The 115,343-nt window shown below is 31.1% G+C and carries 134 protein-coding genes, 2 tRNA genes, 1 pseudogene and 1 other annotated feature (1 of these 138 running past the window's edge); of the genes and pseudogenes, 129 read left to right on the top strand and 8 right to left on the bottom strand.

Features of this window, described 5'->3' with window-relative positions:
• The 68 genes from TICRE_RS09820 to TICRE_RS09485 form a co-directional block, all read left to right on the top strand.
• A protein-coding gene (locus tag TICRE_RS09820; RefSeq protein ID WP_075727592.1) for a proline--tRNA ligase crosses the window boundary here: on the top strand, positions 1-602 show its end. 1,129 nt of this gene lie to the left of the window's left edge; the window shows 602 of its 1,731 coding nt (coding positions 1,130-1,731); the start codon falls outside the window, past its left edge; the stop codon is at positions 600-602.
• Between the two features lie 108 nt (positions 603-710).
• Positions 711-2,192 carry a glutamate--tRNA ligase gene (gene gltX / locus TICRE_RS09815; RefSeq protein ID WP_075727590.1) on the top strand — a complete coding sequence of 494 codons (1,482 nt, stop codon included), beginning with the start codon at positions 711-713 and terminating at the stop codon, positions 2,190-2,192.
• Positions 2,193-2,457: 265 nt separating this feature from the next.
• Positions 2,458-3,852 carry a cysteine--tRNA ligase gene (gene cysS, locus TICRE_RS09810; RefSeq protein WP_075727588.1) on the top strand — a complete coding sequence of 465 codons (1,395 nt, stop codon included), beginning with the start codon at positions 2,458-2,460 and terminating at the stop codon, positions 3,850-3,852.
• 2 nt (positions 3,853-3,854) lie between these two features.
• Positions 3,855-4,274, top strand: a complete 420-nt coding sequence (locus TICRE_RS09805) for a Mini-ribonuclease 3 (RefSeq protein WP_075727586.1) — start codon at positions 3,855-3,857, stop codon at positions 4,272-4,274.
• Between the two features lie 27 nt (positions 4,275-4,301).
• A complete protein-coding gene (gene thyX / locus TICRE_RS09800) occupies positions 4,302-5,069 on the top strand; it encodes an FAD-dependent thymidylate synthase (protein WP_075727584.1) in 768 nt (255 codons plus the stop codon).
• Positions 5,070-5,819, top strand: coding sequence for a 23S rRNA (guanosine(2251)-2'-O)-methyltransferase RlmB (gene rlmB, locus TICRE_RS09795; RefSeq protein ID WP_075727582.1), 750 nt, complete (start codon positions 5,070-5,072; stop codon positions 5,817-5,819).
• The gene (locus TICRE_RS09790; RefSeq protein ID WP_075727580.1) at positions 5,800-6,327 is read left to right on the top strand and encodes an NYN domain-containing protein; all 528 of its coding nucleotides are present in this window, start codon (positions 5,800-5,802) and stop codon (positions 6,325-6,327) included. The genes rlmB and TICRE_RS09790 overlap by 20 nt, the downstream gene beginning before the upstream one ends.
• Before the next feature lie 69 nt (positions 6,328-6,396).
• The gene (gene sigH / locus TICRE_RS09785; protein WP_233120185.1) at positions 6,397-7,032 is read left to right on the top strand and encodes an RNA polymerase sporulation sigma factor SigH; all 636 of its coding nucleotides are present in this window, start codon (positions 6,397-6,399) and stop codon (positions 7,030-7,032) included.
• A gap of 55 nt (positions 7,033-7,087) precedes the next feature.
• Positions 7,088-7,163, top strand: a tRNA-Thr gene (locus tag TICRE_RS09780).
• An 83-nt stretch (positions 7,164-7,246) separates the two neighbouring features.
• The gene (gene tuf, locus TICRE_RS09775) at positions 7,247-8,440 is read left to right on the top strand and encodes an elongation factor Tu (RefSeq protein WP_075727551.1); all 1,194 of its coding nucleotides are present in this window, start codon (positions 7,247-7,249) and stop codon (positions 8,438-8,440) included.
• Between the two features lie 202 nt (positions 8,441-8,642).
• Positions 8,643-8,792, top strand: coding sequence for a 50S ribosomal protein L33 (rpmG, locus tag TICRE_RS09770; protein ID WP_075727577.1), 150 nt, complete (start codon positions 8,643-8,645; stop codon positions 8,790-8,792).
• Positions 8,793-8,815: 23 nt separating this feature from the next.
• Entirely contained in the window at positions 8,816-9,022 is a 207-nt protein-coding gene (gene secE / locus TICRE_RS09765) for a preprotein translocase subunit SecE (protein ID WP_075727575.1), read from the top strand.
• Between the two features lie 34 nt (positions 9,023-9,056).
• A complete protein-coding gene (gene nusG / locus TICRE_RS09760; protein ID WP_075727573.1) occupies positions 9,057-9,605 on the top strand; it encodes a transcription termination/antitermination protein NusG in 549 nt (182 codons plus the stop codon).
• Positions 9,606-9,696: 91 nt separating this feature from the next.
• A complete protein-coding gene (rplK, locus tag TICRE_RS09755) occupies positions 9,697-10,122 on the top strand; it encodes a 50S ribosomal protein L11 (protein WP_075727571.1) in 426 nt (141 codons plus the stop codon).
• 57 nt (positions 10,123-10,179) lie between these two features.
• Entirely contained in the window at positions 10,180-10,878 is a 699-nt protein-coding gene (rplA, locus tag TICRE_RS09750) for a 50S ribosomal protein L1 (protein WP_075727569.1), read from the top strand.
• A 40-nt stretch (positions 10,879-10,918) separates the two neighbouring features.
• Positions 10,919-11,050 (top strand) — a sequence feature (ribosomal protein L10 leader region).
• Between the two features lie 20 nt (positions 11,051-11,070).
• Positions 11,071-11,598 (top strand): 50S ribosomal protein L10, encoded by a 528-nt coding sequence (rplJ, locus tag TICRE_RS09745; protein WP_075727567.1) that lies wholly within the window; start codon positions 11,071-11,073, stop codon positions 11,596-11,598.
• Between the two features lie 35 nt (positions 11,599-11,633).
• Positions 11,634-12,017: a 50S ribosomal protein L7/L12 gene (rplL, locus tag TICRE_RS09740; protein ID WP_075727565.1), complete on the top strand. Its 384-nt coding sequence runs from the start codon at positions 11,634-11,636 to the stop codon at positions 12,015-12,017.
• 236 nt (positions 12,018-12,253) lie between these two features.
• A complete protein-coding gene (gene rpoB / locus TICRE_RS09735) occupies positions 12,254-15,997 on the top strand; it encodes a DNA-directed RNA polymerase subunit beta (protein ID WP_075727563.1) in 3,744 nt (1,247 codons plus the stop codon).
• A gap of 38 nt (positions 15,998-16,035) precedes the next feature.
• Positions 16,036-19,566 (top strand): DNA-directed RNA polymerase subunit beta', encoded by a 3,531-nt coding sequence (gene rpoC / locus TICRE_RS09730; protein WP_075727561.1) that lies wholly within the window; start codon positions 16,036-16,038, stop codon positions 19,564-19,566.
• Between the two features lie 106 nt (positions 19,567-19,672).
• A complete protein-coding gene (locus tag TICRE_RS09725; RefSeq protein WP_075727559.1) occupies positions 19,673-19,915 on the top strand; it encodes a ribosomal L7Ae/L30e/S12e/Gadd45 family protein in 243 nt (80 codons plus the stop codon).
• 19 nt (positions 19,916-19,934) lie between these two features.
• Positions 19,935-20,354 carry a 30S ribosomal protein S12 gene (gene rpsL, locus TICRE_RS09720; RefSeq protein WP_075727557.1) on the top strand — a complete coding sequence of 140 codons (420 nt, stop codon included), beginning with the start codon at positions 19,935-19,937 and terminating at the stop codon, positions 20,352-20,354.
• A gap of 118 nt (positions 20,355-20,472) precedes the next feature.
• Complete coding sequence (gene rpsG / locus TICRE_RS09715; RefSeq protein ID WP_075727555.1) at positions 20,473-20,943, top strand: 30S ribosomal protein S7; 471 nt, start codon at positions 20,473-20,475, stop codon at positions 20,941-20,943.
• Positions 20,944-20,997: 54 nt separating this feature from the next.
• Entirely contained in the window at positions 20,998-23,067 is a 2,070-nt protein-coding gene (gene fusA / locus TICRE_RS09710) for an elongation factor G (RefSeq protein ID WP_075727553.1), read from the top strand.
• Positions 23,068-23,095: 28 nt separating this feature from the next.
• Positions 23,096-24,289 carry an elongation factor Tu gene (tuf, locus tag TICRE_RS09705; RefSeq protein WP_075727551.1) on the top strand — a complete coding sequence of 398 codons (1,194 nt, stop codon included), beginning with the start codon at positions 23,096-23,098 and terminating at the stop codon, positions 24,287-24,289.
• A 305-nt stretch (positions 24,290-24,594) separates the two neighbouring features.
• Positions 24,595-24,912, top strand: a complete 318-nt coding sequence (rpsJ, locus tag TICRE_RS09700) for a 30S ribosomal protein S10 (RefSeq protein ID WP_075727549.1) — start codon at positions 24,595-24,597, stop codon at positions 24,910-24,912.
• A 58-nt stretch (positions 24,913-24,970) separates the two neighbouring features.
• Complete coding sequence (rplC, locus tag TICRE_RS09695; protein ID WP_075727547.1) at positions 24,971-25,600, top strand: 50S ribosomal protein L3; 630 nt, start codon at positions 24,971-24,973, stop codon at positions 25,598-25,600.
• A gap of 24 nt (positions 25,601-25,624) precedes the next feature.
• A complete protein-coding gene (gene rplD / locus TICRE_RS09690; protein WP_075727545.1) occupies positions 25,625-26,248 on the top strand; it encodes a 50S ribosomal protein L4 in 624 nt (207 codons plus the stop codon).
• The gene (rplW, locus tag TICRE_RS09685) at positions 26,248-26,541 is read left to right on the top strand and encodes a 50S ribosomal protein L23 (protein ID WP_075727543.1); all 294 of its coding nucleotides are present in this window, start codon (positions 26,248-26,250) and stop codon (positions 26,539-26,541) included. Before rplD ends, rplW begins: the two co-directional genes overlap by 1 nt.
• A gap of 26 nt (positions 26,542-26,567) precedes the next feature.
• Positions 26,568-27,401, top strand: a complete 834-nt coding sequence (rplB, locus tag TICRE_RS09680; RefSeq protein WP_075727541.1) for a 50S ribosomal protein L2 — start codon at positions 26,568-26,570, stop codon at positions 27,399-27,401.
• Between the two features lie 31 nt (positions 27,402-27,432).
• On the top strand, positions 27,433-27,717 hold the full coding sequence (gene rpsS, locus TICRE_RS09675; RefSeq protein WP_075727539.1) for a 30S ribosomal protein S19: 285 nt from the start codon (positions 27,433-27,435) through the stop codon (positions 27,715-27,717).
• A gap of 22 nt (positions 27,718-27,739) precedes the next feature.
• Complete coding sequence (rplV, locus tag TICRE_RS09670; RefSeq protein WP_075727537.1) at positions 27,740-28,075, top strand: 50S ribosomal protein L22; 336 nt, start codon at positions 27,740-27,742, stop codon at positions 28,073-28,075.
• Between the two features lie 16 nt (positions 28,076-28,091).
• Positions 28,092-28,754, top strand: a complete 663-nt coding sequence (rpsC, locus tag TICRE_RS09665) for a 30S ribosomal protein S3 (protein WP_075727535.1) — start codon at positions 28,092-28,094, stop codon at positions 28,752-28,754.
• Positions 28,755-28,778: 24 nt separating this feature from the next.
• Positions 28,779-29,222, top strand: coding sequence for a 50S ribosomal protein L16 (rplP, locus tag TICRE_RS09660; protein ID WP_075727533.1), 444 nt, complete (start codon positions 28,779-28,781; stop codon positions 29,220-29,222).
• Entirely contained in the window at positions 29,212-29,418 is a 207-nt protein-coding gene (rpmC, locus tag TICRE_RS09655; RefSeq protein WP_075727531.1) for a 50S ribosomal protein L29, read from the top strand. Before rplP ends, rpmC begins: the two co-directional genes overlap by 11 nt.
• Positions 29,419-29,424: 6 nt before the next feature.
• Entirely contained in the window at positions 29,425-29,679 is a 255-nt protein-coding gene (rpsQ, locus tag TICRE_RS09650; RefSeq protein WP_075727529.1) for a 30S ribosomal protein S17, read from the top strand.
• 28 nt (positions 29,680-29,707) lie between these two features.
• Positions 29,708-30,076: a 50S ribosomal protein L14 gene (gene rplN, locus TICRE_RS09645; protein ID WP_075727527.1), complete on the top strand. Its 369-nt coding sequence runs from the start codon at positions 29,708-29,710 to the stop codon at positions 30,074-30,076.
• Positions 30,077-30,091: 15 nt separating this feature from the next.
• Positions 30,092-30,406, top strand: coding sequence for a 50S ribosomal protein L24 (rplX, locus tag TICRE_RS09640; RefSeq protein WP_075727525.1), 315 nt, complete (start codon positions 30,092-30,094; stop codon positions 30,404-30,406).
• A gap of 30 nt (positions 30,407-30,436) precedes the next feature.
• Positions 30,437-30,979: a 50S ribosomal protein L5 gene (rplE, locus tag TICRE_RS09635; RefSeq protein ID WP_075727523.1), complete on the top strand. Its 543-nt coding sequence runs from the start codon at positions 30,437-30,439 to the stop codon at positions 30,977-30,979.
• Between the two features lie 18 nt (positions 30,980-30,997).
• Positions 30,998-31,183, top strand: coding sequence for a type Z 30S ribosomal protein S14 (locus tag TICRE_RS09630; protein WP_075727521.1), 186 nt, complete (start codon positions 30,998-31,000; stop codon positions 31,181-31,183).
• Between the two features lie 29 nt (positions 31,184-31,212).
• Positions 31,213-31,608, top strand: coding sequence for a 30S ribosomal protein S8 (rpsH, locus tag TICRE_RS09625; protein ID WP_075727519.1), 396 nt, complete (start codon positions 31,213-31,215; stop codon positions 31,606-31,608).
• A 33-nt stretch (positions 31,609-31,641) separates the two neighbouring features.
• Positions 31,642-32,181, top strand: a complete 540-nt coding sequence (rplF, locus tag TICRE_RS09620; protein WP_075727517.1) for a 50S ribosomal protein L6 — start codon at positions 31,642-31,644, stop codon at positions 32,179-32,181.
• A 16-nt stretch (positions 32,182-32,197) separates the two neighbouring features.
• On the top strand, positions 32,198-32,560 hold the full coding sequence (rplR, locus tag TICRE_RS09615) for a 50S ribosomal protein L18 (RefSeq protein ID WP_075727515.1): 363 nt from the start codon (positions 32,198-32,200) through the stop codon (positions 32,558-32,560).
• A 15-nt stretch (positions 32,561-32,575) separates the two neighbouring features.
• A complete protein-coding gene (rpsE, locus tag TICRE_RS09610; protein WP_075727513.1) occupies positions 32,576-33,082 on the top strand; it encodes a 30S ribosomal protein S5 in 507 nt (168 codons plus the stop codon).
• 13 nt (positions 33,083-33,095) lie between these two features.
• Positions 33,096-33,272 carry a 50S ribosomal protein L30 gene (rpmD, locus tag TICRE_RS09605; RefSeq protein ID WP_075727511.1) on the top strand — a complete coding sequence of 59 codons (177 nt, stop codon included), beginning with the start codon at positions 33,096-33,098 and terminating at the stop codon, positions 33,270-33,272.
• Between the two features lie 20 nt (positions 33,273-33,292).
• Positions 33,293-33,742 (top strand): 50S ribosomal protein L15, encoded by a 450-nt coding sequence (rplO, locus tag TICRE_RS09600; RefSeq protein WP_075727509.1) that lies wholly within the window; start codon positions 33,293-33,295, stop codon positions 33,740-33,742.
• Positions 33,743-35,020, top strand: a complete 1,278-nt coding sequence (secY, locus tag TICRE_RS09595; RefSeq protein ID WP_075727507.1) for a preprotein translocase subunit SecY — start codon at positions 33,743-33,745, stop codon at positions 35,018-35,020. It begins immediately after the preceding gene.
• Positions 35,021-35,041: 21 nt separating this feature from the next.
• Positions 35,042-35,689, top strand: a complete 648-nt coding sequence (locus TICRE_RS09590; protein ID WP_075727505.1) for an adenylate kinase — start codon at positions 35,042-35,044, stop codon at positions 35,687-35,689.
• A gap of 18 nt (positions 35,690-35,707) precedes the next feature.
• Positions 35,708-35,980, top strand: a complete 273-nt coding sequence (locus TICRE_RS09585) for a KOW domain-containing RNA-binding protein (RefSeq protein ID WP_075727503.1) — start codon at positions 35,708-35,710, stop codon at positions 35,978-35,980.
• 38 nt (positions 35,981-36,018) lie between these two features.
• Positions 36,019-36,237: a translation initiation factor IF-1 gene (gene infA / locus TICRE_RS09580; RefSeq protein ID WP_075727501.1), complete on the top strand. Its 219-nt coding sequence runs from the start codon at positions 36,019-36,021 to the stop codon at positions 36,235-36,237.
• A gap of 16 nt (positions 36,238-36,253) precedes the next feature.
• Entirely contained in the window at positions 36,254-36,367 is a 114-nt protein-coding gene (rpmJ, locus tag TICRE_RS09575) for a 50S ribosomal protein L36 (protein ID WP_075727499.1), read from the top strand.
• Between the two features lie 38 nt (positions 36,368-36,405).
• Entirely contained in the window at positions 36,406-36,768 is a 363-nt protein-coding gene (gene rpsM / locus TICRE_RS09570) for a 30S ribosomal protein S13 (RefSeq protein WP_075727497.1), read from the top strand.
• A 17-nt stretch (positions 36,769-36,785) separates the two neighbouring features.
• Entirely contained in the window at positions 36,786-37,184 is a 399-nt protein-coding gene (rpsK, locus tag TICRE_RS09565; RefSeq protein WP_075727495.1) for a 30S ribosomal protein S11, read from the top strand.
• A 16-nt stretch (positions 37,185-37,200) separates the two neighbouring features.
• Positions 37,201-37,824, top strand: coding sequence for a 30S ribosomal protein S4 (gene rpsD / locus TICRE_RS09560; protein ID WP_075727493.1), 624 nt, complete (start codon positions 37,201-37,203; stop codon positions 37,822-37,824).
• Positions 37,825-37,887: 63 nt separating this feature from the next.
• A complete protein-coding gene (locus TICRE_RS09555) occupies positions 37,888-38,835 on the top strand; it encodes a DNA-directed RNA polymerase subunit alpha (RefSeq protein WP_075727491.1) in 948 nt (315 codons plus the stop codon).
• Positions 38,836-38,857: 22 nt separating this feature from the next.
• On the top strand, positions 38,858-39,199 hold the full coding sequence (gene rplQ / locus TICRE_RS09550) for a 50S ribosomal protein L17 (RefSeq protein WP_075727489.1): 342 nt from the start codon (positions 38,858-38,860) through the stop codon (positions 39,197-39,199).
• A 162-nt stretch (positions 39,200-39,361) separates the two neighbouring features.
• Positions 39,362-40,183: an energy-coupling factor transporter ATPase gene (locus TICRE_RS09545; protein WP_198927543.1), complete on the top strand. Its 822-nt coding sequence runs from the start codon at positions 39,362-39,364 to the stop codon at positions 40,181-40,183.
• The gene (locus tag TICRE_RS09540) at positions 40,180-41,043 is read left to right on the top strand and encodes an energy-coupling factor transporter ATPase (RefSeq protein ID WP_075727485.1); all 864 of its coding nucleotides are present in this window, start codon (positions 40,180-40,182) and stop codon (positions 41,041-41,043) included. Before TICRE_RS09545 ends, TICRE_RS09540 begins: the two co-directional genes overlap by 4 nt.
• Positions 41,036-41,833, top strand: a complete 798-nt coding sequence (locus tag TICRE_RS09535) for an energy-coupling factor transporter transmembrane component T family protein (protein ID WP_075727483.1) — start codon at positions 41,036-41,038, stop codon at positions 41,831-41,833. The genes TICRE_RS09540 and TICRE_RS09535 overlap by 8 nt, the downstream gene beginning before the upstream one ends.
• Before the next feature lie 9 nt (positions 41,834-41,842).
• Positions 41,843-42,580 (top strand): tRNA pseudouridine(38-40) synthase TruA, encoded by a 738-nt coding sequence (truA, locus tag TICRE_RS09530; RefSeq protein WP_075727481.1) that lies wholly within the window; start codon positions 41,843-41,845, stop codon positions 42,578-42,580.
• A 116-nt stretch (positions 42,581-42,696) separates the two neighbouring features.
• The gene (gene rplM / locus TICRE_RS09525; protein WP_075727479.1) at positions 42,697-43,125 is read left to right on the top strand and encodes a 50S ribosomal protein L13; all 429 of its coding nucleotides are present in this window, start codon (positions 42,697-42,699) and stop codon (positions 43,123-43,125) included.
• Between the two features lie 25 nt (positions 43,126-43,150).
• Positions 43,151-43,543 carry a 30S ribosomal protein S9 gene (gene rpsI / locus TICRE_RS09520; RefSeq protein ID WP_075727477.1) on the top strand — a complete coding sequence of 131 codons (393 nt, stop codon included), beginning with the start codon at positions 43,151-43,153 and terminating at the stop codon, positions 43,541-43,543.
• An 82-nt stretch (positions 43,544-43,625) separates the two neighbouring features.
• Positions 43,626-44,345, top strand: coding sequence for an N-acetylmuramoyl-L-alanine amidase CwlD (gene cwlD, locus TICRE_RS09515; RefSeq protein WP_075727475.1), 720 nt, complete (start codon positions 43,626-43,628; stop codon positions 44,343-44,345).
• Between the two features lie 551 nt (positions 44,346-44,896).
• The gene (gcvT, locus tag TICRE_RS09510) at positions 44,897-45,997 is read left to right on the top strand and encodes a glycine cleavage system aminomethyltransferase GcvT (protein ID WP_075727473.1); all 1,101 of its coding nucleotides are present in this window, start codon (positions 44,897-44,899) and stop codon (positions 45,995-45,997) included.
• Positions 45,998-46,020: 23 nt separating this feature from the next.
• A complete protein-coding gene (gene gcvH / locus TICRE_RS09505; protein ID WP_075727471.1) occupies positions 46,021-46,404 on the top strand; it encodes a glycine cleavage system protein GcvH in 384 nt (127 codons plus the stop codon).
• 1 nt (position 46,405) lies between these two features.
• Positions 46,406-47,749: an aminomethyl-transferring glycine dehydrogenase subunit GcvPA gene (gene gcvPA / locus TICRE_RS09500; RefSeq protein ID WP_075727469.1), complete on the top strand. Its 1,344-nt coding sequence runs from the start codon at positions 46,406-46,408 to the stop codon at positions 47,747-47,749.
• A complete protein-coding gene (gene gcvPB / locus TICRE_RS09495) occupies positions 47,750-49,204 on the top strand; it encodes an aminomethyl-transferring glycine dehydrogenase subunit GcvPB (protein ID WP_075727467.1) in 1,455 nt (484 codons plus the stop codon).
• A 131-nt stretch (positions 49,205-49,335) separates the two neighbouring features.
• Complete coding sequence (locus TICRE_RS09490) at positions 49,336-49,944, top strand: phosphatase PAP2 family protein (RefSeq protein ID WP_075727465.1); 609 nt, start codon at positions 49,336-49,338, stop codon at positions 49,942-49,944.
• 66 nt (positions 49,945-50,010) lie between these two features.
• Positions 50,011-51,408, top strand: a complete 1,398-nt coding sequence (locus TICRE_RS09485) for a hypothetical protein (RefSeq protein ID WP_075727463.1) — start codon at positions 50,011-50,013, stop codon at positions 51,406-51,408.
• 88 nt (positions 51,409-51,496) lie between these two features.
• On the opposite strand, the gene TICRE_RS09480 is transcribed toward TICRE_RS09485, so the two are convergent.
• Complete coding sequence (locus tag TICRE_RS09480) at positions 51,497-51,937, bottom strand: LysR family transcriptional regulator (RefSeq protein ID WP_269843991.1); 441 nt, start codon at positions 51,935-51,937, stop codon at positions 51,497-51,499.
• A 115-nt stretch (positions 51,938-52,052) separates the two neighbouring features.
• Here TICRE_RS09480 and TICRE_RS09475 point away from each other — a divergent pair, with 115 nt between their 5' ends.
• Positions 52,053-53,078 carry a YeiH family protein gene (locus TICRE_RS09475; protein WP_075727459.1) on the top strand — a complete coding sequence of 342 codons (1,026 nt, stop codon included), beginning with the start codon at positions 52,053-52,055 and terminating at the stop codon, positions 53,076-53,078.
• 76 nt (positions 53,079-53,154) lie between these two features.
• Here the strand turns inward: TICRE_RS09475 and TICRE_RS09470 are convergent, their stop codons facing one another.
• Positions 53,155-53,832 (bottom strand): Crp/Fnr family transcriptional regulator, encoded by a 678-nt coding sequence (locus tag TICRE_RS09470; RefSeq protein ID WP_075727457.1) that lies wholly within the window; start codon positions 53,830-53,832, stop codon positions 53,155-53,157.
• 214 nt (positions 53,833-54,046) lie between these two features.
• Between TICRE_RS09470 and TICRE_RS09465 the strand changes: the two are divergent.
• From TICRE_RS09465 to TICRE_RS09440, 5 genes and pseudogenes are all read left to right on the top strand, one after another.
• Positions 54,047-54,386: pseudogene (locus TICRE_RS09465) on the top strand (IS607 family transposase).
• Complete coding sequence (locus TICRE_RS09455) at positions 54,383-55,549, top strand: RNA-guided endonuclease InsQ/TnpB family protein (RefSeq protein ID WP_075727453.1); 1,167 nt, start codon at positions 54,383-54,385, stop codon at positions 55,547-55,549. The pseudogene TICRE_RS09465 and the gene TICRE_RS09455 overlap by 4 nt, the downstream one beginning before the upstream one ends.
• A gap of 160 nt (positions 55,550-55,709) precedes the next feature.
• Positions 55,710-55,991: a hypothetical protein gene (locus TICRE_RS09450; protein WP_075727628.1), complete on the top strand. Its 282-nt coding sequence runs from the start codon at positions 55,710-55,712 to the stop codon at positions 55,989-55,991.
• Positions 55,992-56,061: 70 nt separating this feature from the next.
• Complete coding sequence (locus tag TICRE_RS09445) at positions 56,062-56,778, top strand: L,D-transpeptidase family protein (RefSeq protein WP_075727451.1); 717 nt, start codon at positions 56,062-56,064, stop codon at positions 56,776-56,778.
• Positions 56,779-56,844: 66 nt separating this feature from the next.
• The gene (locus TICRE_RS09440) at positions 56,845-57,330 is read left to right on the top strand and encodes a ferritin (RefSeq protein ID WP_075727449.1); all 486 of its coding nucleotides are present in this window, start codon (positions 56,845-56,847) and stop codon (positions 57,328-57,330) included.
• A 51-nt stretch (positions 57,331-57,381) separates the two neighbouring features.
• Here the strand turns inward: TICRE_RS09440 and TICRE_RS09435 are convergent, their stop codons facing one another.
• Entirely contained in the window at positions 57,382-57,603 is a 222-nt protein-coding gene (locus TICRE_RS09435; RefSeq protein ID WP_075727447.1) for an alpha/beta-type small acid-soluble spore protein, read from the bottom strand.
• 210 nt (positions 57,604-57,813) lie between these two features.
• Between TICRE_RS09435 and TICRE_RS09430 the strand changes: the two genes are divergently transcribed.
• The 17 genes from TICRE_RS09430 to TICRE_RS09350 all read left to right on the top strand — a co-directional run bounded on the left by TICRE_RS09430 (position 57,814) and on the right by TICRE_RS09350 (position 71,691).
• Complete coding sequence (locus tag TICRE_RS09430) at positions 57,814-57,996, top strand: spore coat associated protein CotJA (RefSeq protein ID WP_075727445.1); 183 nt, start codon at positions 57,814-57,816, stop codon at positions 57,994-57,996.
• Positions 57,989-58,258: a spore coat protein CotJB gene (locus TICRE_RS09425; protein ID WP_075727443.1), complete on the top strand. Its 270-nt coding sequence runs from the start codon at positions 57,989-57,991 to the stop codon at positions 58,256-58,258. Before TICRE_RS09430 ends, TICRE_RS09425 begins: the two co-directional genes overlap by 8 nt.
• Positions 58,259-58,260: 2 nt before the next feature.
• Entirely contained in the window at positions 58,261-58,833 is a 573-nt protein-coding gene (locus TICRE_RS09420) for a manganese catalase family protein (RefSeq protein ID WP_075727441.1), read from the top strand.
• A gap of 159 nt (positions 58,834-58,992) precedes the next feature.
• Entirely contained in the window at positions 58,993-59,541 is a 549-nt protein-coding gene (locus tag TICRE_RS09415) for a chromate transporter (RefSeq protein ID WP_075727439.1), read from the top strand.
• Entirely contained in the window at positions 59,542-60,105 is a 564-nt protein-coding gene (locus TICRE_RS09410) for a chromate transporter (RefSeq protein WP_075727437.1), read from the top strand.
• Positions 60,106-60,173: 68 nt separating this feature from the next.
• A complete protein-coding gene (locus TICRE_RS09405) occupies positions 60,174-60,719 on the top strand; it encodes a rubrerythrin family protein (protein WP_075727435.1) in 546 nt (181 codons plus the stop codon).
• Positions 60,720-60,895: 176 nt separating this feature from the next.
• The gene (locus TICRE_RS09400; RefSeq protein WP_075727433.1) at positions 60,896-61,156 is read left to right on the top strand and encodes an HPr family phosphocarrier protein; all 261 of its coding nucleotides are present in this window, start codon (positions 60,896-60,898) and stop codon (positions 61,154-61,156) included.
• Positions 61,157-61,166: 10 nt separating this feature from the next.
• Positions 61,167-62,873, top strand: a complete 1,707-nt coding sequence (ptsP, locus tag TICRE_RS09395; protein ID WP_075727431.1) for a phosphoenolpyruvate--protein phosphotransferase — start codon at positions 61,167-61,169, stop codon at positions 62,871-62,873.
• Positions 62,874-62,976: 103 nt separating this feature from the next.
• The gene (locus TICRE_RS09390; protein WP_233120184.1) at positions 62,977-63,684 is read left to right on the top strand and encodes a PrsW family intramembrane metalloprotease; all 708 of its coding nucleotides are present in this window, start codon (positions 62,977-62,979) and stop codon (positions 63,682-63,684) included.
• Between the two features lie 84 nt (positions 63,685-63,768).
• Entirely contained in the window at positions 63,769-64,887 is a 1,119-nt protein-coding gene (locus TICRE_RS09385; protein ID WP_075727429.1) for a CapA family protein, read from the top strand.
• Positions 64,888-65,144: 257 nt separating this feature from the next.
• On the top strand, positions 65,145-65,978 hold the full coding sequence (cdaA, locus tag TICRE_RS09380) for a diadenylate cyclase CdaA (RefSeq protein ID WP_408645652.1): 834 nt from the start codon (positions 65,145-65,147) through the stop codon (positions 65,976-65,978).
• Positions 65,959-67,224 (top strand): CdaR family protein, encoded by a 1,266-nt coding sequence (locus tag TICRE_RS09375; protein ID WP_075727425.1) that lies wholly within the window; start codon positions 65,959-65,961, stop codon positions 67,222-67,224. The genes cdaA and TICRE_RS09375 overlap by 20 nt, the downstream gene beginning before the upstream one ends.
• 132 nt (positions 67,225-67,356) lie before the next feature.
• The gene (locus TICRE_RS09370; protein WP_075727423.1) at positions 67,357-68,256 is read left to right on the top strand and encodes a phosphate butyryltransferase; all 900 of its coding nucleotides are present in this window, start codon (positions 67,357-67,359) and stop codon (positions 68,254-68,256) included.
• A gap of 26 nt (positions 68,257-68,282) precedes the next feature.
• Complete coding sequence (buk, locus tag TICRE_RS09365; protein WP_075727421.1) at positions 68,283-69,359, top strand: butyrate kinase; 1,077 nt, start codon at positions 68,283-68,285, stop codon at positions 69,357-69,359.
• A gap of 161 nt (positions 69,360-69,520) precedes the next feature.
• A complete protein-coding gene (locus tag TICRE_RS09360) occupies positions 69,521-70,813 on the top strand; it encodes a sensor histidine kinase (RefSeq protein ID WP_075727419.1) in 1,293 nt (430 codons plus the stop codon).
• Between the two features lie 141 nt (positions 70,814-70,954).
• On the top strand, positions 70,955-71,098 hold the full coding sequence (locus tag TICRE_RS09355; RefSeq protein ID WP_075727417.1) for a cyclic lactone autoinducer peptide: 144 nt from the start codon (positions 70,955-70,957) through the stop codon (positions 71,096-71,098).
• 11 nt (positions 71,099-71,109) lie between these two features.
• Entirely contained in the window at positions 71,110-71,691 is a 582-nt protein-coding gene (locus TICRE_RS09350; RefSeq protein ID WP_075727415.1) for an accessory gene regulator ArgB-like protein, read from the top strand.
• 53 nt (positions 71,692-71,744) lie between these two features.
• Here the strand turns inward: TICRE_RS09350 and TICRE_RS09345 are convergent, their stop codons facing one another.
• Entirely contained in the window at positions 71,745-72,815 is a 1,071-nt protein-coding gene (locus tag TICRE_RS09345) for an NAD(P)H-dependent flavin oxidoreductase (RefSeq protein ID WP_075727413.1), read from the bottom strand.
• 41 nt (positions 72,816-72,856) lie between these two features.
• Entirely contained in the window at positions 72,857-73,297 is a 441-nt protein-coding gene (fabZ, locus tag TICRE_RS09340; RefSeq protein ID WP_075727411.1) for a 3-hydroxyacyl-ACP dehydratase FabZ, read from the bottom strand.
• A gap of 230 nt (positions 73,298-73,527) precedes the next feature.
• On the opposite strand from fabZ, the gene TICRE_RS09335 reads away from it, so the two are divergent.
• The 17 genes from TICRE_RS09335 (at position 73,528) to yihA (ending at position 89,891) form a co-directional block, all read left to right on the top strand.
• On the top strand, positions 73,528-74,526 hold the full coding sequence (locus tag TICRE_RS09335; RefSeq protein WP_075727409.1) for a beta-ketoacyl-ACP synthase III: 999 nt from the start codon (positions 73,528-73,530) through the stop codon (positions 74,524-74,526).
• A gap of 1 nt (position 74,527) precedes the next feature.
• Positions 74,528-75,487, top strand: coding sequence for an enoyl-[acyl-carrier-protein] reductase FabK (gene fabK, locus TICRE_RS09330; protein WP_075727407.1), 960 nt, complete (start codon positions 74,528-74,530; stop codon positions 75,485-75,487).
• A complete protein-coding gene (fabD, locus tag TICRE_RS09325; RefSeq protein WP_075727405.1) occupies positions 75,480-76,433 on the top strand; it encodes an ACP S-malonyltransferase in 954 nt (317 codons plus the stop codon). Before fabK ends, fabD begins: the two co-directional genes overlap by 8 nt.
• Positions 76,434-77,177, top strand: coding sequence for a 3-oxoacyl-[acyl-carrier-protein] reductase (gene fabG / locus TICRE_RS09320; protein WP_075727403.1), 744 nt, complete (start codon positions 76,434-76,436; stop codon positions 77,175-77,177).
• A gap of 46 nt (positions 77,178-77,223) precedes the next feature.
• Positions 77,224-77,454 (top strand): acyl carrier protein, encoded by a 231-nt coding sequence (gene acpP / locus TICRE_RS09315; protein WP_075727401.1) that lies wholly within the window; start codon positions 77,224-77,226, stop codon positions 77,452-77,454.
• Positions 77,455-77,471: 17 nt separating this feature from the next.
• Entirely contained in the window at positions 77,472-78,707 is a 1,236-nt protein-coding gene (fabF, locus tag TICRE_RS09310) for a beta-ketoacyl-ACP synthase II (protein WP_075727399.1), read from the top strand.
• Between the two features lie 233 nt (positions 78,708-78,940).
• Complete coding sequence (locus TICRE_RS13295) at positions 78,941-79,081, top strand: hypothetical protein (protein ID WP_158016517.1); 141 nt, start codon at positions 78,941-78,943, stop codon at positions 79,079-79,081.
• Between the two features lie 95 nt (positions 79,082-79,176).
• Complete coding sequence (locus TICRE_RS09305) at positions 79,177-79,416, top strand: hypothetical protein (protein WP_075727397.1); 240 nt, start codon at positions 79,177-79,179, stop codon at positions 79,414-79,416.
• Positions 79,417-79,872: 456 nt separating this feature from the next.
• Positions 79,873-81,210: a CCA tRNA nucleotidyltransferase gene (locus tag TICRE_RS09295; protein WP_075727393.1), complete on the top strand. Its 1,338-nt coding sequence runs from the start codon at positions 79,873-79,875 to the stop codon at positions 81,208-81,210.
• Positions 81,211-81,236: 26 nt separating this feature from the next.
• The gene (gene glmM, locus TICRE_RS09290) at positions 81,237-82,583 is read left to right on the top strand and encodes a phosphoglucosamine mutase (RefSeq protein ID WP_075727391.1); all 1,347 of its coding nucleotides are present in this window, start codon (positions 81,237-81,239) and stop codon (positions 82,581-82,583) included.
• 18 nt (positions 82,584-82,601) lie between these two features.
• Positions 82,602-83,438 (top strand): DegV family protein, encoded by an 837-nt coding sequence (locus TICRE_RS09285; protein WP_075727389.1) that lies wholly within the window; start codon positions 82,602-82,604, stop codon positions 83,436-83,438.
• A gap of 72 nt (positions 83,439-83,510) precedes the next feature.
• Positions 83,511-83,594 (top strand) — tRNA-Leu (locus tag TICRE_RS09280).
• Positions 83,595-83,718: 124 nt separating this feature from the next.
• A complete protein-coding gene (gene tig / locus TICRE_RS09275; RefSeq protein WP_075727387.1) occupies positions 83,719-85,008 on the top strand; it encodes a trigger factor in 1,290 nt (429 codons plus the stop codon).
• An 18-nt stretch (positions 85,009-85,026) separates the two neighbouring features.
• A complete protein-coding gene (gene clpP / locus TICRE_RS09270; protein ID WP_075727385.1) occupies positions 85,027-85,611 on the top strand; it encodes an ATP-dependent Clp endopeptidase proteolytic subunit ClpP in 585 nt (194 codons plus the stop codon).
• Positions 85,612-85,629: 18 nt separating this feature from the next.
• Complete coding sequence (gene clpX, locus TICRE_RS09265; protein WP_075727383.1) at positions 85,630-86,910, top strand: ATP-dependent Clp protease ATP-binding subunit ClpX; 1,281 nt, start codon at positions 85,630-85,632, stop codon at positions 86,908-86,910.
• 52 nt (positions 86,911-86,962) lie between these two features.
• Positions 86,963-89,323 carry an endopeptidase La gene (gene lon / locus TICRE_RS09260; RefSeq protein ID WP_075727381.1) on the top strand — a complete coding sequence of 787 codons (2,361 nt, stop codon included), beginning with the start codon at positions 86,963-86,965 and terminating at the stop codon, positions 89,321-89,323.
• Positions 89,310-89,891: a ribosome biogenesis GTP-binding protein YihA/YsxC gene (yihA, locus tag TICRE_RS09255; RefSeq protein WP_075727379.1), complete on the top strand. Its 582-nt coding sequence runs from the start codon at positions 89,310-89,312 to the stop codon at positions 89,889-89,891. Before lon ends, yihA begins: the two co-directional genes overlap by 14 nt.
• Before the next feature lie 41 nt (positions 89,892-89,932).
• Here yihA and rd read toward each other — a convergent pair whose 3' ends face one another.
• A complete protein-coding gene (gene rd / locus TICRE_RS09250) occupies positions 89,933-90,091 on the bottom strand; it encodes a rubredoxin (RefSeq protein WP_075727377.1) in 159 nt (52 codons plus the stop codon).
• A 147-nt stretch (positions 90,092-90,238) separates the two neighbouring features.
• Here rd and TICRE_RS09245 point away from each other — a divergent pair, with 147 nt between their 5' ends.
• From TICRE_RS09245 to TICRE_RS09215, 7 genes are all read left to right on the top strand, one after another.
• The gene (locus tag TICRE_RS09245; protein ID WP_075727375.1) at positions 90,239-90,628 is read left to right on the top strand and encodes an ATP-binding protein; all 390 of its coding nucleotides are present in this window, start codon (positions 90,239-90,241) and stop codon (positions 90,626-90,628) included.
• Between the two features lie 153 nt (positions 90,629-90,781).
• A complete protein-coding gene (typA, locus tag TICRE_RS09240; protein ID WP_075727373.1) occupies positions 90,782-92,602 on the top strand; it encodes a translational GTPase TypA in 1,821 nt (606 codons plus the stop codon).
• A gap of 20 nt (positions 92,603-92,622) precedes the next feature.
• A complete protein-coding gene (cls, locus tag TICRE_RS09235) occupies positions 92,623-94,080 on the top strand; it encodes a cardiolipin synthase (RefSeq protein WP_075727371.1) in 1,458 nt (485 codons plus the stop codon).
• Between the two features lie 52 nt (positions 94,081-94,132).
• On the top strand, positions 94,133-95,053 hold the full coding sequence (locus TICRE_RS09230) for a hypothetical protein (RefSeq protein ID WP_075727369.1): 921 nt from the start codon (positions 94,133-94,135) through the stop codon (positions 95,051-95,053).
• A 301-nt stretch (positions 95,054-95,354) separates the two neighbouring features.
• A complete protein-coding gene (locus tag TICRE_RS09225; RefSeq protein ID WP_075727367.1) occupies positions 95,355-96,218 on the top strand; it encodes a DegV family protein in 864 nt (287 codons plus the stop codon).
• An 80-nt stretch (positions 96,219-96,298) separates the two neighbouring features.
• A complete protein-coding gene (locus TICRE_RS09220) occupies positions 96,299-98,206 on the top strand; it encodes an ABC transporter substrate-binding protein (RefSeq protein ID WP_075727365.1) in 1,908 nt (635 codons plus the stop codon).
• Positions 98,207-98,339: 133 nt separating this feature from the next.
• The gene (locus TICRE_RS09215) at positions 98,340-99,065 is read left to right on the top strand and encodes an HAD family hydrolase (protein ID WP_075727363.1); all 726 of its coding nucleotides are present in this window, start codon (positions 98,340-98,342) and stop codon (positions 99,063-99,065) included.
• Between the two features lie 26 nt (positions 99,066-99,091).
• Here TICRE_RS09215 and TICRE_RS13775 read toward each other — a convergent pair whose 3' ends face one another.
• Both TICRE_RS13775 and TICRE_RS09210 read right to left on the bottom strand, forming a co-directional pair.
• Entirely contained in the window at positions 99,092-99,217 is a 126-nt protein-coding gene (locus tag TICRE_RS13775; protein WP_269843989.1) for a hypothetical protein, read from the bottom strand.
• 174 nt (positions 99,218-99,391) lie between these two features.
• Positions 99,392-101,248: an ATP-dependent helicase gene (locus TICRE_RS09210; RefSeq protein ID WP_075727361.1), complete on the bottom strand. Its 1,857-nt coding sequence runs from the start codon at positions 101,246-101,248 to the stop codon at positions 99,392-99,394.
• Between the two features lie 142 nt (positions 101,249-101,390).
• Between TICRE_RS09210 and TICRE_RS09205 the strand changes: the two genes are divergently transcribed.
• From TICRE_RS09205 to TICRE_RS09140, 14 genes are all read left to right on the top strand, one after another.
• The gene (locus TICRE_RS09205) at positions 101,391-101,948 is read left to right on the top strand and encodes a phosphatase PAP2 family protein (RefSeq protein ID WP_075727359.1); all 558 of its coding nucleotides are present in this window, start codon (positions 101,391-101,393) and stop codon (positions 101,946-101,948) included.
• Positions 101,949-101,994: 46 nt separating this feature from the next.
• A complete protein-coding gene (locus TICRE_RS09200; RefSeq protein WP_075727357.1) occupies positions 101,995-102,810 on the top strand; it encodes a nitroreductase family protein in 816 nt (271 codons plus the stop codon).
• A gap of 122 nt (positions 102,811-102,932) precedes the next feature.
• Positions 102,933-105,053, top strand: coding sequence for a heavy metal translocating P-type ATPase (locus TICRE_RS09195; RefSeq protein ID WP_075727355.1), 2,121 nt, complete (start codon positions 102,933-102,935; stop codon positions 105,051-105,053).
• Between the two features lie 53 nt (positions 105,054-105,106).
• Entirely contained in the window at positions 105,107-106,063 is a 957-nt protein-coding gene (locus TICRE_RS09190; protein ID WP_233120183.1) for a tetratricopeptide repeat protein, read from the top strand.
• 12 nt (positions 106,064-106,075) lie between these two features.
• The gene (gene map / locus TICRE_RS09185) at positions 106,076-106,852 is read left to right on the top strand and encodes a type I methionyl aminopeptidase (protein ID WP_075727353.1); all 777 of its coding nucleotides are present in this window, start codon (positions 106,076-106,078) and stop codon (positions 106,850-106,852) included.
• A gap of 2 nt (positions 106,853-106,854) precedes the next feature.
• A complete protein-coding gene (gene trhA, locus TICRE_RS09180; RefSeq protein ID WP_075727351.1) occupies positions 106,855-107,496 on the top strand; it encodes a PAQR family membrane homeostasis protein TrhA in 642 nt (213 codons plus the stop codon).
• A gap of 114 nt (positions 107,497-107,610) precedes the next feature.
• Positions 107,611-108,984, top strand: a complete 1,374-nt coding sequence (locus TICRE_RS09175; protein WP_075727349.1) for an MATE family efflux transporter — start codon at positions 107,611-107,613, stop codon at positions 108,982-108,984.
• 47 nt (positions 108,985-109,031) lie between these two features.
• A complete protein-coding gene (locus TICRE_RS09170; protein WP_084191912.1) occupies positions 109,032-109,703 on the top strand; it encodes an MgtC/SapB family protein in 672 nt (223 codons plus the stop codon).
• Positions 109,704-109,777: 74 nt separating this feature from the next.
• Positions 109,778-110,383, top strand: a complete 606-nt coding sequence (locus tag TICRE_RS09165) for a peptidylprolyl isomerase (protein ID WP_075727345.1) — start codon at positions 109,778-109,780, stop codon at positions 110,381-110,383.
• Positions 110,384-110,604: 221 nt separating this feature from the next.
• Positions 110,605-111,324 (top strand): LytR/AlgR family response regulator transcription factor, encoded by a 720-nt coding sequence (locus TICRE_RS09160; protein WP_075727343.1) that lies wholly within the window; start codon positions 110,605-110,607, stop codon positions 111,322-111,324.
• Complete coding sequence (locus TICRE_RS09155) at positions 111,324-112,613, top strand: sensor histidine kinase (protein WP_075727341.1); 1,290 nt, start codon at positions 111,324-111,326, stop codon at positions 112,611-112,613. Before TICRE_RS09160 ends, TICRE_RS09155 begins: the two co-directional genes overlap by 1 nt.
• A gap of 339 nt (positions 112,614-112,952) precedes the next feature.
• Positions 112,953-113,249 (top strand): transposase, encoded by a 297-nt coding sequence (locus TICRE_RS09150; RefSeq protein WP_075727339.1) that lies wholly within the window; start codon positions 112,953-112,955, stop codon positions 113,247-113,249.
• A gap of 8 nt (positions 113,250-113,257) precedes the next feature.
• Entirely contained in the window at positions 113,258-114,121 is an 864-nt protein-coding gene (locus tag TICRE_RS09145; protein WP_075727337.1) for an IS3 family transposase, read from the top strand.
• Between the two features lie 331 nt (positions 114,122-114,452).
• A complete protein-coding gene (locus TICRE_RS09140; RefSeq protein WP_075727335.1) occupies positions 114,453-115,247 on the top strand; it encodes a 4Fe-4S cluster-binding domain-containing protein in 795 nt (264 codons plus the stop codon).
• The last annotated feature ends 96 nt before the right edge of the window (positions 115,248-115,343 follow it).

Raw genomic sequence — 115,343 nt, 5'->3', positions numbered from 1 at the left:
ACTTTCAAGGTGAGGTAGTAGAAGATCTTCTAATGATAAGAGATGGAGATATATGTCCTAAATGTGATGAAAAGCTTAAGATGGCAAGAGGAATTGAAGTTGGGAATATATTCCAGTTAGGAACAAAATATTCTGAGGGAATAGGTGCAAAATATTTAGATGAAAATGGAAAAGAAAAATATTTTGTAATGGGCTCATATGGTATAGGTATAACTAGAACAGTAGCTGCCATAATAGAACAATCTCATGATGAAAATGGTATAATTTGGCCTTTAAATGTAGCTCCTTATGAAGTTATAATAACTGTTATAAATACTAAAGATGAAGAGCAAATGAATCTCTCACAAAATATATATGATGAATTGGCTAAAAAAGGAGTAGAAGTACTTTTAGATGATAGAAAAGAAAGAGCAGGAGTTAAGTTTAACGACAGAGACCTAATAGGGATACCTATTAGAATTGTAGTGGGTAAAGGTGCAGCAGATGGAATGGTAGAATATTCACTTAGAAAGACTGGAGAAAAAGAAGATATAAATGTAAATGATTTAATTAAAATTATAGAAGAAGAATTTAAAAACAACGGTATGGCTTTTAAGAGTTAAACCATCGGTTGAAATATAAGAAAATTTCATATATAATACTAGTAATATAAAAAGTTTAATATAAATAATGAAACTTTAAAGATAAGGAAAATTTATGGAGGTGTAATTTTGGGAGAATTTAGACTTAGATTTGCCCCAAGTCCCACGGGTTATTTGCATATTGGAGGGCTTAGAACAGCGCTTTATAATCATCTTTTTACTAAGCACAACAATGGCAAATTTATCTTGAGAATAGAAGATACAGATCAAACTAGATTTGTAGAAGGTGCAGTTGAAAACCTTATAGATTCACTTAATTGGTCAGGAATCGAACATGATGAAGGTGTATTTATAGAGGATGGTAAAATAGTAGAAAAGGGAGAATATGGTCCTTATATACAGTCTAAAAGATTGGATATATATAAAAAATATGTTGATGAACTGGTAGAAAAAGGTCATGCATATTATTGTTTTTGTTCTAAAGAAAGACTAGATAGCGTAAGAGAAGAACAAAAGATAAAAGGACTTGTTCCGAAATATGACGGGTTTTGTAGAAATGTGTCTTTAGAAGAAGCTAAAGAAAGAATACAAAATGGTGAAAAATATGTCGTAAGATTAAAACTTCCAAGAAGTCAGGATATAAAGTTCCATGATCTTGTAAGGGGAGATATTACTATAAATACAGATGATATTGATGATCAGGTTTTACTAAAATCAGATGGTTATCCAACATATCATATGGCAGTTGTAGTAGATGATCATCTTATGAAGATAACCCATATTGTAAGGGGTGAAGAATGGCTTCCATCTACCCCAAAACATATTTATCTATATGAAGTATTTGGTTGGGAAAAGCCAACATACGTTCATCTCCCAACTGTTTTAAACAAGGAAAGAAAAAAACTTAGTAAAAGACACGGTGATGTATCAGTTGAAGATTTTAGAACTAAAGGTTATTTACCAGAAGGATTAGTAAACTACTTAGCACTAGTTGGATGGACTCCTGAGGATAATCAGGAAATTCTTTCTATGGATGAGATGATAGAAAAATTTAGCTTTGAAAGAGTGGCTAAAACTGGTGGTATATTTGATAAAGATAAACTAGATTGGGTAAATGGTCACTATATAAGAGAAGAGAGTATAGAGCGAATCACAGACATTGCTATCCCTTACTTAAAAGAAGCTGGGCTTATAGATGATAGATTTATAGAAGAAAATAGAAAATGGCTTGAAATATTAGTAGATATAGTAAGAGAAGGAATGCATCATATGGATGAAATAGTTGATAGAGTAGAGTTTATGTTCACCAATGAAGTTGAAGTAGAAAACGATGCTATTGAAACTTTAAAAGGTGAAGGAACTCTTACTATATTAAAAGCGTTAAGAGAAGAACTAGAAGAAGTAGAGAAAATAGACGAAGAGTACGCAGACTCTTTTATGAAAAAGATTCAAAAGAGAACTGGTATAAAAGGTAAAAACTTATTTATGCCAACAAGGGTAGCACTAGCTGGAAGTCTTCATGGACCTGAATTTGCTAAAATAATTTATCTTCTAGGTAAACAAAATATATTAGATAGAATAGATTATATAGAAAAGACATATTTTAAATAAATAAAAATTATGATGAGGAAAGTAATTTTATTAAAACTTTTAGAGAGAAGCTCTCATAGGCTGAAAGGAGTTTTAAGATTTTAATAAAAAGAAATGCACCTTTGAATTTCTCTTTTGATATTTAGAAAGAGACGATGAGCCACACGTTATAGGCGTATTTAGATAGACTTAAAAAGTCTATTAGAGTGGATAAACGAAAACCTTTCGTCTCTATATAATAGAGGCGAAAGGTTTTTTAATAATAAAAATATTGGAGGTATATATTATGAAACTTTACAATACTTTAACAAGGAAAAAAGAAGAATTTACACCATTAAAAGAGAAAGAAGTAAAGATGTATAACTGTGGTCCTACAGTTTATAACTATATCCATGTAGGAAATGCTAGGCCTTTAGTTATATTTGACACTCTTCGTAGATTTTTCATATATAAAGGTTATGATGTTAAGTTTGTAGTAAACTTTACAGATATAGATGACAAAATGATAGTAAAAGCAAATAATGAAGGAACTACGGTAGAAAAGATTGCAGATAGATATATAGAAGCCTTTATGGAAGATGCCAATGGATTAAATTTATATGAATATGAAACGATAAATCCTAGAGCTACTGATTATATCTATGAAATGATGAATTTTATAGAAGAATTAATAAAGATAGATGCAGCTTATAATATAGATGGGAATGTTTATTTTAATATAGAAAAGGCTAAAGACTACGGAAAACTTTCTAAAAAACATTTAGATGAACTTATAAGTGGAGCAAGAATTGAAATAAATAAAGAGAAAAAGAATCCTATGGATTTTGCACTTTGGAAAAAGGCGAAAGCAGGAGAACCATACTGGGAGAGTCCTTGGGGAAAAGGTAGACCAGGATGGCATATAGAATGCTCTGTAATGGCAAAATCTATTCTTGGAGAGACTATAGATATTCATTCTGGGGGAGAAGATTTACAGTTTCCTCATCATGAAAATGAAATAGCTCAATCAGAAACTCTATCTAAAAAACCATTTGCAAATTATTGGCTACATAATGGAATGATAACTGTAGACAATAAAAAAATGTCGAAATCTGAAGGTAACTTTTTTACTATAAAAGATGTAAGAGAAGAATATGATTTAGAAGTTTTAAGATTCTTCTTACTATCATCACAATATAGATCTCCTATAAATTTCAGCCGTGAAGTTATGGATCATATGAAAAATGGGCTTGAGAGAATTTACAATGGTAAAAGCAACTTAGAGTATCTTTTAAAATCAAAAGAAGATGGTTCTTCCAAAGATGATGAAAAGATGCTCTTAGAAGTAGAACGCTTTAAAGAAGAATTTGTAAAAGCAATGGAAGACGATTTAAATACTGCTGATGCAATAGCTGCTATATTTGAATTAGTAAAATATACAAATACTAAATTTGATAAAATGACCAATAAAGTAATTTTAAAAAAATCTTTAGATATTTTAACTGAACTTACTAAAGTTCTTGGTGTATTAAATAGGAAAGATGAGATACTTGAAGATGAAATCATAGCTTTAATAGAAAAAAGAAACAAAGCACGTGAAGAAAAAGATTATAAACTATCAGATGAAATTAGAGATAGTCTAAAAGAAAAGGGTATCATACTAGAAGATTCAAAAGATGGAGTAAAGTGGAAGAGAGTGTAGAGATGATAGAAAAAAATATATTTAGAAAAACAAATACTTCTCTTACAAGGGAAGATATAAAGATGATGAGCCCCCTACAACTTGCATACGTAGGAGATGCGTGTTATGAATTGATGGTAAGGACATTTCTCTTAGATAAAAACCTTTCGGTAAATATCCTTCATAAAAAAACTACTGGATATGTAAAGGCTAAGAGTCAGTCGTTGATTGTTCATAAATTAGAAGAAATATTAAATGAACAAGAAAAAGATATAGTTAGAAAGGGACGAAATACAAAGTCAAACTCTAATCCTAAAAATGCAAATCTTATAGAATATAAATACGCCACAGGTTTTGAAGCTTTATTTGGATACCTTTATTTGACAAATCAAGATGAAAGACTTGCAGAGATTTTTAACTTTATTATACAAAATGAAGACTAAAGAAAATTAAAAAAAGGGGGAAAGTAAATGTTAAAAGTAAAACTATTAAGATATACTCCCGAAGGAGAAAAACTTGTAGCATCGGCTGCTAAGCTTTGTTATTCATCCACAGGTATAGAAGAAATAGAAGAAGGTTTAAATGAAGAAAACGTAGAATCATTTTTAAATATGCTAGTAGATTTAGGGCATGAAAGTCCTATTGAGCATATAAGTTTTACATTTGGAGTAGAAGGAGTATCTAGAACACTTACTCATCAACTCGTAAGACATAGAATAGCAAGCTATTCTCAACAATCACAAAGGTATGTAAAACTTTCAAATTTCGAGTATATAATTCCTCCTTCAATTGAACAAGATAAAGAAGCTAAAAAAATATTTATAGAAGCTATGGAAAAAGATACTCAGTACTATAATGATTTAGTGGATATACTATATGAAAAACATTTTAAAAAATATATAGAAGATGGATTATCTCCAAAAAAAGCAAAAAACAAAGCGGAAAAAGAAGCAATAGAAGATGCAAGATATATATTTCCTAATGCGTGTGAAACAAAGATTATATTTACTATGAATGCAAGGACTCTTTTAAACTTCTTTAAACTTAGAACTTGTAACAGAGCTCAGTGGGAGATAAGAAACCTCTCTATAGAAATGCTTAAATGCGTAAAAGAAGTATATCCTAATTTATTTAAAAATTCAGGGCCAGGATGCGTAAGAGGAACATGTCCAGAAGGAACTATGACATGTGGAGACATTGTTAATGTAAGAAAAAGGTTTAAGGGAGGGTTAAAGTAGATGGAAGAACTATATGTTGTGGGAAGAAACCCTGTGTTAGAATTACTTAAGACAGAAAAACAAATAGATAAGATATATATTTTAAAAGGAGATTTAAAAGGGTCTATCAAAAAGATAATTGGAGTTGCAAAAGATAAAGGTATCATAATTCAAGAAGTAGACAAAAGAAAGCTTGATGAGATTAGTGAAGGTGAAGTGCATCAAGGAGTAGCTGCTTTTGTTACTGGATTTGAATATTCTACTCTAGAGGATATATTAAAGAAAGCTGAAAGCTTAAATGAAGCTCCATTTGTAGTTATATTAGATGAAATAGAAGATCCTCATAATCTAGGGGCTATTATTAGAACCTGTGAATGTGCTGGAGTTCACGGGGTTATAATTCCTAAAAGAAGATCAGCCAGAGTAAATCAAACTGTATATAAAGCATCAGCTGGAGCAGTAAATCATGTCCTGGTAAGTAATGTTACAAATATATCAAACACTATTGAAACTTTAAAGGAAAAAGGACTTTGGATATATGGCGCAGATTTAAAAGGAGAAAACTATTATTATAATGAATCTTTAAAAGGAGCGATTGGATTAGTTATAGGAAATGAAGGAAAAGGTATATCAAGACTTGTAAGTGAAAAGTGTGATGTACTTATAAAAATACCTATGTTTGGAAATGTATCTTCTCTTAATGCCTCTACTTCTGCTGCCATATTAATATACGAAGTAGTAAGGCAAAAAGATGAAAAAAAGAAATCGTAAACCTAAAGAATACCTATTTGTAGATGGTTATAATATAATTAACTCTTGGGAAAAACTAAAGATAAAAAAAGATATAAACTTAGAAGAAGCAAGAGATGAGCTTATTGAACTTTTAGCCGAATATCACCATTATTCCGGTATAAAAATAGTAGTAGTATTTGATGCTCAGTTTGTAAAAAATAATTTAGGTAATGAGGTAGACTACAAAGGTATAAAAGTTATTTTCACAAAAGAAAGAGAGACAGCAGATCACTACATCGAAAAAGTATTAGATAAGGTAGGAAGAATCAAAAGAGTAAGGGTTGCAACATCTGATTGGCTAGAACAACAAATTATATTATCCCGTGGAGGAACTCGTATATCTGCGAGAGAATTAGAAGTAGAAATAGAAAATAAAATGAAAATAATAAATAAGAATATAAAATATACAAATAAAATAAACGATTCATCCTTAGAAAGATTAGATGAGGAATTGTTAAACAAATTAGAGAATTGGAAAAAAATATAAATTAAGCTTGACCTTTGTGAAAAAAGTATTTATAATGAAGTTAATTATTCATACATGGGAGAGATGACTTTGATACCTATACTATATGATGACAACAGGGTAGAATATAAATACATGAAGGATGAAGATATAGTTGAACTCGTAAGAGATGGTAATTCATCAGCCCTAGACTATTTACTAGGTAAATATAAAAACTTTGTTAAAGCCAAATCAGCACCTTATTTTTTAGTTGGTGGAGATAGAGACGATATTATTCAAGAAGGAATGATAGGGCTTTTTAAGGCTATTAGAGATTATGATAAAGATAGACTAATTTCTTTCATTTCTTTTGTAGAGATATGTATAAAAAGGCAAATAATAACAGCTATTAAGGCTGCTACTAGAAAAAAGCATATTCCTTTAAACTCTTATATTTCTTTAAATAAGCCTATATATGAAGAAGAATCAGATAGAACATTAATGGATATGATAGAAGGTACAAAAGTTTTAGATCCAATGGAGGTTTTTATAATTGGAGAAGAAATTGAAAAAATGGAATCTAGGATGAACAATATGCTAAGTGATTTAGAATTTGAAGTCATTCAACACTATCTACAGGGAAAGAGCTATGAAGAGATTTCTTTAGAAATAAATAGAGATTCAAAATGTATTGATAATGCACTTCAAAGAATAAAAAAAAAGCTTGGTCGATATATTATAAATTAATTTTATAAAATCTATTGACAAAGACATGTTTTGATAGTAAAATACTTAGCATCTGGCCCACGTAGCTCAGTAGGTAGAGCACTTGCATGGTAAGCAAGAGGTCACCGGTTCAAATCCGGTCGTGGGCTCCATCATAACAATAGTGACAACAAAAGAAACACACGGATGAGTTTACTTAAAATAATTTAAATTATCTAGGAGGAAGAAAAAAGAAATGGGAAAAGCAAAATTTGAAAGAACAAAACCACATGTAAATATTGGAACAATAGGTCACGTAGACCATGGTAAAACAACTTTAACAGCAGCAATAACAATGGTACTACACAATAGATTTGGATCAGGTGAATCAATAGACTATGCAAATATAGACAAAGCACCAGAAGAGAGAGAAAGAGGAATAACAATTTCAACTTCTCACGTAGAATACGAAACTGAAAACCGTCACTACGCACACGTAGACTGTCCAGGTCACGCGGACTACGTAAAGAACATGATAACAGGAGCAGCACAAATGGATGGAGCAATCCTAGTAGTTTCCGCTGCAGATGGACCAATGCCACAAACTAGAGAACACATCTTATTATCAAGAAACGTAGGAGTACCTAAAATGGTAGTATTCCTAAACAAAGAAGACCAAGTAGATGACGAAGAGCTAATCGAACTAGTAGAGATGGAAGTAAGAGAACTACTATCTGACTATGACTTTGATGGAGACAACACACCAATAACAGTAGGATCTGCTCTAAAAGCAATAGAAGACCCAGCAGGACCATGGGGAGATAAAGTTCTAGCACTAATGGAAACAGTAGATGAATGGATTCCAGCACCAATAAGAGATACAGATAAGCCGTTCCTAATGCCAGTAGAGGATGTATTCTCAATTACAGGAAGAGGAACAGTAGCAACAGGAAGAGTAGAAAGAGGAATAGTAAAAACAGGCGAAAGCGTAGAAATCGTAGGCTTAGCAGATGAAGCAAGAACAGTAGTAGTAACAGGAGTAGAGATGTTTAGAAAACTACTAGATGAAGCACAAGCAGGAGACAATATAGGAGCACTTCTAAGAGGAGTACAAAGAGAAGAAATTCAAAGAGGCCAAGTATTAGCAAAACCAAAATCAATAAAGCCTTTTACGAAATTCGAATCAGAAGTTTACGTTCTATCAAAAGAAGAAGGTGGAAGACATACTCCATTCTTTAACGGATATAGACCACAATTTTACTTTAGAACAACAGATGTAACGGGAGATATACAACTTGAAGAAGGTATAGAGATGGTAATGCCAGGAGATAACGCAAAGTTTATAATAGAACTTATAACTCCAATAGCAATAGAAGAAGGACTAAGATTCTCAATCCGTGAAGGTGGAAGAACAGTAGGTTCAGGAGTAGTAACTAAAGTTTTAGGTTAATATAAATAAAAAGGAGGATTATCCTCCTTTTTTATTTATAGATAAATTACTATCTTAAATTCATTTAAATTAAGATCATTTAAATAAAAAATATTGACATAAAATTTGTTTTGTGATAGTTTATATAAGTACTATTATTATATATATGCGGATAGATAGAATTTAATATAGATTTGATACAAAATGGTAGGAGGTGTATTAGATGAGAGATAGAATTATACTAGCTTGTACTGATTGTAAACAAAGAAATTATGTTTCTAAAAAAAATAAAAAAAATACAACAGAAAGAGTTGAGCTGAAAAAATACTGTAAATTTTGCAATGCGCATACAGTTCATAGAGAAACAAAATAACTAAAGGTTAGGATGTGAAAAATATGGCGGCTCAAACTGAAGCTAAAAAAGGAAAAATGTCAACTTACTTTAAAGGTATAAAAGCTGAAATGAAAAAGGTAATTTGGCCAAATAAAAAAGAATTGTTAAACTATACAGGGGTAGTCATATTAATAAGTGGAATCGTCTCTTTGATTGTTTACCTACTAGACATTGGTATACATAGAGTATTGGCACTATTTATTAAGTAACTAAGGAGGTAAAGACCTTTAGGTCTTATATTATATGACTGATAACAATGAAAATGGAAAAGAATTAAAAGATGCTAAATGGTATGTTGTGCATACTTATTCGGGGTATGAAAACAAGGTAAGCGCTAATTTAGAAAAAATGGTAGAAAATAGAGGTATGAGTGAAGAAATACTTGAAATAGCTGTGCCTACTGAAGAATATACCGATACAAAAAATGGAAAGCAAACAGTTAAAGAAAGAAAGTTATTTCCAGGATATGTATTAGTAAAGATGCATATAACGGATGAATCTTGGTATTTGATTAGAAATACAAGAGGTGTTACAGGCTTTGTAGGACCTGGATCAAAACCAGTTCCATTATCGGAAAGTGAAGTAAAGGCACTAGGGGTTCAAGAAAAAACCTTACCTCAAATTGACTTTAAAGTAGGAGATGTAATCAAAGTTACATCTGGTCCTTTTGAAAGTTTTATGGGTACTGTTGATAATATTAATTTTGAAAAGGCAAAAGTTAAAGTTTTTGTTTCAATGTTTGGTAGAGAAACACTAGTTGAACTAGAGTTTAACCAAATAGAAAGAATGTAGTTTTTAAAAGTTTACTTTTAAAATAGATGAGTATAAGAAGTGGGAGGGATAATCCCGCTAAACCACAAAGATATGAGGAGGTAGAAGACTTATGGCAAAAAAAGTCGTAGGTATGGTGAAATTACAAATTCCTGCTGGAAAGGCAACTCCTGCACCACCTGTTGGTACTGCATTAGGGCCTCACGGAATAAATATCATGCAATTTACAAAAGAATTCAACGCAAAAACTGCTGAACAAGCAGGTCTTATTATACCAGTAGTAATTACAATCTATGCAGATAGATCGTTTACTTTTATTACTAAGACACCACCAGCTGCAGTTTTAATTAAAAAAGCTACAAATATTGAATCTGGATCAGCTGAACCTAATAAAGTTAAAGTTGCTACAATATCTAATGAAAAAATTAGAGAGATAGCTGAACTTAAAATGCAAGACTTAAATGCTTCAGATGTTGAATCAGCTATGAAAATGGTTGCTGGTACTGCAAGAAGCATGGGAGTAAAAGTAGGAGAATAATTAATAGATAAATAAAAGTGGGAGGAATATCCGTTAAGACCACAAGGAGGAATAAACATGGCAAAAAAAGGTAAGAGATATGAAGAAGTTTTAGGTCTTGTAGATAGACACAATCTTTATAGTGTTGATGAAGCTATGGAGATAGTTTTACAAACAGCTAAAGCAAAATTTGATGAAACTATTGATTTATCTGTAAGACTTGGAGTAGATCCAAGACATGCTGATCAGCAAGTAAGAGGCGCTGTTGTTTTACCACATGGTACAGGTAGAACTAGAAGAGTTTTAGTTATAGCAAAAGGTGAAAAGATAACAGAAGCTGAAAATGCTGGTGCTGATTTTGTAGGTGGAGATGAATTAGTAGCAAAGATTCAAACTGAAGGTTGGTTAGAGTTTGATGTTGTAGTTGCAACGCCTGATATGATGGGAGTTGTAGGTAGAATAGGTAGAGTATTAGGACCTAAAGGCTTAATGCCAAATCCAAAATCTGGAACAGTAACTTTTGATGTAGCAAAAGCTGTTGATGAAATCAAAGCAGGTAAAGTTGAGTATAGAGTAGATAAAGCGAGTATTGTTCATGCTCCTATTGGAAAAGCTTCTTTTGGAGAAGAAAAACTTAAAGATAACTTTTTAGCTATGATGGATGCTTTAATAAAAGCAAAACCGGTAGCTGCTAAAGGAAGATATTTAAAATCAGTTACTGTTGCTAGCACAATGGGACCTGGTGTTAAGATAAATGCTCAAAAATTAATGGACTAATTTTTATTGACAATGAAATAAACCTTTGATATAATTCAAAGGTAAAATAAATAATAAACTGTAGACAGTAGGGACCTAAGGTTTAAATTTCCTACCGAGGTAAGAGCGAAATAATTTGTATTCAAATTAATGGTCTCTACGTGTCTACGTAGAGACCATTATTATTTTGTAAACTTCTAGGAGGTGAAGTAAATGAAAGAACAAACCCTTAGAGCAAAATCAGAAAACATTGAAGAAATTAAAGAAAAAATCCAAAAAGCTCAATCAGTAGTATTAGTTGATTATAGAGGACTAAATGTTGAACAGCTTACAGAACTTAGAAGTAAGTACAGAGAAGCTGGAGTTGATTACAAGGTATATAAAAATACCATGATGAGATTTGCATTTAAAGATTCAGGTTTAGAGGAGTTTAACCAATACTTAAAAGGACCATCAGCCATAGCTTTTGGATATGATGATCCAGTAAATGCGGCTAAAATCACTTCTGAGTTTGTAAAGGACAATGAAAAACTAGAAATAAAAGCTGGGATTGTAGATGGAAAAGTTATTGATATCGAAGGAGTTAATAATTTAGCTAAATTACCATCAAAAGAAGTTCTTATCGCTCAAGTACTTGGTGGTTTCAATTCACCGATACAAGGTTTTGCAAATGTATTACAAGGTACAATAAGATCATTAGCTACAGTATTAAACGCTATAGCAGAAGAGAAAACTGCATAAATTAAATTAAAAAACTATTGGAGGTATTATAAAAAATGGCAAATGAAAAAGTAACAAACTTAATGGAAGAAGTAAAAAATTTAACAGTATTAGAGTTATCAGAACTAGTAAAAGCTTTAGAAGAAGAATTTGGTGTTAGTGCATCAGCTCCTATGGCAGCAGCAGCTCCAGCAGCAGCAGGAGAAGCAGCTCCAGCAGCAGCAGAGAAAAGCGAGTTTGATGTTATGTTAGCATCAGCAGGAGATCAAAAAATCAAAGTTATAAAAGTTGTTAGAGAAATAACTGGATTAGGCTTAAAAGATGCTAAAGAATTAGTAGATAACGCTCCAAAAGCAGTTAAAGAAGGAGTTTCAAAAGAAGAAGCAGAGGAAATGAAAACTAAATTAGAAGAAGTTGGAGCAAGTATAGAATTAAAATAAGCAAAAAATATAAAAAGGCTTTCAGAAAGAGAGCCTTTTTTATTTTAACATTTATTAATAAAGTATTTGACTTAAAGTTTCAAATATGATATCATAATTTATTGCATAATGAGGAATAATATGACCTTTTGTATAAAATATATTCGAAAGGTCAATATTATTAAATAGTTTAGATGTATTACCAAAAGTGTTTAATGCTTTTGGATATTTTAGTTTAATGAGGGGTGAATTTTTTTATGGTACATCCTGTAACACTTGGGAAACGCATCAGGATGAGTTACTCGCGTATTCATGAAGTTTTAGATCTACCTGATCTAATCGAAGTACAAAACTCTTCCTACGAATGGTTTATAAAAGAAGGTCTAGAGGAAGTTTTTGATGATATTTCACCAATTCAAGACTATACAGGTAATCTCATTTTAGAATTTGTCAATTATCATATTGAAGATTCTTTAAAATATGATGAGGATGAAGCAAGAGAAAGAGATGCAAATTATTCTGCACCATTAAAAGTCAAGGTAAGACTTATAAATAAAGAAACAGGTGAAGTAAAAGAACAAGAAGTATTTATGGGTGACTTACCTTTAATGACCGAGAAAGGTACATTTATTATTAATGGAGCTGAAAGGGTTGTAGTAAGTCAATTAGTACGTTCTCCTGGATCTTATTATACGGAGAGCATAGATAAAACTGGTAAAAGGCTATATGCTGCAACTATTATTCCTAATAGAGGAGCATGGCTTGAATATGAAACTGATTCCAATGATATAGTCTATGTTAGAATTGACAGAACTAGAAAGATTCCTATCACTATATTACTAAGAGCCTTAAACATTGTTAGTAATAATCAAATCATAGAGGTATTAGGAGAAACGGAACAAGTATTAAAGACTTTAGATAAAGACAATACTACTACAGAAGAAGAAGCATTGCTTGAGATATATAAAAAACTAAGACCGGGTGAGCCGCCTACAGTTGACAGTGCAAAATCCCTTATCACAAACATGTTCTTTGATCCTAGAAGATATGACTTAGCAAAAGTAGGTAGATATAAATTCAATAAAAAGCTAGCATTATTTAATAGAATCTATGATAGAACAGCTGCCGATGACATAGTAAACTCTGAAACAGGAGAAATAATCATAGCAAAAGGTGAAAAAATTACTAGAAATCAGGCAATAGAAATAGAAAATGCTGGCATCAATGTAGTAGATATATTGATTGAAAATAAGAGGATTAGAGTAGTTGGAAACAACTTTGTAAGTGTAAAAGCATTTGACTTACCATTTTCCTTAGAAGAATTAGGTTTAAAGGAAAAAGTTCATTATCCACTTATGAAAGAACTTATAGAAACTATTGAAGATGAAGAAGAATTAAAGACTGCAATAATAGATAGAATAAAGGAATTATCACCAAAACATATTATAATTGACGATATAGTTGCTAGCGTAAACTATGAGTTTGGATTATTTAGTGGTGTGGGACATACAGATGATATAGATCATTTAGGAAATAGAAGGCTTAGATCAGTAGGAGAATTACTACAAAATCAATTTAGAATTGGATTATCTAGAATGGAGAGGGTAGTTAGAGAAAGAATGACTATTCAAGATGTCGATGTAGCCACTCCTCAAGCACTTATAAACATTCGTCCAGTAGTTGCATCTATTAAAGAGTTCTTTGGAAGCTCTCAACTTTCACAGTTTATGGATCAGACAAATCCTTTAGCAGAACTTACTCATAAAAGAAGAATGTCAGCACTAGGACCAGGTGGACTTAGTCGTGATAGAGCAGGATTTGAAGTAAGAGATGTGCATCATTCCCACTATGGAAGAATGTGCCCTATAGAAACACCTGAAGGACCAAATATAGGACTTATAACATCGCTTACAACTTATGCCACTATAAATGAATATGGATTTTTAGAGGCACCTTATAGAAAAGTTGAAAAAGGTGAAGGTAGAACTACAGGTGAGATAGAGTATTTAACTGCCGATTTAGAAGATGAATTTATAATTGCTCAGTCAAATGAGCCGTTAACAGAAGACAATAAATTTGCGAACCAAAGAGTAGTAGCTCGTGGTAAAAATGGAGTAGTAGATATATTTCCAAGTAGAGAAATAGATTACATGGACGTATCTCCAAAACAACTTGTATCAATTGGAGCTGCTATGATTCCGTTTTTAGAAAATGATGATGCTAATAGAGCACTTATGGGCGCGAACATGCAGAGACAAGCAGTGCCTCTTTTAAAAGCTGAAGCTCCAATAATAGGTACTGGTATTGAATATAGAGCGGCTAAAGACTCCGGAGTCGTAGTAGTTTCTACTGCCGATGGAGTGATAGAAAAAGTAAGCGCGGATGAAATCCTAGTAAAACGTGATTCTGATGGAAAAATAGATAGATACAAATTGTTAAAGTTTAAAAGATCTAATCAAGGTACTACTATAAACCAAAGACCTATGGTAAAGAAGGGTGAAAAGGTAAGTCGTGGTACAGTTATGGCTGATGGACCAAGTACAGATTTAGGTGAAATTGCCTTAGGAAAGAATATATTAATTGCATTTATGACTTGGGAAGGTTATAACTATGAGGATGCTATACTTCTTAGTGAAAAACTTGTTATAGAAGATGCTTTAACTTCAGTGCATATTGAGGAATATGAATCCGAAGCAAGAGATACTAAACTGGGTTCTGAAGAGATTACTAGAGACATTCCAAACGTTGGAGAAGATATGTTAAAAGATCTTGATGATAGAGGAATTATAAGAATTGGAGCAGAAGTTGGAGCAGGAGACATATTAGTTGGTAAGGTTACTCCAAAAGGAGAAACTGAACTTACAGCTGAAGAAAGGCTACTAAGAGCTATATTTGGTGAAAAAGCTCGTGAAGTTCGAGATACTTCTCTAAGAGTTCCTCACGGTGAAGCAGGAATTATAGTTGATGTAAAGATTTACTCTAGAGATAATGGAGACGAACTCTCTCCAGGCGTAAATCAAACTGTAAAAGTATATGTAGCCACTAAGAGAAAGATAAGCGTTGGAGATAAAATGTGTGGTCGTCATGGAAATAAAGGTGTAATATCTAGGATATTACCTGAAGAAGATATGCCTTATTTACCAGATGGTACTCCAGTTCAAATAGTATTAAACCCCCTAGGAGTTCCTTCACGTATGAACCTGGGTCAAGTTTTAGAAGTACATTTAGGACTTGCAGCTAAAAAACTTGGATGGCATATAGCAACTCCCGTATTTGATGGAGCAAACGAATATGATATTATGGAGGCTCTAAAAGAAGCAGGATACCCAGAAGATGGTAAAATTAAGCTTCGTGATGGTAGAAATGGAGAATTCTTTGACAATCCTGTAACTGTTGGATATATGTATATGCTAAAACTTCATCACCTTGTAGATGACAAGATACATGCAAGGTCTACTGGTCCATATTCCTTAGTTACACAACAGCCTCTAGGAGGTAAAGCACAGTTTGGTGGACAAAGGTTTGGGGAAATGGAAGTTTGGGCTTTAGAGGCCTATGGAGCAGCTCATACTCTACAAGAGATACTTACTGTTAAGTCAGATGATATAGTAGGTAGAGTAAAAACTTATGAAGCTATAGTAAAGGGCGAAAATATTCCAGAACCTGGAATCCCAGAATCCTTTAAAGTTCTTATAAAAGAGTTGCAAAGCTTAGCACTAGATATAAAAGTTCTAAGTGAAGATAAAGCTGAAATAGAACTTAAAGAATCTGTAGAAGATGAATTAACTGATTTAGAACTTATTGGAGAAGACCTTAGTTCAGAAGATGTCGAAGAAGGAAAATCATCTACTGTTAAAGGAATAAAAAGGCTTGGAAAAGATTTACCTTTAGGGTTCCTTATGGAAGAAGATGAAGAAGATGAAGACGAAGAAGACGAAGAAGATGAAGAACCTTTAGAACTAGAGGATGAAGATTATGAAGACGAAGATGAAGATTATTAAATTCCTAATTAATTTATTATAGAAAGGAGAAGTGCTCCTTGTTTGAACTAAATACTTTTGACTCAATTAGAATTGGATTGGCTTCCCCAGAAAAGATTAGACAGTGGTCTAAAGGAGAAGTTAAGAAACCGGAAACTATTAATTACAGAACTTTAAAACCTGAAAAAGAAGGATTGTTTTGTGAAAAAATCTTTGGACCTACTAAAGATTGGGAGTGCCATTGCGGTAAGTATAAAAGAATAAGATATAAAGGTATTGTTTGTGATAGATGTGGTGTAGAAGTTACTAAGTCCAAAGTAAGAAGAGAAAGAATGGGACATATAGAACTTGCAGCCCCAGTTTCTCATATTTGGTATTTTAAAGGAATTCCAAGTAGGATGGGACTTATATTAGATATGAGTCCAAGAGCTTTAGAAAAAGTGCTTTATTTTGCCTCTTATATAGTTATAGATGCAGGAGATACGCCTCTTTATGAAAAGCAATTACTTTCTGAAACGGAGTATAGAGATTATCAAGAAAAATATCCTGGCAAATTTAAAGCTATGATGGGTGCAGAAGCTATGAAGATTCTTTTAGCTAAAATTGATTTAGAGGAAGAATCTAAAGAGTTAAAATTAGGGCTTAAAGATGCCACAGGACAAAAAAGAATAAGAATCACCAGAAGATTAGAAGTTGTGGAAGGTTTTAGAGGTTCGGGAAATAGACCCGAATGGATAATTTTAGATGTAATACCTGTTATCCCTCCTGATCTTCGTCCTATGGTTCAATTAGATGGTGGAAGATTTGCAACTTCTGACTTAAACGATCTTTATAGGAGAGTTATAAATAGAAATAATAGACTAAAAAGACTTCTAGATTTAGGAGCACCAGATATCATAGTTAGAAATGAGAAAAGAATGCTACAAGAGGCAGTAGATGCTCTTATAGATAATGGTAGACGTGGTAGACCTGTAACAGGACCTGGAAATAGACCTTTAAAATCTCTATCAGATATGTTAAAGGGAAAACAAGGAAGATTTAGGCAAAACCTTCTTGGTAAAAGAGTAGACTATTCTGGTAGATCTGTAATAGTTGTAGGGCCTGATCTTAAGTTTTATCAGTGTGGACTTCCAAAGAAAATGGCTCTTGAATTATTTAAGCCTTTTGTTATGAAAGAACTTGTAAAACAAGGTCATGCTCATAATATAAAATCTGCTAAAAGAATGGTAGAGCGGGTAAAACCAGAAGTGTGGGATGTACTTGATGTAATAATAAAAGATCACCCTGTACTATTAAATAGAGCCCCTACGCTTCATAGACTTGGTATACAAGCTTTTGAACCAGTACTAGTAGAAGGTAAGGCTATAAAGCTTCATCCTTTAGTTTGTACAGCTTATAACGCAGATTTTGACGGAGATCAAATGGCAGTTCATGTTCCCCTTTCGACCGAAGCGCAAGCTGAAGCTAGACTTCTTATGTTATCTACTAATAATATTCTAGCTCCTAAGGATGGTAAGCCTATAACAACTCCTACTCAGGATATGGTGCTTGGTAGTTATTATATGACTATGGAAAGAGATGGAGAAATAGGTGAAGGTAAAATATTTAAAGATTACGATGAAATGTTGCTTGCTTATTACAATAAGGAAGTAGGTATACATGCAACTGTAAAAGTAAGGATTAAATTAAATGATACCGATAGAGGGAAGTTGGTAGAAAGTACAGTAGGTAGATTTATATTAAATCAGAACATACCTCAAGACTTAGGCTTTGTAGATAGGACGCAAGATCCTTATTCATTAGAAGTAAATGATGTAGTTGATAAAAATAAATTAAGTAATGTAGTCGAAAGATGCTTTAGAAAACATGGAAACACTCTTACATCTGAGGTGCTTGACTATATAAAACATACTGGTTTTCATTATTCTACAATAGGATCTGTAACTGTATCTATTGGAGATATATATGTGCCTCAAGAAAAACATGAACTTATCAGAAAAGCAGAAGTGGAAGTAGAAAAATTTGAAAAGTCATATAGAAGAGGACTTATATCGGATGAGGAGAGATATGAAAAAGTAATAGAAATTTGGAATAGAACAACAGATGAAGTAACAGATGTGTTGATGGATAATCTGGATTCTGAAAACAACATGTATATAATGGCGGTTTCTGGAGCTAGAGGTAGTAAAAACCAAATAAGACAACTTGCTGGTATGAGGGGACTTATGGCAAGTGCATCGGGCCGAACTATAGAAGTTCCTGTAAAGGCTAACTTTAGAGAAGGTCTATCAGTACTTGAATTCTTCGTTTCTACTCACGGATCTAGAAAGGGACTTGCCGATACTGCTTTAAGAACTGCAGACTCAGGATATCTAACTAGAAGACTAGTAGATGTAAGTCAAGATGTAATAGTAAGAGAAGAAGACTGTGGCACTGATGAGTTTTTACCTGTAAAAACTTTTAGAGACGGCAATGAAGTTATAGAAGAGTTAAAAGATAGATTGGATGGAAGATATGCATTTGAAGATATCATAAATCCAGAGGATGGATCTGTTATAGTTTATAAAAACGAAATGATTTCAGAGATAGAGGCTGCTTTTATAGAAAATATTGGTATAAAGGAAGTAAAAGTTAGATCTGTACTAGGCTGTCATGCTAAATTTGGAGTGTGTGCCCATTGTTATGGAATAAATCTAGCAAAAGGTGAACCAGTTGGAATGGGAGAGGCTGTAGGAATTATAGCAGCTCAGTCAATAGGAGAGCCAGGAACGCAGCTTACAATGAGAACATTCCATACAGGAGGAGTTGCATCAGCATCAGATATAACCCAAGGTCTTCCAAGGGTTGAGGAGTTGTTTGAGGCTAGAAAACCCAAAGGTCTTGCGATAATTTCAGAGATATCTGGAGAAGTTAGTATTCAAGAGACAAAGAAAAAGAAAGAGGTAGTTATAACTGCCAACGATGGAGAGGTAGCTACCTATAATATAGTCTATGGCTCAAGAATAAAAGTTAAAAAAGGAGACTTTGTAGAAGCTGGAGATGAGCTTACTGAAGGATCTGTAAATCCTCATGATATCTTAAAGATAAAAGGTATAAGAGGAGTTCAAAACTATATAGTAAAAGAAGTTCAAAGAGTATATAGGCTTCAAGGTGTAGATATAAATGATAAGCACGTTGAAATAATAATTAGACAAATGCTATCTAGAATAAAGATTGAAGATGCAGGGGATACTGATATGTTGCCTGGAAGTTTAGTAAACTTCCATGAATTTGAAAAGAAGAATGCAGATGTAATATCACAAGGAGGAACTCCTGCAAATGGAGAGAGAACTCTTCTTGGTATAACTAAAGCTTCGCTTGCAACTGATTCATTCCTTTCTGCCGCTTCTTTCCAAGAGACTACAAAAGTTCTTACAGATGCTGCTATAAAAGGTAAAGAAGACTATCTATTGGGACTTAAAGAAAATGTCATCATAGGTAAACTGATCCCTGCAGGTACTGGAATGAAAAGATATAGAAATGTAGAACTTATTGCAGAAGAAAATATTAAGCTTTTAGAAGAAAATTCTATTGACATAGAAAATAACTGATGGTAAAATAAGTGAGTGTGTAAACTTTATATTAATCTAGTGACATAAAGATTATGTGGTGCACATGCCACATAATCTTTAAAATGTTTTAAAGGTGGGAAAGTTTATGACCGAAAGATTAGAAGATGATAAAAAAGTAGTTGGATTAAATCAAGTTAAAAGAGCGATTTTCTCTTCTACAGCTAGTATCGTCTATATAGCAGAGGATGCTGAGAAAAAGGTTAAAGATGAAATTTTAGCACTTTGCGAAAAAGAGCAAATCCCAATTATTAAAGTTAGTACAATGAAAGATTTGGGAGATGCATGTGGAATTGATATTAATGCAGCTACCGCTGCATTACTAATATAAATTATAAGGAGGTGCCTTGATGCCAACAATCAATCAATTGATTAGACATGGTAGGAAAAGTCTTGTTTCTAAATCTAAGACTCCAGCTTTAGGAGTAAACTTAAATACTTTAAAAAAGAAAGAAACAACTGTTAACTCACCACAAAAAAGAGGTGTATGTGTTGCTGTAAGAACTGTAACTCCTAAAAAGCCTAACTCAGCACTAAGAAAAGTTGCCAGAGTAAGACTTACAAATGGATTTGAAGTTATGGCTTACATCCCAGGAATAGGACACAACTTACAAGAACATAGTGTTGTTCTTATAAGAGGTGGAAGAGTTAAAGACTTACCAGGTGTTAGATACCATATTGTAAGAGGTAGTTTAGATACTGCCGGAGTTGATGGAAGACAACAGTCTAGATCAAAATATGGTGTTAAAAAAGCTAAAGTTAAAAAATAATTGTGTAAAGTGCAGGAATACTTATTCCGTTAATATAGATTGTATTCAGCGCACAGACGGTAACAAGATTACCGAGTACCAATGAATCTACTTTTTCATAGTTAAGGAGGGAAGAAAAGTGCCAAGAAAAGGACATGTACCAAAAAGACAAGTTATGCCAGATCCGATATACGATGATGTGATCATAACTAAATTAATAAATAACATAATGTTAGATGGTAAAAAAGGAACTGCTCAAGCTATAGTTTATGACGCTTTAACAGATATAGGTGAAAAGACAGGTGAAGATTCTCTAGAAGTGTTTTATAGAGCATTAAACAATATCATGCCTGTATTAGAAGTAAAAGCTAGAAGAATAGGTGGAGCAACTTATCAAGTTCCAATAGAAGTTAGAGCAGATAGAAGAGAAACATTAGGACTTAGATGGTTAGTAACTTACTCAAGAAAAAGAGGAGAGAAGAACATGGTTGATAGATTAGCCAAAGAGCTTCTTGATGCTGCAAATGGAGTAGGAGCAAGTGTTAAGAAAAGAGAAGAAGTTCACAAGATGGCCGAAGCTAACAAGGCTTTCGCACACTATAGATGGTAATATATCGTTTTAAAGGTGTGGATGGGGCTTACGAAATTATAAGGAGGAAAAATTGTGCCAAGAACAATTTCACTAAAGAAAACTAGAAACATAGGCATAATGGCTCATATTGATGCAGGAAAAACAACCACCACCGAAAGAATTTTATTTTATACAGGTAAAATACACAAAATAGGTGAAACTCATGAGGGTGGAGCCCAAATGGACTGGATGGAACAAGAGCAAGAAAGAGGTATTACAATTACTTCAGCTGCTACTACTTGTATGTGGGATGACCATAGAATTAACGTTATCGACACACCAGGCCATGTGGATTTTACGGTTGAAGTTGAAAGATCCCTTAGAGTGCTTGATGGAGCAGTAGCTGTATTTTGTGCTAAGGGTGGGGTAGAGCCTCAATCTGAAACAGTATGGAGACAAGCCGACAAATACAATGTACCACGTTTAGCATTTATAAACAAAATGGATATAAACGGAGCAGACTTCTTTAGAGGTGTTGGAATGATTGAAGATAGACTTAAGGCAAACCCTGTTCCAATACAATTACCTATAGGGGCAGAAGATGACTTTAAAGGTATTATAGACTTAGTTAATATGAATGCTAGAGTTTATAATGACGACTTAGGTGAAAACATAGAGGTAATAGACATTCCAGAAGATTTAAAAGAATTAGCTGCTGAATATAGAGAAAAACTTATAGAGGCAATCTCTGAGCATGATGAAAAATTAATGGAAAAATATCTTGAAGGTGAAGAATTCACAACTGAAGAAATCATGGAAGGTATTAGAACTGCTACTCTTAAAGTAGAAATCACTCCTGTATTATGTGGTACTGCTTATAAAAATAAAGGTGTACAGCCTTTACTAGATGCTATAATATCTTATCTACCTTCACCGATTGATATACCAGCTGTTGTTGGTACGAGCATAGATTTAGAAGAAGAACTTACAAGAGAAGCAGATGATGATGCATCATTCTCATCCTTAGCTTTCAAAATAGCAACAGATCCTTATGTAGGTAAACTTGCATACTTTAGAGTTTACTCTGGAAGTATAAAATCAGGAAGTTATATATTAAACTCTACAAAAGGCAAAAGGGAAAGAGTTGGAAGACTACTTTTAATGCATGCTAACAAAAGAGAAGAAGTAGAAGAAGTTTATGCAGGAGATATAGCTGCTATAGTAGGACTTAAAAATACAGGAACTGGAGATACGCTTTGCGATGAGGATGATCCAATAATCTTAGAGAATATGGTATTCCCAGAACCAGTAATCCATGTAGCTATAGAGCCTAAAACTAAAGCTAGTCAAGATAAACTAGGGGCGGCACTTGCAAAACTTGCTGAAGAAGATCCTACATTTAGAACATATACTGATGAAGAGACAGGTCAGACTATAATTGCCGGTATGGGTGAGTTACACTTAGAGATAATTGTAGATAGACTTTTAAGAGAGTTCAAAGTAGAAGCTAATGTAGGTAATCCACAAGTTGCATATAAAGAATCTATTTCTAAAAATGTAGAAGCAGAAGGAAAATATGTAAAACAATCTGGTGGACGTGGACAATATGGTCACGTTAAATTAAAATTAGATCCACAGGAAGCTGGAAAAGGCTATGAATTTGTAAATGCTACAGTTGGTGGATCAGTACCAAAGGAATATATAAATTCAATTAACACTGGAATTCAAGAAGCTATGCAATCTGGTATAATCGGAGGATTCCCAGTATTAGATGTAAAAGTTACTCTTTATGATGGATCATACCATGACGTAGACTCAAACGAAATGTCATTTAAAATAGCTGCTTCTATGGGATTCAAACAAGGTATGGCAAAAGCAGGTCCTGTATTATTAGAACCTATGATGAAGGTAGAAGTAATTATACCTGAAGAGTATATGGGTGATGTTATGGGAGATGTTAGTTCAAGAAGAGGTAGAATAGAGGGCATGGAATTAAGAAGTGGAGCACAAGTAGTAAATGCATATGTTCCGCTAGCTGAGATGTTTGGTTACGCTACAGATCTTCGTTCAAACACTCAAGGAAGAGGAGTATATTCAATGCAGTTTGACCACTATGAGCCAGTGCCAAAGAGTATATTAGAAGAAGTAGTAGGAAAGAAATAATCATTACCTAAGGAGGAAGAAAAAAGAAATGGGAAAAGCAAAATTTGAAAGAACAAAACCACATGTAAATATTGGAACAATAGGTCACGTAGACCACGGTAAAACAACTTTAACAGCAGCAATAACAATGGTACTACACAATAGATTTGGATCAGGTGAATCAATAGACTATGCAAATATAGACAAAGCACCAGAAGAGAGAGAAAGAGGAATAACAATTTCAACTTCTCACGTAGAATACGAAACTGAAAACCGTCACTACGCACACGTAGACTGTCCAGGTCACGCGGACTACGTAAAGAACATGATAACAGGAGCAGCACAAATGGATGGAGCAATCCTAGTAGTTTCCGCTGCAGATGGACCAATGCCACAAACTAGAGAACACATCCTACTATCAAGAAACGTAGGAGTACCTAAAATGGTAGTATTCCTAAACAAAGAAGACCAAGTAGATGACGAAGAGCTAATCGAACTAGTAGAGATGGAAGTAAGAGAACTACTATCTGACTATGACTTTGATGGAGACAACACACCAATCACAGTAGGATCTGCTCTAAAAGCAATAGAAGACCCAGCAGGACCATGGGGAGATAAAGTTCTAGCACTAATGGAAACAGTAGATGAATGGATTCCAGCACCAATAAGAGATACAGATAAGCCGTTCCTAATGCCAGTAGAGGATGTATTCTCAATTACAGGAAGAGGAACAGTAGCAACAGGAAGAGTAGAAAGAGGAATAGTAAAAACAGGCGAAAGCGTAGAAATCGTAGGCTTAGCAGATGAAGCAAGAACAGTAGTAGTAACAGGAGTAGAGATGTTTAGAAAACTACTAGATGAAGCACAAGCAGGAGACAATATAGGAGCACTTCTAAGAGGAGTACAAAGAGAAGAAATTCAAAGAGGTCAAGTATTAGCAAAACCAAAATCAATAAAGCCTTTTACGAAATTCGAATCAGAAGTTTACGTTCTATCAAAAGAAGAAGGTGGAAGACATACTCCATTCTTTAACGGATACAGACCACAATTTTACTTTAGAACAACAGATGTAACGGGAGATATACAACTTGAAGAAGGTATAGAGATGGTAATGCCAGGAGATAACGCAAAGTTTATAATAGAACTTATAACTCCAATAGCAATAGAAGAAGGACTAAGATTCTCAATCCGTGAAGGTGGAAGAACAGTAGGTTCAGGAGTAGTAACTAAAGTTTTAGGTTAATATAAATAAAAAGGAGGATAATCCTCCTTTTTAAATGTTTTTAAAAAAATAAAGTTTTTTCAAAAAACACTTGTAATTTGTTGTGATTTATTATAAACTAAAGTAGTGTTTTATTGGAGGCATAGCGATGATACAAAAGGTGGCTGTTATAAATGCAGGAAATTTTTGTGGAGTATGTTCGGTTTAAAACCGGTCGACTAGATTTGCCAATTTATTTTTTAAAAAAATAGAAACACCCGGTAGGGTGTATCGGCAATTCTAAGTCGCATGTAAAAAATAAACATGCGATAAAAGGAGGGAAACAAATGTCAAACAATGGTAAACAAAAAATAAGAATTAGATTAAAAGCTTATGATCATGAACTACTTGATTCATCAGCTCAAAGAATTGTAGAGACTGCAAAGAGAACAGGTGCAGATGTATCTGGTCCAGTGCCGTTACCAACTGAAAAAGAAATAATCACAATACTAAGAGCGGTACACAAATATAAAGATTCTAGAGAGCAGTTTGAGCAAAGAACTCATAAGAGACTTATAGATATTCTTAGCCCAAATCAAGCCACTGTAGATTCACTTATGAAATTAAATTTACCTGCAGGGGTAGATATAGAGATAAAATTATAAGATCTTTTATAAGATTGCCAAGTGGTAATCCGCTGTAAAAAAATAGGAGGTGCAATATATGAAAAATATACTAGGAAGAAAAATTGGGATGACTCAAATTTTCGGAGAAAATGGAGAGTTTATTCCAGTGTCGGTTGTAGAAGCAGGACCCCTAGTAGTAGTTCAAAAGAAGACTACTGAAAAAGACGGATACAATGCTATCCAAGTAGGCTTTTTTGATATGAAAGAGAAAAAGGCTAACAAACCTTTAAAAGGACACTTTAATAAGGCTGAAGCAGGACTTAAAGAAGTGTTACAAGAAATAAAAGTTGAAGATCCAGATGCATTTGAAATAGGACAAGAAATAAAGGTCGATATCTTTGAAGCTGGAGATAAAATTGATATAGTTGGAACATCAAAGGGTAAGGGAACCCAAGGTGTTGTAAAAAGACATGGTTTCTCTACAGGTAGAAAAACTCATGGTTCTAAATTCCATAGAATGCCAGGTGGTATGGGAGCGAGTGCATATCCAGGGAAAGTATGGAAGGGACATAGAATGGCTGGAAGAATGGGAAATGAAAGAGTTACTGTTCAAAATCTAGAAGTAGTAAGAGTAGATGTTCAGAAGAACTTAATCTTGATAAAAGGTGCTATCCCAGGACCTAAAAAAGGGTTTGTAACTATAAAACAAACTAGTAAAAGAGTATAAATAAGGCCGAAAGGAGGACGTAAAATGCCTAAAGTAAATGTATATAATATGCAAGGCGATCAAGTAGAACAAATAGACTTAAACGAAGATGTATTTGGTATAGAAGTTAACCAACACGTAGTTTATGAAGTTGTTAAAAATCAACTTGCCAATAAAAGACAAGGTACACAATCAGCTAAAACAAGAGCAGAAGTAAGAGGCGGTGGAAGAAAACCGTGGAGACAAAAAGGTACAGGTAGAGCTCGTGCGGGTAGTATAAGAGCGCCTCATTGGACAGGTGGTGGAGTTACATTCGCACCTAAGCCTAGAGATTATAGCTATAAAGTGCCTAAGAAAATTAAAAGACTTGCTATGAAATCAGCACTTACTTCAAAAGTCTTAGAAAACGAAATTATAGTTATTGATGAGTTTAAATTAGATGCTCCAAAGACTAAAGATATGGTAAATGTATTAAATAAATTATCTGCTGATAGAAAAGCATTGATAGTAACTGTAAATCCAGAGACTAATGTTATAAAATCAGCTAACAACATACCAAATGTTCAAACTACAGTAGTGGGCAATTTGAATGTTTATGATATATTGAAATACAATTCACTTATTATCACAAAAGAAGCTGTTAGAAAAGTGGAGGAGGTGTATGCATAATGCGTATTCCACACGATATTATTATTAAGCCAATAATAACTGAGAAAAGTATGGAAGACATGGCAGAAGGAAAGTATACTTTTATGGTAGATAGAAAATCAAATAAAACTGAAATAAAAAAAGCTGTAGAGAGTGTATTTGATGTAAAAGTTGAAAAAGTAAATACCATGAATATGCTTGGTAAAATGAAAAGACAAGGTGCAACTTCTGGTAGAAGATCTAGCTGGAAAAAAGCCATAGTAAAATTAGCAGAAGGATCTAAAGGAATAGAATTCTTCGAAGGAATGGAATAAAAGTTTTATAAAAAGGAGGTAAAACAATGAGCGTTAGAAAATTTAAACCTACTTCCCCTGCTCTAAGACAGATGACAGTATCAACGTTTGAAGAAATAACAAGTGTTGAACCTGAAAAATCATTATTAGTTAGCTTAAATAAAACAGGCGGAAGAAACTCTCGAGGTGTAATCACTATTCGTCATAGAGGCGGTGGAGCTAAGAGAAAATACAGAATAATAGACTTTAAAAGAGATAAAGATGATATACAAGGAAGAGTAGCTACTATAGAATATGATCCAAATAGAACTGCAAATATTGCACTTATACATTATGTAGATGGTGAAAAAAGATATATTATAGCTCCTAGAGGCTTAAAAGTAGGAGACTTTATAGAGTCTGGCGAAAATGCAGATATAAAAATAGGAAATGCATTAAAATTAAAGGACATACCTGTAGGTACAACAGTACACAATATAGAGTTAAAGCCTGAAAAAGGTGGTCAATTAGCAAGATCTGCAGGATCTGAAGCTCAACTTATGGCTAAGGAAGGTAAATATGCACAACTTAAATTACCATCAGGAGAATTTAGACTTATAAGCATAGAATGCCGTGCAACGATTGGTCAAGTAGGAAATAAAGACCATGAGCTTATTACGATAGGTAAAGCAGGAAAATCTAGACATATGGGCATAAGACCTACAGTTCGTGGTAGTGCCATGAACCCGGTAGACCATCCACACGGTGGTGGAGAAGGTAGAACACCGATAGGTAGACCTTCACCATCAACTCCATGGGGAAAACCTGCTTTAGGACTTAAGACTAGAAAAAAATCTAAAAAATCGAATCAATATATAGTAAGAAGAAGAAAAACTAAGTAGTTAAATTTTATCGGTAAAGGAGGAATAGTCAATGGGTAGATCTTTGAAGAAAGGCCCTTTTATAGACGATCATCTTCTAAAAAAAGTGGAAGAATTAAACAAAGATAATCAAAAAAAAGTTATTAAGACATGGTCACGTCGTTCTACTATATTTCCAGAACTAATAGGCCATACAATAGCAATTCATGACGGTAGAAAACATGTACCTATTTACATTACTGAAGATATGGTAGGTCATAAATTAGGAGAATTTGTTCCTACTAGAACGTTTAGAAGCCATATCAATAAAAACGAAAAATCATCTGGAGTTAGATAGATGCTAGAAGGAGGGAATTAAAGTGGAAGCAAGAGCTATAGCTAAATATGTTAGAATTTCTCCGTTGAAAGTAAACTTCATATGTAGAGAGATAACAGGCAAACAAGTAGATGAAGCTCTATCAATTTTAAAATTCACACCTAAAAAAGGTGCTAGAATTCTTGAAAAAGTATTGGATTCAGCGGTTGCTAATGCAGAAAATAATCTTAATTTAGATAGAGATAACTTATACGTTTCTAGCGCTTACGCGAACGAAGGTCCACGTATGAAAAGATGGAGACCTAAAGCTAAAGGAATGGCTTATCCGATAATAAAGAGGAGCAGTCATATAGGAGTAGTAGTTGAAGAAAAAGAGTAAAAAGGAGGGGTAATTAATGGGTCAAAAAGTTAACCCACACGGTTTAAGAGTTGGAATTATAAAAGATTGGAATTCAAAGTGGTATGCTGATAAAAAAAACTTTGATACATTTTTAATAGAAGATGACAAGATTCGTAAATATCTTAAGAAAAAATTATTTATATCTGGGCTTTCAAAAGTTGAAATAGAAAGAGCTGCAAATAGAGTTAAGATTTCAGTTTATACTTCTAAACCTGGAATGGTAATAGGTAGAGGTGGATCTGGAGTAGAAGCTCTTAGAAATGAAATTGAAAAGATGACAGGGAGATCTGTTTCTATAAATGTAGAAGAAATAAAAAACCCATCACTTGATGCTCAATTAGTAGCAGAAAACATAGCTTCTCAACTTGAAAGAAGAGTTTCATTTAGAAGAGCTATGAAACAAGTTATCCAAAGAACTATGAGATCTGGAGCAAAAGGAATAAAAACTTCCGTCTCAGGAAGACTTGGTGGAGCAGATATGGCAAGAACAGAAGGATATAGTGAAGGAACTATACCTCTACAAACATTAAGAGCAGATATAGATTATGGTTTTGCCGAAGCTGATACTACTTATGGAAAATTAGGGGTAAAAGTGTGGATATATAAAGGAGAAGTTCTTCCTACTAAAAACGAAGAAAAGGAAGAAACAGTTAAATAAACTGTAGGAAGGAGGAGTTTTAATATGTTAATGCCTAAAAGAGTAAAATATCGTAGAGTTCATAGAGGAAGAATGAAGGGAGAAGCTCATCGCGGTAATACAATAACTTATGGAGAGTTTGGATTACAAGCATTAGAGCCAACGTGGATTACTTCTAATCAAATAGAAGCAGCGAGACGTGCTATGACAAGATATGTAAAAAGAGGTGGTAATATCTGGATCAAGGTATTCCCAGATAAACCAGTAACTGAAAAACCTGCAGAAACTCGTATGGGTTCTGGTAAAGGTTCACCTGAATATTGGGTAGCGGTAGTTAAACCTGGTAGAGTACTTTTTGAAATGGGTGGAGTATCTGAAGAAGATGCAAGAGAAGCAATGAGACTTGCAGCACATAAATTATCTATAAAAACTAAATTCATCACTCGTGATGAAGGGCAAGAAAAGGGTGGTGAGGCTAATGAAAGCTAAAGAAATTCGCCAAATGACTGGAAACGAATTAAATTCTAGACTTTTAGAATTAAAAACTGAATTATTTAATTTAAGATTTCAATTGGCTACAGGTCAATTAGATAACCCCTTAAGGATTAAATCCGTAAGAAAAGATATCGCACGTGTAAAAACTATTATTCAAGAACGTGAACTAGGTATAGGAAGGGAGGTTTAATCTTAAATGGAAAGAGGAAATCGTAAGACTAGAACGGGTATTGTAGTAAGTGATAAAATGGATAAAACTGTAGTTGTAGCAGTTGAAACTTTTAAAACTCACCCACTATATAAGAAACAACTTAAAAAAACTACGAAATTCAAAGCACATGATGAGAACAATGAATGTAAAACAGGTGATGTTGTTAAAATAATGGAAACAAGACCATTAAGTAAACAAAAGAACTGGAGAGTTTTAAATATAGTACAAAAAGCAAAATAGGAATTTTTGTTTGAAAGGAGGTAATCTAATGATCCAAACGGAAAGCCGTATGAGAATAGCTGATAACTCAGGTGCAAAAGAAGTTTTAGTAATAAGAGTACTTGGTGGAACAAACAAAAGATATGCTAGAGTTGGAGATATAGTTGTTTGTACTGTCAAAAGTGCAACACCTGGTGGAGTTGTGAAAAAAGGTGAAATAGTAAAAGCAGTAATCGTAAGAACAAAGCAAGGTGTTAGAAGAAATGATGGATCCTACATTAAATTTGATGATAATGCAGCAGTAATTGTTAAAGATGATAAAAACCCTGTTGGAACCCGTATATTCGGACCTGTTACTAGGGAATTGAGAAGTGGAAACTTTATGAAGATAATATCTTTAGCACCGGAAGTACTATAAGAGGAGGTGTAAAGTATGCATGTAAAAAATGGCGATAAAGTAGTTGTCATTTCAGGAAAAGATTCAGGTAAGGTTGGACGTGTATTAAAAGCTATGCCTAAAGAGAATAAAGTTATTATTGAAGGCGTGAACATGCTTACAAAGCATAAGAAAAACATGGGACCAACAAACCCTGGTGGTATAGTTCAATACGAAGGAGCTATAAATGTTTCTAAAGTAATGTACTATTGTGAAAAAGACAAAAAAGGTGTAAGAACAGGACATACAATATTAAAAGATGGAACAAAGAAAAGAGTATGCAAAAAATGTGGAGAAGTTTTAGATAAATAGTAAATAAAGTAAGAGGGGAGGTAATCAGGAATGACTTCCAGATTGAAAGAAAAATATACTAATGAAGTAATTGAATCTTTGATGGAAAAATTTCAATATGAAAATATAATGGAAGTACCAAAGTTAGAAAAAGTTGTAATAAACATGGGTGTTGGTCAAGCAAAAGATAATCCTAAGGCTCTTGAAGCAGCAGTAAATGAATTAGAAATTATAGCAGGACAAAAGCCAATCTTAACTTATGCTAAAAAATCTATTGCAAACTTTAAACTACGTGAAGGTATGAAAATTGGAACAAAAGTAACTCTAAGAGGAGAAAGAATGTATGACTTCTTAGACAGATTAATAAATATATCTCTACCAAGAGTTAGAGACTTTAGAGGAATTAGTTCTACTGCATTTGATGGTAGAGGAAACTATGCACTTGGAATAAAAGAACAACTTATTTTCCCTGAAATAGAATATGACAAAGTTGACTCTATAAGAGGTTTAGATATAGTGATTGTAACAACGGCTAAGTCAGATGAAGAAGCGAGAGTATTCTTAGAGAAAATGGGAATGCCCTTTAAAAAGTAAATAAGGAGGGAATAAATAGTGGCAAAAAAATCTATGATAGCTAAACAAAAAAGAAAAGCGAAATTTAGTTCAAGAGAGTATAATAGATGTAAAATTTGTGGTAGACCTCATGCATACTTGAGAAAATATGGAGTATGTCGTATATGTTTCAGAGAACTAGCTTATAAAGGCGATATTCCTGGAGTAAAAAAAGCAAGCTGGTAGTATAAGGTTATGAAAGGAGGTAACTAATTATGATGACAGACCCAATTGCAGATATGTTAACCAGAATAAGAAACGGCAACAATGCAAAGCATGATTCGGTTGATGTTCCTGCTTCAAATATTAAAAAAGAACTTGCTCAAATTCTTTTAAACGAGGGCTTTATTAAAGGATTTGATTGTATAGAGGATAGTAAGCAAGGAATTATAAGAATAGATTTAAAATATGGACAGAATAAAGAAAAAGTTATCAGTGGAATTAAAAGAATTTCTAAACCAGGACTTAGAGTATACGTTAAAAACGACAATGTACCAAGAGTGCTTGGAGGATTAGGAATGGCAGTTATTTCAACATCAAAGGGTATGATGACTGATAAACAAGCTAGAAAAAGTTCTGTTGGTGGAGAAGTTCTTTGCTATGTTTGGTAAAATAAATAAAACTAAAGAATGGGAGGTGCACTCATGTCAAGAATAGGATTAAATCCAATTTCCATTCCGAGTGGCGTAGAAATAAATATAGATGACAAAAACCTTGTTAAAGTAAAAGGACCTAAAGGTGAACTATCTGAACAAATAGATCCAGAGATGGTAATTAAGATAGAAGATAGCATACTATCTGTAGCTAGACCTACAGAAAACAAAAGACATAGATCTTTACATGGTTTATCCAGAACTTTGATCGCTAATATGATAGAGGGTGTAACTGAAGGTTATGCTAAAAAATTAGAAATCGAAGGAACAGGATATAGAGCTGCAAAACAAGGCAGTAAATTAGTGCTAGGACTAGGGTATTCTCATCCTATAGAGCTAGAAGATCCAGAGGGAATCGAAGTAGAAGTACCTGCAGCTAATAGAATAGTTGTTAAAGGAATAAACAAACAACAAGTAGGTAACTATGCTTCTATTATAAGAGGATATAGAAAACCAGAACCTTATAAAGGTAAAGGTGTTAAATACGAAGGCGAAGTTATAAGACGTAAAGTTGGTAAGACTGGTAAGTAGAAGGGAGTGAAATATATTGCTAAAAAAGATTAATAAAAATGAGAATAGAAAAGCAAGACATTCTAGAGTTAGAAAGAAGATCGAAGGAACTTCTGCAAAACCAAGACTGAATGTTTATAGAAGTGGAAAACATATATACGCTCAAATTATTGATGATACTACAAAATCTACATTAGCATCAGCTTCTACTTTAGATAAATCGCTTGAACTTACTTCAACTAGTAATAAAGAAGCAGCTAAAAAAGTCGGAGCATCTATTGCTAAAAAAGCTTTAGAGAAAAATGTAGAAAATGTTGTATTTGATAGAAGTGGATATATTTATCATGGAAGAATAAAAGAACTAGCTGAAGGTGCAAGAGAAGCTGGACTTAAATTCTAGAAAAGGAGGTAAATAATGGAACGTTCATTCATTAATCCAAATGAATTAGACTTACAAGAAAGAGTTGTTAATATAAATCGTGTTACTAAAGTAGTAAAAGGTGGTAGAAACTTTAGATTTAGTGCTCTAGTAGTAGTAGGAGATGGAAATGGTCATGTTGGAATAGGTATGGCTAAAGCTCTAGAAGTACCGGAAGCTATTAGAAAAGCTATACAAGATGCTAAAAAGCATATTGTAGAAATACCACTTAAAGAAACTTCAATACCACATGAAATACTAGGAGTATTTGGAGCTGGAAGAGTATTATTAAAGCCTTCTAAAGAAGGTACCGGAGTTATAGCAGGTGGTGCGGTACGTGCTGTATGCGAACTTGCAGGTATAAGAGATATTAGAACAAAGTCCCTTGGTAGCAGTAATCCAAGAAACGTTGTTAATGCAACGATGGATGCTCTAATGAATTTGAAAAAAGCCGAAGATGTTGCTAAATTAAGAGGCAAAACAGTAGAAGAATTATTAGGTTAGGGGGGATTTTTAAATGGCTATGATTAAAATAAAATTAGTTAAAAGTCCAATAGGTAGAATTGAAAAGCACAAAAGAACAATTGAAGCTCTTGGCTTTAAAAAGGTTAATCAAGTATTGGAAAAAAATGATACCCCTCAAATTAGAGGTATGATAAACCAAATAAGCTATATGGTTGAAATTGTAGATTAAGTAGAAGGAGGTGTAACTCTATGAAATTAAATGATTTAAGACCTAACGAAGGTGGAGGAAGTAAATCAAAAAAAAGACTAGGTAGAGGTACTGGTTCAGGACTAGGTAAAACATCTGGTAAAGGACATAAAGGCCAAAATGCTAGATCTGGCGGAGGAGTAAGACCTGGATTTGAAGGAGGCCAAATGCCTTTATTCAGAAGACTTCCTAAGAGAGGTTTTACAAATATATTTAAAAAAGAAATTGGAACTATAAACTTAGATGATTTAAATAGATTTGAAGAAGGAACGGTAGTGACTCCAGAATTATTATTTGAAAACGGATTAATTAAAAAATCTCGTTCAAAAGATGGTATTAAAATTCTTGGAAATGGAGAGCTAAACGTTAAACTAACAGTTAAAGCTCAACACTTTAGTAAATCTGCTATAGACAAAATTGAGTCCACAGGTGGCAAGGTTGAGGTGATATAAATGATCTCTACTTTGAAAGATGCTTGGAAGATACCTGAGATAAGAAAAAAAATAAATTTTACTATTCTTATGCTTTTAATATTTAGATTGGGATCAAATATTCCAGTTCCTTATATGGATAAGGAAGTAATAAAAAGTATATTTGAATCTAGTCAAGGCGGTCTGTTGCAATTCTTAGACCTAATGGCTGGAGGGACGTTTAGTAACTTTAGTATATTTGCAACTAATATATATCCATATATTACAGCATCTATTATTATTCAACTTCTAACCATAGCAATTCCAAGACTTGAAGAATTAGCTAAAGAAGGAGAAGAAGGTAGAAAAAAAATAGGAAGAATTACAAGATATTCAGCTGTAATATTGGCTATAATACAGGCAGTTGGTTATACTCTCGGGTTTTTTAGTAGTGCTTTAGAAAGTACAGGTACGCTTCAAAAGCTTATAGTAATTATAACACTTGTAGCTGGTACTTCATTTTTAATTTGGATAGGAGATTTAATTACAGAAAAAGGAATTGGAAATGGTATTTCAATGCTAATATTTGTAGGTATAATCTCTAGATTACCAGCAGAACTTATAAAGACTTTTCAATTAGTTGCTGCAGGCAGTTTGAAAATTGGTAAAGTAATAGTATTTGGAATAGTCTTTTTAGGAATCATTGCTGTTGTAGTTGCTTTGCAAGAAGGAGAAAGAAAGATAAATGTTCAATATGCAAAGAGAGTTGTAGGAAGGAAAATGTATGGTGGACAAAGCACACATATACCTGTAAAGGTATCTATGGCAGGAGTTATGCCGGTAATATTTGCTTCATCACTACTTGCGCTTCCACAAACAATTACTTTATTCTTTAAGAATGCAGCAGTATCAGCGTGGATCACTAAGTGGTTGACACCACAAGGTAGCATTGGAATATGGATATATTCTATATTAAACATAATTCTAATAATGTTTTTCACTTACTTTTATACTGCAATTCAGTTCAACACTGTTGAGTATTCTAAAAACTTACAACAAAATGGTGGATTTGTTCCTGGAATTAGACCAGGAAGACCTACATCAGAATATTTAAATAGAGTAGTTTCAAGAATAACATTTGTAGGAGGATTATCTCTTGCAATCTTAGCTAGTTTACCTATAATTCTATCAAAAATATTTAACATGAATGTTAATTTTGGTGGTACAGCTATTATAATAGTTGTAGGTGTAGCGCTTGAGACTGTTAAACAATTAGAATCACAAATGCTTATGAGACACTATAAGGGATTTTTAAAATAACTATAGGAGATGATGAATCGCATGAGACTTATACTATTGGGACCTCCCGGAGTTGGGAAAGGCACTCAAGCATCAAATATAGTGGGAAAGTATAATATTCCCCATATTTCTACGGGAGATATGTTTAGAGCAAATATAAAATCTAATACTCCTCTTGGTGTTTCAGCTAAAGAGTATATGGATAAGGGGCTATTAGTTCCTGATGAATTAGTAATATCTATGGTGAAGGATAGACTTTCAAAAGAAGACTGTAAAGATGGTTTTCTATTAGATGGTTTTCCAAGAACTATAGAACAAGGAGTAGCCTTAGATAAGGAACTTCATGAAATGGGTATAAAACTAAACAAAGTTGTCAATATTCAAGCAGATAAAGATGTTTTAGTAGAAAGAATAACTGGCAGAAGAGTTTGCAAGAGTTGCGGAGCTACTTATCATATTACAAACTTACCTTCTAAAGTAGAGGGTGTATGTGATGTAGATGGTGGAGAATTATATCAAAGAGATGATGATAAGATTGATACAGTAGCTACTAGAATTGAAGTGTATTTTAAACAAACAGAGCCACTGATAGATTATTATAGACAAAAAGGTCTTATATTAGATATTGATGGTACAAGAGATATAAAACAAATATTTGAAACTATAGTAAATTCCCTAGAAAGGGAATAAGAATCTGAGGTGAGTTTAATGGATTCAACTAGTGACATAGCCATTGGACAAGTGGTTAAGTCCAAAGCTGGACGGGATAAGGGAAGAATCTTTTTAGTATTAAACATAATTGATGATAAGTATGTTTCTATTGTTGATGGTGATTTAAGAAAACTAGAGAATCCTAAAACAAAAAAAGCTAAACATTTAGATGTTTACAATACTGTAGTTCCAGAGTTAAAATATAAATTAGATGATATGAAAATATTAAATGATGCTTTTATAAGAAAGATTTTAGAACCTTTTAATTAAGAGTTCTAAATCCGTTTGAACAGGAGGTTCGGAACCGAATGGCTAAAAAAGATGTTATAGAGGTTGAAGGTACAGTTATCGATGCTTTACCCAACACCATATTTAAAGTAGAGCTTGAAAATGGTCACGAGATTTTAGCCCATATTTCTGGAAAGCTTCGTATGCATTATATTAGAATACTTCCAGGAGATAAAGTAACTGTTGAACTCTCACCCTACGATTTGACAAGAGGCAGAATAACCTGGCGAAACAAGTAGTATAGGAGGGATTTAAGTGAAAGTAAGACCATCAGTTAAAAAGATGTGTGAAAAATGCAAGATTATTAAACGACATGGAAAAGTAATGGTAATCTGTGAAAATCCAAAGCATAAGCAAAGACAAGGTTAATATAGATAGAGTTAAAATAATAGGAGGTGCAAACTTTAATGGCTAGAATAGCAGGCGTTGACTTACCTAGAGATAAAAGAGTTGAAGTAGGTTTAACATATATTTTCGGCATAGGTAGATCTAGATCTATGGAAATAATTAACAATGCTAGTATAGATAGAGATACTAAAATCAAAGATCTAACAGAGACAGAGATAGCAAAACTTAGAGAACTAATAGATACCTATCCAGTAGAAGGGGATCTAAGAAGAGAAGTTATGATGAACATAAAAAGACTTAGAGAAATCAACTCTTATAGAGGTATGAGACATAGAAGAGGATTACCGGTAAGAGGACAAAAAACTAAGACAAATGCAAGAACTAGAAAAGGTCCAAAGAAATTAGTTTCTAAGAGAAAGTAGTAAAGGAGGGAAATTAAATGGCAGTTAAAAAAGGTAAACAAACTCGTGTAAGAAGAAGAGAACGTAAAAATATTGAGAGAGGTCAAGCTCATATTTCTTCTACATTTAACAATACAATGGTTACATTAACTGATTTACAGGGAAATGTATTATCGTGGGCAAGTGCAGGACAATTAGGATTTAGAGGTTCAAGAAAATCCACTCCCTTTGCTGCACAAGAAGCAGCTGAAACAGCAGCTAAAAAAGCTATGGAACATGGATTAAAGAGTGTTGAAGTATTCGTTAAGGGACCTGGCTCTGGTAGAGAAGCAGCAATTAGATCACTACAAGCTACAGGATTAGAAGTAAATATGATAAAAGACGTAACACCAATTCCCCATAATGGATGTAGACCACCAAAACGTAGAAGAGTTTAATTAGGAGGTAAAATAAATGGCAAGATATACAGGACCAGTGTGTAGATTGTGCCGTAGAGAAGGTTTAAAACTTTATCTTAAAGGTGATAAATGTTTTACTGATAAATGTCCAGTTGCAAAGAGAAATTATGCACCAGGACAACATGGCCAATCTAGAAAAAAGGTTACAGAATATGGTTTACAATTAAGAGAGAAACAAAAAGTAAAAAGATTTTATGGCATTAATGAATCACAAATGGCTAGATATTTTGATATAGCTGATAAAATGCAAGGTATAACAGGTGAAAATCTATTACACCTTTTAGAAACTAGATTAGATAATGCAGTTTATAGATTAGGATTTGCTCAGTCACGTCCTGAAGCAAGACAACTTGTAACTCATGGACATTTTATTGTAAATGGTCATAAAACAGATATTCCTTCATTTAAAATAACACAAGGCGATGTTATACAAGTGAAAGAAAAAAGCAGAAATAGCGAAAAAATCAAAAGCATTATAGAGAACCATAACGGTACTCAAGTATCATGGGTAAATGTAGATTTAGAAGCGTTAAAGGGTACTATTGTGGCTGAGCCAACTAGAGACGACATAGATATCCCAGTAGAAGAACACTTAATCGTTGAGTTATACTCTAAATAATAGAGTTCGAAGTTAGTTACCCTCGTCCTTATAACAACAAATTCTAAAGGAGGGTTCATATTAATGTTAGAAATTGAAAAACCAAGAATAGAAATCTTAGAGTTAAGTGATGATGGAACTTATGGTAAATTTTTAGTAGAGCCTTTGGAAAGAGGATATGGAACTACTCTAGGAAATTCTCTTAGAAGAGTTTTATTATCCTCATTACCAGGAGCTGCAGTATCTTCTATAAAAATCCAAGATGTACTTCATGAATTTTCAACAGTTCCTGGAGTTTTAGAAGATGTACCAGAAATCATCTTAAATATTAAGGGGATTGCATCAAAAGTATTTGCAAACGAACCCGTAACCTTGACTTTGGATATAGAAGGACCACAAGAAGTAACCGCTCGTGATATTGTTACAGGTTCTGATGTGGAAATTATAAATAAAGACCATTATATAGCAACAGTTAATGAAGACGGAAAACTATATATGGAATTAGAATTATCTAAAGGTAGAGGATATGTAACCTCTGAAAAAAATAAAAGTGAAGAGACATCAGTGGGCGTTATAGCTATAGACTCTTCTTATACTCCTGTTAATAAGGCTAATTATAATGTAACTAATACAAGAGTAGGACAAATTACGGACTATGATAGATTAGAAATAGAATTATGGACAAATGGTACAATTGATGCTGATGAAGCAATTTCTTTAGGTGCTAAAATACTTACAGAACATCTTGACTTATTCATAGGACTTACCGATCATGTAAATGATGTAGAGATTATGGTTGAAAAAGAAGAAGACAAGAAAGAAAAAGTTCTTGAAATGACAGTAGAAGAATTAGACTTATCTGTTAGATCTTATAACTGTTTAAAAAGAGCTGCTATAAATACAGTAGAAGAGTTAACTGACAAATCAGAAGATGATATGATGAAAGTAAGGAATTTAGGTAGAAAATCCCTGGAAGAAATTCAAAAAAAGCTTGATGAATTAGGATTAGGACTTAAAAGAAACGAGGAGTAATCCTTTTAAAGGAGGGATAATTATGACAAAACTTAGAAAACTTGGTCGTCCTACAGCTCATAGAAAAGCCATGCTTAGAAATCAAGTTACTTCTCTATTGAGAAATGGAAAGATTGAAACAACAGTAACTAGAGCTAAAGAAACTCAAAGAATGGCAGAAAAGATGATAACTTTAGGAAAAAGAGGAGACTTACACGCAAGAAGACAAGTTTTAGCTTATGTATATGATGAAGATGTAACTACATCTCTATTTAGTGAAATAGCACCTAAATATGCAGAAAGAAATGGTGGATATACAAGAGTTTTAAAACTGGGACCTCGCCGTGGTGATGGAGCAGAAATGGCTATAATAGAGCTAGTATAAGGGACAGGGATTAAGTTAAATCTTAGTCCCTTTTGGTTTTATAAAGATAAAAATACCTCTACTTATAAATTGTATATTTTATCTTTCTATGTTATATTAGAGTATGATAATTCAATTAGGGAACAAATTTATGCTGAATTGAGGTATATTATGAATGATATAATGATAGAAATGAAAGATGTTGTATTTGAATATAAATCATATATAGAAGATGAAATATTAGTAGCAGTAAATAAGGTAAATCTTACAGTTAAAAAAGGTGAATTTCTAGTAATCTTAGGACATAATGGTTCAGGGAAGTCTACTTTAGCTAAGATGATGAATGGACTACTCATTCCTACTGATGGAGATGTAAATGTTATGGGAATAAATACAAAAGATGAAGAAAAGATTTGGGATATAAGGCAAAAAGCTGGGATGGTATTTCAAAATCCGGACAATCAAATAGTAGCTACTATTGTAGAAGAAGATGTTGCATTTGGTCCTGAAAACCAAGGAATTCCTCAAGATGAGATAAGAAAAAGAGTAGATGATGCACTTGAAATAGTAGAAATGAGTGCATATAAAAAGCACGCACCTCACCTTCTTTCAGGTGGTCAAAAACAAAGAGTTGCCATAGCTGGAATCCTTGCTATGAATCCAGATTGTATAATATTTGATGAACCTACTTCTATGCTAGATCCATCTGGAAGAACTGAAGTATTACAAACTATTAAAAAATTAAATCAAGAACAAGGTAAGACTATAATACTAATCACTCACTATATGGATGAAGCCGTACAAGGCGAGAGAGTAGTTGTTATGAGTAAAGGCGAGATAAAGCTTGAGGGTAGTCCTAAAGGTGTATTTAAAAAAGTAGACAAAATCAAAGAATTAGGTCTTGATGTACCACAAGTAACAGAACTAGCTTATGAACTTCAAAAATCTGGAATTAATATAAATGAAGATATATTAACTATAGAGGAGTTGTTAAATGTATTATGATAATAAAAATTGACAACTTAAACTATGTTTATAATGCAAACACTCCATTTGAGAAAAAGGCATTAGACAATATAAATTTAGAAGTAGAAAAAGGAGAATTCATTGGTCTTATAGGACATACAGGATCTGGTAAATCTACATTAGTTCAACATTTAAATGGACTTATAAGAGTTCAGTCAGGAAGTCTTTATATAGATGGATTTGATATATCTAAAAAAGAAACAAAGCTTAAAAAAATAAGACAAAAGGTAGGACTAGTATTTCAATATCCAGAATATCAACTATTTGAAGAGACGATATATAAAGATATAGCATTTGGCCCTAGAAATTTAGGTCTAAATGAAGATGAAATAAAAGCACGTGTAATAGAAGCTATGGACATAGTTGGACTAGACTATGAAACACTAAAAGAAAGATCTCCATTTGAATTAAGTGGAGGACAAAAGAGAAGAGTGGCTATAGCAGGAGTTGTGGCTATGAAGCCTAAAGTGTTAGTTCTAGATGAACCCACAGCAGGGCTTGACCCTAATGGTAGGGATGAAATACTAGCTGAAGTATTTGATTTATTTAAAAAGGGCGGTATAACTGTAGTACTTGTATCTCATAATATGGAAGACATTGCAAAGATTGTAAGTAGAATATTGGTTATGGATAAAGGTAAAATAGTTATGGATGGTCTTCCAAGAGATATATTTAAAAGACGACAAGAATTAGAAGATATAGGACTTGGTATACCTCAAATTACAAAATTCATGCAAGAATATAAGGCTCGTGGCCATGATATAAATTCAGATATACTTACTGTTGAAGAAGCTAAGGAAGAACTTATAAGATATCTAAGGGGAAATGAAAATGCTTAAAGATATAACTATTGGACAATATTTTCCGGGGGAGACTATAATTCATAGATTAGATCCTAGAATAAAAATATCAATTATTGTGATGTTTATTACCTCTCTTTTTTTTGTAAATAGATTTTTCCCATATATATTTATAGTTGCATTTATACTAATTGCAATAAGCTTATCAAAAGTACCTATTAAGTTTATTATAAAAGGGCTAAGACCGCTTATGTTCATAATCCTTATAACATTCTTGATAAATGTATTTATGACTAAAGGAGAAGTAATATTTACATTAGGCCCATTATCAGTTACAAAGGAAGGACTCTCACAAGCAACATTTATGGCTCTAAGGCTTGTATTTCTTGTTACAGGCACATCCCTACTAACCCTTACAACATCACCTATAAGTCTTACAGATGGAATAGAAGAGCTTTTAAAGCCCTTTAAAAGAATTGGACTACCTTCCCACGAATTAGCTATGATGATGACTATAGCCTTAAGATTTATTCCAACTCTTTTAGAGGAAACAGATAAAATTATGAAAGCACAGATGGCTAGGGGTGCTGATTTTGAATCTGGAAATATTATAAAAAGAGCTAAAAATCTAGTTCCACTACTTGTACCTTTATTTGTAAATGCCTTTAGAAGAGCTGATGAACTTGCCATAGCTATGGAAGCTAGATGCTATAGAGGTGGAGAGGGTAGGACTAGGTTAAACGAATTAAAATTAGATAAAAAAGATATAGGAATATTTGCAAGTATGGCTTTATTCTTTTTATTTATTTTATCAACTAGATTTATTTAGAGGTAGAATATGAGAAACATAAAACTTATAATGGAATATGATGGAACTTCTTATTCTGGATTTCAATCTCAAGAAAACGCACTAGGAATCCAAGGAGTATTAGAAAAGGCTATAGAAAGTGTAACAGGTGAAAAGATTAAACTTATAGGTTCAGGAAGAACTGATAAAGGAGTCCATGCATTAGCTCAAGTAGCAAACTTTTTTACGGAGTCAAGTATACCCGCTGAAAGATTTGTATATGCTATAAATAGCAATCTACCAGATGATATTAAAATAAAACATTCTGAAGAAGTAGATGCAAACTTCCATTCTAGATTTAGTGCTAGAAAAAAAAGATATAGATATATAGTATATAATGGAAAGATAGAAAGACCCCTATATAGAAACTTCTCTTATCATATTAGTAAAAAGCTAGATGTAGAAGAAATAAGAAAAAGTTTACCTTATTTTATTGGAACTCATGACTTTAAAAGCTTTATGGGTCCAAAGACAAAGTTTAAAGATACAATTAGAACTATATACAGTATAGAATTGGAACAAAATGGAGAATTCTTGGAGTTTATAATAGAGGGAAACAACTTTTTAAGACATATGGTTAGGATAATAGTAGGGACACTTATATTTGTAGGCATAGGAAAGATAAAAAAAGAAGATTTACAAGATATTATAAATGGTAAAGATAGGAGTTTAGCAGGTATTACAGCACATCCTGAAGGCTTATTTTTAGAAAAAGTATATTATGATTAAAATCTACTTGACATGGATAATTAGATGTATTAAAATGTATTAGAGTGTTTAAAAAGAGACCGGAAACTTTTTTTCTACCTCATAATAATTTATACCTTTTATAAGGAGGGAAAACGATGAAAAGCTATATGGCAAAGACAAATGAACTTGAGAAAAAATGGTATATAATAGATGCTGAAGACAAAGTCTTAGGAAGACTTGCAACAGAAGTATCAACTATACTAATGGGGAAAAACAAACCAACATATACTCCTCATATAGATACTGGTGATTTTATCATTATAATAAATGCTGATAAAATAAAACTTACTGGAAACAAGATAAATCAACTTAACTATACTTATCATACAGGTCATCCAGGAGGATTAAAACAAGTACCATACAATAGACTAATTGAAACTAAACCAGGAAAAATTATAGAACTTGCTGTAAAGGGAATGCTTCCAAAAAATAAAATTGGAAAACAAATGATTAAAAAATTAAAAGTATATGCAGGTAGCGAACATAATCACGAAGCTCAAATGCCAGAAATATACGAAATCTAATTATTTAACGAAGGGAGGACTGTAAGTGGCTATAGAACAATATATTGGAACAGGACGAAGAAAAACTTCTATTGCAAGAGTAAGACTAGTTCCAGGAAACGGAAAATTCACTATAAATAAAAAAGATATCAATGAATATTTTAATTATGAAACTTTAAGAACAATAGCTAGGGAACCACTAACTATAACTGGTAACATTGAAAAATTTGATGTATTAGTAAATGTTAAAGGTGGAGGGTTTACTGGTCAAGCAGGAGCTATTAGACATGGTATAGCAAGAGCATTGTTAGAAGTTGATGGAGAGTTTAGGCCAACACTTAAAAAGGCTGGTAACTTAACTAGAGATCCTAGAATGGTAGAAAGAAAAAAATATGGCTTTAAGAAAGCAAGAAAAAGCCCACAATTCTCAAAAAGATAATAAAAAATCCCAAGAAAATTTTCTTGGGATTTTTTTATGCATAGGTAAGTGTTAAACTTAATATATTTTATAGAGGTGATAAATGTTGAAGGTTATATATGTAAAAAGAAAAACGGTATATTCTATTATAACTATAATAGTGTTGTTGATATCTCTCTTAGTATTTTTTTATAGAGAAAAGATATCTCCCACCTTTTCCTTACCAGTAACAGATAAGATAATAGTAATAGATCCAGGGCATGGAGGAGTGGATCCTGGTACAGTTGGGGAAAGTGGCACACTTGAAAGTAAAATAAACTTAGAGCTATCATTAAAGCTTAAATCACTCTTAGAGCAAAGTGGGGCTATAGTTATAATGACTCGTAGTGATAATAAAGGACTTTATACTTCTAAATCAAATACTCTTCGAGAAAAGAAAATAGAGGACTTAAAAAATAGGAGAAAGATAGTTGAGGATTCTGAGGCAGAAATATTTATAAGTATACATATGAATAGTTTTACAAGCTCTAAATATTATGGCGCTCAAACTTTTTTTAATGAAGGCTCTATTGAAGGCGAAAAACTTGCAAATACAATTCAAGTTGAATTTAGGGAAAGATTAGATAATGATAACTTAAGAACTCCAACAGCTAGAGATAATATATATGTATTGAAAGAACTAAACATACCAGCAGTTTTAGTAGAAGCAGGTTTTTTATCTAATCCACTAGAAGAAAAGCTACTAAAAAATAAAAAGCATCAAGAAAAAGTTGCTTGGTCTATATTCTCAGGGCTTATAAAATATATTGAAGAAAAAGAATAATTATCCCCACTGATTGTGGATATTGTTGATAAGGTGGATTGTTTTAAAATTTTGTTTTAGTATGGCTTATATACTTGTTTTTAAAAAAACATAATTCAACATAAAATGTGGAAAACTATTAACATTTCCACATTTTATATTTATAACTCACATTTGGGTATATTTTGTAATATGTCTTTTGTTAGTTAGCAAAAAACTACAAATAATTTTTAGATGCAATTTTTTGGAGAAAATATATTTATTGTTTAAATTTGTCGATTGTAGATATGACAATAAAACATTAAATCTTTAAAAAAATGATATCTTAAATATTTTGTAAGAAATTAGAAGTAATTAAAAGATGGTTGATATGATAATATAATCCCATTGTTAAAATATTAACGATAAATATTTATTAATGTTGCATAATCATATTTTCTCTTATATAATGTATCTATATAATATTATTTTCTAAATAGTTTTAATAATATAATAAGTTTAGATTATTGTAAAAAGGGTACTATATTATTGGTATTAGAGATAATATTATAAATATTGGAAGGAGTGGTTTAATGGACGGTAAAAAAACTAGGTTATATGAAGAACATAAAAACTTAGGGGCTAAAATCGTTAATTATGCAGGGTGGGAAATGCCGGTACAATATGAAGGTTTAGTCCAAGAACATAATGCAGTTCGAAATGAAGCAGGTTTATTTGATGTATCCCATATGGGAAATATCAGTGTTAAAGGTAAAGATGCACTTCCATTCCTAGATTATGTAATGACAAACGATATCAGTAAGTTGAATGAGCACCAAATAGTATATACTTTTATGTGTTATCCTGAGGGGGGAGTGGTAGAAGATTTACTAGTATATAAAACTAATGATGAAGAGTTTAATTTAATAGTAAATGCAGCAAATATAGACAAAGATTGGGATTGGATAAATGAGCAGAAAAAAGACTTTGATGTAGAGCTAGAAAACCTTTCCCCAGAAACAGCAATTATTGCAATTCAAGGACCAAAAGCCCAAGAAATACTACAAAAACTTACTGAGACAAAATTAGATGATGTAAAATTCTTTTATTTTAAAGATGATGTAGAAATTGATGGAGTAAAAACTAAGATGATTTCAAGAACAGGTTATACAGGAGAAAATGGTTTTGAGATATATCTTACAAATGATGATGTAGTTAAGGTTTGGAATAGTTTATTAGAGGCGGGTAAAGAAGAAGGCTTAAAACCTACTGGTCTTGGATGTAGAGATACTCTAAGATTTGAAGCTATGCTTCCTCTATATGGGCAAGAATTGTCCAAAGATATATCACCTTTAGAAGCCGGACTTAAATTCTTTGTAAAACTCAATAAAGAATCCGACTTTATTGGTAAAAAAGCTCTACAGGCACAGGCTGATGGAGGACTTGAAAGAACCTTAGTTGGATTTGAACTATTAGGTAGAGGGATTCCTAGAGAAGGCTATGAGGTATATAAAAACGGTGAGAAAATAGGACATGTAACTACAGGATATATGAGTCCTACATTAAATAAAAACATAGGTAATGCGCTTATAAAGATTTCAGAAAAAGAACTTGGAAATGAAATTGATATAATGATTAGAAAAAAACCAGTAAAAGCTAAAATTATAAGTAAAAACTTTTTAAAAAATAAATAAAAACTATTATAGGAGGTATTATAATGAAAGTTGTTAAAGGTTTATATTATTCAGAGGATCACGAGTGGGTAAAAGTAGAGGGTGATGAAGCTTATATAGGAATTAGTGACTTTGCTCAACATCAATTAGGAGATATAGTATATATTGAACTTCCTGAAATAGATGATGAATTAGAAAAAGAAGATGACTTTTCAGCAGTTGAGTCAGTAAAAGCTGCTTCAGATGTATATATGCCAGTATCTGGAAAAGTATTAGAGGTAAATGAAGATTTATTAGATAGTCCTGAACTACTAAACTCAGATCCCTTTGAAAGTTGGATTGTAAAAATAGAATTAACTGACAAATCACAATTAGATGATCTTATGTCAAGTGAGGAGTACGAAGAATTCACAAGTGAGGAGGCGTAATATGTTCCCATATATCCCGCATACACCAGAAGATGAAAAGATAATGCTTGATTCCATAGGTGTTAATTCAGTAGATGATTTATTTGCTGATATACCTAAAGATGTAGCATTTAATAAAGAGTTAGATTTACCCCTTGCAAAGTCAGAGCTAGAAGTAACAAATTATTTAAATAAGCTTGCTAATAAAAACTGTTCTACAACAGAAAATGTTTGTTTTTTAGGAGCAGGGGCTTATGATCACTATATACCAGCAATTATAGACCATATAATTTCAAGAAGTGAATTTTATACTTCTTATACACCATATCAACCAGAGATAAGTCAAGGTACTCTTCAATATATATTTGAGTATCAGACACTTATATCTGAATTAACTGGGTTACCAATAGCAAATGCTAGTCTTTACGATGGAGGTACAGCAGTAGCAGAAGCAGCTCTTATGGCATGTGATGTTGCAAGAAAGAAAAAGATTTTAATTTCTGAAACTGTAAGCCCACAATCCAGACAAGTATTAAAGACATATGCTCATATGCAAGATATTGAAGTTGTGGAAGTAGCTATGAAAGACGGTATTACAGATATGGAAGATTTAGAAGGCAAAATGGATGATGATGTAGCAACAGTAATAGTTCAAAGTCCTAACTTCTTCGGTGTAGTTGAAGATTTAAAATCATCAGCTGATTTAGTCCATAAATCTAAAAAAGCATCTATAATAGCTTCAGTAGATCCAATATCTCTTGGAATATTAAAAAGACCGGGAGATTTAGGAGTAGATATAGTTGTAGGAGAAGGACAATCTCTTGGAATGAGTTTATCATTTGGTGGACCTTATTTAGGATTCTTAGCAACTACTGAAAAATATTTAAGAAAACTTCCTGGTAGAATAGTAGGAGAAACTACTGATTTAGATGGTAAGAGATCTTTCGTATTAACTCTTACTGCTAGGGAGCAACATATAAGACGTGACAAGGCAACTTCAAACATTTGTTCTAATCAAGGATTAAATACATTAGTTGCTACTGTTTATATGGTAACACTAGGTAAAGAAGGACTAAGAGAAGTAGCTATGCAATCTACTAAAAAAGCTCATTATGCTTTAGAAAAACTAGAGCAGTCTGGAAAATATAAAAGAGTGTTTGACAAACCTTTCTTTAAGGAATTTGCAGTTAGTTCTAACATAGATGCAGATAAGATAATAAAAGATTTAAGATCTGAAAATATAATAGCTGGTCATCACCTAGGTATAGATTATCCCGAATTTAAAGATAGTATTCTTTATGCTGTAACTGAAAAGAGAACTAAAGATGAAATTGATAAACTTAGCAGCGTATTGGAGGGGATATAAATGAGGAAATATAATAAATTAATATTTGAACTTTCAAAACCAGGCAGAAAAGCTTATAAACTTCCTCCACTAGATGTGGAAGATAAAGATATAAGTGAGTTTTTCCCAGAGGATTTTATAAATGAAAACCCTCTTACCCTGCCAGAAGTAAACGAAGTAGAGGTAATAAGACACTATACAAATCTTTCTGATAAAAACTTTGGACTAGATACAGGTTTTTATCCATTAGGGTCATGTACTATGAAATATAATCCTAAGATAAATGAAAATACCGCAAGATTAGATGGTTTTGCAAACATTCATCCTCGTCAAAGGGAAGGATGTACACAAGGAGCACTTCAGCTTATGTACGAATTACAAAACTCTTTAGCAGAAGTTGCAGGAATGGATCAAATGACACTTCAGCCTGCTGCTGGAGCTCACGGTGAGCTTGCAGGCATTATGGTAATAAAAGCATATCATGAGAAAAATGGAGATACAAAGAGAGATACTATAATAGTTCCAGACTCAGCACATGGAACAAACCCTGCTACTGCAACTATGGCTGGATATAAAATTGTAGAAGTAAAATCCACAGAAAATGGAAGAGTAGATGTAGAAGCTTTAAGAAATCTTGTTGGAGAAAATACAGCAGGACTTATGCTTACAAACCCTAATACTTTAGGATTATTTGAAAGCGATATTAAAGAAATAGCAAAGATAGTTCATGATGCTGGTGGGCAACTTTACTATGATGGAGCTAATGCAAATGCAATTTTAGGTCAAGCAAGACCGGGAGATATGGGATTTGACGTAGTTCACTTCAATATCCATAAAACTTTCTCAACACCTCATGGTGGTGGAGGTCCTGGTTCTGGACCAGTTGGAGTAAAAGCTCATTTAACTGAATTTTTACCGGTTCCTATAGTAGGAAAAGAAGGAGATAGATATTTCCTTGACTATAATATAGAAAACACTATTGGTAAAGTAAAAGACTTTTATGGCCACTTTGGTATCTTGGTTAGAGCTTACACTTATATCCTTACTATGGGTAGAGATGGACTTAAGAAAGCTTCTGAAATGGCAGTATTAAATGCTAACTACATGTTAAGTAAATTAAAAGATGATTATTATTTACCAATAGATGCACTTTATAAGCATGAGTTTGTACTTTCAGGGTTAAAAGGAAATTCATTAGAAGTTACTACATTAGATATAGCTAAGAGACTTCTAGACTTTGGTTTCCATCCACCAACAGTATATTTCCCACTTATCATAAATCAAGCTATGATGATAGAGCCAACTGAAACTGAAAGTCTAGAAACATTAGATGAATTTATAGATGCTCTGCTAAAGATAGCTAAAGAAGCTAAGGAAGATGTATCTATATTAAAAACAGCTCCTCATGATACATTAGTTAGAAGACCTGATGAAACTAAGGCCGCAAGAAGTCCAGTTGTAACTTATAAGGCATAGTTTTAACTAAAGGTTTAAGCTATATAAGTATTTATATATAAGCATCTACAAAATAAATAAAAAATTAAGATAAGAAAAATAAGAAAGATAGTTTCCTATCTTTCTTATTTTTTATAGATAGAGGCTAAGCTATGAAAGATAATAAGAAAAAAACAATAAACATTATACTGTTATTAATATTTTTAACCTTTGGAATGATGGTAAGGAATTCAACAGAAGGGATTCTTTTTGATACAAAACTATTAGAATTTCTACATAAGGGAACAAACCCTACATTACTAAAGATTATGAAAGGAATCTCTTATCTAGGAGCTGAAAAGTTTTTAGTTCCAATTATGTTAATTATTATAGTTTTTAATTTAATTAAAAAGAATATACGTGAATCATTATTTTTATTAGTAAATACCTTGGGAAGTTTTACACTAAATTCTCTAATAAAACAAGTTTTTCAAAGGACTAGACCCTTTGACTTCTCTTTGGTAAAACAAGGGGGACTCAGTTATCCAAGTGGCCATGCGATGGTAGTTATGAGTATGTATTTATCAATATTTTATCTCTTAACAAGAAAAGAAGAGGATAAAAACAAACAGTTCCTAATAGGCTTGATTATATGTATTTATATCATTTCCATGGGTATAAGTAGAATGTATTTAGGAGTTCACTGGCCAACAGATATAATAGGTGGATATATTTGTGGATATTTATTATATGATATAAGTAAAAAAATAATAAAAGAATAATCTTTACACCTAAAATCCTTCCTAAGCATATTGTATAAGTACTAAACAATATTAGGAGGGATTTTTATGAGTATCGATTTGCAAGCACTACATTACATCTTTTTACTATTTACCTTACTTATATTAATAATAATGGTAAAAAAGAGAGATACAACTCTTATATGTATACTGGGAATATTCATACTTGGGATTGTATCGACAAGCTCACTTTATCAAGGAGTGATGACTGTTTTCAATAGTTTTATATTTGCTATTGTAGAACTTATTGGAACTATACTTATCATATCTATAATAGTTTCAATGAGCACTATTCTAAGTGAAACAGGTATTAGTGAAATAATGATATCACCATTTTCAAAGTTTATAAAGACTCCTACTCTTGCATACTGGATTATAGGTATACTTATGATGGTTATATCCTGGTTTTTCTGGCCATCACCAGCAGTAGCTTTAATAGGAGCAGTGATGCTTCCAGTAGCCATGAAAGTAGGACTTCCAGCTATTAGTGTTGCTATGATAATGAATCTATTTGGGCATGGTATAGCACTCTCTGGAGACTTTATAATACAAGGAGCTCCAAAGATTACAGCAGATGCAGCAGGAATTGGAGTAGGTGAACTTATTTCGGCAAGTATACCACTAGTAGTTGTAATGGGAGTGGTAACAACTGTAACTGCTTTTATAATTATGAAAAAAGATTTAAAAAGTGGTAAATTAAAAGTAGAAGAAAAAGAAATAGAAAAAAACAATATTAAAGAGAAAAAGCTAAAAGATAAACTTAGTTTAAGATCTAAAAAAATATTTGCAGTAATAGTTCCATTATTATTTGCACTTGATGTAATTATAATGTTTACTGCAGGTCTTAGAGGAGGAGATGCAACAGCACTTGTAGGAGGAACTGCGATTTTCATTCTAATAATGGTATCTTTTAAAGTTCATAATGGTAGAGCTTTAGAAGAAGTAACTCAATCAATAGTCGCAGGACTTAAGTTTGGATTTGAAATATTTGGTCCTGTTATACCAGTAGCAGCATTTTTCTATCTTGGAGGAGAGGGTTTTGTAGGAGTAATAGGCGACTTCTTACCTAAAAACTCTCAAGGAATTGTAAATGATCTTGGTATGGCCTTAGCAAATATTGTTCCTCTAAATGGAGCAGTAGGGGCGGTGACACTCACAACAGTTGGTTCTATAACAGGTCTTGATGGGTCAGGGTTTTCAGGACTTTCACTAGCAGGTTCTGTAGCTAAGCTCTTTGGTACTGCTATAGGAAGAGGAACGGCTACTCTTACAGCACTTGGTCAATTAGGAGCTATTTGGGTAGGAGGAGGAACGCTTATACCTTGGGCAGTTATTCCAGCAGCAGCAATTTGTGGTGTAGATCCATTTGAGCTTACTAGAAGAAACTTTATCCCAGTTATGACGGGACTTATAGTTACAACTATAGTAGGTATGTTTATAGTCTAAAATAAAAATATAAATTGAATATTAAAATGCTCTCTTTACTAGTAAACAGGTTAATAAATAAAATCTGATACTAAGAAGGAGAGCATTTTTATAGTTCTAAAATAGCAAAGTCAATTTTACCATCTTGTAAATATAAGAGTAAGTTTTCAGTATTTTTAACGACCATACTTATATCTATAAGTGGATAATCAGAAAGCAAAGTTTTTAAAAGTCTACTCATAGTGTATTCTCCTATAATAAGAGTTGTACTAAATTTTAAAGAGGTATTTTCTCCTTTTATAGCGAGCATAGTTTTAATCTTGTCGGAGCTTGTCTTCATAGCTACATAAAATTCATACAGAATACGACCTTCTCGTGTAAGAGCTAAAGTCTTTTCACTATAGTTAAAAAGTTTTACTCCATAAGATTCCTCCAAGTGTTTTATATGCTGAGTTACAGCAGGTTGTGTAATATGAAGAATATTAGCTGTTTTTGTATAATTTAATACTTTGCAAAGTGTAAGAAATGTATTTAGTCTATAATCTAAAATACTACCACCTCCTATAAGGAATATTTATACATATATTAAAATTTATAATTTGATTTTATACCACATTCTCTATATAATCAACACTATAATAATAAAAGAAGGAGCAGTGAGATAGATGGATTTAGTAAAAAGATATACACCAGGAATATTGCTAACAATTATTTTATCTTATATAGCAATATTTATTAGTTCTTTTGTACCAAAGGGACTTATTAGCCCAGGGGTTTTTTCTCTGCTTATAGGAATGACTTTGAATCCTTTTGCAAGTAAATATGATTCATTAAATAAGGGAGTAAAGTTTACATCAAAGGGTGTTTTAAAAATTGCAATTATATTAATGGGAGCAACACTTAGTTTCACTCAAGTTCTACAAGTTGGGAAATATTCTTTATTTGTAATGATGTTTACACTAGTTGCAGCTTTTGGTGGGGGATATTATTTAGGAAAGTTATTTAAGATCAACTGGAAATTATCAAGTCTTATATCAGCTGGAACGGGAATATGTGGTGGATCGGCTATAGCAGCTATAGCTCCTACCATAGAAGCTGAAACAACTGATATTGCTTATTCAATATCAGCTACATTCTTATTTGATATATTAATGGTAATACTCTTTCCAATAGCAGGAAAATATTTTGGGATGAGTGATTTAGGATTTGGGTTATGGACAGGAACAGCAGTAAATGATACATCTTCAGTTGTAGCAGCAGGATATGCTTTTTCAGATGCAGCTGGTAACTTTTCCTTAATAGTAAAACTTACAAGAACACTTTCCATAGTTCCAGTAGTACTTATTTTTTCATATATAAACGAAAAAATAAAGGAAAGAAAAAACACAGAAAACGGAGAAATAAAAACTCATCAGAAAGTAGATATAAGAAAAATATTTCCATGGTTTATAATACTTTTCTTAGGGATGGTAAGTGTTAGAAGCATGGGGCTTATAACAGATGAGTTTAGCAGCTCTATATCATCGCTTAGTAAGTTTTGTATGATAATGGCACTTGGGGCTATAGGACTTAACACAAACTTTAGAGAAGTTTCTAAATCAGGATTTTTACCTATGGTACATGGATTTTTAATCTCACTTCTAGTAGTTGTAGTATCATTTGCAGTGCAGATGATGATGGGTCAAATTTAATATAAAGAATAAATTAAATAAGATTAAAAGCCATAGGTACATAATAAAGTACCTATGGCTTAAATTTTACCAAATCTTACAATAAAGATTCCTCTATTCCTTTTAAATCTAATATTGTTATCTTGTTTTTATTAAAGTCTATAAGGCCTTCTTCTTTCATATTTATAAGTTCACGAGATAAAGAAGGTCTAGGAATATTTAATAACTCTGCCATCTTTTTTCTACAATAGGGAAGTGTTATATTTAAAGAATTTTGACATTTATATTCTAAAATTATTATATTTGCTATTTTTTTTCTTAAAGTGTCAAGGCTTAGATTAGTAAGTCTATCATTTAACATTAATATTCTATTTGACAATACCCCCATAAAATTATTGAGAATCTTTTCATCTATAGTCATAAGTTTTACAATCATTTCCCTCTTTATAAACATTATTTGAGTATCAATAGTTGCTAAAATAGTCGCAGGATATATATGTTTTCCAGAGAATACTAAAGCCTCACCAAATACATTTCCAGCTGAAAAATGATTTATAGTTACTATCTTACCAGATGGAAATGGTTTATGAATCTCTACATTTCCTTCTAATATAATACCAAGACTATTACAATCATCACCTTCTATAGCTATTATACTACTCTTTTCATATGATTTAATCACATAGGGAATAAGTTTTAAGATTTCCTCTATTCGAGTTTCATCTAGTCCTTTAAATAAAACACATTTAGAAAGGTTGTTAAGGTATTTTTTCAAATTGTTCCACCTCTTTTTTGATATATACAAAGATTATCACATATAATAATTTTATACAATTACAAAATAATGGAGAATTGTTTTAACTAAAATTCTAATGGGTAAACTAGATATAGATAGTATATACAACTATGGGAAGGAGTTGTAAACTGTTAACAATTACACTGACATCTATAGACTTATATAGTAATATATACCTATAGGAGTTGATAATATGAAAATTTATAAACCTAATGAATTTTCTAAAATGCTAGGCGTGTCTGTAAAGGCATATAGAAATCCTTCTAACAGAAGATATTATACTCATGAGCAGTATTTAGACTATCTAGGAGAATCAGATTCTAATGAGGAAGATAAAAAGATAGTGATATACACTAGAGTTTCTAATAATAACCAAAAGGACGGTTTAGTTAATCAAGTTAAGTTTCTCAAACAGTTTGCAAACGCAAGAGGAAATGGTACAGGACTTAATTAGTATTATTCATATTTTTAGTTGTAGGATATATGGGCTTAGAAAATATAAGAACAAAATAGAAGAGGATAAAAAACTATGAGAGCTTATAAAACAGAAATAAAACCAACTAAGGAGCAAAAACAAAAAATCCATAAAACTATAGGTACTTGTAGGTTCATATATAACTTCTATTTAGGTCATAATAAAGAGATTTATGAAAAAGAAAAAAGGTTTGTTTCAGGCTATGACTTTTCTAAATGGATAAACAATGAGTTTATTCCTAACAATCCTAAATATTCTTGGATTAAGGAAGTAGGTAGCAAGGCTATAAAACAATCTATAATGAATGCTGATAAGGCTTTTAATAGATTTTTTAAAAAACAAAGTAAATTCCCTAGATTTAAAAAGAAATCAAAATCAGATGTTAAAGCCTACTTTCCAAAGAACAATAAGGGTGATTGGACTGTTGAAAGACATAGGATGAAAATACCGACTCTAGGCTTTGTAAGGTTAAAAGAAAAGGGATATATACCTACAAATGCTAGAGTAATAAGCGGAAGCTTCAGCATGAAAGCTGGAAGATATTATGTATCGGTTTTATGTGATATTGACAAAAGCATTAAACATGACAGTTATACAGAAGGAATTGGAATAGACTTAGGAGTTAAGGTTTTTGCAATAGTCTCAAATATAGATAAACCATTTAAAAACATTAACAAAACAAAAGAGGTTAAGAATTTAGAAAAGAAACTTAAAAGAGAACAAAGAAGGCTCTCGAGGAAATACGAGAGTTTGAAAAAACAAAAAAAGAAAAAGGAGGGTACTGCTGCTGGAGAAAATATCCAGAAACAAATAGTTAAGGTACAAAAGCTTCATCAAAGAATATCTAACATTAGAGAGAATTATTTAAATCAGGTAGTAAACATAATAGTAAAGCAAAAACCAAGCTATATAACTATTGAAGATTTAAATGTTAGAGGCATGATGAAAAACAGGCACTTATCAAAAGCTATAGCAGGGCAGAACTTTCATAGTTTCAGAAGGAAACTTGAAGACAAATGCAGATTAAACTCTATTGAACTAAGATTAGTAGATAGATTTTTTCCATCAAGCAAAATATGCTCAAGGTGTGGAAGTATTAAAAAAGACTTAAAACTTTCAGATAGAGAATATATTTGTGGTGACTGTGGCTGTGTAATAGATAGAGATAAAAATGCAAGTTATAATCTTGCAAGTGCTAAAACATACAGAACCTCACAATAAAAGAGACTGCATGTTTGTACCGATGGCTAGTCGGGAATTTACGCCTTTGGAGTGTTATACCAAATGTTAGTAGGCTATAGAGTGCCAAGGACAGACACGCTGAAAAAGGAAAACTCTTGATATGGATATATTTGTCCATATTTTAAGTAGCAGTAGTGAAATGAATAAGATATTACTAATTAATAGAATAAACACTAAGGACTTTCAGGAAGAGAAAAAAAGAATATTTTTTTTAATTGGAGATATGGAAAATAAAGATACCGAAGCTCATCTCATGGATACACTTAATAGTGTAGAATTTCTAGTTAAAAAAGATATTGTATATAAATATAATGGTGTAGAGATACCTATAGAAGAAAAAAACATTCCAAAGATGATTAAAGTATTAATAGAGGCAGATATAAATATATATAGTGTATATGAGTTATATGATCCGATTTAGATTTAGATCTTCTCCTAAATAAAAGTTTTATTTATATATATACTTCATATATATAAATAGGGGTGAAATGATGAAGATTAAATACTTTGTTTTGATTTTAACAATATGTATTATAACAATCCTTATTACATTATATTATATTCCAATAAATACAGTTAAAAATGTTATAGGACACTTTCAAAAAGATAATAGTGAAACTAATGAAGATGTAATCATTTTAATAGAAGTAGATAAGAAAAGACTTTCACTTATCAATAAAAAGCATGAAAATACTATATCTACTTATCCCATAGCCTCTGGAAAGGAGAGTTCTCCTACCCCACTTGGAAGCTTTCAAATAATAAAAAAATCTTCTTGGGGTGAAGGATTTGGCTCTAGGTGGCTAGGACTCAATGTTCCCTGGGGAACATATGGAATTCATGGTACAAATAAGCCCGGGTCTATCGGAAGTAATGCTTCAGCAGGTTGTATCAGAATGAGAAATTCTGATATAGAAGATCTCTATGATAAAGTATCTATAAATACAAATGTTGTTATAAGCAATGGAGAATACGGACCATTTGGAAGTGGATTTAGAACTTTAAAACCAGGAGATAGAGGAGCAGATGTTGTAGAAGTTCAAAAAAGATTGAATAAAGAAGGCTTTTATTTGGGTGAATTCGATGGAATATATGGAGAAACTATGAAAAAAGCTTTAATAGACTTTTTAAAACACCATAATATTCCTTTAACTGATAAGATAGATGAAGAGATCTATATAAAGTTAAAAATAATATTAATGGATTGATGTTTAAGAGTAAATTAGGTGGGTAAGATACTAAAGTAAATGAGCATAAAAATAGGAGGAATAAAGATGGCATCAGAAAAATTATTAAATGCATTAAATGATCAGTTTAACTTTGAATTATTATCAGGGTACTATTATATGGCAATGGCTTCATATTGTTCTGCTGAAAATATGAATGGGTTTTCACACTTTTTACATGAACAATCTAAAGAAGAATATGAGCATGCTATGAAATTATATGAGTTTATAAATGATATTGATGGAAGAGTTAAAATGCAGGCTATAAGTGAACCTAAAAATGATTATAATTCATTTTTAGAAGTATTTGAAGAAGCACTTTCACATGAACAATTAGTTACATCCAAAATAAATAATTTATTAAACTTGGCAACGGAAGAAAAACATTACCCGACAATACAATTCTTACAATGGTTTGTAGAAGAACAAGTAGAAGAAGAAGCTAGCATGAAAGATATAATATTTAAATTAAAAGGTATAGACGGTAAATTTACAGGACTTTACCTACTTGATAAAGAATTAGGAAAAAGATAAACATAAAAAATGCTTGAGATTTAGATCTCAAGCATTTTTTATGTTTACAAACTATCTTCCTGTTCTACCCATGTTTTCTTGCGCCATTTTAACTAAATTTTTAGTCATATATCCACCAACATAACCATTTTGTCTTGCAGTTAAATTACCCTTATCTATGTTCTCATAATTTGATAATCCTAATTCATTAGCTATTTCAAGTTTCATTTGATTTAGAGCTGCCTTTGCCTCTGGTACTACTAATTTATTGCTACTATTATTATTTGTTGTCATTTTGTTATCTCCTCTCAAATTTATATTTTGATGATTTTGTATGATAGTATTATGTGTAAAAAAAAGATAAATAATCATGTAAAAAAAACCAAATATAGAATAATATGTACATTAAATTAAAATGTGAAAAAATATAAAATCATTATATTTGAACACTCTTTTTAATATCAGGCATAATATAATACTGTGAAGAAAAAAGGAGGTAATAGTATGGATTATACAAGTTCAAACGATAAAGAAAAAAGACTTGCAAGGGTATATATAAAAATGCAAAAAATAAATGAAGTATTTAATAGTAAAGAAGCATTAAGGAAAGGAACATTATTTCCTGAATTATATATGCCATATAGAGAATATAAAGGTAACTCAGTAGGGGGTAAATATAATGGATAGAGAAGAGATGAATCTTTTAGTGGAAATATCTGAGGCAAATTTTGTTGTTTTAGAAACAGCACTCTATTTGAACATTAATCCAACCGATGAGAATGCACTATATCTTCACAATAATGCTTCTAGAAGATACCATCAACTTTTAAATATTTATGAAACTCGCTATAGCCTTTTAAGAAATACAAGTGAAGATAGTTGTCCTTGGAGCTATGTAGATGAACCATGGCCATGGGATATAAACTTTAACTATAAGGGAGGTATGTAGAAATGTGGCAATATGAAAAAAGATTACAGTATCCTGTAAGGGTAGATACAACAAATCCTACTCTAGCAGCTATGATAATTGAACAATTTGGAGGTGCAGATGGTGAACTATCTGCAGGTATAAGATATTTAACGCAAAGATGGACTATGCCTACAGGAAGAGCTAAAGGTATATTAACAGACATCGGCACTGAGGAGTTAGCACACTGGGAAATAATAGGAACTTTAGCATATAAACTTGTAAAAGACGCTACTATTGATCAAATAAAAGGAACGCCTTTTGAAGCACATTATGTAAATCATGGAAAGAGTCCATTTCCTCATAACGCAGCTGGATCTCCTTGGACTGCAAACTATTTAAATTCAAAAGATGACCCCGTAGCAGATTTGCATGAAGATATGGCTGCTGAAGAAAAAGCACGTGCAACTTATGAATGGCTAATAAATGTAAGTGATGATCCTGGAGTAACTGATACATTAAGATATTTAAGAGAAAGGGAGATAGTTCATTTTCAAAGATTTGGAGAGGCACTTATGATAGTAGAAGATTATAACAATAGCAAGAGATTTTATTAAAGACAAGCTATCTTTAAATGATTTTAAATAATTATTTAAAGATAGCTTTTTTATTTTTTATTTAAGTTATAAATTTTTAAACCTTTAAACCTTATCATTTGTAAGAAGCTTTTATCTATAGTATAATAAAGCTTATTAAAATTTAAGGGGGCATAAGTTGTGAAAGAATTATTAGAGATGTTTTGGGTGTTTTTTCGCATGGGAGCTTTTACCTTTGGTGGAGGATATGCTATGCTTCCAATTATTCAAGAGGAAATAGTATATAAAAGAAACTGGGCAACAGATAATGAAGTTATAGATTATTATGCTATAGGTCAATGCACACCTGGAATTATAGCAATAAACACTGCAACTTTTATAGGTTACAAAAGAAAAGGGATAATAGGGGCTATTGTAGCAACGCTTGGACTTGTAACTCCATCTATTATCATTATAAGTATAATAGCTAAATTTTTCAAACAGTTTCAAGAGTATAAAGTGGTTCAACATGCATTTAATGGAATCCAAGTAGTAGTTGTAGCACTTATAACAGTTACTGTAGTAAATATGTTTAAGCAGTCTGTTAAAGATAATTATGGAATAATACTTTTTTTATTAGCTTTTATAATAATAGGATTTTTAAAGCTTTCTCCTATTATAGTAGTAGTCTCATCTGCTATTGTAGGAATATTAAGATTTAGAAACAGAGAAATAGAGAGGGAAAAATAGATGATACATATAAAACTTTTCTTTGTATTTTTTAAAATAGGACTTTTTTCAATAGGAGGAGGACTTGCTACCCTACCATTTCTGCAACAGTTAGTATCAAAATATGGATGGATTACTTCAGAGGAACTTGTAAATATGATAGCTATATCTGAATCTACACCAGGGCCTATCGGAGTAAATACAGCTACCTTTGTTGGAAATAGTACAGCAGGTATCTTTGGAGGGATAATTGCAACACTTGGTCTTATTGCCCCTTCTATAATCATAATAATAGTTATAGCTCATTATTTTTCTAAATTTAGCGAAGAACATATTGTAAAATCAGCCTTTTACGGTATAAGACCAGCAGTAGCAGGTCTTATTGGTGCGGCTGGATTTGAAGTAGCTAAGATTACTTTAATCAACCCAGATGTATATTTTAATGCTAATAATATATTGGATTTTTTGGATATGAAGGGTATAATATTGTTTATGGTAATGTTATATCTAATAAATAAATATAAAAAACATCCAATTATTTATATAATAGGAGCAGCAATAATAGGAGTTATATTTAGATTTTAACTATAATGTTATTTTATTTTCAAAGTGGGTAAATGTAAATTGTACATAATAAAAGGGGGAATTTATTGATGAATGCAATGACACAAGCTAATTTAAGGTCTGCTTTTGGTGGAGAGAGTATGGCTCATATGAGATATAGAATTTGGGGAGAAAAAGCTAAAAAAGAGGGGTTTCCAAACGTATCTAGATTATTTATGTGTACATCAGATGCTGAACAAGTTCATGCTACACTTCATTTTAATGCGCTAAAAGATATTGGAGGAGATTTTGCCGTAACTTCAATGGCAGGTTTTGGTTTAACTAATACTTCTGAAAATCTTCAAGGGGCAATTGATGGTGAGATATTTGAAGTAACTCAGATGTATCCAGCATATATAGCTGCAGCTGAATTACAAGAAGAAAAAATGGCAGTAAGAGCTATGAAATATGCTGTAGAAGCAGAACAAGTTCATGCTGACTTATTTACAATTGCCAAAGAAGCAGTAGATAATGGAAAAGATTTAGAAGTAAAGGAAATGCATCTATGCCCAATATGTGGATATATATCTTTAACAGGAGAAGAAGAAATTTGTCCGCTTTGTAGTGCTAAAAAAGAGTTATTTATAGAATACTAAAAAGGATGCCTTAAGGCATCCTTTTTTATGAAAACAATTTCCCACAAATAAATCAATAAAAGAGAGTTTAAATTTCATAAAAATGTGGAATGTATGATAATATATGAGTATGGACTTTTAGATAAATATAATTTATTAAAACGATTTTAACTTAAAATTATAGGGGGTATTTAATTATGTATAGAGAAGAAGTTGTATTAGAAAATAAGACTGGTTTACACGCTAGACCTGCGTCAATGTTTGTAAAGGAAGCTTCAACCTATAAAAGTGATATAAATTTAATAAAAGAAGATCAAAAATATAATGCTAAAAGTATTATGGGACTTTTAAGTATGGGGGCTGCTAAAGGCGATGTCTTAACAATAGAAGCAGAAGGTGAAGATGAAAAAGAAGCAGTTAACTCTTTAATAGAATTTATAAAAAACTTGAAAGAATAGGAGTGTTAGTATGAAGGGATTAGGTACTTCTCCTGGAGTTGGCATAGGTAAAATATTTTTATATAAAGAAGTTAAACTTGAGATAAAAAAGAACAATGTAGATGATTTTAATTTAGAATTAGAAAGATTTAATAAATCAATAGAGAAAGCAAAGACTGAAATAGATGAGCTATACCATATAACAAAAAAAGATGTGGGAGAAAAAGAAGCTGAAATTTTTTTAGCTCATAAGATGATGCTAGAAGATCCTGAATTTATTAAAGGGGTAGAAGAAAAAATAAAAGGTGAAAAAATAAATGCAGAGTGGGCCGTAGAAGAAACTGCTAATGCATTTATATCTTTATTTGAAAATATTGAAGATGAATATTTAAAGGCGAGAGCGGCAGATTTAAAAGATGTATCTAGTAGAATATTAAGAATTCTTTTAAATAAAGATAGTGTTGATTTATTATCTATCTATGAAAAGTCAATTATAGTAGCAGAAGACCTAACGCCCTCAGATACTGCTAGCATGAACAAGGAAATGGTAGTAGGACTGGTAACAGAACTTGGAGGAAGAACTTCACATACTTCTATAATAGCTAGAACTCTAGATATACCTGCCATAGCTGGAATTGAAAATATAATAGATAGAGTAAATCATGGAGATATGATTATTATAGATGGAGATAGTGGAGAGATTATATTAAATCCTACAGAAGAAGAATTAGATTTCTATAGAGAAAAACTTCAAAGAGAAGAACGATTAAAAGAAAAATTAAAAGATATGGTAGGCAAGGAAACCAAATCAAAAGATGGTCATAAGGTAGAGCTTGTAGGAAATATAGGAACCCCTTCTGATATAGATAAAGTTTTAGAAAAAGATGGAGAAGGAGTAGGTCTTTTTAGAAGTGAATTTTTATATATGGATAATGACTCTCTTCCTACAGAGGATAAACAGTTTGAAGCATACAAAGAGGTAGCTATGAAATTACAAGATAAACCATTAGTTATAAGAACACTAGATGTGGGCGGAGATAAGGAAATACCTTATCTAAACTTACCTAAAGAAATGAATCCTTTCTTGGGTTATAGAGCAATAAGAGTAGGACTTGATAGACCAGAAATATTAAAAACTCAACTTCGGGCTATTTATAGGGCAAGTCATTATGGAAATATAAAAATAATGTTTCCTATGATCTCTAGCATAGATGAATTAAGAGAAGCTAAATCTATTGCTAAAGAAGTAAGAGAAAGCCTTAAAGAGGATAATATACCATTTTCTGATAAAGTTGAAATTGGTATAATGGTAGAGATACCCGCAGTAGCAGTTCATGCTAAAGCTTTTGCAAAAGAAGTAGATTTCTTTAGTATAGGTACAAATGATCTAATACAATATACGCTGGCTGTAGATAGAGGAAATCAAAATATATCAAATCTTTATAATCAATACCATCCAGCTATTTTAAGACTTATAAAAATGACTATAGATGGTGGGCATGAAGAAGGTATATGGGTTGGTATGTGCGGGGAAGTGGCAGGAGATAAAAAGTTAGTTCCAATACTTCTTGGCATGGGATTAGATGAATTTAGTATGAGCGCAGGATCTATATTAGGAGCAAGATATATAATAAGAAATACCTCTAAAGAAGAAATAAAATCACATATTGATAGAGTATTAAATCTTTCAACTGCAACAGATGTAGAAAACTATATAGATGAAAATATATTGAAATAAATAAACGAGTAAGGTTTCAAAGAACCTTACTCGTTTAAATTTTCCTTAGGATATTTTATTTGTTTAAGTGGCATAATAATTTTAAAATTCTAAGGAGTGAATAATGATGCGTACTAGGCTTATAATTATAGCAGTAGTGCCTGCTATAATAAGTTTGTTAGCTATATATTTGACAGATAGGGTAGACAAAGAACCAGCTAAACTATTATTTTTAACTTTTATATTAGGCGCCTTTATAGTTATTCCCACAATAGTTGTGGAAGAAATACTAGTAAGATTTAATATATTTCCCGGGATATATGGTGCACTTTTCAATGCATATATTGTAGCTGGACTTACAGAGGAATATTTTAAAAGATTAGTAGTTTTAAAACTCCCCTTTAAAACCAATTATTTTAATGAAAAATTAGATGGTATAATCTATGGGGTATTTGCAGCTCTTGGATTTGCTACTGTTGAGAATATAATGTATGTGGCCTTTAGATATACAAACAATCCTTTTATAGGTCTTTATAGAGGAATATTTTCAGTACCAGCACATGGAGTTTTTGGGATAACAATGGGATATTATCTATCTTTATCAAAGTTTCATTCTGATAAAGATTGGAAAATAAAAAACAAAAAAATGTCCTTAATAATGCCAGTAATCTTACATGGAACTTTTGATTTTATTCTTATGGCAAATATACCAAGCTTAAGCTTATTTTTTGTGCCATATGTATTATTTCTTTGGTGGTTAAATGAAAGAAGATTAGAAGCATTTATGTTTGATTCAAAAACCAGTCTATTAAAAAACAAAGACTTAAAATAGATAAACTTTTATTGAAAACATTCTTTATAAAGTGTAAAATAAGATTAAGAAGAGCACAAAGGTAGCTTTATAAAGGAGAATAAAATGAGCAGAGAAAGTAGAAGAGCTAAAAACCGTAGGAAAAAGATTATAATGAGAAGAAGGATACTTCTTGTCTTATTTCTTTTAATTTTAATTCCTATATTATATAAAGGAGCTACACTTTTAATAAATGGAGGCAAATCCTTATATAGCAATATAACAAATAAAGAAGAACAACCTAGGAGCCTCAAAGAGAAACCTTCAAAAATAAATAATAACAATAAAAAAGAAGAACCTATTAAAAACGAAATTGCAAATGTAAAGCTTTTGTCTGTAGGAGATATAATGTTTCATATGCCTCAAGTAAAAGCAGCATATCTTGGAGATGGAAATTATGATTTTAGAGATACCTTTAAGCATGTGAAAAACCATATCTCTAGTGCTGATATATCTATAGCAAATTTTGAAACTGTAACGGCAGGAAATGATAAGAAGTTTTCAGGGTTTCCACAATTTAACAGTCCTAAAGAAACTTTATTTGCTTTAAAAGAAACCGGCTTTGATATACTCTCTACCGCAAACAATCATTCACTTGATCAAGGGAAAGATGGTATATTAAAAACCCTTAAATTTATAGAAGAATATGGACTAAAGTCTGTGGGAACTTATAAAGATCAAAATAAAGAGTTTTTAATAGAAGAAAAAGATGGAGTAAAATTAGGGTTTTTATCATATACTTATGGAATAAATGGACTGGAGTTTTACCTTAGTGAAGAAGAACTCTCCTATATGATAAGCTTAATAGATGAAGAAAAGATAAAAAGTGATATAGAAAAAATAAAAAAGGAAGTAGATGTCGTTGTAGTATCAGTTCATTGGGGAGTAGAATATCAAACAAAGCCAAATGATATCCAAATAGAACTAGGTCATAAGATGGTTGATTGGGGCGCGAATATAGTTCTTGGAAGTCATCCACATGTGCTTCAAAAGTCTGAGATAATAAAAAAAGATGGTAAGGATAATTTTATAATATATTCTATGGGAAACTTTTTTTCAAATCAAAGAAAAGATACCATGGGAAATGCATTTACTGAAGATGGAGTTATGGTAGAGATAGACATAGAAAAAAACATCACAAAGGATGAAACAAAGATTAAAAATATTGTTTTTTTACCTACGTGAATAGATAAGTACAATGAAGAAGGCAAAGAAAAATTTAGGATACTTTCTACAAATGATGTTTTAGATGGGAAACTAGAAATTAAAATCAGTGATAGCGTTAAAAACAGAATAAAAAAATCACAAGAAGATAGTATGGAAACATTAAATTATGAATAGATAGTAAATAAAACAATATTTCGGGAAATATTGTTTTATTTATATCTTTTTTCATATATAATAGAATATAAGAAGAAAAATATCATAAAGGCGTGATGCTATTGGAATATATAACAAATGTATTAACAAATCTTCGTATGAGAGATGTAATTGATATTGTAGTTGTAGCTATTATATTTTATAAATTATTTACCCTTATAAAGGAAACAAGGGCTGAACAGCTTATAAAGGGAATAATATTTTTACTTGTACTGACAAAGATAAGCGAATGGATGCAGCTTTTTACCATAAACTGGATACTTAATAATGCCATGACACTAGGGGCTATAGCCATATTAGTAGTATTTCAACCAGAACTTCGTCGCGGACTTGAGTATTTAGGTAGAAGTAGTTTATTTACAAAATCATTGATTGAAATTAGAGGAGAGAGCATTTCTGAAGTTGTAGAAGAGATAATAGAAGCTGTGGCATCTTTGTCTCGTCAAAAGATAGGCGCTCTTATAGTTTTGGAGAAACACACTGGCTTAAATGAAGTTGCAGATACTGGAACTATTATAGAGGGTTTTGTATCGAGTGATCTTCTTATAAATATATTTATACCCAATACTCCTCTTCATGATGGAGCAGTTATAATAAAAGAAGATAAGATAAAGGCAGCGGCATGTTTTTTACCCCTAACTGAAAACAATACATTAAGCAAAGAACTCGGTACAAGACATAGAGCAGCACTTGGGATATCTGAAAGGTCTGATAGCATATCTATTGTAGTATCTGAAGAGACAGGCGGCATTTCTACTGCGCAAAATGGTAGTATCTCTAGATATTTAGATATACAAACACTTAGACAAATACTTCTTGATATGTATAAACCAGACACAGATTCAATCAACTTTTTAAATAGATGGAGGGGTAAAAATGAGCAAAGTAAAAAATAATTGGACAGCTAAAGTCTTTGCTCTTCTAATCTCAATCTTTTTATGGAGTTATGTAATGAGCGAAGTAAATCCAATAATAAAAACTGATTATAAAGATGTAAATGTAAGACTTACAAATATATCATCTTTAGACAGGCAAGGTCTTGTAGTAATGGATCCAAAGATAGCTACTATAGATGTAACTGTTACTGGAAAAAAATCTGATATGGATAGATTTACCTCAGCAAATATAATAGCTGAAGCAGATTTAGAAGGATATTCTGAAGGGGAGATGAAAGTTTCTGTAAATGTTAAACTTTTAAATACTGCATATGATGTAAAAATAGTAAATCATGAGCCTCGTGAAATATTATTTAAAATTGATAAAGTTATATCAAAAGAAGTAAGTGTAAATATACAAACAGTAGGGGAAGTTCCCGAGGGATATATTTTAGAAGAGATAAATAAAAAGCCTCAAAATATAATGATAAGAGGACCTAGAACTTGGGTAAATGAAGTATCAGAGGCCAGAGCTGTTGTAGACCTTACAAATAGAACGAGTTCAGCTGGTATGAGTGTACCTGTACAACTTTTAAATGATAAGGGTGATGAAGTAAGAGGAATAGAAAAAGATCCAGGTATAGTTGACATTTCTATAGATATATCTAAAGCGATGAAACTACCTATAGAGCTTGAAACTATAAATGAATTACCAGAAAATATAAATATAAATGACATAAAAATTTATCCATCTACAGTAATGGTTAAGGGTAGTGGTGATTTTTCAAAACTTAAGAAAATAAAAACCAAGGCTATAGATATAAATACACTTATAGGTCAAACATCAATGGATATAGAACTTGCACTTCCTGAAGGAGTAAAACTTGTAGATCCAAAACAAAAGATCAGTATAAGCTATAGTGTAGAAGAGATTGTAGAAAAAGAATATATATTTTCATCAGATGAAATAAGTATTAAGAATTTAGGTGAAAATCTTAAGGTGAAAAAAGAAACATTGCCTTCAGAGGTAAAAGTAATTTTAAAAGGTCCAAAATCTATATTTAACAATATTTCTAAAGATAATGTGAAATTATATTTAGATTTAAAAGATTTCTTAAAGGGAATAAATAAAATAGATTTAAAGATAGAAGATATACAGGGTATTACTATTAAATCTATAGATCCAACTCGGACAGATATTGAGTTAGAAGAAGTTGCACCCAAAGAAATTGAACCAAAAGAAATTGCACCCAAAATAGAAGAATAAATTTATGCGTCTAGTTTTAATTAGACGCATAAATTTATTGCATTTGAAAACGATTTCAATAAAATGGTAAATATTATACTAGAATTAGGGTAAAAGTAAAATGTAGAGTAAAATAATAAATGAGGTGTAAATATGGTTAAACACTTTGAAGCTTTAGTGGCTCTTGCAAAGGCTCGATCTCCTAAAAAGGTCGCAGTGGCAGGGGCTGGAGATATAGATGTATTACTTTCTATTAAAATGGCATTAGATGAAAAGATTATAGATCCAATTTTAGTAGGAGATCAAGAACTAATAAAAAATATAGCTAAAGAGATTGATCTTGATTTAGAAAATGTAGAAATAATAGACCAAAAAGATAAGATACTTGCAACAAGATATGCTACTAAACTTGTAAGCACTGGAAAAGCTAATATCCTTATGAAAGGACTTATAAATACCTCTATAATTATGAAACAGGTACTTGATAAAGAAATTGGACTTAGAACTGAAAAACTTATAAGTCATATTGCAATTTTTGAGATAGCTTCCTATCATAAGATGTTTTTTTTAACTGATGCGGCTATGAATATAGCACCAAATCTTGAACAAAAGAAACAGATAATAGAAAACGCGGTAGATTTTTTGAAATATTTAAATATAAAAAATCCTAAAGTTGCCATACTAGCTGCAAAAGAAAAGATATCCAATAAAATGGAGGCGACAGTTCATGCAGGCAAGCTAGCCCAAATGAATAAAAATGGTGAAATAAAGGATTGCATTGTAGATGGTCCATTTGCTCTAGACAATGCAGTTAGTAAGAAATCAGCTAAGATAAAGGGCATTGAAAGTGAAGTAGCAGGAGATGCTGATATACTCTTAGCACCTGATATAGAAGCTGGAAATATTCTTTATAAATCTTTAACATTTTTAGGAGGTGCCCAGTCTGCGGGAATAATAATAGGAACAAAGGCACCTATTATCTTAACATCAAGAGCTGATAGTGAATTAGCTAAGCTTAATTCTATAGTACTTGCAACACTGATGGTAAACTAAAATTATAAAATATAAGGGGGAAAAAAATGATAACTATTCTTGCCATAAACCCTGGTTCAACTTCTACAAAAATAGCGGTATTTGAAGATGATAATCTCTTATTTAAAGACTCTTTAAGACATGATGTAGAAGACTTAAAAGAATTTAATAATATATGTGATCAGTATAGTTTTAGAAAAAAGTTGATTTTAGAAGATTTAGAAAAACATAATGTGAAATTAAAAAACATAGATGCAGTAGTAGGTAGAGGAGGACTATTAAGACCACTAGAAGGTGGTACCTATTTAGTAAATGAAGCAATACTTGAAGATTTAAAAAATGGAATATCAGGAGAACACGCATCTAATTTAGGAGGAATATTAGCCTATGAATTGGCAAATGAATTTAAGAAAGAGGCATTTATAGTAGATCCTGTATCGGTAGATGAACTAGAGGATATAGCTAGAATCTCCGGACTTTATGGTATAGAGAGAAGGAGCCTATTTCATGCACTAAATCAAAAAGCTGAAGCTAGAAAATATGCAAAGCTTAAAAACAAAGCTTATGAAGATTTAAATTTGATAGTAGCCCATCTAGGTGGAGGAATATCTGTAGGCGCACATAAAAATGGTAGAGTTATAGATGTATCAAACGCACTAGATGGAGAAGGGTCATTTTCGCCAGAAAGAACTGGAGGACTTCCTGTAGGAGATGTAATTGAACTATGTTTTTCAGGGAAAAAAACCCGAAAAGAAATTGAAAAGATGATAGTTGGTTTTGGAGGATTAGTTTCCTATCTCGGTACAAATGATGCTAGAGAAGTTGTTAAAATGATAAAAGCAGGGGATGAGAATGCAAGGCTTATATATAGAGCTATGGCCTACCAAGTCTCTAAAGAAATAGGTGCGTTAGCCACAGTATTAAATGGAAAAATAGATGCTATTATCCTAACAGGGGGGATATCTTATGATGAAATTTTCGTTTCATATATAAAGGAAAGAGTATCTTTTTTAGGGGAAGTAGTAGTTTTTCCTGGAGAAGATGAATTAAAAGCATTAAATGAAGGAGTATTAAGAGTTTTAAGAGGTGAAGAAAAGGTAAAAGAATATAAAAAGGGCAGTTGAGTATATTGTTTGACTTTTAAACAAGTCTACATTAACGCAAACCCCTTCTATAGCAAATGTGCTTAGGAGGGGTTAGTTAATTTTATATTGAGCTAAGAATACTTATAGATAGTTTTTATGATAAAATATAAATATATATAGAGAGTAGGAGGTGAATTAATATGACATTAAATACATATGATTTCGCATATCTCATAAGTAATATGTTTAGTACATATATAATATGTAAATTTATGGCGATATTTTTTGATAGAAGTAAAGTAAATAAAAGAATAGAATTTCTTTCTTATTCAATCTATTTTATAATAGTAAGCTTAATATATTTAACAGTAAATATTCCCATTGTAAACCTTGTAGTTAATATAATTTTATTTTTTGCACTGACATTTAACTATAAATCCTCGATGAAAAATAGAATCTTTTCCTTAATCTTTATATATCTAACTTTAATGGTAATAGAGAGCATTGTAGCGGTAATATTAGTGCATGGATATAAATCTATTTCTAGTGTAAACAGTAGAAACACTTCTATAATAGGAATGATAAGTGTAAATATAATTTCATATATATTTGTACTACTTATAGGCAATTATAATGATATGAAAAGAGGAATTAATATTCCCAATATTTATTGGATATCAATATGCTTTATTCCTTTGGGAAGCTTATATATTATTATAGCTTTTTTACAAGAATTTGACTATAATGCATACAGTATTATAGCTAGTATGCTTATATTATTTACTATAAATATATTTGTATTTCATCTATATAATGTTTTAAATAAAGTATTTGAACAGATGATTGAAAGGACAATTTTAAAAGAACAAAATAAATACTACAAAGATCAATTAGAAATCATGGATACTAACAATAAAAATGCGAAATCATTTAATCATGATTTGAGAAATCATTTATCTATCATAAGAGGATATATACAGATTGAAGAATGCCAAAAAGCATGTATGTATATAGATGAGATGATTAAAAATAACTATACAATAAAAACTATAAAAGAGTTTTCTAATTCTGGTAACATAGATATAGATAATATTTTAAACTATAAGTTATACGAAGCAAGTAAAAAAGATATTTGTGTATCGTTAGAAATTAAAATCCCGAGTGATATAAATATTTCATCTTTTGATATTGTAGTGATTCTAGGTAATTTATTAGATAATGCAATAGAAGCTACATCCAAAGTTGAAAATAATAAGAAAATAGATATTATAATAATATACGAAAAAGAAATAATATTTATCAATATAAAAAACACTTTTAACGGATCAATCCTTTATGAAAAAGGTAAGATTCTAACATCTAAAAAAGATAGAAAGAGTCATGGAATAGGGTTAAGCAATGTTAAAAGTATATTAAAAAAATATAATGGAATTATGGATATAGATTACACTGATAATGAATTTTGTATAGATATTATACTACATACTAATTAAAAACTGGATTTAATTAATAAATACATAAATTTTACAATAGAGAACATAAATTTCAAAAAAAGTTTGAATAATTAATATTTTTGTTATATAATGTCAATAATAGTATAATTTTAGTAATATAAAAAATGGGAGGTAATTTAAATGAAAAAAGTAACTTTTAAAATTAGTAAGATTGTAGCTAGTTTAGCATTGATGGTGACAGCTTTAAATGTAAATACAACTTGTCTGTTTCTACTCCACCAACCAAAACTACCAAAAGGTGCAGAAAAGCTTTATAAATATTAGTGGTGAGTAATATGATCACAAAGATGACAAGCTATCTTGTTATCAATGGGATAATAGAGGATGAAGAAAGAGAAATCTATTCTTATGGACTGCATCAAGGTTTATTGATAATAATAAATATAATGACAACGTTGTTTATTGGATTTTTATTTAAGGAGGTTTGGGAAATTATTGTATTTATGATAGCATACATTCCCTTACGTACTTATGGAGGTGGCTATCATGCTAAAACAGAATTAAGATGCTATTTTTTATCAGTATCTTTAATCATAGCCTCATTGCTATTAATTAAATTTATTCCTATTACAAAGATCTCTCTCTTAACTTTATCTAGTATCTCAGGAGTAGTAGTATACATTTTTGCACCTGTTGAAGATAAAAACAAGATTTTAAATGAGATGGAAAATAAAATATATAAAAGAAAAACAAGGATCATACTATCGGTTGAAATATTAGTGGCTTTACTATTGTATATATTGGGATTTGAAATTTTTTCGTTGATTATATCAGTTGCAATTTTCATGGTAAGCCTGATGATTATTGCTGGTAGAATAAAAAACACTAAAAAAATCGAGAATACTTTAGAATGCTAAGAAAGTAGTATGATGATTTTAATGTTTTTATAAAAAGAAGTTAAGCCTTAGGCTTAACTTCTTTTTACTTCTGCTACTAATTCTTCTATTAAACTTTTAACACTTACTATCTTTTCTAGTCTATATCCTTGTTTTCCTATAAAGATAAGACCATTGTCTATATTTCCATTTACAGAGTTTATAAGCGCTTGTGAAATACAATATTGAGTGGTTTTAGGATTACAAGGAGTAAGACAGTTATAACATTTAGTAACCTTTTCTCTTTCTAAAGCAACCTTTTTCATAAATGGGTTTATTATAGCCTGTCCTGGCATACCTACTGGACTTAAGATATAATCGATATCTTCTTTTTTGGCATTTATATAAGCATTTTTATACTCTATCGATGCATCACATTCATTAGTTGCTACAAATCTTGTACCCATTTGAACTCCACTTGCTCCAAGTTTTAAAAATCTTGCTATATCCTTGCCATCAAAGATACCACCAGCTGCTATAATAGGTATCTTTTTACCTTTTTTCTCTTCAAAAGGTTTTATAGTTTCGATTACACCTTCTATTATTTCTTCTAAATCAGGATAGCTATCTCCTTCTAATTCATCTAAAGAAAACCCTAAATGACCACCTGCATCAGGTCCTTCTACAATCATTAAATCTGGAAGATATTCATACCTTCTCATCCAAAGTTTAGTTATTACAGCGGCAGCTTTTGGTGAAGAAACTATTGGAGCTATCTTTACATCAGTTCCCTCTACAAGCGCAGGCAATTCTTTTGGAAAACCAGCACCCGAAATTATTAAATCAATTCCTTCTTCTACAGCGGTAAGAACCATTTCGCTATAATTATTTATTGCTACCATTATATTGACCCCGATTATACCATTTGGACTAAGTTCTCTAGCTTTTCTGATTTCTCTTTTTAAAGCTCTGATATTAGCTTTATTAGTATTTTTATCAAAATCATCTTCTTTAAAACCTATTTGAACGGCAGATATAATACCTATACCGCCCTCATTTGCAACTGCTGAAGCTAAGCTTGATAAAGACACCCCTACGCCCATTCCGCCTTGTATAATAGGTACACTTGCTTGTTTACTACCAATACTTAAAGTAGGTAGATTCATTAGACCATCACCTTTCTAAAATCATAATTTCTTATAAGAACTTATTCTTTATCAGAAATTGCAAACATAAACTCACCTTCACCTGCTATTTCATCTTCTACATAAGCCTTTCCATACCCAATCCCTATAGATCTTCTTAATTTTGTTATTTCAACTTCAATTCTTAAACTATCTCCAGGAACTACTTTTTTCTTAAATCTAAACTTATTTATACCTGCAAAATAAGGGACTTTACCCTTAAAATCTTTATGAGAAAGAAGTATAACAGCTCCAACTTGAGCCATAGTTTCAACTATTAAAACTCCTGGCATAACAGGTGCTCCTGGGTAATGGCCTTGAAAATGGGATTCATTTATAGTTACATTTTTATATCCAATTCCCTTAACACCATCTTCTAATATTTCTACTTTATCTACAAATAAAAAAGGATATCTATGTGGTATAGTTTCCATTATTTCTTTAATCTCTAATACTCTTTTCATGATTTCACCTCTCTTTATGGTTTTAACATCATTATAAAAATTATAAGATTGATTATTTTATAATAATAATATATACTAATTTTAAGTTTTATATTATTATTCTCATAATATTAATGATAATTGAAAATAGTCTTTTTTGCAAATTAAATATAAAATAAATTTGTTTTAATATTTTTCTTATATAGTGTATAATATATAAGGAAAGTTTATAAAAAGCAGGAGGTGAAAATTTGGTTGAGTTTGGAGTAGGAATTACTGGAGTAGGTAGTTTTGTTCCAGAAAAAATAATGACAAATAGTGATTTAGAAAAGATAGTAGATACTTCTAATGAGTGGATAATAGATAGAACTGGTATAGAAGAAAGAAGAATTGCAGAAGAAAATATCGCTACATCTGATATAGCAGCTATTGCAGCACAAAGAGCTATGGAAGATGCGAAAGTTTTACCTGAAGAAATAGATCTTATATTAGTTGCTACAATTAGTCCAGATTATATCTTCCCATCAACAGCATGTATGGTTCAAAAACATATAGGAGCTACAAACGCAGCAGCATTTGATATAAATGCTGGATGCACAGGATTTATATATGCACTTACTACAGCTAAAGGTTTTGTTAAAAGTGGTATTTATAAAAAAGTATTGGTTATAGGAGCAGAGACACTCTCTAAAATAGTAAACTGGAAAGATAGAAATACTTGTGTTTTATTTGGAGACGGGGCAGGGGCCTGTATAGTAGAGCCTTGTGAAGATGGATTTGGAATGCTTGCTGAAGACCTAGGTTCAGATGGATCAAAAGGTGACGTACTAATAGTACCAGCTGGAGGTTCTAAAAAACCTACTAGTTTAGAAACAGTAGAAGAAGGATTAAACTTTATAAAAATGGATGGAAGAGAAGTATTTAAATTTGCTGTTAGAATAATGGAAAAGGCATCCAATGATGTTTTAAAAAAAGCAGGTTTAACTTCAAAAGATATAGACCTTCTTGTTCCACATCAGGCAAATATTAGAATAATAGATGCTGCACTTAAAAAACTAGATTTAGAGAAAGAAAAGGTGTTTGTAAACTTAGAAAAGTATGGAAATACATCTGCAGCTTCTATTCCGGTAGCATTAGATGAAGCATTAGACCAAAAAAGAATCAGAAAAGGGGATAATCTATTATTAGTAGCCTTTGGTGCGGGCCTTACATGGGGTGGGGTTGTATTAAAATGGAATAAGGAGGAATAAGATGTTTGAAACGAAGATTACACGATTACTTGGGATAAAATATCCAATATTTCAAGGAGGTATGGCTTGGGTAGCTACACATACACTTGCAGCAGCTGTATCAAATGCAGGTGGACTTGGAATTATAGCAAGTGGAAGTCTTCCAGGGGAAATTATAAGAGAAGAAATAAGACAAGTAAAAAAACTTACCAATAAGCCATATGGAGTAAATATAATGCTTATGAGTCCATATGCTGAGGATATTGTAGATATAGTCTGTGAAGAAGGAGTTCCTGTAGTAACTACAGGTGCGGGAAATCCAGGAAAATACATCGAGAAATTAAGAGCACACAATGTAAAAATCATACCTGTAGTACCTACTGTATCTTTAGCGAGGAGATTAGAGCGACAAGGCGTAGACGCAATAATTGTAGAGGGAACAGAAGCTGGAGGGCATATTGGTGAAATAACTACTATGGCACTTGTTCCTCAAGTAGTAGATGCAGTTAGCATACCAGTTATATCAGCTGGAGGAATAGCAGATGGTAGAGGATTTATAGCAGCCTTAGCCCTTGGCGCAGAAGGAGTACAACTTGGAACTAGATTTGTATGTTCCCTAGAGGCAGATGTTCATCAAAACTTTAAAGAGGAAATTATAAAAGCAGGAGATAGAGACGCTTTAGTAACTGGGAGAAGTACTGGGCATCCTATCAGAGTACTAAAAAATAAATTTGCAAAAGAATATTTAGAACTTGAAAAAAATGGTAGCTCTCTAGAAGAACTTGGAAAGTGGAGCGTAGGAAGATTAAAACTTAGTGTTCAAAAGGGAGATGTAGAAAAGGGTTCTCTTATGGCAGGTCAAATTTCAGGACTTGTAGATGAAATAAAACCATGTGAAGATATAATAGCTGATATTGTAAGTATGGGCTCTGAAACTCTTAAGAGATTATCACTTTTAAATGAGGTGGCGGGGGATGAGTAAAGTAGCACTTTTGTTTCCCGGTCAAGGAAGCCAATATGTCGGAATGGGAAAAGATTTTTTCGATGAGTACCAAGTATCAAAAGAAGTTTTTGTAGAAGCAGATAGAGTTTTAAATATGGATTTAAGTAGAATCATTTTTTTTAGTGATGAAGAAGAACTACAAAAAACCGAAAATACTCAACCGGCTATCCTTACTACTAGTATTTCAATTTTAAGGGCTTTAGAAAAAGAAGGTATAGATTATGAATATGCTTTAGGACTTAGTCTAGGAGAGTATTCAGCTCTAGTAGCAGGTGGTGTCTTTGACTTTAAAGATGCAGTAAATATAGTAAGAGAAAGAGGAAAGTTTATGGAAATGGCTGTTCCATCTAATAAAGGTGGTATGGCAGCTATTTTAGGTCTAAATACAGAAAAAATAGATATACTAATAGAGACTTGTAAAAGTGAAGGTGTTTTATCAGTAGCAAACTATAATTGCCCAGGTCAAATAGTATTAACAGGGGAAATAGAGGCAATTGAAAAAGCTATAATAGAGGCAAAAAATTTGGGAGCAAAAAAAGCTATACGATTAAATGTAAGCGGACCCTTTCACTCTAGTATGTTAGAGACCGCGGGAGAAAATTTACAAAAAGAACTTTTAAAATATAATATAAATGATCCTCAAAAGAAAATAGTTTCTAATGTGGATGCTAAAATTATAGAAGGTAGAGATGAAATAATTAAAAAACTGGTAAAACAGGTGAGTAACTCGGTATTATTCCAGCAATCAATTGAACTCTTAATAGAAAAAGGAGTAGATACATTTATAGAAGTAGGGCCTAATAAAAGTTTGACAAGCTTTATAAAAAGAACTGCGAAAGCTTCAAACGTTGAACTAAAAACTTTTAATATACAAGATATCGACTCTTTTAAAGAAACAATAAATAGTTTAAAGGGAGGCGAGTAGATGAACTTAAAGGGGAAAATAGCATTAGTAACAGGTGCAAGTCGTGGTATTGGAAAAGAGATAGCATTAAAACTTTCTGAGGAAGGTGCAGATATAGCATTTTTCTATAGTAGTAATGATGAAAAGGCAAAGACAACTATAAAAGAATTAGAACAAAATGGGGTCAAAGCTATTGGTTTAAAAGTAGATGTATCCGTTGAGTCAGAAGTGGTAGAAGCAGTAGCAAAGGTAGAAAAAGAATTTGGAACTATAGATATCCTAGTAAATAATGCAGGCATAACTCGTGATAATCTGCTTATAAGAATGAGTGAAAAGGACTGGGATGATGTAATGGATATAAATCTTAAAGGTACATTTTTAACTACTAAAGCAGTGGTTAGAAAGATGATGAAAAAAAGATATGGAAAGATCATAAATATATCATCTATTGTAGGAGTTAGTGGAAATGTAGGTCAAGGAAATTATTCGGCTTCAAAAGCTGGTATAATTGGATTTACAAAATCTATGGCGCAAGAGATGGCATCACGTGGTATAAGAGTAAATGCTATAGCACCAGGATTTATAGAAACAGATATGACAGATGTATTGAAGGAAGAAGTAAAGATGGAAATGCTTAAAAACATACCACTAAAACATTTAGGAAAGCCAGAAGACATTGCTAACTTGACAGTATTTTTAGCAAGTAGTAAATCTGACTATATTACAGGGCAAGTTATAAATATAAATGGTGGCATGGGAATGTAAGTGAGCAATAAAAATTAAAATAAAGAAATCTAGGAGGAATATAAAAATGGTATTTGAAAAAGTAAAAGAGGTAGTAGGAGAACAATTGGGTGCAGATGTAGAGGAAATGACTATGGAGACTTCTTTAATGAAAGACTTAGATGCGGATTCACTAGATGCTGTTGAGATAATAATGGCACTTGAAGATGAATTTGACGTAGAAATTCCAGATGAAGATGCTGAAAGCTTTAAAAACATTGGAAATATTGTAGAGTATATAGAAGGGAAAATCTCTTAATTCCTAAGGAGGATATCATGAGAAGAATAGTAATAACCGGACTTGGATGTGTAACTCCTATAGGTACTGGTAAAGATAAATTTTGGGAAGCTATAAAGGCTGGAAAGTCTGGAGTAGGACCCATTACTAGGTTTGATACAACAGATTTTACATGTAAGATTGCAGCGGAAGTAAAGGATTTTAATCCAGAAGATTATTTAGATAAAAAAGAAGCAAAGCGTATGGATAGATTTACTCAATACGCAGTTGTAGCTGCAAGAGGTGCAATAGAAGATGGAAATATAAATTTAGATAAATTAAATAGAGACAATATAGGTGTAATATTAGGTACTGGTATAGGAGGATTAGAAACTTTTGAAGCAGAACATAAAAAGCTTCTTGAAAGAGGGCCTAAGAGAGTAAGCCCTCTTTTAATTCCCATGATGATAACTAATATGGGGGCAGCTCAGGTTTCTATGGATTTGGGACTTAAAGGTTCTACAATGACTATAACAACTGCATGTGCATCAGCAACTCATGCTATAGGTGAATCATTTAGAATGATAGAAAAAGGAATCATGGATATGGTTGTAACAGGGGGTACAGAAGCTTCTATAACTCCTGTTGGACTAGCAGGGTTTTGTTCTATGAAGGCCTTATCTACTAATAATGATAATCCCCAAAAAGCTTCTAGACCTTTTGATAAAGAAAGAGATGGATTTATTATGGGAGAAGGAGCAGGCATAATAGTTCTTGAAGAATTAGAACATGCTCTTAAAAGAGGTGCGACCATTTATGGTGAAATAGTAGGATATGGTTCTACTTCAGATGCATACCATATAACTCAGCCTGACCCAGAAGCCATGGGAGGTACTAACGCTATGCGTCTTGCTCTAGAAGAGGGAAATGTAGACTATAGGGACGTAGGATATATAAATGCACATGGAACAAGCACATATTTTAATGATAAATTAGAAACAATTGCGATAAAAAACTTATTTAAAGAACATGCAAAAGATATAAATATAAGTTCAACTAAATCAATGACAGGACATCTCTTAGGAGCAGCTGGTGGGGTAGAGGCTATAGTTACAACTTTAGCTCTAAAGGAAGGTATAATACCTCCAACTACAAACTACGATCACCCGGATGAAGAATGTGATTTAAATTATACACCTAATAAAATGGTAGAGAGAAATATAAAATACGCTCTATCAAACTCATTAGGTTTTGGTGGACATAATGCATCATTATTATTTAAAAAATATGAATAAAAGATAAAAAATGTCCTACTTGCAATCAGTCTAAGATGGGATTTCAAGAATTAAAGCAAACCATTCTAATTGAATATTAATATACAATTAGAATGGTTTTTTATTTAAAATTAATATAAATAATATGGGAAAGAAGTTCTAAAAAGAAGATAGTAAAACATATTATTTTGGGGAATTAAAGTAGAATTAAGCAAGTAAAGTATTATTAAATATCTATATAAAAGGAGGAAGTTATGGATATCTCGGTAACAGCATTTCCAGAAGGAATGTCTATAATAAATACAATAATCTCATTAGCTATACTAGGAGTAGGTATATATATTGTGTTTTTAATAATTAAGGCATTAAGGGCATATATAAAAAAGAACTCTTAAATTAGAAACTTTGATTTATAAAAAGAATTAAAAAGATTAGGGATATAATTGAGAAGTCTTATAAAATAAAATATATTGTAACAGGAGATTAGTATATGAGTAACGAAGACAAGAAAATAGTAGAATATAATGATAAATTTATGAAAAAAATATTAAAATCAGTATTATTTACTTTTTATATACTTTTATTTACAATATTTATAGTATTCTTTATTTCCGATTTAATATTTCATGATGAAAGTTTTTCAATTATAATAAGTTTTTGTATGAGTATCATTTTCACAATTTTTTATTGTACAATAACTATTATAGATGAAATCAAGAAAAATAAATAAGATTATTAATATGTTTTATGCTAGTATAACTTTTTAAAATTATTTTTATATTGGAGGTGCATTGTAAATGGTTAATTCCTCTAAAAAAGATCTACTTATAATTTTATTTTCATATCCTATCAGTTCCATTATATCAAATATTCTTTTTATAATAGGAAATATAATTGGGGGTTTAAATTCTTATGGAATACCTATTTCACTTTTTGAAGATAGTTATAATATATTATTAATTTGGATAAGTATAAATTTATACGTGATTTTAAGTATAATTATAAAAAGTAATAAAACTAATAAAACTAATAAAGCATAATATAATAAACAAACTTGTAGAATAATTGATAAATAAAACTATATATAATTTATAAAAATGACCTTAGGCTTAAAACTAAGGTCATTTTTTATATTAAACTTTTATAATTGTGTTATAATAATATTATCAAACCTTGGAGGAAAGTTATGAAATTTATAATACCTAGTTATGTAAAAACTCTTTTAAATAAATTAGAAGAACGTGGCTTTGAAGCTTTTATAGTAGGAGGTAGCGTTAGAGATACTTTACTTGGTAAAACACCTTCAGACTACGATATAACTACAAATGCTCTTCCAGAACAAATAGAAGAGGTATTTAAAGACTTTAAGACTATACCCGTAGGAAAAGAATTTGGAACTATAGTTGTAGTTCAAAACGAAGGAAATGTAGAAATAACTACCTATAGAATAGAAGAAGATTATATAGATGGAAGAAGACCAAGTGTGATTTCTTTTTCAAGTGATATAAAAGAAGATTTAAAAAGACGTGATTTTACGATAAATGCTATGGCATATTCTAAAAAAAGAGGACTTATAGATCCATTTGGTGGAAGAGAAGACCTAACAAGTGGTATTATTAGGACAGTAGGTGAGCCTAGAGAAAGATTTTCAGAAGACTATCTTAGGATTTTAAGATGTGTAAGGATTAGTGCAACTCTTGGATTTAAAATAGAAGAAGCAACTTTAAAAGCTTCAAAAGAAATGAGTAGCTTTTTAGAAAAGATAAGCGCAGAAAGAATTAGAGTGGAGCTATTTAAAATCCTACTTTCAAAAAAACCTTCATATGGTATAAAACTTTTATATAGCTTAGATATATTAGATATAATAATCCCAGAACTTATAGATACAGTAGGATTTGATCAGCACAATCCTCATCATGAATTTGATGTATTCAATCATATACTGTGTGTAGTAGACTCTACTCCTGCTATTATAGATATAAGGCTTGCGGCTCTTTTTCACGATATAGCAAAACCTAGTACATTTAGCCTGGATGAAGAAGGTGTAGGACATTTTTATGGACATCAAGATAAAGGAGTGTCTATGGCAGAAAAGATATTAAGAAGGCTGAAGGCTTCCAATAGCATAATAGAAGGGGTTAAAATTCTTGTAAAAGAACATATGACTCAACACAATGATTATAGTAAAAAAGGTCTTAAAAGGCTGATTCATCGTGTTGGTAAGGAAAGAATTTATCATCTTTTAGATCTTCAAAAGGCAGATATGAAATGTACAAGTAAAAACAGAGATATAAGTTTTATAGAAAAAAGAAAACAAGAAATAAATGATATAATAAAAGAAAATGAGCCTATTGAGAAAAAACAACTTGATATTAATGGAACTGATATAGTAAACTTAGGATATAAACAGGGAAAACTGATAGGAGAAATATTAGATTATTTATTAGAAATGGTATTAGAAGACCCTAAGCTAAATAAAAAAGAAACATTAATGGAAACTGTATTAGATAAATTTAAGATGTAAATTATGGAAAAGATGGAGGTAAATATATGACGAGATATTTTGGAACAGATGGTATAAGGGGAATTGCAAATAAAGACTTAACACCTGAACTTGCCTTTGAAGTTGGTAGAGCAGGTGCGTTTATACTTACTCATGGTAAAAAGGGAAAGATACTTATAGGAAAGGATACTAGGGTCTCAGGAGATATGCTAGAGGCTAGTCTTATAGCTGGAATTACTTCTATGGGTCTTGATGTAGTCACTCTTGGAGTTATACCAACACCTGCTATTGCATACTTGACTCGTGAGTATAAAGCAATAGCTGGAATTATGATTTCAGCATCTCATAATCCAGGAGAATATAATGGAATAAAGTTTTTTAACAAAGATGGTTTAAAGCTTCCAGATGAGGTAGAAGAAGAAATAGAAGAGATATTAAACAAAGAAAAAGAAGTTGATTTAAGACCTATTGGAGCAGACATAGGAAGAGTTTATGTTGAGGAAAATGGTGCAAAAGATTATAAAGAATTTTTAAAGAAAAGTATAAATATAGATTTAAAGGGTATAAAGGTAGCTATGGATTGTGGAAATGGTGCACTATCTAAGATTGGACCTGAAATAATAAAAGAACTAAATGGAGAAGTTGTATATGTAAATATTAGTCCAGATGGTATGAATATAAATAAAGATTGTGGGTCTACTAATCCTAAGATAATTCAGGAACTTGTAATAAGAGAAAAGGCTGATATAGGTGTATCTTTTGATGGTGATGCAGATAGGATTATAGCTGTAGATGAAAAAGGAAAGATAATAGATGGTGACCATATATTAGCGATATGTGCTACTCATTTAAAAGAAAATGGTAAATTAAATAATGATACAGTAGTAGGAACTATAATGACTAATATGGGGCTTGATATATATCTAAAAGAAATGGGTATGAATATAGTTAAAACTACAGTAGGAGATAGATATGTACTTGAAGAAATGTTACAAAGTGACTTTGTACTTGGTGGAGAACAATCAGGTCATATAATTTTTTTACAATATAATACTACAGGAGATGGCTTAGCAACAGCCCTTCATCTATTAGAAGTTTTAAGGGCAAGTGGTAAGACAATGAGTGAATTAAGCGATGTTATGAAGGATTATCCACAGATTTTAATAAATGCTAAGGTAAATAATGAAAAGAAATATAAATATCTAGAAGACATACAAATAAAAGAGGAAATAGAAAGAATAGAAAAGCAGTTTCATGGTAAAGGAAGAGTAGTTATAAGACCTTCTGGTACAGAACCTTTGGTTAGAGTTATGATAGAAGGGGAAAATCAAGAAGAGATTACTAGCATTGCAAAAGATTTAGCTTTGTTGATAGAAAGGAAATTAAAAAACTAAATAACAGGAGGTTCTTAAATGGACTATAAAATAGTTGCAGATAGTAGCTGTGATTTAAATGAGGTTATAGAAAAGGATTTAAATATAGAACTTGTACCATTTAATATAGCAATAGATGAAAAAGAGTTTAGAGATGATAAAGATATAGTTATGGAAGACCTTGTAAAAGCTATGAAAGCAAGTCCGAATCCTATAAAGACATCTTGTCCATCACCAGGAGATTTTATGGATGCATATGAAAAAGCAAAAGATATATTTGTAGTTACAATTGCAGATAAACTATCTGGAACTTATAATAGTGCTATTTTAGCTCGTGATATGGCTTTAGAGAAAGATTCTGAAAAGTTTGTTCATGTATTTGATTCAAAAGGAGCAAGTGTTACAGAAACTTTAACTGCTATTAAGATAGGGGAATTGGTAGAAAAAGGGTTATCAAAAGAAGAAATAGTAGAAAAGGTAGAGGATTATATAAAGGATATGAAGACTTATTTTATATCTGAAGATCTAAGCAATCTTATTAAAAATGGAAGAATTTCAAAGACTAAAGGATTAATAGCAACAATTTTAAATTTCAAACCCATAATGGGTGCAGATGATGAAGGTAATATTCATCTAGTAGAAAATATAAGAGGAAGCAATAAAGCTTTTAATAGATTGGTTGAAATCATAGGGGAGAGTAAAAAAGACTTTAAAGAAAAAATTCTAGCAATATCCCATGCCAATGCACCTCAAAAGGCAAAAGATTTAAAAGAAAAAATAAAATCACTTTATGATTTTAAGGATATACTAATAGTAGAGACCAAGGGCTTAAGTACTGCATATGTTAATCATGAGGGGATTATTTTAGCCTTTTAAAAAAAATAAAAAAATATTGACAAAATCTTATTGGTTGATGTATAATAAAGAAGTAGTAAAAAACTTCTTTATGCGGGAGTGGCGGAATTGGCAGACGCGCTAGACTTAGGATCTAGTGTCATTGACGTGGGGGTTCAAGTCCTCTTTCCCGCACCATACAAAACCAATGGACATATCCATTGGTTTTTTCATATTGCTTTGAAATAATATATTGTTATGTTATAATAATATGATATAATGGTAGCGAAAATCTACAAAACTTTTGAGGAGGATATTTAGGATGAAATCTGTTATAGAAAAAAAAGAAGGAAACAAGGTTTCCTTTAATATTGGTATAGAATGGGATGAGTTTGAAAAAGGATTACAAAAGGCTTACTTACAAAATAGGGGAAAATTTAATATACCAGGATTTAGAAAGGGTAAAACTCCTAGAAAGATTATTGAAATGAACTATGGAGAAGAAGTATTTTATGATGATGCGATAAACTTTGTATTGCCAGAAAAATATGATATGGCAATAGAAGAATTGAAAATAGAACCAGTAGATAGACCTGAAGTAGATATAGAAGAAATAGAAAAAGGAAAAGATATAGTAGTAAAGATAGATGTAGATGTTAAACCAGAAGTTAAACTTGGTGACTATAAAAACATAGAATTAGAGAAGAAAGACTATAGTGTAACAGATGAAATGGTAGAAACTGAATTAAATGGTTTAAGAGAATCTAACGCAAGACTAGTGGATGCAAATGATAGAGAAATACAAGAGGGAGATTTAGTAACTATTGATTTTGTAGGAACTAAAGATGGTGAAGAGTTCGAAGGCGGAAGTGCAGAAGGACACAAACTTGAAATAGGTTCTAAATCTTTTGTACCGGGATTTGAAGAAGGACTTATTGGGCATAAGAAAGAAGAAGTAGTAGATGTTGATGTTAAATTTCCTGAAGAATACCATGAAGAGTCTTTAGCTGGAAAAGATGCTAAATTTAAAGTTACAATTCATGATATAAAGAAAAAAGAGCTTCCAGAATTAGATGATGAACTTGCTAAAGATATAAGTGAGTTTGATACACTTGAAGAATTAAAAGGAGATATAAAAGAAAAAATTAGTGAAGAATTAGTTAAACAAGAAAGAGCTGAAAAAGAAAATTCAATACTTGAAAAACTTATGGAAATTTCAGAGGTAGATATACCTGAAGGAATGATAGAAACACAAATTGATGAAGAAGTTAGACAGTTCGATTTTAGACTTAGAAATCAAGGCTTAGAACTTGAAAAGTATATCGAACTTACAGGATCTAATATTGATGATTTAAGAGAACAGTTAAAGCCTACAGCTAAGCAAAGGGTAAATGTTGACTTAATATTAGAAGCTCTAGTAGAAGCTGAAAAAATAGAAGTAAATGAAGAAGAAATAGATAAAGAATTAGAAAAACTAGCAAAGCAGTATAGTGCAGAAGATACAGAAGGATTTGTAAAAGATATGAAACGTGGAGATTTAGAATTTTTGAAAAAGGGTATAGCTAATAGTAAAGCTATGGAACTTTTATTAGAAAATGCTAAGTTTAATTAACAGGGAGGATGGTTTAATATGGCATTAGTACCAATGGTCGTAGAACAAACAAGTAGAGGAGAAAGATCATACGATATTTATTCAAGACTTCTAAAGGAAAGAATTATATTTTTAGGAGGAGAAGTAAATAATGTAATGTCTGATCTTATAGTAGCTCAGCTTTTATTTTTAGAAGCTGAAGATCCGGATAAAGATGTTCAAATATATATAAATAGCCCTGGAGGTTCAGTTAGTGCAGGATTTGCTATTTATGATACGATGCAGTATATAAAGCCAGAAGTATCAACTATATGTGTAGGAATGGCTGCTAGTATGGGAGCGTTTTTACTTGCTGGAGGAGCAAAGGGAAAAAGATTCTCACTTCCAAACTCTGATATAATGATTCATCAACCTCTTGGAGGAACTCAAGGTCAAGCAGAAGATATTAGAATTCAAGCAGAAAAGATTATTGAGATAAGAGAGAGAATAAACCATATACTAAGTGAAAGAACTGGTCAGCCACTTGAAAAGATTGCTCAAGATACTGATAGAGATTACCATTTGACTGCACAAAAAGCAGTTGAATATGGTATAATAGATAAAGTAGTTAATTCAAGAAAATAAATTAAAAGAGGTGTCATAATGGCCAAATTTGAAGAAAAGCAACTTCGTTGTTCATTTTGTGGAAAACCACAAGACCAAGTGCGTAGACTCATTGCAGGGCCAAATGTTTATATATGCAATGAATGTATAGAGCTATGCCAAGATATAATAGAAGAAGAATTTGTAGATCATTTTGAATACGATATGGAAGAGATACCAAAACCTTCAAGCATAAACAGTGTTTTAGATGATTATGTTATACAGCAAGAAAAAGCCAAGAGAGCACTTGCAGTAGCGGTATATAACCATTATAAAAGAATAAATAAAAAACCTACTAAAGGTAGTGATATAGAGTTACAAAAAAGTAACATCCTAATGGTTGGACCTACTGGTTCTGGTAAAACACTGCTTGCTCAAACATTAGCTAAGATATTAGATGTACCTTTTGCTATGGCGGATGCAACAAGCCTTACAGAAGCAGGGTATGTTGGAGAAGATGTAGAAAATATACTCTTAAAACTTATTCAAGCTGCAGATTACGATATTGAAAAAGCAGAAAAAGGTATAATTTATATAGATGAAATTGACAAAATAGCAAGAAAAACAGAAAATCCATCTATTACCCGTGATGTAAGTGGAGAAGGTGTTCAACAAGCTCTTCTAAAAATATTAGAAGGAACTGTTGCAAATGTACCACCTCAAGGTGGTAGAAAACATCCACATCAAGACTTTATTCAAGTAGATACTACCAATATACTATTTATAGTTGCAGGTGCCTTTGATGGCTTAGAAAAGGTAGTTCAAAATAGAATAGGTAAGCATTCAATAGGTTTTGGTGCTGAAATAAAAACAAAAGAAAAGCAAAGAGTAGGGGAAATACTAAAGAGTCTTCAACCAGAAGATCTTTTAAAATTTGGGCTTATTCCTGAGTTTGTAGGAAGACTTCCAGTTATGGTAACTTTAGAAGAACTTGATGAAGAAGCTTTAGTTAGGATTTTAACTGAACCTAAAAATGCTCTTGTAAAACAATATAAAGAATTATTTAAAATGGAAGATGTAGATTTAGAATTTGATGAAGAAGCATTAAAACTTATAGCTAAAAAGGCTATTGAAAGAAAGACAGGTGCTAGGGGTCTTAGAAGTATTATAGAAGAGACTATGCTTGATATAATGTATGATATCCCATCTAGGGAAGATGTTGAAAAATGCCTTATTACTAAGGAAACGGTAGAAAAAAGAGGAGAACCTACATTGGTGTTATTGGATAAGAAAAAAAGAAGTAGGTCAAGTAAAGCCGGAAATAAAGAATCTGCATCTTAAGGCTCACACTTTATGTGAGCCTTTTATTTTAATTTGAAATAGGAGTGATAAGATGGAAAAAAATAATTATGAAATCCATAAAAAAACTCTACCCCTTATACCTTTAAGAGGTATATCAATTTTTCCTTTTATGGTAATTCATTTTGACGTAGGAAGAGAAAAATCTATAAATGCATTAGAAAAAGCGATGCTTGATGAGTCTTCAATACTCCTATGTACACAAATTGATCCAAAAATAGATAATCCAAAAGAAGAAGACTTTTACTCGGTGGGTACTATTTCTAAAGTAAAACAAATGTTGAAACTTCCTGGAGGAAATACTAGAGTACTTGTAGAAGGTTTAAGTAGAGGAAAAGTAATAAAGATATTAAAAGAAGAACCATTTATAGAAGCAGAAGCAGAGGAATATATATATGATCCTTTAGAAATTAAAAAAGATAAGACTATGGAAGCTGCCATAAGACTTATTATGGCGGATTTAGATGAATATATAAGTTTAAACAATAAGATATCACCAGAGGTTTTTATGGCAGTATCTGATATAGAAGACCCAGGAAGATTGGTTGACATTATAGCTTCTTATTTAGTTTTTAAAATAGAAGACAATCAAAGGTTATTAGAAACATTTGACTTTTATGAAAGACTCGAAACTCTTCATGGTATATTAAATGAAGAAATAGAGCTTTTAAGAATAGAAGATAAGATTGATCAAAGAGTAAAAAAACAGATGAATAAGGTTCAAAAAGAATATTATTTAAAGGAACAAATGAAGGCAATCCAAAGAGAACTTGGACAGGATGCTGAAAGTGAAGAAGAGATAGAAGAGTATAGAGAAAAAATAAAAGAATTTCATATGGATAAAGATATTGAAGAAAGACTACTAAAAGAAGTTGATAGATTAAATCAAATGTCTCCTAATTCACCTGAAATCGGCATGCTTCGAACTTATTTAGATTGGATAATAGAATTGCCTTGGAACTTGGAATCTACAGCTAATATAGATATTAAAAGATCTCGTGAGATATTAGATGAAGATCACTTTGGTCTTGAAGATGTAAAGGAGCGAATATTAGAATTTATAGCCCTAAAAAAACTTACAAGTACTATGAAAGGTCCTATACTTTGTTTAGTAGGTCCTCCGGGAGTTGGAAAGACTTCTATTGCAAAGTCCATTTCTAAGGCTTTAGATAGAAACTTTGTAAGGATGAGTCTTGGAGGGGTAAGAGATGAAGCTGAAATTCGTGGACATAGAAGAACTTATATAGGAAGCATGCCAGGAAGAATCATAGATTCAATGAAAAAAGCCGGCACTAAAAACCCTGTATTTTTATTTGATGAAATAGATAAGGTTAGTAGTGATTATAGAGGAGACCCTGCAAGTGCACTTTTAGAAGTATTAGATCCTGAACAAAATGTAGACTTTACAGATCACTTTTTAGAAGTTCCTTTAGATTTATCAAAAGTATTTTTTGTAACTACTGCAAATACCATTGGCTCTATTCCAGCGCCACTTTTAGATAGGATGGAAGTTATAAGGATAAGCGGATATACAGAAGAAGAAAAGATTCAGATTGCACTTAGATATCTTCTACCAAAGCAGATTAAAGAACATGGATTAGAAGAAAAAAACGTTCAAATTTCCAAAGATTTAATAAAAGATATAGTAAGCTTTTATACTAGAGAAGCAGGAGTAAGAAATTTAGAAAGAGAAATAGCAAGTATTATTAGGAAAGCTGCTAAACGAATAGTAGAAGAGGAGATAGATGTAGTAAGAATAAATAGAGGAAATCTTTCAAACTATTTAGGAGCTCCAAGATTTAGATATGACTTAGTTGAAAAAGAAAATCAGATAGGAGTAGCGACAGGACTTGCTTGGACAGAGGTAGGTGGAGAAACGTTATCTATTGAGGTAAACATTGTAAAGGGTACTGGAAAAATTCAACTTACAGGTAAGCTTGGAGATGTGATGAAAGAATCTGCAATGGCAGCTATTAGCTATATTAGAGCAAATGCTAGCATGCTCCATATAGAAGCTGACTTTTATAAAGATATGGATATTCATATACACGTACCAGAAGGTGCAATACCTAAAGATGGTCCTTCTGCTGGTGTGACTATGGCCACCGCAGTAATATCTGCATTATCTAATAGCCCAGTTAATAAAGATGTTGCTATGACAGGTGAGATAACACTTAGAGGAAGGGTTCTTCCAGTAGGTGGTATAAAAGAAAAAGTATTAGCAGCTCATAGGATGGGAATAGGGAAGATACTTATTCCATATGAAAATAAAAGAGATTTAGAAGAAGTATCTGAGAAAGTTAAAAAGAAAATAGATTTTAAATTTATGAAAAATATAAATGAAGTTTTAGATGAAGCTTTGATAAAGGGAAATGAAAAATATGAAAATAACTAGTAGCAATTTACAAGCTATAGCAGTAGAACCAAAAGGATATCCAGAAGATGAACTCTCCGAAATAGCCTTTGTAGGAAGGTCAAATGTAGGCAAATCCTCTTTTATTAACTCTATGATAAATAGGAAAAATTTAGCAAGAACAAGTGGAAAGCCTGGTAAAACTAGAACTATAAACTTTTATATAATAAATGAAAGTTTTAGATTTGTAGATTTACCGGGATATGGATATGCTAAAGTTTCTAAGTCAGAACAAGAAAAATGGAGGGGTATAATAGAAAAATACCTATCCACTAGAGAGAACTTAAAAGAAGTAGTACTAATAGTAGATATAAGGCATAGTCCAACAATGCAAGATGTAATGATGTATAATTGGATAAGAAGTTTTGGATATGATGGGATAGTAGTAGCTACTAAAGCAGATAAGATATCAAAAGGAATCATGCAAAAAAACATAAAAGTAATAAAGGAAAAATTGGGTGTAGAAGATAAAAACTTAATAATTCCATATTCTGCTGTAAACAAGACAAATGTGGAAAACACTTGGACAATATTTGAACCTTTAATATAGTTGGAAAATTAAAAGACCAACCTAGGTTGGTCTTTTATGTATTATTCTTTTTCAAAGAGATCTTTTGTAGCTCCGCATATAGGACAAACCCAATCTTCTGGTATATCTTCAAAAGCAGTTCCAGGTTCTATTCCACCATCTGGATCTCCTTCTTCTGGATCATATACCCAACCACAAGGTTGACACACCCATCTTTCCATATTAAAACCCTCCCTTCTATTGTTACATAACAAATATACCCAAAGTATAACAAACTTAATCATTAAATACAATTAAATATTCAAAGGTTATATAAATATAATTTGGGTAAAATAAAAATATAGAATAATTTTATTGGATGTGATAAAATGGATTATACTTATCAAGGCTCAATTTGTAGCGACCTGGGACTTGTTAAAAACTTTGTAGAAAATATATTAGAAAGACTTGATAAAGTTATAGATGATAAAGATGCTATATTTGAAATAAAACTTATTATAAATGAATTAATTATAAATAGTATTTTTCATGGAAATAAGTATATCGAATCTAAAAAGGTTCAGTTAGGTATAGAACTTAAAAATAATAAACTTGTCATATATGTAAAAGATGAGGGAACAGGTATACATTATGATTTTGAATCTTATAACCCGATGGAGCTCAAATGTAGAGGAAGAGGGCTAGTTTTAGTAGAGGGCCTTTCAGATGAACTAATATTAGATAGAAACACTGTGACGGCAGTTAAATATCTTTCTTAGTTTAATTTCTTATGATTTAAATTTTAAAAAGTATGTCTAAGAGCTGGCATAGATGAAAATGCCAGTTTTTCAATGGGTATTTACTTAAAGTAAAAGATAAAACTAATAAAAAATAAATGGTATTAACTATTTTTTAAAAGAGAGGAATAAAATATGACAACGGAAAGAAAAGATATAAGAAACATAGCAATAATAGCCCATGTAGACCATGGAAAAACAACACTTGTAGATAGTTTATTAAAACAATCAGGTGTATTTAGAGAAAACCAGGATGTGCTAGATCGAGTAATGGACTCAGGGGATATCGAAAGAGAAAGAGGGATTACTATTCTTTCTAAAAATACTGCAGTTCACTATGGGGATACAAAGATAAACATAATAGATACTCCAGGACATGCTGATTTTGGTGGAGAAGTAGAAAGAGTTTTAAACATGGTAAACGGAGTAGTAATACTTGTAGATGCCTTTGAAGGTCCAATGCCTCAAACAAAATTTGTATTAAAAAAAGCTTTAGAATTAAAGCATCCTGTTATAGTTTGTATAAATAAGATAGATAGACCCGAAGCAAGACCTGAAGCAGTAATTGATGAAGTGCTAGATTTATTTATAGAACTTGGTGCAGATGAAAATCAACTTGAATGTCCTTTTGTATATACATCAGCAAAACAAGGGACTTCAAGTCTTGACCCAAATAAACAAGAAGAAAACATGAAAGCATTATTTGAAACGATTATAGAGTATATTCCAGCTCCTGTTGGAGATCCAAACGAGCCTTTACAAGTTTTAATTTCTACTATAGATTACAATGAATATGTAGGTAGAATAGGTGTTGGAAAGATTGAAAGAGGAACTATAAATGTAAATCAAGATGCAATTCTTTTAAATAAACTAGATGAGAATAAGAAACAAAAGATAAGAATAGGTAAATTATATGAGTTTGAAGGATTGGATAAAGTTGAAGTGCAAAGTGCCAAAGCAGGTAGTATAATAGCTATAGCTGGAATTACAGATATAAACATAGGAGATACCATTTGTCCAACTGATCATCCCGAAGCTCTTTCATTTGTAAAGATAAGTGAACCTACTTTAGCTATGACTTTTTCAGTAAACAATAGTCCATTTGCAGGAAGAGAAGGAAAGTTTGTAACATCAAGACAAATAAGAAATAGATTATATAAAGAGTTGCAGACTGATGTAGGTTTAAGGGTTGAAGATACTGAATTAACAGATGCTTTTAAAGTATCAGGTAGAGGAGAACTTCATTTATCTGTACTTATAGAAACTATGAGACGTGAAGGATATGAATTCCAAATTTCAAAACCTGAAGTACTATTTAAGGAAGAAAATGGTAAAAAAATGGAACCTATAGAAAGAGTTATTATAGATGTATCAAATGACTTTGTAGGAGCAGTTATAGAAAAGCTTGGACAGAGAAAGGGAGAACTTGTAAGTATGACCGAGCCTACGGGTGGATATGCTAGACTGGAATTTACTATACCTTCTAGAGGACTTATAGGATATAGGCAAGAGTTTATGACCGATACAAAGGGTAATGGTATCATAAATACTATATTCGACAAATATGCACCGTATAAGGGGGATATTCCAAGAAGAAAAGTTGGATCTATTATTGCTTTTGAAACGGGTGAATCTACTGCATATGGTCTTCACGCAGCTCAAAGTAGAGGAGTATTGTTTTTAGGAGCAGGCGTACCTGTTTACGCTGGCATGGTAATAGGTGAAAATCCTAAAGGACAAGATATGGAAGTAAATATAGTAAAGAAAAAGCAACAATCAAACGTACGTGCTTCTGGTTCGGATGAGTCACTTAGACTTTCTCCTCCAAATATAATGAGTTTAGAAGAAGCTTTAGAATTTATAGAAGATGATGAACTTATAGAAATAACACCACTTTCTTTTAGAATTAGAAAAAGAATTTTAGAGGCAAATAAGAGATATAAGTCTAGAAAATAAATAAGATAATAGGTGATCAATTGAAGAATATTGTAGATAATTATTTACTTCTTACGAGCAATTTATTATGGATAAATATAATATTAGCATTTTTACTAATAATCTTCGAAAGAAAAAATCCTACTTCTACTTGGCTTTGGATTATGGTTTTAACTTTTCTTCCTATTGTAGGTTTTGTTTTATATTTATTTATAGGGCAAGACTTATCTAGACAGAGGATATTTAAGGTCAAAAAAGAAGAAGATAGTTATTTTAGAAACTTAGCCATAAAACAAAAAAAACAAATAAACAATGGAAAACTTATGCTTAAAAATCCTAATATATATATATATGAGGATTTAATAAAGATGCAACTTATGAATAGTGAAGCCTATTATACTGAAGACAATAATGTAGAATTATACTTTAGTGGAAAAGAAAAATTTAAGGCACTTTTAGAAAGCATAGAAAGCGCTGAAAACTATATTCATATAGAATATTATATATTTAAATCAGATGGGATAGGCACAGAAGTTATAGATGCTTTAAAGAAAAAAGCACTAGAAGGAGTTAAGGTAAAGCTATTGATTGATGGTATGGGTGGCAGAAAGATAAATAAAAGGGAACGGAAATCTATCATAGATTCTGGAATAGAGCTTGCTGTATTTTTCCCGCCATTTGTTCCATTATTAAATGTAAGGATCAATTATAGAAATCATAGAAAAATATGTATTGTAGATGGAAAAGAAGCTTTTATGGGTGGATTTAATATTGGTGATGAATATCTAGGAAGATCTAAAAGATTTGGAAATTGGAGAGATACTCATATCAAAATAAAGGGTTCGGCAGTAAGCTCTCTTCAATGGAGGTTTTTCTTAGACTGGAGATTTGCAGCAAAAGAAGAGATAAATGCTTGTCAAAGTTTTTTACATGAAGCAGATACTAAAGACAATGTAGGTATACAAATAGTATCTAGTGGACCAGATTCAAAATGGCCTAGTATAAAAGATGGCTATATGAAGATGATTTCAGATGCTAGAGATAAGCTTTATATAGAAACTCCCTACTTTATACCAGATGAAAGCATATTTGAAGCTCTAAGACTAGCTGGACTCTCAGGAGTAGATGTAAGGATTATGATTCCAAATAAGCCAGATCATCCTTTTATATACTGGGCTAGTATGAGTTATGTGGGGGAGCTTTTAGAGGCAGGAGTAAAAGTATACACATATGAGAATGGATTTCTACACTCTAAAGTTCTCATAGCAGATGAATTTGTATCATCAGTTGGTACTGCCAATCTAGATATTAGAAGTTTTAGACTAAATTTTGAAGTAAATGCCTTTATATATGATGAAGATGTTAATATAAAACTTACAGAAAGATTTTTAGAAGACTTAAATTTATGTAAAGAAATCACAATTCAAAGTTATGGTAAAAGATCGAGGTATATAAAATTTAAAGAATCAATTTCAAGGCTTTTATCACCTATACTTTAATAATAATAATAATATTATCACCTCATGGTTAAAATAACATGAGGTGATTTTTTTGAATTATAAAAATAAAATAAGTATATGTTTATTTGTTTTGATAATGTTAGTGGGATGTAGAAGCAAACCATATAACAAAGAGATTTTAAAGAAAAAAGAAATAGCTCCAAAATCTTTACAAGGATTAAGTAAAGAGATAGGATCTATAATGGATCATATTGGAGATATAGAAAAGATTGATTTAGGCATAGATGAAGAGGAGAAAAAAGAAAAAAACAAAGAAGGAGATAAATCAAGTCAAGATCAATCTAGTCCAGATCAATCCCAACAATCTAGTGGAGATCAATCTTCAAGTGAAAAAGATGCAGGTCAGGCGAGTAGTACATCTACTCAAGGATCGTCTGATGAAAGTGGAAAATCACAAGATCAACCTACAAAAAAAGAAATAAAAGATGGAAAGATAGAAACTAAATGGAAAGAAATAGATAAAGGATTAGAAACAGTGTATCTTTTATGGAATGAGTATGAAGTAAAGGGAGTAAAAAAAGGAGCTACAGCCGAAAAAACAGAAGAAGTAGAGGATGCTTTAAACAAGCTAACAAAGGGAATTGAAGATAGAGAAATTCTCACTGTATATGATCAAGGAAGTAGAAGTTTTAAAGCTTTAAAACCTTTCTATGATCTTTATAAGGATGAAATTGGGGGAGAAGTCTTAAGTTTAAAACACATGGCATACCAATACTATATAAATGCAGTTAAAGATTCTGATAATACGGCGAAGATGTATATAGAAAATAGTGAGGAAGATATAAATAAGATAAGATTAAAATTGCAAGATAAAAAAGATAAAAAGATGAAAATAGATAAAGTTTCCTTCGGTTTTAAAAATCTTTCAAATGCACTAACAGAAGATAGTAGAAGACTCTTTATATTAAAAAAAGATGTATTAATAAAAAATCTTAATTCTTTAGAAAATTAGCTTTAAAAGCTAATTTTCTAAAGGCTTATAAAAGATATTTAAGATTTATTTAAAGATAGATAAAAGTATAAGAAGAAAAATTACTACAAAGAATGTACTAACCATCCAGTTCAGAGCTTTTTTACTTATAAAAAATAATTTCATATATTACCACTCCTTTTAATATACCTAATATAATATATTTAAATTAGTGAGAATATAGAACAAATTTTATCTAATCTTTGTTTTTTTCTATAATTTAGTATATTATAGAAGAGTACCAATACATTAATGATTATAATAGAAAAACAGGAGGATTTATATGACGATTAATATTATGAGTGATAGTGGATGCGATTTACCACAAGAATTAATAGAGACATATAATATAAACATAATACCTATATTTGTTTTAGAAGGAGAAAAAGAATATTTAGATAAAATAGATATAACACCAGAGAAGGTATTTAATGATATGAAGGAAGGAAAAGTTTATAAAACTGCTCAAATTACACCTGAGATATTTATAAATCACTTTAGAGAATATGCTAAAAAAGATGAAGGAGTTATCTATCTATCTCTTTCAGGTGGACTATCTGGTACATATGGGAGTGCTCTTATTGCAAAGGGAGCAGTTGAATCTGAATATCCAAATGCTGATATAACTGTAATTGATTCAAAGGCTGTTTCAGGAGGACAGGGTTTTATAGTACTTGAAGCTGCTAAAATGGTTAAAAACAATATAGAAAAAGAAAAGATAATAGAGAGAATAAATAAAATGACAGAAAATATCGAGCATATATTTACTATTGATGATATGGAGTATCTATATAGAGGTGGTAGAATATCTAAAGCCCAAAACCTCATAGGAGGTTTACTGAGCATAAAACCTGTATTGTGGGTAAATGATGGAATACTTGAACCACTGGAAAAAGTAAGGGGAAAAAATAAAGTTTTAAAAGTTATTATAGACATTATAAAAAAGACTAAGGGTGATACAGATCTTAAAAAGCAATCCATTATTATAAGTCATGCAAATGATATAGAGTCTGCTTTGAAACTAAAAGATATGATGATAGAAGAATTCGGTATAGATGAGCCTTTGATAAACACTATAGGAGCCGTAATAGGTGCTCATGCAGGCCCTGGTACTGTGGCTGTTTTCTTCTTAAAAGAAAATATATAACTAAATAAGATGGATGCTAAAAATCTAAGTTAACCATAACTTTAATTTTTAGCATTTTAACTACTAAGGAGAAAAGGCACATGAAGAAAAAAAGTATAATAGGATTATTAGTTTTATTACTAATGGTATCTGCTTTTGTAATAGGTTGTACACCTAAAGAGAGCAAATTAGATTCAACGATTGTAACTAATGGGATAAACAAACCTAAGGTCAAATCATCTGAAGAACCAACAGGTGAAATTAAAATAGGAAATGTTATGGAACTTACAGGTGATTGGACCCCATATTGGACAAACAATAGTGCTAATACTGATATTTATAATTTTATAACGGGTATGGATACTGTAAGTATGACCCCGGATGGGATATATCAAATAAATGAGACAATAGTAGAAAAAAGTGATATAAAAGAAAATAAAGATGCCTCTAAAACTTATACTTTTACTATCAAAGATGGTTTAAAATTTTCTGATGGATCTGATGTAACGGCTAAAGAGTATGTGACTACAGTTATGCTTTGGTCATCAAAAACCATTCAAGATGCGGGTGCAAAGTCTGACTATGGTTATTATTTAAAGGGTTATAAAGGTTTTAAAGATGGAACTAGTAAAGAGTTTTCAGGAGTTAATTTAATAAGCGATAAAGAGTTTTCACTTACTATTGCAGCAGAATATATTCCATATTTTCATGAATTACCAGCTGTAGCTTCTACTCCAACAAAATTATCATTTTGGACGGATGAAACAGTTGAAATAAAAGATGATGGAAATGGGGCTTATTTTTCAGATAATTTTACTGCAAAAAACTTTAAGGATAGATTTAATGAGGCTAGAAATGAAGTTGGAAACTTCCCAGCAACAGGAGCATATAAATTAAAATCTTATGATAAATCCAATAGAACAGCGGTTTTAGAAGTTAATGAAAATTTCCCTGGAGATTATACAGGACAAAAACCTAAAATAAAAACAATTGTCTATAAAAAAATTACTCAAGAAAATGCCCTCAATGAATTACTAATAGGTGGAGTAGATATATTACATCAAGTAACAAATGGAGATGATATAACTACAGGTTTAGACTTGGTTAAAAAAGGTGGATTTGATTTTGTGAAATATCCCCGTTCAGGTTATGGAAAAGTAATGTTTCAAACTGACTTTGGACCTACAAAAGATGTAGAGGTTCGTCAAGCTATAGCTCACTTAATAGATAGAGATGACTTTGCTAAATCATTTACTGGTGGATTTGCTACAGTAGTAAATGGACCTTATGGTGAATCAATGTGGTTCTATCAAGAAACTAAATCTGAATTAAATGAAAAGTTAAATCAATACTCTTATAGTTTAGAAGAGGCTAAGAATCTTTTAATAAAAGCTGGTTGGATACTTGATAAAAATGGTAATGAATACAAAGAAGGAATAAGATATAAAAGAGAAAAGAATGGAAAACTGATTCCTCTTATCATTGAATGGGCTTCACCTGAACAAAATAAATTTGCAGATCTTTTAGCAGTTAAGTTACAACAAAATAAGGATATACAAGAAGTTGGTATGGAAATAAAGCAAACTGTAATGAGCTTTGATGAGTTATTACTTTATATGTATCGTGATGGATCTGTAGATAAAAAATATGGAGTTCCAAAGTTTGGAATGTATAACTTAGCTTCAAATTATAAGCCAATATATGATTTAACAAAGGATTATACAACGGATTGTGAAATGGTTAAAGCGGGATATAACAATAACTTTTTAGTAGATAAAGAATTGGAAAATGCAGCTAAAGCTATGGTTAAATTAAATCCAAAAGATAAAGAGGAGTATAAAGCTAATTTTGTAAAGTTTATAACTAAATGGAATGAATTATTACCAGATATACCTCTATACTCAAATATGTATCATGATTTCTTTAATGAAAAATTAAAGAATTATAATGCTAATGATTTAATAAGCATATCAGATGCTCTTTTATATGCATATGTAGAAGAAAAATAGCATAAACAAAGTAAAATATAGAAGATAAGTCTTATATTCATCACCATATAAATGACAAACTTCTATAGTCGTATTATTATAAAAGTTTGTTATCATATAATTAAAAACATTAAATAGAGAGGGTGATTGAACAATGAAAAACATAGCTGCTTTTTTTGACATTGATGGAACTATATTTAGAAATTCACTTATGATAGAACATTTTCAAAAGCTTATGAACTTTGAAGTAATAGACCCGGCTATCTGGTATACAAAAGTAAAAGATGTCTACTTGGAATGGGAAAAAAGATATGGAGATTTTGAAAAATATCTTGAAATACTAGCGGGAGTCTATTTAGAAGAGTTAAAGGGTATAGACAAGGCATATGTAGAGTTTATAGCAGCTCATGTTATAAAGGTAAATGGGGATATGGTATATAAGTATTCAAGAGATCAAATAGAATTTCATAAGAGAAAAGGTCATAAGGTGTTTTTTATATCCGGAAGCCCAGACTTTTTAGTTTCTAAAATGGCGGAAAAGTATGAAGTAACTGAATATAGAGGATCTTTATACAAGGTAGATGAAGAAAATAAATTTACGGGTGAATTAGTTAGAATGTGGGACTCAACTAGTAAAAAAAAGGTTTTAAATCAACTTATAGAAAAATATGATGTGGATTTAAAAAATAGCTATGCCTATGGAGATACTACAGGAGACTTATCTATGCTTAGACTTATGGGAAACCCTATAGCTATAAATCCAAATCTCCAACTACTAGAAGCTATAAAGAAAGATAAGGATTTAAGTGAAAAAGCCACTATAATAGTAGAAAGAAAAAATGTAATATATAAACTAGATCATAATGTGGAAATTATATAAATAAAGAAAGGTCAATTGACCTTTCTTTATTTTTGACTTTGATTACATTGTTGTTGAGATTGTTGTTGATTAGTTTCTTGAGTGGATTGTTGAGTAGTTTGTTGAGTAGATTGTTTCGTTTTCTTTTGTTTTTCTTTTTTACCTTTAGCCATATCTATCACCTTCCTTAAGTTTTTACCATACATTGATAGTATCCCAACTTTAAGAAGATTTATACATTTTGTAATTAATAAGAAAGTTCTACTCTTGACTTGTGTAATAAAATAAACTTTCAGTTACTAACTTTTGGTTAAGGCTTTCTTATAATGCTTATTTAAAAGTTTCTATTATAAATTCTCTAATTCAGTTACAAACCTAGAAGGTTCTTTTATATTACCATTGATAGATTTCATAGTAATTAAAGTAAGATGTTTTTTTGCTCTAGTCATTCCAACATAAAACAATCTTCTTTCTTCTTCTAAATTATCTATCTTACCATTTTTAAAATCATCTATACTATTGGCACTAGGGAAATCTCCATCTATTAGATCAACCATATATACATTTTCAAATTCAAGCCCTTTTGCACCATGTATAGTTGATAAATTTACACCCTCTCTACCCTTATGAGAATCTTTACAAAGTTCTTCTAAAAAATCTAGTTTTTTTATTAGTTCATCTAATGTGTTACAACCAGCACTTATCATCTTTAAGTAAAAAAGCAGTGTTGAAAGATTGTCATATACATATCCAAATTTAATAGAATTATCTTTTAAATATGCCCCATACTCTAAGTTGTGTTCTATAAAGAAAATAGCATCTTCTACATTTAAATTAGACAACTTTTTAAAATCTATTTTAAGGTTTCTGATATTTCTTTTATGATATTGTTTTATATCAGGAAAATCCATAATTCTATCAAAAACGTTAAAGTCTTTATGGAGTGTCTTTGCATAATTTATTTGTTTTTTAGAAATATATCCTTTCATTTTATAATAAAATTTTTCAAACAAAGTTATATCTTCAGGATCTTTAGAAAAACTTATAAAATCAATTATATCTTTTATAACCCAGTGATTAAAAAACTTTAATTTCTTATCTTGTGTAAAAAATGGTATATTATTTTTAGATAACACCTCCATAAGTCCTATAGAGGATAGATTGTTTCTATAGAGAATACTTGTGTTTGTTAGGTCTTTATCTTTAAGATCATTTATTAAATAATCATATTCATCACCTAAAGTTTTTACCTTTACTATATTTATAGGTTCCATATTGGGATTTAAGGTAAATATATTCTTTTGATATCTTAAAGAATTAGTTTTAATAAATTTATTGCATATGGTAACTATATTGCTAGAAGATCTATAGTTTTCTTCCATAAAAAATATTTTGCCATCTTTAAACTGTTTATTAAAATCAAGTAGCCCCCTAGGATAAGCACCTCTAAAACCATATATAGATTGGTCATCATCAGCTACTATAAATAGATTGTTTTTAGGAAAGGCAATAAGTTTTATTATCTCAAGTTGAAGCTTAGAAGTGTCTTGTCCTTCATCTACTTGAATAAACTTATATTTTTCCCTATATTTATTTAATAAATAGGTATCTCTATTTAATATTTCCCAGGAAATACTAAGCATATCATCAAAATCTAACAAGCTATTTTCTCTTTTATAACTTTCATATTTATTAAAGATAGTTTTGAAGTTTGCTATATCTATTTTATATTCTTTTAAAAATTCATCTACACTTAGCATCATATTTTTAATATATCCTATTGAGTTTATTAAAGATTCTAGTTTTTCCTCTGTGATATAAGATTTATTTAAATGAAGATATAGATTTTTAAGGAGTACAAACTTGTTTACTCCACTATTATCTTCTATAAGATGGTACTTTATATTATTTTTATATGAATATTCACTTATAAGTCTATAACAAAATGCGTGTATAGTTGAAAAATGTATATCTTTAGAGTTTATATTTGGGAAAACACGTGTAAATCTATTTTTCATATCAAGCGCTGATGCTTTACTAAATGTTATGGATAGTATATTTAAAGGATTTATTTTTAAGTTTTCTATTAAATTATAAGTCCTATGGATTAAAACCGTAGTCTTACCCGCACCAGGAACTGCTAAGACTAAGGCTGGATTTTCTATATGACTTATTGCATTTGACTGTTCTGTACTAAGTAACAAAATAATTACCTTCCTTTTTTTATTATTATCTTATATTATCATAAAGAAGAGTAATGATAAAGATATAAAAGGTTTAAGAGTTTGGGTTTCTAATAATTTGGGAATATTATATAATAGACATATAAAAAAGAAGGTGGAAAATTTGAAAAACATATTAAAGCGTTTTGATACTTTTTTTATAAGAGTTATAAATGGTAAGATGAAAAATAAATTCTTTGATTATTTTATGTATAGAGTTACAGATTTAGGAGGGGCAATATTTACTAGTGTGTTTTCTTTAGCTATTATAGCTTTTGGAAACAGTTCTACAAGATTTATGGGCTTAGAAGCTATTGCTGCATTAACATTTAGTCAAACAATAGTCCAAATACTAAAAAAAGGGTTTGGAAGGGAAAGACCATATAAAATGGTGAAAAATATAAATACTTTTAAAATAGAATTAAAAGACTATTCGTTTCCATCCGGGCACACTACGGCAAGTTTTTGTATGGCTGCAACTCTTTCTTTAAATATGCCTAGGATAGCTGTATTTCTTTATATAATGGCAATGATAATTGGAATATCTAGAATATATCTAGCAGTTCACTATCCCACTGATGTTGTAGTAGGTATAATAATAGGAGTTGGCTCTAGTATAATAGTACACTTCTTTCTATTGGATTATGTGATGAATATAGCAAAATGGTTCTCCTTATTATAAAAATAGTATATAATGGAAGATATTAAGAAAACATAGGAGGGGTAAAATGATAATAAGTAATTTCTTAACAAATAGAAAGTCGGTAAGAGACTTTAGGGACAAAGGGGCAAATCCAGATGTACTTGATAAGATTAAAGAGATTATAAAGAATTTATTGACAGAAGAAGACTTAGAGCATATAGTAGTTAAACTATATGAAAATGGTAAAATAATCTCTACTAATTTAGAAGGAAAAGCAGGCTATGGAGGAGTTATGATAGATAGTCCTCATTACATAGCTATTAGTTTAAAAGATACAGAAGAAAAAACTCTAATAGAAACAGGATACTATACTGAGAAGCTAGTAACAGAAATTATAAATTTAGACTTTGGTACATGTTGGATTAATGTTGGAAATCTATCAGATGATTTAAAGAAAGAGACATTTGGAGAAGATATGGCAAATGTAGAATATCTTTTAGCCTTTGGTAAAGCCAAAAGAAAAAATCCTTTTAAGGAAGAGCCATATAGCGTTAAAAAAGGCATAGAAGAAATAGTTTATGACACTGAAGTAGACAATTTCTTTACCGTGGAAGATTTAGAAGCCAAAGGACTTATGGATATCTTTTATTATGTAAGATTTGCACCTTCTACTAAAAACTTACAACCATGGAGATTTTTAATAAAAGATAACAAGATAGAACTTCTTTTAAGATACAATCAATGGTATGACTCTATACTTGTAGATGCAGGTATAGCTATGTATTATTTTGAACAACTTGCTACTTATGATGGGTTTAACAGTAAATGGGAACTAGTTGATTCACAAGAAATAAAGATAGATGAATATACCTATAGAAAAATAGCAGAGTATAAACTTTAAAAGCACCTTGGGGTGCTTTTTTTATTATTTTTAATTGACTTTTTTTATGTAAATAGTTATAATATAAATAACATATGAATATATATTCATATGTATATAGTTTAAAAGAGGGGTGATTTTAAATGGGAGAAGTAACTTTAGAACTAGAAGGTTTAAACTGTGCAAGTTGTGCTGGGAAAATTGAAAAACTCTCAGGAGAGTTACGTGGAGTAGAGAGTACTAGCCTTGACTTTGTCAATAAGAAACTTAAAGTTTCAATATATGAAACTAACGATAAAGAAGAAATTATAAATAATATAAAAAAAATAATAAATAAACTTGAGCCAAATGTAGTAGTTCGAGATAGTTCCATAAGAAATAGTGTGTTAGAAGATAGTGCTATAGAAGAAACTAAAAGAAAAGAATATTTTAATATAGGAAGGATACTTATAAGTGGTATTTTATTTTTAATCCCCTATTTATTTAAATTAGAAGGATCTGAAAAACTTATATTCTTTTTAATAAGTTACATTATAATAGGATATAAAGTAATAATTATAGCTTTTAAAAATATAGTATCTGGAGTTCCCTTTGATGAAAATTTTCTTATGACTGTTGCAACAATTGGTGCTTTTGTAATTGGAGAGTATCCAGAAGGAGTAGCTGTTATGTTATTTTATAATATAGGAGAGCTATTTCAAGATAAAGCTGTAAATCATTCTAGAAACTCTATAAAAGCTTTAATGGATATAAGACCTGACTCAGCTAATCTAGTAGTAGAAGATGGAGTAAAGATAGTAAGTCCAAATGATGTTCATATAGGAGACTATATAATTATAAAGCCAGGAGAAAAGGTTCCATTAGATGGAGTAGTAGTAGAAGGAGAGTCTATGCTGGATACATCAAATATAACTGGAGAGTCTGTTCCAAGAACTATAAAAACAGGAGAAGATATAATATCAGGTGTTGTAAATAAACATGGACTGTTGAAAGTTAAGGTAAATAAAGAATTTGGAGAATCTACTATTTCAAAAATTTTAGATTTAGTTGAAAATGCTTCTAGTAAAAAGGCTAAAACAGAAAACTTTATTACAAAATTTGCTAGATACTATACTCCAGCAGTTGTCTTTATAGCACTTGGTATAGGAGTTATACCTATTTTATTGGGTTTAGGAGATCCAAGTCAATGGGCATATAAAGCCTTTGTATTTTTAGTTATATCTTGTCCTTGTGCACTTGTTATAAGTATACCTCTAGGTTTCTTTGGTGGGATAGGTGCAGCTTCAAAACGAGGAATCCTGATAAAGGGAGGAAATTATTTAGAAGCATTAAACGATGGAGATACTTTAGTGTTTGATAAAACTGGAACTATAACAAAGGGTACGTTTAAAGTAACTGATATAATGGGTTATGGAGGATATATTAAAGAAGATATAATTGAAATAGCAGCCCTTGGAGAGAGTTATTCTAATCATCCAATAGCAAAATCTATATTAGAACACTTCCATGGGGAAGTAGAAAAAACTAGAGTAGAAAACTATAAAGAAATTTCAGGAAAAGGGATTTCTGTAGATATAGATAAAGTTCCGATTCTTTTAGGAAATGAAAAACTTTTAGAAGAAGAAGGAATAGTTATAGAAAGAAGTGAAGCTATTGGAACGATTATTTATATAGGAAAAGACAAAAAACATATTGGAACTATAATCGTATCAGATGAACTAAAAGAGGGGATAAAAGAAACTCTTATAGACCTTAAAAAAAATAAAGGAATAAAAGAAACCGTAATGCTCTCTGGTGACAATATTGAAACGGCAAAAAAAGTAGCAAAATTAGCTGGTATTGATAAGTCATTTGGAAATCTTTTGCCAGGTGATAAAGTTAAGTTGTTAGAAAATATAATGAATAAAAAGGATGACAATAAAAAGACTATATTTATAGGAGATGGAGTAAATGATGCTCCAGTACTTGCTCGTGCTGATATAGGTATTGCAATGGGAGGTCTTGGATCAGATGCGGCAATAGAAGCATCAGACATAGTGATTATGACTGATGAAATATCTAAGATTTCTACTGCTATGAAGATTGCTAGAAAAACTAAAAGGATTGTAACTCAAAATATAGCTCTAGCACTTGGTTTAAAACTTATAGTTTTAGCATTGGGTAGTGTTGGTCTTGCTACAATGTGGCAAGCGGTATTTGCAGATGTAGGAGTTACTATAATAGCTGTACTAAATTCAATAAGAACATTAAAAGTAGAGGAATAAACTCTACTTTTTTCTTGTTTTGTGGTACACTATTAATAGATATTTATTTTGAGGTGTTAAATTTGATTGATGAAAAGATAAGAATACAAAAGAGAAGAAATTATATAGTTTTAGCAGAAAAATCATATTTAGATGATGATATAAAAAGGTCACTTTGCTTTTATAAAAAAGCTTTGGACTTTTCTTCAGATAGCGAATATATAAATACTCTTTTTAATATTGCATTAATATATGATGAACTGGAATTTTTTTCAGAATCTATGAGAACATACAAAGAAATTTTAAATCTTGATAAAGATAATCCCGGTGCATATTATGGAGTAGCTATTATGGAAGAACAATTGGGAAATTTAGATAAAGCTTTAGAATACTTCTTTAAAGCCATAGAAAAAGATGAAAACTATGATAGAGCATATTACTTTGCGGCAAATATATATGATTTAAAAGGTGAAAAGTTTGAGGCGATAAGACTGTATAAAAAGGTAATCACTTTAAAGCCAGATGATTATCATGCGTATAATAATCTTGGTTCTCTATATGAAGAAATGGGAGAGTATACTCGGGCATATAAGATGCTCGAAAAAAGTATAAAGATAAACCCTGAGTTTTATAAATCACTCTTTAATATGGGTGTTGTCTACAAAAGATTAAAAGATAAAAATAAAGCTTTAAAATATTATTATAAAGCTTTAGAATATAATAAAGAGTATCATTATATTTATTTAAATATATCTGCTATCTATATCGAAGAAAAGGAGTATAATAAGTCTATAGAGATTTTGACAGAAGGGATAGAAAAAAACCCCACTAAAGAAGATTTATATTATAATAGAGCCTGTTGTTATTCTTTACTTCAGCTTGAAGAAGAAGCTATAAAAGATATTAGAAAAAGTCTTATTTTAAATCCTTCTATAAAACGGTTTGTGGAAAAAGACAAAGATTTTTATAATCTTTATAAGAATAAAGAGTTTAGAAGAATTATAAAAGAATTTAATTTACAAAGAGATTGAAAGGAAGATAATATGATTATTTTAAAGACACCAGAACAAATTGAGAAAATGTCAAAGGCAGGTAAAATCTTAGCATCACTACACAGAGAGATAGCTAAAATGATAAAACCCGGCATAACCACACAAGAGATAGATGGATTTGTAGAAAAATATTTAGAAGAAAGAGGAGCTTCTCCTGAGCAAAAAGGATATCAGGGTTATCCTTTTGCTATATGTGCTTCAGTAAATGATGAAATATGTCATGGATTTCCTAGGGATGAAAAACTAAAAAATGGTGATATAGTAACTATTGATATGGTAGTAAATTTGGATGGTTGGCTTGCTGACTCTGCCTGGAGTTATGGGGTTGGAGATATAAGTGAAGAAAACCAAAGACTATTAGATGTAACTAAAAAAGCTCTCTATTTAGGAATTGAAGAAGCAAAAGTTGGAAATAGATTAGGAGATATAGGATATGCTATACAATCATTTGTAGAGGCGCAAGGCTATTCGGTAGTAAAAGATTTTGTAGGACATGGAATCGGAAAAGATATGCATGAAGACCCGCAAGTTCTTCATTATGGAACAAAAGGAAGAGGACCGCGCCTTATGGAAGGCATGGTAATTACAATAGAACCTATGGTAAATACTGGAGACTATAGGATGAAGATAGTAGAGAATGGTTGGACTGCTAAAACAGTTGATAAAAGTGTATCGGCTCAATATGAACATACTTTAGCCATAACAAAAGATGGACCTATAGTTTTAACTGAGCAAAATGAGGGTATTGATACCCAAAAGGAGGAGTAAATATGATGAAAAAGTATACAAAAATAGAAGAAATAATAAATGGAGTAACTCATGGTATAGGAGTAGTATTTGGAATAGTAGCATTAACTATTCTTTTGATATTTTCTATTAGAAAAGGAGATGTATCTGCGACTGTATCATTTAGTATTTATGGAGCATGTATAATTTTAATGTTTTTATCTTCAACACTTTATCATAGTTTTACAAAAGAAAAGGTAAAAAACGTTCTAAGAGTATTTGATCACTCCTCTATATTTTTATTTATAGCTGGAACTTATACTCCTATAGTAATTCTTACGTTAAAGGGTTATTTAAGAATGGGAATACTAATAGGTATATGGGCTATGGCAATTTCTGGAGTAGTTTTTAAAATACTAACTTATGGAAAATTTGATAAATATAAGCTTTTATCCTTAATATTTTATATAGGGATGGGATGGGTAGCTATAATTCCAATAAAAAAGATAATAGAAGCAACTTCTATAAATTTCTTTTATTGGATACTCTTAGGAGGAGTAATTTATACCTTAGGAACTATATTCTATAGTATTAAAAAGATACCTTACAACCATGCTATATGGCATTTATTTGTTCTTGCCGCAAGTGTAACTCATTTTGTAGGAATATTTTTATATTTAACATAAAATAAACAAATAGAGACTAGTGATAGTCTCTATTTGTTTTCATTGAATTAACGGCTAAAATAGTGTAGAATTGTTTAAGATGATAAAAATAAAAAAAGATTAGAGGAAACAAATATGGAAAGACATTTAAATTTAATCGAAGGTAATATAACAAATGCTCTTGTAAAACTTGCACTTCCTATAATGGGGACTTCATTTATACAAATGGCATACACCCTAACAGATATAATGTGGCTTGGAAGGCTAAGTACTGGCGCTGTTGCAGCAGCTGGAACTGCAGGCTTTTTTTTATGGTTTGGAGCAGGACTTATACTTATCTCACAAATAGGTATGGGAACAACAGTAGCACAATCCTATGGAAGAGGAGAAATAGAAGAAGCTAAGCATTATATATCAAATGGTTTTCAGTTAGACTTTTTTATAGGGATTATATATTCTTTATTTTTATATATATTTAGAGAAGACCTTATTAGTTTTTTCAATATAGATAGTATAGAAGTACATACCATGGCTATAGAGTACATAAGGATAATATCTATGGGAATCATATTTTATTTTTTAAATCCTATTTTTTCTACTGTACTAAATAGTACAGGAAATAGCGTTACCCCATTTAGAATAAATACTATGGGACTTATATTCAATATAATATTAGATCCTATACTTATATTTGGCATAGGGCCTATAAACGGAATGGGAATTAAAGGTGCAGCAATTGCGACTATTTCTTCTCAATTTATAGTATCTATAATATTTATAATTGTAGGTAAAAAGACAAATAGCCTTTATTCAAAAGTTAAACTATTTAAAAAGCCTGAACTTTCATATATAAAAAAGATAACTAAATTGGGATTTCCTGCATTTTTACAAAGTTCAGTTCATTCTGGTATAGGAATGATACTTACAAGAGTAGTTGCAGGGTTTGGATCTACTGCTATAGCGGTACAATCTATAGGTTCCCAAATAGAATCTTTAACATGGATGACATCCGAAGGTTTTTCTGCTGCTATGGGTGCATTTGTAGGACAGAATTATGGTGCAGGTAAGCATAAAAGAATAAAAGAAGGGTATAAAAAGGGTATGCAAATAATTGGTAGTATAGGAATGTTTGCGACTATACTATTTGTACTCTTCCCTAGATATTTATTTAGTATATTTGTACCAAATGATCCTTTAGCTTTAAAAGAAGGAGCTATTTATCTTAGGGTACTGGGAATAAGTCAACTTTTTATGAGTATTGAAATAGGAACTGCTGGAGCTTTTAATGGTTTAGGAAAAACTATTCCACCTGCTATTATCAGTATAGTTCTTAATGCTCTTAGAATACCAATTGCAATTATTCTTTCAACTTATACTACTTTAGGTCTAAATGGAGTATGGTGGAGTGTAAGTGTCACAAGTATTATAAAAGGTATAATACTATCATCACTTTTTATAAGATTATTAAGAAAAGATATATATAATGATGGTATTATTTTGAAAAGTTAAATATACTATTATGAGTAGCTTAAAAATAGAAATAAAAGGTGATGTATATGAATGATGATTTGGTTATAGTAATAAGATTACTTTTATCTGCAATACTCGGTGGGGCAATTGGATTTGAAAGAGAGGCTCACAATAGACCAGCAGGCTTTAGAACTCATATCTTAGTTACCATTGGTTCAAGCCTTTTAATGCTTGTATCTATGAATATGGGGCCAAATGCTGATTCTTCTAGGATAGCTGCACAAGTAGTAAGTGGTATTGGTTTTTTAGGTGCGGGTACTATACTTAGAACAGGTAACAATATAGAGGGACTTACAACAGCAGCTAGCATTTGGGTATGTTCTGCAATAGGGCTTGCCATAGGAAGTGGATTTCATTTAGGAGGAATAGTTGTAACAGCTATAGTTTTATTTTTCTTAAGAAAAATTTCTTCTTTGGAACGACTCATAAATAGAAAAAACTATAAAACTATTACAATTATAGGAAGCACTAGACCTGGCTTTATAGGGGAAATAGGTACAAACTTTGGACATCATCATATAACTATTATCAATATATCTATACATGCTATAGGAGTAAAGAAAGATTTAAATGAAGAAATCATTTTTACTTTGAAATTTCCTAATAAGTTAGATATAGAGAAGTTGTTGAAGGATCTATATAAAATTGAAGGAATACAAGAAGTATTGTTAAATGATGAAATGATAGAAGTAGATTAAATCTAAGCTAAATAGTGGTTATAAAAAGTTCTAATTTTATATTTAAAATAAAACAAAACATAGGAGGAATATAAATGACTTTAAATCAAACTAAAGCACCAGAAATAGGAGAAGAAATAGCGGTAATAAAGACAAATCACGGAGATATAAAGGTAAGACTATTTCCTGAAGCTTCACCAAAAGCAGTAGAAAACTTTAAGACACATGCACAAAATGGTTACTATGATGGGGTTACTTTTCATAGAGTTATGAAAGACTTTATGATTCAAGGAGGGGACCCGGATGGAACTGGTAGAGGGGGAGAGAGTATTTGGGGAAGATCTTTTGAAGATGAATTTAATCCTGAGTATCACAATTTAAGGGGATCACTCTCTATGGCAAATTCAGGACCTAATACCAATGGAAGTCAATTTTTTATAGTGCAAAAAAGTGATGTAGATGATGGCTTTATAGGACAGATGAAAAAAGCAGGAAAAGATGGAGGATTTTCAGATGAAGTTATAGAAGCTTATGAAAAACTTGGAGGAACACCTTGGCTTGACTTTAAACATGCAGTATTTGGTCAAGTATTTGAAGGAATGGATGTAGTAGATGAAATAGCAAATGTTAAAACAGGTGCAAATGATAAACCTAAAGAAGATGTAGTTATGGAAAAGATAGAAATAGTTAAATATAAATAATAAAATATATAAAAAATAAAAGTTTAAATTTGATATGCTCCCCTGTTGCTAACAGGGGAGCATTTTTATATTATCAAAACATTGAAGAAGTATGTTAAAACATATATAATAATTTTAAGAGTAATCTATAGGTAGTAACTATAATAGCATAATTGTTTATAAAATATACACTAAGTTTTATAATTTCGCAAAATAAAATGTGTTTTGGAAAGAGGGATATTATGCTGAGAATAGCTATATGCGATGATATTGTTTCTATTTGTTCAGAACTTGAAGATATGATTTTAGAGTTTGGACAAAAAAACAATCAAGAATTAACAGTGGAAGTCTTTTATAGGGGAGAAGATATACTAAAGTATTTAAATGATGGGAATAGTTTTGATTTGATATTTTTGGATATAGAATTAGGCAAATTAGATGGAGTAGAAATAGGACGCATCATAAGAGAAGAACTTGAAGATTATATAACTAAAATTATTTATATATCCGCAAAAGGACATTATGATAGACAATTGTTTGATGTACAACCATTACATTTTCTTCAGAAACCATTAGAGAAAGAAAAGGTTTTTAAAGACATTTCTCTTGCAATTAAAATATTAGATAGAACGAATAATTACTTTATGTTTAAGCTAAGTCATGAAACTCATAAATTGCCTATTAAAGATATTATATATTTTGAAAGCATAGATAAACAAATAAAATTAGTTGGAGTAGATGAAACAATATATTTTTATGATAATCTTTATAGGGTACTAGATCAAGTTTTTAAATTTAGATTTATACAGACTCATCGTTCTTATATTGTAAATTATGATCATATATCTATAGTAAAATATAATGAGTTTATTATGATAAATGGAGATGTGATACCTATAAGCCAAGGAAGACGAAAGAAAATAAGAAATATTCAAATGTTATATGAAAAAGAGGTTTTATAGTGAACTTACATTTATTTGATATTATATACTTAATTACAAACATTATAGGGGTATATGTTTTATTCAAAATGATGTCTATTTTCTTTGAGCGTGAGGATACTGATAAAAAGATAGAGATTTTTTCATATCTAATCTACTATATATTGACCAGTACAATATATTTAGTAACAAAGACACCAATAGTAATGATAGTAACCAATCTATTACTATTTTTCCTATTAACATACAATTATAAAGCAAAAACGAGTAAAAGAATAGTAGCTACAATTTTAATTTATTTATTTTTAGCTTGTATTGAAACCTTTATTGCTTTTATGGTGGGATATATAAAGGCTCCTATTTGGAGTCGAAATCAAGTCGACTCAATCTTTGGACTTATAGCTGTAAAATTTATTTCTTATATATTTGCAGTTGGAATGTCTAAATTTAGAGAAATAAAAACTAATCTTATAATTCCAGCTTCATATTGGTTAGGTATTATAATAGTACCCATAGCATCGCTTTTTTTATTGTTAATAATTCTCTCTTCTGCACAATTAAGTCAAGTGTCTTTAGTACTAATTATAATTATAATATTTTTAATAAACTTTGTGAATTTCTATCTATATGACACGATAATTGGTGTATTAACTGACAATACTATGAAAATGTTTTTTGAGCAACAAAGTAAATACTATGAAAAACAGCTTGATTTAATTAGGTCTAATATTGTAACTACAAATAAATTAAAACATGATATAAAAAACCATGTTTTGATGCTTAGATCATTGTATGAAGATGGTAATATAGAAAGCTCAAGAGAATATTGTAATGAAATATTATCTACCTTGGAAACAACTCATGAGTATATATCTTCTGGAAATACAATTGTTGATAGTATAGTAAACTTTAAGCTAAAAGAAGCTTCTACCTATGATACAGAAATAACTGCAGAAGCAAATATTCCTCAAAAAATAGGAGTATCAAACTTTGATTTAATAACGATTTTAGGAAATCTTTTTGACAATGCTGTGACAGGGTTAAAGACACTACAAAAGAATAGAAAGCTTATATTTAAAATAAGTTATAGTAAAGGTAGACTTATAATACAAATAAGTAATACCTTTGATGGGCATGTAAAAGAAATAAAGGGACAAATATATACTACTAAAAGAGATGAAGCCTCTCATGGCATTGGAATAAACAGTATAAAAGATATATTAGAAAAATATAATGGGGAAATGGATATTGAATACACTAAAGAACTATTTACAGTTACAATTTTAATTTATATTAATAAAAAGATATAAGACATTTTATAGGAAAATGTCTTATATCTTTTTATAAAATGGATTGAAAAGCAAAAAAACTGTAGTTCACGGCAAAAACATATATAGTTCATGGCAAAACCTGGCACAAAGATAAAAAAGTGATATATTTATAGTACAGAAAAGTATTACAACACAATAAATTCATAATAAATGAAAGATATATTATGGAAGATAAGAAAAATCAAACTTTTATATTATTATTTTTGGTTATAGTTATTTATACTCTCATAGTAGTGATAGTATAAAAATCGGACATCCCAAACATAATAGATTCTATATCTGATATAATAAAACTATCAGAAAAGGAGCGAATTTATTATGAAAAAGAGAAAGAAACAATATAGTGAAGAATTCAAGCAGGATGCTGTAAATTACTATTATTCATCTGGCAAATCCATGAAAGATGCAGCAGATGATTTAAAAATCAGCTCATCCAGCCTAAATAACTGGATTCAAAGTGCTAAGTCTAACGATGGAATTGTAGAACACAGAGGTTCTGGTAACTATTCCTCTGATGCAGAGAAAGAAATAGCTAGACTAAAAAAGGAGCTTCGTGACAAGGAAGATGCACTTGATATTCTAAAAAAGGCTATAGGCATACTCAACGAAGACTAACTGAAGCTATCTACATTGAGCTTGATAAAGCTAGAAAGAAACGTCAAATTTCAGTTAAGGGTGTGTCTAAGTTTCTAGGCGTTTCTACATCGGGATTCTACGACTTCATAAATCGAAAAGAATCTAAGCAATCAAAACGAAAGAGCAAGATTAAACATCTAATAACAGACATTTACAATGAATCAAACCAAATATATGGAGCCCCTAAAACAACTGAAATATTAAGACAAAGAGGATATGCAGTTGCCGAGAAAACTGTAGGTAACTATATGAAAGAGCTTAATATTAGAGCTATATGGGTTACACCTTATAAAAGGGTTAAAATAGATACACACTTTGATAGTGATCTTAAAAATATACTGGAGAGAAATTTCAATCCAGCTTCACCAAACACAGTCTGGGTAACCGATATCACTTATATTTATACTTTATCTGGTTTTGTATATTTAGCATCAATAATGGATCTATATTCAAGAAAAATAGTCGGTTGGCATTTAACTGATAATCTTTCTACTAAAAGTGTTTTAAGAGCAATAGAAAAGGCAAAGCAAAACAGAAAAATAGATTGTCCCATAATTATTCACAGCGACAGAGGCGTACAATACATCTCAAAAGCTTATATTGATGCTACTCCTGCAGAAAGCTTTATAAGGAGTTACTCAAGGAAAGGTAACCCTTGGGATAATTCAGTAATCGAGTCTTTTCATGCACTTATTAAAAGAGAATGGCTGAATAGATTTGTAATCCAGCATCTAAGTCATGCTCATGAGTTGATATTTGAATACATTGAAACATTCTACAATACAAAGAGAATACATAGTCACTGTAACATGAAGTCACCTTATGACTATGAGGAAGAAAATATTATTTAACAGAATATGGATTTATTATGTTTAATTTGTCCTTTTTCTTGACAGAGGACCATACTTATAGTAACAATGAACTAGTATAATCTAGTAATATTAGCAAAAGTCACATTTTAACAAATATCATAAAACTTAATATAGAAATAAATTAAATATAAAATTAGCATTTAACCTCTGAAAACTTTGATAATTATATATTACTAACGATATTACCTAAATATCTGTTCAATTAGGCATAGTCAATCCAGTACGATAAAATTTATAAATTATATAAAAATGTTTTAAAACTAAGGTACTTGAAATGCATTAGTACACTAGATTAGAAGGAGGATTAATTGTGTATATAAAACAAGGACTATTTACAGATTACTTAGATATAGGACATGCAATAATTATATATAACTATTTTAACAATAAAGTATATAAAGTTCATGATCCTAAAAAAATTGAAATTCTTCATTGTATCTTTAAAAACTATGATATAGATGAATTAGTTAATGCACATGGTAATATTTTCATTGACTTTTTGCAAGAATTGCAACTTTTTAATTTAGTATGCATCACTGAAAATAAAGATGTATTTCATGATGATTTAAGTACTGGGGGTTGCATAGCAAAATTTTATTCTAACAACAACAAAATAGAAGTAAGAAAATTATATGTTGAAATTGGTAATGAATGTGATGTGAATTGTAATTTATGTGATAACGATGCTATGTTTAAATGTAAGTCTTGTTTTAAAATTTATAAAAATGAAAATTTTGATTTTGATGTTTTAAATAATTTTATTAGCATGACTGTTGAAGAATATAATTGTAGAGAACTGATATTTTTAGGTTCAGAGCCATTAGATGATGCTAAAGAATTACTTGAGATAAGTAAAAATGTCAAAAGAATAAATCCTAATATAAAAATATATATTAATACACCATTTTCGATAAGTGATAAAGATATATTAGAAGACATTTATCGTAACAATATAATTATTAACCTTCAGCTGGTAGATAATGAAACATATTATGATAAGATTAATATCCTATTAAGAAATAATATACAGATTGTTCCTATTATCAGAGAAACTAATGATATGAACCTTATACCCGGAGTTTGTCAAGCAAGTTGTCGCATTTAGTATAAAAAATATATTCCGTTGTTTCCGATTTGCCATTGATATGGAGCCTCTGCCTATATGGTTTTAGTACCTGAAGGCATGACTAATAAAGGTACT

The sequence above is a fragment of the Tissierella creatinophila DSM 6911 genome, from assembly GCF_001940565.1.
Lineage (GTDB): Bacteria > Bacillota > Clostridia > Tissierellales > Tissierellaceae > Tissierella_A > Tissierella_A creatinophila.
The sequence above is the reverse complement of the archived record's forward strand: the minus strand, read 5'-3'. Positions and strand labels throughout refer to the sequence as shown.

What these genes read in the sequence shown, in the direction of transcription:
- cysS (WP_075727588.1), top strand. Translation starts at nt 2,458, where the DNA reads ATGAAACTTTACAATACTTTAACAAGGAAAAAAGAAGAATTTACACCA.
- TICRE_RS09805 (WP_075727586.1), top strand. Translation starts at nt 3,855, where the DNA reads ATGATAGAAAAAAATATATTTAGAAAAACAAATACTTCTCTTACAAGG.
- thyX (WP_075727584.1), top strand. Translation starts at nt 4,302, where the DNA reads ATGTTAAAAGTAAAACTATTAAGATATACTCCCGAAGGAGAAAAACTT.
- rlmB (WP_075727582.1), top strand. Translation starts at nt 5,070, where the DNA reads ATGGAAGAACTATATGTTGTGGGAAGAAACCCTGTGTTAGAATTACTT.
- TICRE_RS09790 (WP_075727580.1), top strand. Translation starts at nt 5,800, where the DNA reads ATGAAAAAAAGAAATCGTAAACCTAAAGAATACCTATTTGTAGATGGT.
- tuf (WP_075727551.1), top strand. Translation starts at nt 7,247, where the DNA reads ATGGGAAAAGCAAAATTTGAAAGAACAAAACCACATGTAAATATTGGA.
- rpmG (WP_075727577.1), top strand. Translation starts at nt 8,643, where the DNA reads ATGAGAGATAGAATTATACTAGCTTGTACTGATTGTAAACAAAGAAAT.
- secE (WP_075727575.1), top strand. Translation starts at nt 8,816, where the DNA reads ATGGCGGCTCAAACTGAAGCTAAAAAAGGAAAAATGTCAACTTACTTT.
- nusG (WP_075727573.1), top strand. Translation starts at nt 9,057, where the DNA reads ATGACTGATAACAATGAAAATGGAAAAGAATTAAAAGATGCTAAATGG.
- rplK (WP_075727571.1), top strand. Translation starts at nt 9,697, where the DNA reads ATGGCAAAAAAAGTCGTAGGTATGGTGAAATTACAAATTCCTGCTGGA.
- rplA (WP_075727569.1), top strand. Translation starts at nt 10,180, where the DNA reads ATGGCAAAAAAAGGTAAGAGATATGAAGAAGTTTTAGGTCTTGTAGAT.
- rplJ (WP_075727567.1), top strand. Translation starts at nt 11,071, where the DNA reads ATGAAAGAACAAACCCTTAGAGCAAAATCAGAAAACATTGAAGAAATT.
- rplL (WP_075727565.1), top strand. Translation starts at nt 11,634, where the DNA reads ATGGCAAATGAAAAAGTAACAAACTTAATGGAAGAAGTAAAAAATTTA.
- rpoB (WP_075727563.1), top strand. Translation starts at nt 12,254, where the DNA reads ATGGTACATCCTGTAACACTTGGGAAACGCATCAGGATGAGTTACTCG.
- TICRE_RS09725 (WP_075727559.1), top strand. Translation starts at nt 19,673, where the DNA reads ATGACCGAAAGATTAGAAGATGATAAAAAAGTAGTTGGATTAAATCAA.
- rpsL (WP_075727557.1), top strand. Translation starts at nt 19,935, where the DNA reads ATGCCAACAATCAATCAATTGATTAGACATGGTAGGAAAAGTCTTGTT.
- tuf (WP_075727551.1), top strand. Translation starts at nt 23,096, where the DNA reads ATGGGAAAAGCAAAATTTGAAAGAACAAAACCACATGTAAATATTGGA.
- rpsJ (WP_075727549.1), top strand. Translation starts at nt 24,595, where the DNA reads ATGTCAAACAATGGTAAACAAAAAATAAGAATTAGATTAAAAGCTTAT.
- rplC (WP_075727547.1), top strand. Translation starts at nt 24,971, where the DNA reads ATGAAAAATATACTAGGAAGAAAAATTGGGATGACTCAAATTTTCGGA.
- rplD (WP_075727545.1), top strand. Translation starts at nt 25,625, where the DNA reads ATGCCTAAAGTAAATGTATATAATATGCAAGGCGATCAAGTAGAACAA.
- rplW (WP_075727543.1), top strand. Translation starts at nt 26,248, where the DNA reads ATGCGTATTCCACACGATATTATTATTAAGCCAATAATAACTGAGAAA.
- rplB (WP_075727541.1), top strand. Translation starts at nt 26,568, where the DNA reads ATGAGCGTTAGAAAATTTAAACCTACTTCCCCTGCTCTAAGACAGATG.
- rpsS (WP_075727539.1), top strand. Translation starts at nt 27,433, where the DNA reads ATGGGTAGATCTTTGAAGAAAGGCCCTTTTATAGACGATCATCTTCTA.
- rpsC (WP_075727535.1), top strand. Translation starts at nt 28,092, where the DNA reads ATGGGTCAAAAAGTTAACCCACACGGTTTAAGAGTTGGAATTATAAAA.
- rplP (WP_075727533.1), top strand. Translation starts at nt 28,779, where the DNA reads ATGTTAATGCCTAAAAGAGTAAAATATCGTAGAGTTCATAGAGGAAGA.
- rpmC (WP_075727531.1), top strand. Translation starts at nt 29,212, where the DNA reads ATGAAAGCTAAAGAAATTCGCCAAATGACTGGAAACGAATTAAATTCT.
- rpsQ (WP_075727529.1), top strand. Translation starts at nt 29,425, where the DNA reads ATGGAAAGAGGAAATCGTAAGACTAGAACGGGTATTGTAGTAAGTGAT.
- rplN (WP_075727527.1), top strand. Translation starts at nt 29,708, where the DNA reads ATGATCCAAACGGAAAGCCGTATGAGAATAGCTGATAACTCAGGTGCA.
- rplX (WP_075727525.1), top strand. Translation starts at nt 30,092, where the DNA reads ATGCATGTAAAAAATGGCGATAAAGTAGTTGTCATTTCAGGAAAAGAT.
- rplE (WP_075727523.1), top strand. Translation starts at nt 30,437, where the DNA reads ATGACTTCCAGATTGAAAGAAAAATATACTAATGAAGTAATTGAATCT.
- rpsH (WP_075727519.1), top strand. Translation starts at nt 31,213, where the DNA reads ATGATGACAGACCCAATTGCAGATATGTTAACCAGAATAAGAAACGGC.
- rplF (WP_075727517.1), top strand. Translation starts at nt 31,642, where the DNA reads ATGTCAAGAATAGGATTAAATCCAATTTCCATTCCGAGTGGCGTAGAA.
- rpsE (WP_075727513.1), top strand. Translation starts at nt 32,576, where the DNA reads ATGGAACGTTCATTCATTAATCCAAATGAATTAGACTTACAAGAAAGA.
- rpmD (WP_075727511.1), top strand. Translation starts at nt 33,096, where the DNA reads ATGGCTATGATTAAAATAAAATTAGTTAAAAGTCCAATAGGTAGAATT.
- rplO (WP_075727509.1), top strand. Translation starts at nt 33,293, where the DNA reads ATGAAATTAAATGATTTAAGACCTAACGAAGGTGGAGGAAGTAAATCA.
- secY (WP_075727507.1), top strand. Translation starts at nt 33,743, where the DNA reads ATGATCTCTACTTTGAAAGATGCTTGGAAGATACCTGAGATAAGAAAA.
- TICRE_RS09590 (WP_075727505.1), top strand. Translation starts at nt 35,042, where the DNA reads ATGAGACTTATACTATTGGGACCTCCCGGAGTTGGGAAAGGCACTCAA.
- TICRE_RS09585 (WP_075727503.1), top strand. Translation starts at nt 35,708, where the DNA reads ATGGATTCAACTAGTGACATAGCCATTGGACAAGTGGTTAAGTCCAAA.
- infA (WP_075727501.1), top strand. Translation starts at nt 36,019, where the DNA reads ATGGCTAAAAAAGATGTTATAGAGGTTGAAGGTACAGTTATCGATGCT.
- rpsM (WP_075727497.1), top strand. Translation starts at nt 36,406, where the DNA reads ATGGCTAGAATAGCAGGCGTTGACTTACCTAGAGATAAAAGAGTTGAA.
- rpsK (WP_075727495.1), top strand. Translation starts at nt 36,786, where the DNA reads ATGGCAGTTAAAAAAGGTAAACAAACTCGTGTAAGAAGAAGAGAACGT.
- rpsD (WP_075727493.1), top strand. Translation starts at nt 37,201, where the DNA reads ATGGCAAGATATACAGGACCAGTGTGTAGATTGTGCCGTAGAGAAGGT.
- TICRE_RS09555 (WP_075727491.1), top strand. Translation starts at nt 37,888, where the DNA reads ATGTTAGAAATTGAAAAACCAAGAATAGAAATCTTAGAGTTAAGTGAT.
- rplQ (WP_075727489.1), top strand. Translation starts at nt 38,858, where the DNA reads ATGACAAAACTTAGAAAACTTGGTCGTCCTACAGCTCATAGAAAAGCC.
- TICRE_RS09545 (WP_198927543.1), top strand. Translation starts at nt 39,362, where the DNA reads ATGATAGAAATGAAAGATGTTGTATTTGAATATAAATCATATATAGAA.
- TICRE_RS09540 (WP_075727485.1), top strand. Translation starts at nt 40,180, where the DNA reads ATGATAATAAAAATTGACAACTTAAACTATGTTTATAATGCAAACACT.
- TICRE_RS09535 (WP_075727483.1), top strand. Translation starts at nt 41,036, where the DNA reads ATGCTTAAAGATATAACTATTGGACAATATTTTCCGGGGGAGACTATA.
- truA (WP_075727481.1), top strand. Translation starts at nt 41,843, where the DNA reads ATGAGAAACATAAAACTTATAATGGAATATGATGGAACTTCTTATTCT.
- rplM (WP_075727479.1), top strand. Translation starts at nt 42,697, where the DNA reads ATGAAAAGCTATATGGCAAAGACAAATGAACTTGAGAAAAAATGGTAT.
- cwlD (WP_075727475.1), top strand. Translation starts at nt 43,626, where the DNA reads ATGTTGAAGGTTATATATGTAAAAAGAAAAACGGTATATTCTATTATA.
- gcvT (WP_075727473.1), top strand. Translation starts at nt 44,897, where the DNA reads ATGGACGGTAAAAAAACTAGGTTATATGAAGAACATAAAAACTTAGGG.
- gcvH (WP_075727471.1), top strand. Translation starts at nt 46,021, where the DNA reads ATGAAAGTTGTTAAAGGTTTATATTATTCAGAGGATCACGAGTGGGTA.
- gcvPA (WP_075727469.1), top strand. Translation starts at nt 46,406, where the DNA reads ATGTTCCCATATATCCCGCATACACCAGAAGATGAAAAGATAATGCTT.
- gcvPB (WP_075727467.1), top strand. Translation starts at nt 47,750, where the DNA reads ATGAGGAAATATAATAAATTAATATTTGAACTTTCAAAACCAGGCAGA.
- TICRE_RS09490 (WP_075727465.1), top strand. Translation starts at nt 49,336, where the DNA reads ATGAAAGATAATAAGAAAAAAACAATAAACATTATACTGTTATTAATA.
- TICRE_RS09485 (WP_075727463.1), top strand. Translation starts at nt 50,011, where the DNA reads ATGAGTATCGATTTGCAAGCACTACATTACATCTTTTTACTATTTACC.
- TICRE_RS09475 (WP_075727459.1), top strand. Translation starts at nt 52,053, where the DNA reads ATGGATTTAGTAAAAAGATATACACCAGGAATATTGCTAACAATTATT.
- TICRE_RS09455 (WP_075727453.1), top strand. Translation starts at nt 54,383, where the DNA reads ATGAGAGCTTATAAAACAGAAATAAAACCAACTAAGGAGCAAAAACAA.
- TICRE_RS09450 (WP_075727628.1), top strand. Translation starts at nt 55,710, where the DNA reads ATGAATAAGATATTACTAATTAATAGAATAAACACTAAGGACTTTCAG.
- TICRE_RS09445 (WP_075727451.1), top strand. Translation starts at nt 56,062, where the DNA reads ATGAAGATTAAATACTTTGTTTTGATTTTAACAATATGTATTATAACA.
- TICRE_RS09440 (WP_075727449.1), top strand. Translation starts at nt 56,845, where the DNA reads ATGGCATCAGAAAAATTATTAAATGCATTAAATGATCAGTTTAACTTT.
- TICRE_RS09435 (WP_075727447.1), bottom strand. Translation starts at nt 57,603, where the DNA reads ATGACAACAAATAATAATAGTAGCAATAAATTAGTAGTACCAGAGGCA.
- TICRE_RS09430 (WP_075727445.1), top strand. Translation starts at nt 57,814, where the DNA reads ATGGATTATACAAGTTCAAACGATAAAGAAAAAAGACTTGCAAGGGTA.
- TICRE_RS09425 (WP_075727443.1), top strand. Translation starts at nt 57,989, where the DNA reads ATGGATAGAGAAGAGATGAATCTTTTAGTGGAAATATCTGAGGCAAAT.
- TICRE_RS09420 (WP_075727441.1), top strand. Translation starts at nt 58,261, where the DNA reads ATGTGGCAATATGAAAAAAGATTACAGTATCCTGTAAGGGTAGATACA.
- TICRE_RS09410 (WP_075727437.1), top strand. Translation starts at nt 59,542, where the DNA reads ATGATACATATAAAACTTTTCTTTGTATTTTTTAAAATAGGACTTTTT.
- TICRE_RS09405 (WP_075727435.1), top strand. Translation starts at nt 60,174, where the DNA reads ATGAATGCAATGACACAAGCTAATTTAAGGTCTGCTTTTGGTGGAGAG.
- TICRE_RS09400 (WP_075727433.1), top strand. Translation starts at nt 60,896, where the DNA reads ATGTATAGAGAAGAAGTTGTATTAGAAAATAAGACTGGTTTACACGCT.
- ptsP (WP_075727431.1), top strand. Translation starts at nt 61,167, where the DNA reads ATGAAGGGATTAGGTACTTCTCCTGGAGTTGGCATAGGTAAAATATTT.
- TICRE_RS09390 (WP_233120184.1), top strand. Translation starts at nt 62,977, where the DNA reads ATGATGCGTACTAGGCTTATAATTATAGCAGTAGTGCCTGCTATAATA.
- TICRE_RS09385 (WP_075727429.1), top strand. Translation starts at nt 63,769, where the DNA reads ATGAGCAGAGAAAGTAGAAGAGCTAAAAACCGTAGGAAAAAGATTATA.
- TICRE_RS09375 (WP_075727425.1), top strand. Translation starts at nt 65,959, where the DNA reads ATGAGCAAAGTAAAAAATAATTGGACAGCTAAAGTCTTTGCTCTTCTA.
- TICRE_RS09370 (WP_075727423.1), top strand. Translation starts at nt 67,357, where the DNA reads ATGGTTAAACACTTTGAAGCTTTAGTGGCTCTTGCAAAGGCTCGATCT.
- buk (WP_075727421.1), top strand. Translation starts at nt 68,283, where the DNA reads ATGATAACTATTCTTGCCATAAACCCTGGTTCAACTTCTACAAAAATA.
- TICRE_RS09360 (WP_075727419.1), top strand. Translation starts at nt 69,521, where the DNA reads ATGACATTAAATACATATGATTTCGCATATCTCATAAGTAATATGTTT.
- TICRE_RS09355 (WP_075727417.1), top strand. Translation starts at nt 70,955, where the DNA reads ATGAAAAAAGTAACTTTTAAAATTAGTAAGATTGTAGCTAGTTTAGCA.
- TICRE_RS09350 (WP_075727415.1), top strand. Translation starts at nt 71,110, where the DNA reads ATGATCACAAAGATGACAAGCTATCTTGTTATCAATGGGATAATAGAG.
- TICRE_RS09345 (WP_075727413.1), bottom strand. Translation starts at nt 72,815, where the DNA reads ATGAATCTACCTACTTTAAGTATTGGTAGTAAACAAGCAAGTGTACCT.
- fabZ (WP_075727411.1), bottom strand. Translation starts at nt 73,297, where the DNA reads ATGAAAAGAGTATTAGAGATTAAAGAAATAATGGAAACTATACCACAT.
- fabK (WP_075727407.1), top strand. Translation starts at nt 74,528, where the DNA reads ATGTTTGAAACGAAGATTACACGATTACTTGGGATAAAATATCCAATA.
- fabD (WP_075727405.1), top strand. Translation starts at nt 75,480, where the DNA reads ATGAGTAAAGTAGCACTTTTGTTTCCCGGTCAAGGAAGCCAATATGTC.
- fabG (WP_075727403.1), top strand. Translation starts at nt 76,434, where the DNA reads ATGAACTTAAAGGGGAAAATAGCATTAGTAACAGGTGCAAGTCGTGGT.
- acpP (WP_075727401.1), top strand. Translation starts at nt 77,224, where the DNA reads ATGGTATTTGAAAAAGTAAAAGAGGTAGTAGGAGAACAATTGGGTGCA.
- fabF (WP_075727399.1), top strand. Translation starts at nt 77,472, where the DNA reads ATGAGAAGAATAGTAATAACCGGACTTGGATGTGTAACTCCTATAGGT.
- TICRE_RS13295 (WP_158016517.1), top strand. Translation starts at nt 78,941, where the DNA reads ATGGATATCTCGGTAACAGCATTTCCAGAAGGAATGTCTATAATAAAT.
- TICRE_RS09305 (WP_075727397.1), top strand. Translation starts at nt 79,177, where the DNA reads ATGAGTAACGAAGACAAGAAAATAGTAGAATATAATGATAAATTTATG.
- TICRE_RS09295 (WP_075727393.1), top strand. Translation starts at nt 79,873, where the DNA reads ATGAAATTTATAATACCTAGTTATGTAAAAACTCTTTTAAATAAATTA.
- glmM (WP_075727391.1), top strand. Translation starts at nt 81,237, where the DNA reads ATGACGAGATATTTTGGAACAGATGGTATAAGGGGAATTGCAAATAAA.
- TICRE_RS09285 (WP_075727389.1), top strand. Translation starts at nt 82,602, where the DNA reads ATGGACTATAAAATAGTTGCAGATAGTAGCTGTGATTTAAATGAGGTT.
- tig (WP_075727387.1), top strand. Translation starts at nt 83,719, where the DNA reads ATGAAATCTGTTATAGAAAAAAAAGAAGGAAACAAGGTTTCCTTTAAT.
- clpP (WP_075727385.1), top strand. Translation starts at nt 85,027, where the DNA reads ATGGCATTAGTACCAATGGTCGTAGAACAAACAAGTAGAGGAGAAAGA.
- clpX (WP_075727383.1), top strand. Translation starts at nt 85,630, where the DNA reads ATGGCCAAATTTGAAGAAAAGCAACTTCGTTGTTCATTTTGTGGAAAA.
- lon (WP_075727381.1), top strand. Translation starts at nt 86,963, where the DNA reads ATGGAAAAAAATAATTATGAAATCCATAAAAAAACTCTACCCCTTATA.
- yihA (WP_075727379.1), top strand. Translation starts at nt 89,310, where the DNA reads ATGAAAATAACTAGTAGCAATTTACAAGCTATAGCAGTAGAACCAAAA.
- rd (WP_075727377.1), bottom strand. Translation starts at nt 90,091, where the DNA reads ATGGAAAGATGGGTGTGTCAACCTTGTGGTTGGGTATATGATCCAGAA.
- TICRE_RS09245 (WP_075727375.1), top strand. Translation starts at nt 90,239, where the DNA reads ATGGATTATACTTATCAAGGCTCAATTTGTAGCGACCTGGGACTTGTT.
- typA (WP_075727373.1), top strand. Translation starts at nt 90,782, where the DNA reads ATGACAACGGAAAGAAAAGATATAAGAAACATAGCAATAATAGCCCAT.
- TICRE_RS09225 (WP_075727367.1), top strand. Translation starts at nt 95,355, where the DNA reads ATGACGATTAATATTATGAGTGATAGTGGATGCGATTTACCACAAGAA.
- TICRE_RS09220 (WP_075727365.1), top strand. Translation starts at nt 96,299, where the DNA reads ATGAAGAAAAAAAGTATAATAGGATTATTAGTTTTATTACTAATGGTA.
- TICRE_RS09215 (WP_075727363.1), top strand. Translation starts at nt 98,340, where the DNA reads ATGAAAAACATAGCTGCTTTTTTTGACATTGATGGAACTATATTTAGA.
- TICRE_RS13775 (WP_269843989.1), bottom strand. Translation starts at nt 99,217, where the DNA reads ATGGCTAAAGGTAAAAAAGAAAAACAAAAGAAAACGAAACAATCTACT.
- TICRE_RS09200 (WP_075727357.1), top strand. Translation starts at nt 101,995, where the DNA reads ATGATAATAAGTAATTTCTTAACAAATAGAAAGTCGGTAAGAGACTTT.
- TICRE_RS09195 (WP_075727355.1), top strand. Translation starts at nt 102,933, where the DNA reads ATGGGAGAAGTAACTTTAGAACTAGAAGGTTTAAACTGTGCAAGTTGT.
- map (WP_075727353.1), top strand. Translation starts at nt 106,076, where the DNA reads ATGATTATTTTAAAGACACCAGAACAAATTGAGAAAATGTCAAAGGCA.
- trhA (WP_075727351.1), top strand. Translation starts at nt 106,855, where the DNA reads ATGATGAAAAAGTATACAAAAATAGAAGAAATAATAAATGGAGTAACT.
- TICRE_RS09175 (WP_075727349.1), top strand. Translation starts at nt 107,611, where the DNA reads ATGGAAAGACATTTAAATTTAATCGAAGGTAATATAACAAATGCTCTT.
- TICRE_RS09170 (WP_084191912.1), top strand. Translation starts at nt 109,032, where the DNA reads ATGAATGATGATTTGGTTATAGTAATAAGATTACTTTTATCTGCAATA.
- TICRE_RS09165 (WP_075727345.1), top strand. Translation starts at nt 109,778, where the DNA reads ATGACTTTAAATCAAACTAAAGCACCAGAAATAGGAGAAGAAATAGCG.
- TICRE_RS09160 (WP_075727343.1), top strand. Translation starts at nt 110,605, where the DNA reads ATGCTGAGAATAGCTATATGCGATGATATTGTTTCTATTTGTTCAGAA.
- TICRE_RS09150 (WP_075727339.1), top strand. Translation starts at nt 112,953, where the DNA reads ATGAAAAAGAGAAAGAAACAATATAGTGAAGAATTCAAGCAGGATGCT.